We start from the raw sequence: 96,310 nt of genomic DNA, 5'->3' as shown, positions 1-96,310 counted from the left end.
GCCCGCACAACCGCTCCCCGGTTGCACGGGACCCCAACGTCAGGGGTCCGCCTCGGCCGCGTTTCCGCGGCCTTCACGCTGGTCCCGGCGGCGGCACGGGTCGCGCGTCTCAGGCGGGCGGCAGCGCGCAGCTCAGGCGGGCAGCAGCCAGGAGCGCTCGGGCACCAGGTCCATCCGCACCCGGCTGCCCTCCGGGATGATCTCCGCTTCAGCCGGGTCCATCACCGTGGCCATCAGCCGCTGCTCGCCCCTGCTGAGCTCATACTCCACCCGGTCACCCATGAACACCGCGGCGCTGACCACTGCGGCGGCAGGCCCTTCAGCGGCTGCATCCGGGACCAGGCGCAGGGACTCGGGCCGCACCAGCAGCACCACCTCCCGGGCCTCCCGGGTCCGCGAATGGGCCGGCACACGGTAGCTGGCGCCCCACAGCTGAATCTCGGCACTGGATTCATCCACCTGCTGACGCTGCACCTCAAAGAAGTTCGCCCGACCCACGAACCCGGCCACAAAGCGGGAGGCGGGCCTGCGGTAGATCTCAGTGGGGGGACCCGCCTGCTCGATCCGGCCGGAGTTCATCACCACCACCCGGTCGCTCATCGCCATCGCCTCGGCCTGGTCATGGGTCACATACAGTGCAGTGGTGCCCAGCTGACGCTGCAGCCGCCGGATCTCCAGGCGCATCTGCTCACGCAGCGCGGCGTCCAGATTGGACAGCGGCTCGTCGAAGAGCATCACCTGGGGCCGGGTGACCATTGCCCGGGCAAGGGCCACCCGCTGCTGCTGGCCCCCGGAGAGCTGAGCCGGGGCACGATCGGCGTAGGGGGTAAGGTTCATAGTGGCCAGCGCCTGGTCCACCCGCTCTGTGAGCTCGCGGCTCTTGACCCCGGCTGCCTTGAGCCCATAGCCGACATTCTCCCGCACCGTCATATGCGGGAAGAGCGCATAGGACTGGAAGACCATTGAGACTGGGCGGCGGCTGGGGGCCAGCCGCAGCAGATTTTTCCCGTCCAGGGTCAGGCTGCCCGAGGTGGGCGTCTCGAAACCGGCCACAGTGCGCAGAACAGTGGTCTTTCCGCAGCCGGAGGGTCCCAGCAGGGTCACGAACTCCCCGGCTGCGATGCGCAGGCTGAGACCGTCCACGGCGCGCAGTTCGCTGGCCGGGTCATAGATCTTGACCAGCTGGCTCAGTTCGAGCTCTCCTGCGTTCTGCTCTGTCACTGGTGGACACTCCTCATCTTTTTGGTCAGCAGGTGGATGAGCAGCATGGCCAGCAGCACGATCACCATCAGCACCACGCAGTAGGCGAAGGCATTGCCGAACTGCCCACGCTCCACCATGTTCTGGATCTGCTGGGTCAGTAGTCTGGCTCTGGGGGTGGTCAGGAAGATCACCGCCGAGATCGAAGTCATCGCCGAGGCGAAGGCATACATCAGCGCGGCCATGAATGCCGGTCTGATCAGCGGCAGGGTGATCCGCCGGAACGTCCCGGCGGTGGAGACCCCCAGGGACTGGCTGGCCTCCTCAAGGCTGGGGTCGATCTGCTTCAGCGCCGCAATCCCCACCCGCTGCCCCGACGGAGTGGAGCTGGAGCAGAAGGCCATCACAATGGCCACCGCCCCACCGAATGCTGTGGAGCCGCCCACCAGGGCAGGCAGCACCGGCACCCCGAAGATCGTGGTGGGCGTGGAGTAGCTGAGCAGATAGCCGATGCCGATCACCGTGCCGGGGATCGCGATGCCCAGCATGCCCAAGAAGTCCAGCAGTCCCGCGCTGCGGCGCAGCTTGGTCACCACCAGCCAGGCGATGAGCATGCCCAGCAGCCCGGCCACAGGGGTGGCCACCAGCGCCATTCGGATAGTGTGCACCATCGCCTCGCTGCCGATGTTCCCGGTGAGCACGTACCGGAAGTTATCCAGGGTGAAGCTGTTGTTCACACCCAGAATCCGCACGAACGCCCCGAATACGATAGTCCCGTAGAGCAGCACCACAGTACTGGCGAACAGGTACACCCCGGCCAGCACCGGGACGACGACGCCGGGGGCCGTGGTCACCGGAGCACGGCCTGAGGGTTTGCCGGTCACCGAGATATGCGAGCCCCGCTGGGCCCAGTAGCGCTGAATGATGAACACCGAGACTGCCGGGATCATCAGCACCAGGGCGTAGGCCGCCCCGCCGGGCAGGTTGTACTGCCCGATGATGGCGTTATAGGCGCTGGAGGCCAGCACCGAGTAGTCTCCGCCGAGCACCAAGGGGTTGGAGAGGTCGCTGATCGCCTCCACGAACAGCAGCAGGAAGGCGCCACCGAACCCGGGCACCAGCATCGGCAGGGTCACAGTGCGGAAGACCCGCCACCGGGAGGCCCCCAGGGAGGCGGCCGCCTCCTCATGGGCCGGGTCCAGGGCCCGGATCATTCCCAGCAGGTTCAGATATGCCAGCGGCATATAGCTCAGCGCCAGCACAAAGGTCAGCCCGGTCAGCCCGTAGATGAAGTCAGAGCGGATCCCGAAGATGCCCTCGGTGATCATCCCGGAGCGGCCGAAGAGCGTGATGGTGGAGGCCGCCACCGCGAAGGGCGGGGAGATGATCGGCACCAGGGTCAGCAGATGCACGATCCGCTGCCCCGGGAACCGCATCCTGGCCTGGGCGTAGGCCATCATAAAGGCCACTGCAGTGCCGATCACTCCGGTGGTCAGTCCCAGCAGCACCGTATTGATGAACATTCCCCGCTGCACCCGGGAGGTGAAGAACCGCTCGAGTACAGCCATGCCGTCCTCGGAGAAGGCCTCACTGAGTACATTGAACACCGGCAGGCCGATGAGTAGGGTCAGCGCCGCCAGCACCAGCAGCAGCATGGCCAGGGTGACCCCGTCCATACGGGCCCCTGCCCTGCCCCGGCGCCGCCGCCCCCGGTGGGCGGGCGGCAGCGTCTGCGTGGGGTCTGACTCAGGTGCCGCCGGCCCCGCCGGGGCCACAGCGGTGACAGAGCCGAGGCTCATCGGCGGATCTACTCCGCGTCTTCGGCAGGCTCTTCGGCGATCTCGTCGTCGAACCGTTGGGTCAGCTCGATTCGGCTCTCACCGGCCCGCTCGAAGTCGTAGTCGACCAGGTTGATGTCATCCAGGTTCACCATCCGGTCATCGGAGATGGACTCCGGGTGGGTCAGGGACTGGAAGTTCCCCTCCTCCGGTCCGATGTCCTGGGCGGCCGGGCTCAGCGCCCAGTCGATGTAGGCCTGGGCGTTCTCCTCATTCTGGGTGCCCTCGATCATCGCCACCGCCCCGATCTCATAACCGGTCTCCTCCGGGAAGGAGATAGTGAGGTTGTCGAAGCCCTCCTCGATCTGGGACTGGCAGCCGTGGGCGAACATCAGAGCACTGGTGACCTCACCGCGCCCGGCCATCTGAGCCGGTGCGGAGCCGGAGCGAGTGTACTGCAGCACGTTCTGGTCCAGCTCACGCATATAGTCGATGGCGGCATCCTCGCCGCCCAGCCGCTCCACCTGGGTCCACAGCAGGGTATAGGAGGTGCCGGAGGTCGCGGGGTGCGCCATGGAGAGCTCACCGGCGAAGGCCGGATCCAGCAGGTCGTCCCAGGACTCGGGAGCGTCCACGCCGAGCTCGTCCAGGCGGTCCTGGTTGGAGCAGAATGCGATTGCGCCCAAGTAGATTCCGGTCCAGTAGCCCTCGGCGTCCTTGAGCTCATCGTCGATCTCCTCAGCCACCGGTGACTGATAGGGAGCCAGCAGGCCTTCTTCGATGGCGGCGATGAAGGTATCGGCCGGACCGCCGTGCCATACATCAAACTCCGGGACCTCCCCGCCGGCCTGCAGGCGGGCCAGCGCTTCGCCTGCGGAGAGCCGTACAAAGCTGGTCTGCACTCCGGTCTCAGCCTCAAAGGCATCGGCCCAGGCTGCGCAGAGCTCCTCATTGGGGGAGCAGACGAAAGTCAGCTCACCCTCCAGATCATCAGGCAGGTCAGCCTCGGCGGATCCGCCGTTGTCGCCGCAGGCGGCCAGGAAGAGAGCCGCCAGGGCGGCGGGGGCCAGAGACAGGTTGCGTGTGCGCACTTCAGATTTCCCCTCAGTCAGTGAATGGCTTACCCCGAAACGCTATGGAGCCCTAGGAAACCTGCTGCGGCGCAGTGGTGAATGACTGGTGAACGCCGGCTAAAGATCGACTGCCGGCGCACAGTGATGCTCATCGCAGAATGCCGGTGAGCCGAATCTCCTCGGCGAAGTGGCAGGCGGCCTGGCGGCCCTCAGCGGTCTGACGCAGCCGGGGCGTTTCGGTGGCGCAGATCTCCTGGGCGAACCGGCAGCGGCTGCGGAACGGACAGCCCGAGGGCTTCTGCGTGGGGTCCGGCAGCTCCCCGGAGATCTCGATGCGCGCCCGGGCGCGCTGCCGCACCGGGTCAGCGATCGGGACCGCAGAGAGCAGCGTCTCGGTATAGGGATGCATAGGCCGGGTGAACAGCTCAGCGGTGGGCGCAGTCTCAACCAGCCTGCCCAGGTACATCACCGCCACCCGGTCACTGAGATGCTCCACAGTGGACATGTCATGGGAGATGAACAGGTAGCTCAGTCCCCGCTCGGCCTGCAGCTGGGACATCAGGTCCAAGACCTGTGCGCGCACTGAGACGTCCAGGGCTGAGACCGCCTCATCAGCCACCAGCACCTGGGGGTCGGTGGCAATGGCCCGGGCGATGCCGATCCGCTGCCGCTGCCCTCCGGAGAAGGCATGCGGATAGCGCTCAAGGTGTTCGGCCTCCAGGCCCACCAGGTCCAGCAGCTCCACCAGCCACTCATCCGCGACCGGCCCGTCGCCGCGCACCGGCTCCAGCAGGATGTCCCGCACGGTCATCCGCGGGTTCAGCGAGGCGAAGGGGTCCTGGAAGACCATGCGCATCTGCTGGCGGTATTCGCCCAGGTGACGCTCCGGCACTGCGGCCACATCCCCGGTGGGGGCTTTGGTCAGCCGCTGGATGATGCTCCCGCCGGTGGGCTTCTCCACCCGCAGCAGGCATTTGGCCAGGGTGGACTTCCCGCAGCCGGATTCACCCACCAAGCCCAGGGTCTCTCCGGCGTAGATGTCCAGGTCCACCCCGTCCACCGCGTGCAGCTGACTGCGGCGCAGCCCCAGCGCCCCGCTCTTCAGCGTGAAGGAGCGGGTCAGGTCGCGTACCTCCACCAGCGGTTGCTCAGCCTGTGGCCCGGTGGGCGCAGCGGCGGTGACCAGCCCAGGGTCTGCGGGCTGGTCCTCGGTCTGTGAGCTCCTGCCTACCCGCAGTTTGGGGGTGGCTTCGAGCAGCATCTTGGTATAGGGATGCTGCGGTGCGGCGAAGAGGTCATGGACCGGCTTGCGCTCCACGATCTCGCCGCGGCGCATCACCGAGACCTCATCAGCCATCTCAGCGACCACGCCCAGATCATGGGTGATGAACAGGATCGCCATATCGCGTTCAGCCTGGATCTCACGCAGCAGATCCAGGATCTGAGCCTGGGTGGTGACGTCCAGGGCGGTGGTGGGCTCATCGGCGATCAGCAGCCGTGGCTGACCAGCCAGCGCGATAGCGATCATCGCCCTTTGCCGCATCCCCCCGGAGAGCTCAAACGGATAGGACTTGGCGCGCAGCTCAGCACGCGGGATGCGTACCGCCCGCAGGGCCTCCACTGCGGCATCCCAGGACTCCTGCTTATTCAGGCCCCGGTGCAGGCGCATGGCCTCAGCGATCTGGAACCCCACGGTGTGCATGGGCGAGAGGCTGCGAGCCGGCTCCTGGAAGATCATGCCGATCTCCCCGCCGCGGATATGCCGCATGCGCTTGCCCCGGGGCTTCAGTCCGGCCAGGTCCAGCACCTGTCCGTCGGACTGGTGGAAGAGCATCTGCCCGCCCGCCACTCGCCCCGGCGGGTCCAGCAGGGCCAGGGCTGCCCGGGCGGTCTGGGACTTCCCGGAGCCGGACTCACCCACCAGGCAGTGCACCTGATTCTCGAGGATGGTCAGATCAGCTCCAGCCACAGCGGTGACCAGCCGCTCCTCGGTCGGGAACTGCACTGTCAGGTTCTGAATCTGCAGCAGGGGAGTGGGGGCAGCTACCCCGTGCTGCGGCGTCGTCGTCATCAGTGCTGGTCCCTCCGGCGGGGATATCCCGCTCGCTCCCTGACCTGGCCCACCCGAATGCTCTGCATTCGAGCGGGACCCTGAGGTCAGGGGTCCGCCCCGGCCGGCTGCAGTGGCACCGACCTTCACACCTAAAGAGTCATTCATTTCACGGCACCTCCGTAGGGGTCGGCGGCATCGCGCAGCCCATCGCCGAGGAAGTTCAGCGCCAGGGTGGCGATCACCACCGCGGCTGAGGGTACGATCAGCAGCCAGGGCGCGGTGAGCACACTGCGGATGTTCTGCGCCTCCTGCAGCAGCACACCCCAGGAAACGATCGGCGGCTGCAGCCCCAGGCCCAGGAAGCTCAGGGAGGTCTCAGCCAGGATCATCGCCGGCACCGCCAGTGTGACCGAGGCGATGATATGGCTGGTCAGACTGGGCAGGATATGCCGGCGGATCACCCGGTACCGGCTGGCTCCGTCCAGCCTGGCGGCCACCACATAGTCCTCGCTGCGCAGCGTGAGCACCCTGCCGCGGACCTCCCTGGCCAAAGAGGTCCAGCCGATCAGCGAGAGCAGCACGGTGATCGCAAAGTAGATGGTCAGCGGGCCCCATTCCCGTGGGATCGCTGCGGCCAGGGCCATCCACAGCGGGATGGAGGGCAGCGACATGAACAACTCGGTGATCCGCTGGATGAAGGCGTCCACGGGACCGCGGAAGAACCCGGCCGCGGCACCCAGGGTGATGCCGATGACCAGACTCAGCACCACTCCGATCAGCCCGATGGACATTGATATCTGAGTGCCGTAGATGACCCGGGAGAAGATATCGCGCCCATTGGCGTCGGCACCCATCAGAAAGAACGGGGCGTCGGCATCCTCGGGGGCGAAGAGCTTGCGGTCAGTCTCAAACAGGCCCAGGAACCTGTAGTCGTGGCCGGATTCCACAAAGAAGCCGAGCTTGTGCAGCTCATCAGGGTCTTCGGTGTAGTACCGGTTCCAGGAGACCGGATCCAGCTCCTGGGTGTAGCCGTGCACATAGAGGCCCAACCCGCGGCCGTCCCCGGGGTCGGTCAGAGTAATCGACTGCGGCGGAACATAGGGATAATCCGGGTTGTAGTCCCCGGCAGGCCGTGGGGCGATGACATCGGCGAAGATCGCGATGAGATACACCCCGATCACGATCCACAGCGAGACCACCGCCAGCTTGTGCCGCTTGAACCGGCGCCAGATCAGGGAGCCGGAGGAGCGGGTGCCGGCGTCCTTCTTGGTGTTCTTCGACGACGACGCCGCCTGCTCACCCTGGCTGCCCTGGGGGCCGGGAGTCCCCCGGCCGGCGGGCTCCTCCGGGATGGGGCCTTCGAGCGTGGTCATGGGCGACTCCTCACTGTGCGGCTCCTGAGTGCTGACGGCGGACACGGGGATCAGCCCAGGCGAGCACCAAGTCCGAGATGACGGTGCCGACCACGGTCAGCACCCCCAGAATCAGCAGGAAGCTGCCGGCTAAGTACATATCCTGGTTGCGCAGGGCCCCCAGCAGCACTGGTCCAGTGGTGGGCAGGGAGAGCACCGAGGAGACGATGACCTCTCCGGAGATCACCGAAGGAATCGCGTAGCCGATGGTGGAGATGAAGGGGTTCATCGCCGCCCGGACCGGATAACGCATCAGCAGCACGTTCTCCTTCTGCCCACGGGCCCGGGCGGCCACCACATAGGGCTGGGTGAGCTCATCGGAGAGATTGGCCCGGGTGATTCTGATCAGTCCCGCAGTGCCGGCGGTGGCGATGATCAGGGCGGGGATGGCAAGGTTCTGCAGCAGGTCCAGCGCCCGCGCCACTGACCAGTCCGCCTCCACGTACTCGGGAGAGAATAGTCCGCCCACACTCATATCGAAATAGCGGAAAGCCACGTACATGAAGACCAGGGCCAGCACAAAGTTCGGCACTGATAGCCCGATGAACCCCACAAAGGTCCAGAAGTAGTCGCCGATGGAGTAGCGCTTCACCGCGGTGTAGATGCCGATGGCGAAAGCGATGATCCAGGTCAGGAACATGGCGCCGCCGGCCAGCAGCAGAGTGAAGGGCAGGTGCTCCATGATGACGTCCACCGCGGGCCGGTTCCAGCGGAAGGAGTAGCCGAAGTCCCCCTGGGTGATGATCCCGCTGATCCAGGCCCAGTACTGGGAGTACCAGGGCTGGTCCAGGTTGTAGCGCTCGCGGAGGACCTCGACCTGCTGGGCAGTCAGTCGGCGCCCGTCGGCCTCAGCATTGGCCATCAGCACCGAGACGAAGTCCCCGGGCGGGGCCTGGATGATGAAGAAGCAGACCAGGGAGATCAGCCAGATGGTCAGCAGTGACCAGCCGACCCGGCGGATCATGAACTGCAGCATGCCTCTCCTCTCTTCATCATCCAGGCCTCCTTGAGGTGTTCTTCAGGTGACTATTCGTCGCCCGGGAGTTCCTCACCCTCGTACTCGTCTACGTAGTCCTGGGCGGCGTCCTCATCATCGGCCACGGCGTCCTCAGGGTTCTCCCACCACCACACGGCCGGGTAGGAGGGGCCCGGGTTCTGGTGGGCGGAGGCTTCGTAGATCTCATGCGGGGCGTTGCGCAGGTCGTTGTGCACCACTCCGGCGCGGTTGGGGCTGGTGGAGAGACCGATAGTCCAGAAGGCCTCAGCGGAGACGTCCAGCAGCTCCTCCATCAGGCGAGCCTGCTCATCGGGATCTGCGGTGACCAGGATCTCGTCGTAGATCTCCCACTGGCGCCAGGCCGGGGAGTCCTCCGGGGGTGCTTCACCGGCGTCCTCGCCGTCCAGGTAGTAGGAGCCCCAGGACCACGCGTAGGCCCCTGAGTCGCCGAAGGGCATGTACCAGTGGGGGCGCAGAATGGCGTCCTGCAGGCCTGCGGAGCCGTCACGGACGTAGACGTCGAACTCTCCGGCGTCGCGGCGCTCATTGCGCAGGTCACGGTCCATGGCCTGGATGTCCATGGTGATGCCCACCTCGGCCCAGTGCGCCTGGACCAGCTCCAGCACCCGGGCATGCTCCACCGAGCGGTCGGTGGCCACATCAACAGTGAAGGTGAACGGATTCCCGTCAGGCCCCAGCCGGTTGCCGTCCTGATCCTTCTCCGGCAGCACCTGGTTGAGGTACTCATTGGCGGTGTCCAGATCGAACTCGAGGTACTGAGTGGCCAACTCCTCGTGGTAGTACGGGGACCCTTCACGCGGGGCTGCCTGGGAGGGTTCGCCCTGGCCGAAGTAGACCAGCTCGATGATCTCCTCACGGTTCATGGCATGGCTGAGCCCCGCCTTGAAGTTGAGATCGGTGAAGACCTCCCGCAGCTCCTCATCGGGGTGGATGTGGTTGAAGTTGAACAGCAGGGTGTTCATATCGGTGGAGGTCACATCGATCAGGGAGAAGTTGTACTCCTCCATGGACTCAGCCAGCAGCGGCCGGAAGTCGTGGTCGAAGTGCCGGTCCTGGTAGGAGATATTGCCGGCGGCGGCGCGGAAGGCGATCACCTCAGCGGAGTCGAAGACGTCAAAGACCAGACGGTCGATATAGGGCAGCTGATTGCCCTCCTCATCCACCTTCCAGTAGTAGGGGTTGCGCACCGCGGTGACGCGGGTGCCCTCATCGGCGGCGAGCTGCACGGCATCCTCGTTGTAGTCGATGTGGAACTGCTCCAGGTAGTGCCGCGGGAACCGGTGGAACTTTCCGTCCTCCTCGGCCCGGGCCAGCTGGTAGAGGAAGAGACCGTGCGGGACCTCGAACTGCAGGGTGACGGTGTAGTCGCCATCGGTGGTGATTTCCGGCCAATTGCCCTCAGGGTCCATGAGGTACTCAGTGGGGCCGGGGGTCAGCTCCTCGTTCATCAGCACGTCCTCGTAGCCGAAGACGATGTCATCGGCGGTGAAGGGCTCCCCGTCCGACCACCGGATGCCCTCCTCCAGGTGGAAGGTGTAGGCCGTGGCGTCCTCAGAGACCTCCCATTCGCGGGCCACTCCGGGGGTCAGCTCGGAGGACCAGTCGCCGTCCCAGCGGACCATCGGTTCGTAGGCGGCATAGCGGCGGATCAGAGAGTCGTCGTCATTGCCGTTCATGGCCATCTGCAGCTCGCCGCCGTACTGGCCCACCCCGTCCTTGCCGATGATGGTCACGGCCTCTTCAGGGACCCGCTCCGCCACGGGCGGAAGTTCCCCTGCCTCCACCAGCTCAGCCAGGTCTGGGGCCTCGCCGGAAGGGGCAGTGCGGGCTTCGCTGAGCGCCGGTGCCCCGGTGGCCATTCCGGTGTCCACCGAGCCGGCTGCTGCTGCCGCAGCACCGCCGCCGGTGTCTGTGCTCTCAGGGACGCTGTCGTCAGGATCGCCGCCTCCGCAGGCGGTCAGGACCAGGGCCGCGAGGGCGATCCCGGTGGTGGTTCGTGCCGCGTATCGCATGGCTGTGCCTCTCCAAGATGTCTGGGATGAACGGGCGCGGTGCCAGAGTCACGGATCTGGACCGTTCCATGCGACGACGCTAAGAACACCGGGTGACCTGCTGGTGAACCCTGAGGTGACATCGAGGGAAATCCTCGACTGAAAATACTGGATCGTTCCAGTACTGGTCCGGCGGGCGATGCCACCCCGGGGCAGCCCCTGCTGGCGCCTCGGCGCGTCTGCTGACTCGCGCGACTGAACGTGCAGAAGGGCCGTACGGGAAAGCCCCGGTGCCGGCCCTTCTGCTGATCAGATGCAGTTATCAGGGGGTTTCCGGATCATCGGCAGCTCATAGAGTGCCGACAATCCGACAGGTGCCTGATTTTCACCAGGGGACAGGCTCAGTCCTCGAGGCCCTCGGAGAGATTATCGAGCTGAGCGTCCAGCACCGCGTAGAAGTCATCCTCAGTGAGGGTGCCGCTGAAGTCACCGCCCTGAGTGGTGGTCATCATCACGGTGACGATGTTATTGCCGTGATCCATAGTGGCGAACCAGTAGTCGCTGCTGGCTTGGTCCTGGCAGCCCAGGCCGGTCTCGAACTCCAGATCCGCGCAGATCATATCCAGCTCGCGGCGCATCTGCGCCTCCAGCTCCGGGCGGATCTGCTGGTACTCGGCGCGGGCCTGCTGGTACTCCTGCAGCCACTGCTGGTACTCAGCCTGAGCCTGCGGATCGTCCACCGGCAGCTCCTCAGGAAGGTTCTCCGGCAGGGAGTCGGGCAGCGAGATCTCGTTGAGGTTGAACTCCAGCGCGTGGGTCTGGCGGAAACCGGTGAAGCCCTGGTAGTCCACGGCGGCAATCTCCTGGCTGACCCCGAATCCGTCCTGCACATAACGGATCTCATCGCCGGCGCATCCGTCCAGCAGGGTCTCCAGATGACGCTCCACCTGCTGGCCCTCCTCATAGCTGAGGATGCTCACCACCACACCTTCGGCTTCGAACTCATCGCCGGCAACCAGTACCGCGCCGGAGTATGGCTCCTGGGCGGCGTCGTCGTAGATATCGCTGTTAGTGGCCAGTTGGTCGATGGCGTCGAAGCAGGCCTCGTTGTAGTCGATCTCGAACTCGTCCAGGGTCTGGCGCACCTCGGCGGAGGTGGACTCCCACTCCTGCATGAAAGTGTCCAGGTCGTCGTCGATCTCTGACCAGGCCTGATCCCACTCGCCACCGATATCGGTACGGTCGAAGGACTCGCTCTCCACCAGTAGGAAGCTAAGTCCGATCCCGGAGAGGTCCTCGGAGGAGAGCAGCAGATGATTGGTCTGCTCGGCCTCCAGGGTCTCCTGGGTCTCGTCATCGCCGAGCAGGAACCACAGCAGCGCGGCCACACCGCCGCCGATCACCAGCACGGCCAGCACACCGATCACCCAGGGCAGTGCTGATTTCTTCTTCCCTCCGCCCTGGGGGTTCTGCTCCGGATAGTAGGGGGGCTGCTGCGGCGGGTAGCCTCCGGGCGGCTGGCCCCCGCCTGCTCCGGGATAACCCTGCTGCGGCGGCTGCTGGGAGTATTGCCCACCCTGCGGAGCCTGCTGCCATCCCGGCTGCTGCGGGTACTGCGGACCCTGCGCCTGGCCCTGCTGGGGATACTGACCCTGGGGCTGGCCCCCGTACGGCGGCTGAGCGGGATGCGGGCCAGGCTGCTGAGCGTAGCCAGGCTGCTGGGGATGCTGGCCGGGCTGCTGGTGCTGCGCCGGGTACGCTCCGGGGTGCTGGGGCGGCTGGCCCTCCGGCGGCCCTCCCTGTGGCTGGCCGGGGTCCTGCGGGGGCTGAGACATGTTCCGTTCCTCGTTTCACTGAAGTAAACACGCAGTCGTTCACCTGCGTCGGGCTCCATTATGCCGAAGGGAGCGGTTCAACCGGCCGCGGCCTGCGGAACCGCCACGCCCGCTCGCCCAACAGCTGCAGCGCAGCAGGCACCATCACACCGCGCACCACAAAGGCCTCCAGCGCCACCCCCACCGCAAAGGCGAAGCTCATCTGCCGCACGGGAGAAAGTTCAGCGGGGACGAATCCCACGAACACGGCGACCATGATCACCCCGCAGGCCAGCACCACCGGCCGGGAACGGCGCAGCCCCTCGTTGACCACCGCCCAGGCGGGGATCCCTTCACGGCGAGCATCCTGCATCCCGGAGGTGATGAAGAGCTGATAGTCAATGGCCAGGCCGAACAGCAGCCCGGAGAGCAGCACCGGCAGGAACGCCACCGTCACCCCCGGTTCGGCAATCCCCAGCACTGAGGCGCCATGGCCCCATTGCACCACTACGACGACGACGCCCACAGTGGCTGCCAGACTGAGCAGGTACCCAGCCACCGTGAGCAGCGGGATCCATAGGGAGCGGAAGATGGCGGTGACCACTACCAGACACACCAGGACTACTGCCCCCAAGTAGAGCGGCAGCACCCGCAGCAGCTGATCAGAGAGCTCTACATCGGCGATGACCCGCCCGGTGTAGCCCAGTGAGGCCAGTCCCCGGTCCGCAATAAGCTCATCCCGCTGGGCCATCAGATCCTCAGCAAGTTCGGCGGCCTCAGGCTCCTCCGGGCCTATCGAGGGCACCAGATGAATCAGCCGCCACCTGCCGTCCTCACTCTCACCCAGCGGCATCGCATGGGAGATCCGCCGGTCCTGGGCGTAGACCCGGGCCATGTCCATCACCTCAATGAATTGCTGGTTCTCATTGAGCTGCTCGTCCAGCTCCACCAGTGCCACGATCCGGCCGTTCTCCCCGGGGCCGAAATGCTCGCGCACCCCGTCGAAGTGCTGGTAGGCGGTGGAGTCGGTGGCCTCCTCCGCGCCGGTGGGCAGGGTCAGCCGCAGTCCCACAGCAGGCAGCGCAATGATCACCAGCAGCACAGTGGTGGCCACCAGGCACACCACCGGGTGGCGCACCACAAAGCTGATCCGCGGCGTCGCCTGCTGCACGTCAGCGGCCGGGCCGGCCGCCGGTGGGGGAACCGGGCGGGCAATCCTTCCGCCCAGCAGTCCCACCGCGGCAGGGGTGACAGTCAGCACCGCCAGGATCAGAGTGCCGATGGTCAGTGCGCTCACTGCGCCCATCGTGGCCATGAACGGCAGTCCGGTCAGCCCTAGGGCCAGCAGCGCCACCACATTGGTCAGTGCGGCGAAGAACACTGTGCGCCCGGCTGTGGCGGAGGTGGCGGCTACCGCCTGGGGGAGGCTCAGCCCGCCCTCGCGGCGCAGCCCCCGATACCGGTAGAGCCAGAGCAGCATATAGTCCACGCCCATGGCTAGGCCCAGCATCAGCGCAAGCATCAGATCGGTGGAGGTCATACTCAGCACCCGGGTCAGCCCGTAGGCCAGGGTCACCCCGACTCCCACCCCCAGTCCGGCCACTACCAGCGGCAGCCCTGCGGCGAGCACCGAGCGCAGCATCAGGGCCAGCACCAGGGCGGCGAAGAGCAGGCCGAGGACCTCGGTGAGACCCAGCAACGAGGTGAAGTCCTGCACCAGCTCCAAGCCGAACTCCGCGCTCACCCCCTCTGGGAGGTGCTCCTCCACGGTGCGGATGATCTCTGTGCGATCACCGGCTGAGAGATTCAGCGCCTGATCGGTCAGCTGCAGGCTGAGCATCCCTGCAGAACCGTCTGCGGTGACCGTATCGGCCTCCTGAAGCATCCGCACCAGGCGCTCACCCATCCGCAGGGTCTCCAGGGCCTCCACCGCGTCACGGACATCAGTGGTGGTGACCTGCTCGCCTTCGGTGTGCTCACCCAGGGTCCCGGACTGCACTGCCCGCAGCAGCTCTTCGCGGCTGAGCCCAGTCTGCCGCTGATAGTCGTTGAGCTGAGCCTCCACCTCCTGCCAGCCCTCGTTGAGGGTCCGGTAGCCGGTCACGATCTGCTGGCCCATGGCAAAGGGGTCAGCCGCAGTGCTGACCTGGTCCAATTCGGCGAGCCGGTCGCTGAGCTCCTCCAGGGCGGTGCGCTGGGTCTCGGAGAATGCGGAGCCGTCATCGGTGCTCAGCAGCACCCGGGAGTTCCCACCCCCAAGCTCGGGGATCTGCTCCTCCACCGCCTCGCCCACGGTCTGGAACTGAGCGCCAGGGGCGCTGTAGGAGCCGGAGGGTCCACGTCCCAGCAGCAGGGCGCCGCCGAGCGCCAGCACCGCGATGATCAGCCAACCGGCAAGTACCCGCCAGGGCCGCTGCGCGCACCAGCTCCCGGTCCCTTCAAGAATCCGTTCCACTATCGCAATGCTAGCCCCGGCGGTGTGCAGGTGTGTTGGACCTGGGGTGAAGCGATTTCCGGTACGTTTGTGGTGATGGACACCACTAGGGCGCGGGCGGCGGCTGTGCTCAGCGTGCTCGGCCTGTTCCTGTTGGTGATCGCCGCGGCTGTGCCGATTCCGCGCCACATCGGCCCGCTTCCGTTTTGGGACCCCAATGGGGATGAACCCCCGGAACAGCCCACGGTGCCGCCCTGCCCGGCGGATGCGGAGCAGGCCGAGGAGCTTCCCGCATGGTGTGAGCTGGAGCAGGAGCCCGGAGATGACCTTCTCGACCTCGAGGAGCAGCTGGGCGAGGGCGCCTCCTGGGACCTCAGCTGGTTGGAGCAGGTTTTCGCCGTCATCGCCCTACTGAGCATGCTGGTGCTGCTGGTCTTCGGCACCTACACGCTGGTCAAGTGGATCCGGGAACGCGGCAGTCGCAGCGCCGAGCCGGTCGAGATCCTGGAGGATCTCCAGCATGCGGCCGAGGCCACTGGACAGGCCAGGGAGCGGGCGCTGGCCGAGGGCTCCCCCCGAAACGCCGTGGTGGCCTGCTGGGTGGCGTTGGAGGACGCCGCCGAAGGAGCCGGCCTGCATCGCAGTGCGGCGGAGACATCTCAGGAGTTCACCCAGCGGGTGCTTGCCCACTGGGAGGTCGACGCCGCGACCATCACGGAGCTTGCCGAGCTCTACCGCACGGCCCGCTTCTCCCACCAGGAGCTCTCTGAGGACCACCGCCGGCGGGCGGCCGCCTGCCTGGCGCGGGTACATTCAGCCATCCAAGTCCGCCGCAGCCTGCAGCAGGAGGTGCCGTGAAGCGTGTGCTGAGCCTGGGGGCAGGTGCTCTGCTCTGCGGCGTCGTCCTCTTCTTCGCTCTCTGGTCTGCGGACCAGCTGCCCCACCCCTGGCAGTTGGGGCTTACCGTCTGCATCCTGCTGGTGCTGACCGGCTTCGCGGTGATCGGCACAGTGCTGAACTACGATGAGCTCACCTCGCAGGTGCAGTGGTTCAGCCCTGACCCCGTGGAGCCGGAGCCGGTGTTCGGGGCCACCGACCCCAGGCTGCGCCGGATCCGCAGAGTGCTGCAGGGCGCCGGTCAGGACGATTTCTACTCCCGCTCCGAGCTGCACCAGCTGCTCGGCAGGCTCGCGGCGGAGCGGGTAGCCGCCCGGGGGGTGGACCGGGAGGACCCCGAGGCCGTGCGCGAAGCCCTGGGGCCGGAGCTCTTCCACTACCTGGCAGCCGAGCCGCCCCGCCGCGCCTCTGCCCGAACCCTTGCTGATCTCATCACACGAATTGAGGAACTGTGACTGACACACCAGACCCGTTGACTGCCGGCCCCCGAGAGTCAGGGACGGTGCCTGCCGGTGGGATCAGCGCCGTGCATGAGCAGGCCCGCGCTGTGCTGGACCGGGTGGGATCTGCAGTGGTGGGCCATCGTGAGCCGTTGACGTTGACCCTGGCTGCGATCCTGGCCGGAGGGCACGTGCTGTTGGAGGATCTGCCGGGGCTGGGCAAGACCCTGGCAGCAAGGTCCTTTGCCCAAGCCTTGGGTCTGGACTTCGCCCGGGCGCAGTTCACCCCTGACCTGTTACCGGCCGATCTCACCGGTGCCTATGTCTATGACCAGTCCGCCGGGGTGTTTCAGTTCCGCAAGGGTCCTTTGTTCACAGGGCTGATGCTGGCCGATGAGATCAACCGCACCCCGCCCAAGACCCAGTCGGCCCTGCTGGAGGCCATGGCGGAGAAGCAGGTCACCGTTGAAGGGCAGACCTTCACCCTGGACCGGCCTTTCCATGTGTTGGCCACCTCCAACCCCGTGGAGTACGAGGGCACCTACCCGCTGCCGGAGGCTCAACTGGACCGGTTCCTGATCCGGCTCTCCTTCGGCTATCCGCAGACCGGCCAGGAGCAGGAGATCCTGCGCCGCCGCCTTGAGCGCCAGGCTGAGGAGCAGAGACTCGATGCGGTCACAGATGCCCACGGGCTGCTGAGAATGCAGCAGGCGGTGGAGACGGTGGAGGTGGCTGAGGAGATCACTGCCTACTGTGTGCGGCTGGCTGCTGCCACCCGGGCGGCCTCCGGGGTGCAGGTGGGCGCCCTCCCCAGGGGGTCTTTGGCTCTGGTGCTGATGGCTAGGGCCTATGCGGTGATCAACGGACGCGACTTCATCACGCCCGAGGACGTCAAAGCCGTGGCCCATCCGGTGCTGGATCACCGTATCGTGCTCAAACCCGAACTCTGGATGTCCGAGACCAGCCCAGCACGGATCATCGAACAGGTCCTCAACGAAGTGCCTGTCCCGGCTGCACGCGCCATTGCCGATCCAGCCTCCGGAGACACCTCAGAATGAGCCCGGCGGCCGAGTCCAGCACCTACGCCGGGGGACGGTGGCTGCTCACCCACGCCCACCTGCGGGCCGTGCTCATCGCAGCTCTGGGGATCCTGGTTGCGCTGGTGTTCTCCCGGCCCGATGTGCTCATCCTGGTGGCTCCTCTGGCGCTGGCAGCGGTCTGGTCCGCTGTTGCCAGACCTGCCGGGAGCCCCCGAGCGGTGAGCCGGCTGGCTCGGGACCGTGCCACCGAAGGTGAGCACAACGGCATCATTGTGCAGGCTCAGGGTCTGCAGGGCGCCGACTTCGCCGCGGCGAGCCAGGCCGCGGCCGCCTGGGTCCAGCGCCGCCCCCATCACGGCTCCCAGGTGCACTATGTCACCGAGGGCAGCCTCCGCTTTACTTTGGGGGTGGATCCGCTGCGCTGGGGCAACCGCAGCTACGGCACCACCCTGGTCGGCGCAGTCGGCCCCTGGGGCGCATACTCCTGGGGACCAGTGCCGCTGCCCGGCAGACAGCGGAAGGTGGCACCCACCGCCGAACACTTCGACACCCGCGCCCCTGCCCCGCATCCGCGTGGACTGGTGGGTCACCACCGCTCAGCCCGGCCCGGTCAGGGCAGCGAGTTCAGCGCCATCCGGCATTTTCAGTGGGGAGACAAGCTGAAGAACATCCACTGGCCGCGCTCCCTGCGCACCGGGGAACTGCACGTGACCTCTTCCTATGCCGACCAGGACACCCATGTGGCACTGATCCTGGATGCCCAGAATGATCTGGGCATATCCGAGGGACTGGGTGGGGCATCATCCACGCTGGACCGCTCGGTCCGGGCCGCCGCCGCCATCGCCGAACACTTCGCCCATCAGGGCGACCGGGTCAGCCTGCAGGTCATCTCCGGGGCAGTGCCGAAGCGGCTGAACCCCGGCACCGGATCCAGGCACTACCGCCGGCTGCTTCAGATGCTGGCTGATGCCGTGCCCGCCCCGGAGCGGGAGATCAGCCCGGAGAAGATCCGGTTGGGCCTGCGCGCCGGCACCCTGGTGGTGATCGTCTCGGCCCTGGTCTCCGAGGCGATGCTCAGCCGCGCTGCGGCCCTGGCGCGCAGCGGACTGACAGTGGTGGCCGTGGATGTGCTCAGCGGGGCTGAGCCGCAGCTGCAGCAGGCGGATGCCTATGAGCGGCTGGCGTGGCGGCTGCGGATGATCGAGCGCGAACATGAGATCCGCAGGGTAGGCCAGGCCGGAGTGGCCGTGGTGCCCTGGCGCGATCCCGGCACGCTGGACACTGTGCTGCGAATGCTCACCCGGCGCGGCGGGGCGGGGGTGCGCTGATGCGCGAGCTGATCCGCCACGGCTCTGCCGCACAGCTGCTGCTGCGCGCGGTGATCGCACTGGCCGGACTGGGCTTCACAGCACTGCTGACCGTGATCTCCGAGCGCGGTGTGGCTGACTTCTGGACGGCACTGGCCCCAGCAGCTCTGAGCCTCGCCGCCGCGCTCTGGCCGCAGAACCTGGCCCCGCTTGGGATGCTCGCCTATTCAGTGGTGGCTTGGGTGGCAGTCAACGACGACGTCCGCACCGCCTGGACACTGCCCGCGGCAGCACTGCTGCTGATACTGCACACCGGCGCCGCTGCGGCAGCCGTGCTGCCGGTGGCCGCCTCGGTGCCGGCTCAGCTGTGGATCCGCTGGACCGGCCGGGCGGCCGCAGTCATGGTGGTCACCATCCTGGCCTGGATGCTGATGCGGGCCGTGAGCGGCCTGCTCATCCCGGGTGCGGCGCTCATTCTGCTGGCCGCCACACTGCTGGCCGGGGCCGCTGCCCTGGCCCACGATCGCTGGGCCCGCGCCCAGGCGGGTTAGGAGGAAGGTGCTGTGCGGCGCGCCACTGGGCTGAATCGGGCGCCGTCCTTGCAATTTCCTGCTACTGTGTACGGCATCACCCCAGTCTGGGGCTCTGTCGCTGTGCACTTGCGCGCGCCCGGATTCTCTGTGTATCCTAAAACTTCGCGTTTCCCCTCTTTTCTTCGTGCCTTCATATAGCGGTGGCGCACGTATGTGACGTGGAAGCGATCCGGTACGCATTACGAATACAGGTCTGTGGAAGGATCCCTCTTGGTCGCCTCGAGCACCTCACCAAATACCGCTGCATCGGCCCGCACCCCCGAATACGCCGGCCGCCTCTCATTCGCAAAAATCCACGAACCCCTCGATGTCCCGGAGCTGCTGGCTCTGCAGATTGAGTCATTTGACCGTCTGGTGGGCAATGAGGCCTGGGCCGCCCGTGTGGCCGAGGCCAAGGAGAAGGGCATCAAGGGCGTCTCCGACACCTCTGGGCTGGCTGACATCTTCGAGGAGATGTCCCCCATCGAGGACTTCCAGGAGACCATGAGCCTGAGCTTCTCCGACCCGGAGTTCGCGGATCCCAAGTACACCGTGGATGAGTGCAAAGACCACGACATCACCTACTCGGCCCCGCTGTACGTCAAGGCCGAGTTCATGAACCACAACACCGGTGAGATCAAGCAGCAGACCGTCTTCATGGGTGACTTCCCCCTGATGACCTCCCGCGGCACCTTCATCATCAACGGCACCGAGCGTGTGGTGGTCTCCCAGCTGGTCCGCTCCCCGGGCGCCTACTTCGAGTCCTCCCAGGACAAGACCACTGACAAAGAGATCTTCACCGCCAAGGTGATCCCCTCCCGCGGTGCCTGGTTTGAGCTGGAGATCGATAAGCGCGATCAGGTCGGCGTGCGTCTGGACCGTAAGCGCAAGCAGCCGGTCACCGCTCTGCTGAAGGCTATCGGCTGGTCCGAGTCCCGCATCCTGGAGGAGTTCGGCGGCTACGACTCCATCCGCGCCACCATCGAGAAGGACACCTTCGAGACTCAGGAAGAGGCGCTGCTGGACATCTACCGCAAGCTGCGCCCGGGCGAGCCGCCCACAGTGGAGGCCGGCCGCTCCCTGCTGGACTCCCTGTACTTCAGCTCCAAGCGCTACGACCTCGCCAAGGTGGGCCGGTACAAGCTCAACCGCAAGTTGGGCGTGGACAAGGAGTACACCGATTCGGTGCTCACCGAAGAGGACATCACCGCGATGATCCACTACCTGTGCTCCCTGCACGCCGGGCAGAAGACCATCAAGGGCTTCCGCGACGGCAAAGAGGTGGAGCTGCCGGTCACAGTGGACGATATCGACCACTTCGGCAACCGCCGCATCCGTGCGGTGGGCGAGCTCATCGAGAACCAGGTGCGCACCGGGCTGTCCCGCATGGAGCGCGTGGTCCGCGAGCGGATGACCACTCAGGACGTGGAGGCCATCACCCCACAGACCCTGATCAACATCCGGCCCGTGGTGGCCAGCATCAAGGAGTTCTTCGGAACCTCCCAGCTGTCCCAGTTCATGGACCAGAACAACCCGCTGGCCGGACTGACCCATAAGCGGCGCCTCTCCGCGCTGGGCCCGGGTGGGCTCTCCCGCGACCGTGCCGGCATGGAAGTCCGTGACGTGCACCCCTCGCACTACGGCCGCATGTGCCCCATCGAGACCCCGGAAGGCCCCAACATCGGGCTGATCGGCTCCTTGGCCACCTACGGGCGGATCAACAACTTCGGCTTCATCGAGACCCCCTACCGCAAGGTGGTGGACGGCAAGGTCACCGAGCAGATCGAGTACCTCACCGCCGATGACGAGCTGGTGGCCAATATTGCTCAGGCCAACGCACCGCTGAACGCGGACGGCACCTTCACTGAGGACGTGGTGCTCTGCCGCGGCGACGCCTCCTCCGGCGAGCAGGGCGAGCCTGTGCTGGTGGCCCCGGAGAACATTCACTACATGGATGTCTCCCCGCGCCAGATGGTCTCAGTGGCCACCGCCCTGATCCCGTTCCTGGAGCATGACGACGCCAACCGTGCACTGATGGGCGCCAACATGCAGCGCCAGGCTGTGCCGCTGCTGGAGTCCGAGTCCCCGCTGGTGGGCACCGGCATGGAGAAGTACGCCGCGATTGACGCTGGCGACTCCGTGGTGGCCACCAAGGCCGGTGTGGTCACCAAGGTGGCCGCGGACCTGGTCATCGTCCAAAACGACGACGGCTCCTACACCAACTACCCGATTATGAAGTTCCAGCGCTCCAACCAGGGCAACGCCTACAACCAGGTGGTCCGGGTCAGCGAGGGAGACCGGGTGGAGCGCCAGTCCATCATCGCCGACGGCCCCTCCACCGAGCTCGGTGAGCTGGCCCTGGGCAAGAACCTGCTGGTGGCATTCATGTCCTGGGAGGGTCACAACTTCGAGGACGCCATCATCCTGTCCCAGCGCCTGGTGCAGGACGATGTGCTCACCTCCATCCACATCGAGGAGCACGAGGTCGACGCCCGTGACACCAAGCTCGGTGCCGAGGAGATCACCCGGGACATCCCGAACGTCTCCGAGGAGATGCTCGCCCAGCTCGACGAGCGCGGCATCATCCACGTTGGTGCTGAGGTTGACGCAGGAGACATCCTGGTCGGCCGCGTGACCCCTAAGGGTGAGACCGAGCTGACCCCGGAGGAGCGCCTGCTGCGGGCCATCTTCGGTGAGAAGTCCCGCGAGGTCCGCGACACCTCCCTGAAGGTGCCGCACGGAGAGTCCGGCACCGTCATCGGTGTGCGCATCCTCGACGCCGAGGACGATGACCACGAGCTGCCCCCGGGTGTGAACCAGGTGGTCCGGGTCTACGTGGCCCAGAAGCGCAAGATCACCGACGGTGACAAGCTCGCCGGGCGCCACGGCAACAAGGGCGTCATCTCCCGGATCCTGCCGGTGGAGGACATGCCCTTCCTGCCCGACGGCACCCCCGTCGACGTGGTGCTCAACCCCATGGGTGTGCCCGGCCGTATGAACATCGGCCAGGTCATGGAGCTGCACCTGGGCTGGGCCGCCGCCAACGGTTGGAAGATCGAGGGCGACCCCGAATGGCTCAAGGCTCTGCCGAACCTGCCCAAGGAGACCGGCCCCACCAAGGTGGCCACACCGGTGTTCGACGGCGCCGAGCCGGAGGAGCTCACCGGCATCCTGGAGGCCACCAACCCCTCCCGCGACGGTGAGCAGCTGGTGGGCCCTGACGGAAAGGCCCAGCTGTTCGACGGCCGCTCCGGTGAGCCGTTCCCGGACTCGGTCTCTGTGGGCTACATGTACATTCTGAAGCTGCACCACCTGGTGGATGACAAGATCCACGCTCGTTCCACCGGACCCTACTCCATGATCACCCAGCAGCCGCTGGGTGGTAAGGCGCAGTTCGGTGGCCAGCGCTTCGGTGAGATGGAGGTCTGGGCCCTGGAGGCCTATGGCTCCGCCTACACCCTGCAGGAGCTGCTGACCATCAAGTCTGATGACATCCACGGCCGCGTGAAGGTCTACGAGGCCATCGTCAAGGGCGAGGACATCCCGGAGCCCGGCGTTCCGGAGTCCTTCAAGGTGCTCATCAAGGAGATGCAGTCGCTGTGCCTGAACGTCGAGGTGCTCAACGAGCACGGCGACGCCTTCCAGATGCGCGACGCCGATTCCGAGGACTCCGGCTTCAGCGCCGCTGAGGAGCTCGGCATCGATCTCTCCCGGGCTGAGCCCAGCTCGGTCGAAGAAGTCTGAGACCCAGACTTCTTCCGACTCACATACGCTTGACGAATTTTTAGAGAAGAAAAGAGAGATACCGGACTATGTCCACTGAATCCTCATTCGACACCATGCGCATCGGGCTGGCCACCACTGACGACATCCTGGCCTGGTCCAAGGGCGAGGTGAAGAAGCCCGAGACCATCAACTACCGGACCCTGAAGCCGGAGAAGGACGGCCTGTTCTGCGAGAAGATCTTCGGACCTTCCCGGGACTGGGAGTGCTACTGCGGCAAGTACAAGCGCGTGCGCTTCAAGGGCATCACCTGTGAACGCTGCGGCGTGGAGGTCACCCGCTCCAAGGTCCGCCGCGAGCGGATGGGCCACATCGAGCTGGCTGCCCCGGTCACCCACATCTGGTACTTCAAGGGCGTGCCCTCCCGCCTGGGCTACCTGCTGGACCTGGCGCCGAAGGACCTGGAGAAGGTCATCTACTTCGCCGCCTACATGATCACCTCAGTAGACGCCGACCGCCGCCACGAGGACCTGCCCAACCTGCAGGCTGAGGTGGACCAGGAGATCAGCCACCTGACCTCCCAGCGCGATGCCGATATTGCCGCCATCGCCAAGGAGCTCGAGGACGGCTTGGCTGAGCTGGAGTCCGAGGGTGCCAAGGCTGCGGAGAAGAAGAAGTTCCGCGAGACCAAGGAAAAGCAGATGGGCCAGGTGCGCAAGCGCGCCGACGCCGAGATCGAGCAGATCCAGAACGTCTGGGACCGGTTCAAGAACATCACTGTGGGCCACCTGGAAGGCGATGAGACGCTCTTCCGGGAGATGCGCGCCAAGTACGGCCAGTACTTCGAAGGCTTCATGGGTGCCGAGGCCATCCAGAAGCGTCTGCAGAGCTTCGACATGGCCGCTGAGGCTGAGAAGCTGCGCGAGACTATCGCCACCGGAAAGGGCCAGCGCAAGACCCGCGCCCTGAAGCGGCTCAAGGTGCTCAACGCCTTCCTGGTCAACGGCAACTCGCCCACCGGTATGGTGCTGGAGGCTGTCCCGGTGATTCCGCCGGAGATCCGCCCCATGGTCCAGCTGGACGGCGGCCGCTTCGCGACCTCCGACCTCAACGACCTCTACCGCCGGGTGATCAACCGCAACAACCGTCTGAAGCGGCTGCTGGACCTCGGTGCCCCTGAGATCATCATCAACAACGAGAAGCGCATGCTGCAGGAGTCCGTGGACTCCCTGTTCGACAACGGCCGCCGTGGCCGCCCGGTCACCGGACCCGGCAACCGCCCGCTGAAGTCGCTCTCCGACATGCTCAAGGGCAAGCAGGGCCGGTTCCGCCAGAACCTGCTCGGCAAGCGTGTGGACTACTCCGGCCGTTCGGTCATTGTGGTGGGTCCGCAGCTGAAGCTGCACGAGTGCGGTCTGCCTAAGCAGATGGCCCTGGAGCTGTTCAAGCCTTTCGTGATGAAGCGGCTGGTGGACCTCAACCACGCTCAGAACATCAAGTCCGCCAAGCGGATGGTGGAGCGCCAGCGCTCCGCAGTGTGGGATGTGCTCGAGGAGGTCATCACCGAGCACCCGGTGCTGCTCAACCGTGCACCCACCCTGCACCGTCTGGGCATCCAGGCCTTCGAGCCGCAGCTGGTGGAGGGCAAGGCCCTGCAGCTGCACCCGCTGGTCTGTGCCGCCTTCAACGCCGACTTCGACGGTGACCAGATGGCTGTGCACCTGCCGCTGGGCCCAGAGGCTCAGGCGGAGGCGCGCATCCTGATGCTCTCCTCCAACAACATCCTTAAGCCCTCCGACGGCCGCCCGGTGGCCCTGCCCGCACAGGACATGATCATCGGTCTGCACCACCTGACCACCGTGCGTGAGGATGAGACCGGCGCCGGCCGCATCTTCTCCTCCGTCGGCGAGGCCCAGATGGCCTTCGACCTGAAGGAGCTGCACCTCAACGCCCCGGTGAAGATCCAGGTGGAGGGCTTCATCCCCTCCAAGGAGGTCCCCGCTCCTGAGGGTTGGGAGGAAGGTCAGCCTGCGCTGATCGAGACCACCCTGGGCAAGGTGCTGTTCAACGAGCTGCTGCCTGAGGGTTACCCCTGGCAGGACCGTGTCGCGGATAAGAAGGCCCTGGGCTCGCTGATCAACGACATCTCCGAGCGGTACTCCACCGTGCAGGTTGCCCAGACTCTGGACAACCTCAAGGATGCCGGCTTCTACTGGTCCACCCGTTCCGGGGTGACCGTGGCGATCTCTGATATCACCTCCAACTTCGACAAAGCCGCCATCATGGAGAAGTACGAGGCTCAGGTCGCCAAGGTGGAGGAGGAGTACAGCCTCGGCTTCATCGGCAAGGAGAACCGCACCCAGGAGCTGCAGGAGATCTGGGGCAAGGCCACCTCTGAGATCGAGAAGGCCATGATGGAGGGAATGGACTCCCTCAACAACATCAACCGGACCGTGACCTCAGGGGCACGCGGCAACTGGAACCAGATCCGTCAGATTGCCGGTATCCGTGGTTTGGTGACCAACCCCAAGGGTGACATCATCCCGCGGCCCATCAAGTCCTCCTACCGCGAGGGCCTGACTGTGCTGGAGTACTTCATCGCCACTCACGGCGCCCGTAAGGGTCTGGCCGACACCGCGTTGAAGACCGCCAACTCCGGATACCTCACCCGCCGTCTGGTGGATGTCTCCCAGGACGTGATCGTCCGCGATGAGGACTGCGGCACCACCCGTGGCCTCACCGTGCCGATCGCGCAGCCCAAGTACTACGCCCACGATGATGATCTGCGCCCTGACGGAGTGCTGATCAAGTCCGGCCGCAAGTACGTCTCCGACGAGCTGGAGGGTGTGGAGGTGGAGCTGCACAAGATGGTGGAGTCCTCCGCCTACTCCCGCACCCTTGCTGAGCCTGTTGCCGACGCCAACGGTGAGGTGCTGGCCGAGGCCGGCACCGAGGTGGGCGATGTGATCATCGACAAGCTCTTCGAGGCCGGGGTGACCACCATCAAGGTCCGCTCCGTGCTGACCTGTGAGTCTCCAGTGGGCACCTGTGCCGCCTGCTACGGGCGCTCCATGGCAGCCGGCCACCGGGTCGATGTCGGTGAGGCTGTGGGCATCATCGCCGCCCAGTCCATCGGTGAGCCCGGTACTCAGCTGACCATGCGTACCTTCCACTCCGGCGGTGTGGCCTCAGCTGATGACATCACCCAGGGTCTGCCGCGTATCCAGGAGCTCTTCGAGGCCCGTACACCTAAGGGTGTGGCCCCCATCGCCGAGTCCACCGGACGGGTCCGCTACGAGGAGGATGACAAGCAGGCACGCCTGGTGCTGGTCCCGGACGACGGCTCCGAGGAGCAGGTCTACCCGATCCTGCGCCGCGCCCGTCTACTGATCGACCTCGGCGAGGACAACTCCGGCACCGCCCACGTGGAGGTCGGCACTCAGCTGGTCCGCGGTCACGTGAACCCCAAGGACGTGCTGCGCGTGCTCGGTCCCCGGGCCGCTCAGAAGTTCCTGGTGGCTGAGGTGCAGGAGGTGTACCAGTCCCAGGGCGTGGGCATCCACGATAAGCACGTGGAGGTCATCGTCCGGCAGATGCTGCGCCGGATCACCGTCATCGAATCCGGCGAAACTGACCTGCTGCCCGGTGAGTTGGCAGACCGGTTCCGGTTCCAGCAGGCCAATAAGAAGGCCTTCGAGGAATCCAAGCGCCCGGCTTCCGGACGTGATGAGCTGATGGGCATCACCAAGGCCTCGCTGGCCACCGACTCCTGGCTCTCCGCAGCCTCCTTCCAGGAGACCACCCGGGTGCTCACCCAGGCGGCTATGGAAGGCAAGTCGGATCCGCTACTGGGTCTGAAGGAGAACGTGATCATCGGTAAGCTCATCCCGGCCGGCACCGGCCTGGACCGCTACACCCAGACTGTGGTGGAGCCTACTGAGGACGCCAAGGCCAACCTGTTCACCGGACCGAGCCTCTACGGCTCCAGCTTCGACTACGCCGGAGCTGACGGGGACAGCGAGTTCCACGCGATCCCGCTGGAGGACTACAACACCGACGTCGACTTCCGCTGAGCTGGTCTCGGACGGAAGAACGGCGCAGTCACTAGATAACGACGCCGCCGGGTTGGCTTGCCGGCCCCCAACACCGCTGAAGGCCTGGTTCCCCACCGTGGGAGCCGGGCCTTCCGCGTCGCTGGCTGACCTGGGATGGCCGGGCACCGGTGAAGCATCACAGTGCGATTACGATCCGTTGGCGCACTTGCCAGAGCAGAATTTGCAATCGTAAACTTCAGGGCATGGAACGGGTACTGAGAACCTTCGCAGCTGTGATCATGGCGCTCTTTGTGCTGACCGCTTGCGGTTCCGCACCTGACTCCGACGGAGAGGCAGCCGTCGACTATGACATGGAGATGGCCGAGGGCCCGGCAGATGAGGCTGGCCAGCCCCAGGCCCAGGATGAGAGCGGCAGCGATCTTGAGGGCGGGCCGGGAGCCGCCGAACGCCAGGTCATCACCACTGCTTCAGCCGTGGTGGAAGTAGATGACACCCGTGAAGCGGTGCGTCGGGTGGTTGGGCAGGCCGCCGGCTACGGCGGGTATGTGGAAGCTCGTGAGGAGTCCACCGACGAGGACGGCACGCCCACCTATGCCAGTGTGACTCTGCGCCTGCCCCAGGAGAACCTGGACGAGCTCCTGGAGCAGCTGGAGGACTACGGCGACGTCACGGACCTCACCGAGTCCGCTCAGGATGTCACCGGGACCTACCGCGACCTCAATGCCCGGATCGAGGCGCTGGAGACCTCGGTGGACCGGCTGATCGAGATCATGTCCGAGGCCGACTCCGCCGAGGAGCTGCTGCAGATCGAAACCACGCTCAGCGAGCGGCAGGCCTCCCTGGAGTCCCTGCAGGCAGACCTCAATGCGCTCGAAGACCAAGTCTCACTCTCCACACTGCATATCCAGTTCAGCACCGAGCCGATCACGGAGGTGGACCGCGAGGGATTCATAGGTGGGCTGCAGTCCGGCTGGAACGGGCTGGTGACCTTCATCAATGGATTCCTGGTGGGGGCAGGCGTACTGGTGCCCTGGTTGGCGGTACTGGCAGTCCCCGTCGTCGTCATCCTCCTGCTGCTGCGCCGGTACCGGCGCAAACGCGCAGCACGGCGCCCTGCGCCTGCACCGCAGCCCGAGCATTCCGAAAACCCTCACCAGCAGGAGACTGCTGAACCCGCCGCCGAGCCGCACCCGGATCCGGACCAGGGTGCGGAGCGGGGTCCGGAGCGGGGCCGCGCCTAGGACTGCGTTCGCGTCAATCCGCGTCAGCTGGTATTGTTGCCTTGATTGTTTCTGTGTGGCAGTAGGACTCGGTCCGGGTTGCGGGGAAGGTGCGCAACAAATGCCACATATTTTCATGCTTAGAGGCAGTTGCGCCAGCCGCAGCCTCCGAACCTGAAACTGTGGCGGAACTTCCCCAGCGCAGAGACGTGCCCGGCCGGAGACGGCCACAAGACCTGACAACAATGGAGATTGCATAGTGCCTACCATTCAGCAGCTGGTGCGCAAGGGGCGCAGCCCCAAGGCCGCCAAGAACGCCACTCCTGCCCTGCAGGGGTCACCCATGCGCCGTGGCGTGTGCACCCGCGTGTACACCACCACGCCCAAGAAGCCGAACTCCGCACTCCGCAAGGTGGCCCGTGTCCGCCTGGGCGGCGGCGTGGAGGTCACCGCATACATTCCCGGTGAGGGCCACAACCTGCAGGAGCACTCGATCGTGCTCGTACGCGGTGGTCGAGTCAAGGACCTCCCCGGTGTCCGCTACAAGATCGTTCGCGGCGCCCTCGACACCCAGGGTGTCAAGGGTCGCGGCCAGGCCCGCAGCCGCTACGGCGCCAAGAAGGAGAAGAAGTAATGCCACGTAAGGGACCCGCTCCTAAGCGCCCACTCGTCCAGGACCCTGTCCACGGCTCCCCGCTGGTCACCCAGCTGATCAACAAGGTGCTGCAGGACGGCAAGAAGTCCACCGCTGAGCGCATCGTCTACGGCGCCCTGGAGGGTGTCGCCAAGAAGAACGGCGAGAACGCCGTCGAGACGCTGAAGACTGCGATGGACAACATCCGCCCCGCCCTGGAGGTCCGCTCCCGCCGCGTCGGCGGTGCCACCTACCAGGTGCCCGTGGAGGTCAAGCCCGGCCGCGCCACCGCCCTGGCCCTGCGCTGGCTGGTCGGCTACGCCAAGGACCGCCGCGAGAAGACCATGACCGACCGCCTGATGAACGAGATCCTCGACGCCTCCAACGGCCTGGGTGCTGCAGTCAAGCGCCGCGAGGACACCCACAAGATGGCCGAAGCCAACAAGGCCTTCGCCCACTACCGCTGGTAATAAGGAATAGGGGATAAATACCGTGGCACAACAAGAGGTGCTCACTGACCTCAAGAAGGTCCGCAACATCGGCATCATGGCTCACATCGATGCCGGCAAGACCACCACCACCGAACGTGTCCTGTTCTACACAGGGATGAACCACAAGATCGGTGAGACCCACGACGGTGCGTCGACTACGGACTGGATGGAGCAGGAGAAGGAGCGCGGCATCACCATCACCTCCGCCGCGGTGACCTGCTTCTGGGAGAACAACCAGATCAACATCATCGACACCCCCGGCCACGTGGACTTCACCGTTGAGGTGGAGCGCTCCCTGCGCGTGCTCGACGGCGCTGTGGCAGTCTTCGACGGCAAGGAGGGTGTGGAGCCCCAGTCCGAGACTGTGTGGCGCCAGGCTGATAAGTACAACGTCCCGCGCATCTGCTTCGTCAACAAGATGGACAAGCTTGGTGCCGACTTCTACTTCACCGTGGACACCATCAAGTCCCGCCTGGGTGCCAAGCCGCTGGTGATGCAGCTGCCCATCGGTGCCGAGAACGACTTCATCGGCGTGGTGGACCTGCTCTACATGCGTGCACTGGTCTGGCCCGGGGATGCCAAGGGCGATGTGACCATGGGCGCTGAGTACGAGGTCCAGGAGATCCCCGAGGACCTCAAGGAGAGTGCCGAGGAGTACCGCAATGAGCTCATCGAGGCCGTGGCTGAGGCCGATGAGGAGCTCATGGAGAAGTACCTCGAGGGCGAGGAGCTCACTCCTGAGGAGCTCAAGGTCGGCATTCGCAAGCTGACCGTCGACGGCGAGGCCTACCCGGTCTTCTGCGGCTCCGCATTCAAGAACCGCGGGGTTCAGCCCATGCTCGACGCTGTGGTGGACTACCTGCCCTCCCCGGCAGACGTGGAGTCCATGGAGGGTCACAAGCCCGGTGATGAGGAGGAGATCCTCACACGCAAGCCCTCCAAGGACGAGCCCTTCTCCGCACTGGCCTTCAAGATCGCCTCCCACCCGTTTTTCGGCACGCTGACCTTCATCCGCGTGTACTCGGGCAAGCTGGCCTCCGGCGCACAGATCCTCAACTCCACTAAGGGGAAGAAGGAGCGCATTGGAAAGCTCTTCCAGATGCACGCCAATAAGGAGAACCCGGTCGAGGAGATCCAGGCAGGTCACATCTACGCGGTGATCGGCCTGAAGGACACCACCACCGGTGACACCCTGTGCAACCCGGACCACCCGATCGTCCTGGAATCCATGAGCTTCCCGGAGCCGGTGATCAACGTGGCGATCGAGCCGAAGTCCAAGGGTGACCAGGAGAAGCTCTCCACTGCCATCCAGAAGCTGGTGGCTGAGGACCCGACCTTCACGGTCTCCCTGGACGAGGAGACCGGCCAGACCGTCATCGGCGGTATGGGTGAGCTCCACCTCGACGTCTTCGTGGACCGCATGAAGCGCGAGTTCAAGGTGGAGGCCAATGTTGGCAAGCCGCAGGTGGCTTACCGCGAGACCATCAAGAAGAAGGTCGAGAAGGTCGAGTACACCCACAAGAAGCAGACTGGCGGTTCAGGCCAGTTCGCCAAGGTGATCGTGGACTTCGAGCCCCTGGAGACCGACGGCGAGGAGCTCTACGAGTTCGAGAACGCTGTCACCGGTGGCCGCATCCCCCGCGAGTACATTCCCTCGGTGGATGCCGGTATCCAGGACGCCATGCAGCTCGGCGTGCTCGCCGGCTACCCCATGGTTGGGGTCAAGGCGATCCTGCGGGATGGCGCCTACCACGATGTCGACTCCTCTGAGATGGCCTTCAAGCTGGCCGGGTCCCAGGTCTTCAAGGAAGGCATCAAGCGTGCCAACCCGGTGATCCTGGAGCCCATGATGGCTGTGGAGGTCCGCACTCCAGAGGAGTACATGGGCGATGTGATCGGCGACCTGAACTCCCGCCGCGGTCAGATCCAGTCCATGGAGGATGCCTCCGGCGTCAAAGTGGTCAAGGCTGCTGTGCCGCTGAGCGAAATGTTCGGCTACATCGGCGAGCTGCGTTCCCGCACCCAGGGCCGCGCAGTCTTCACCATGTCCTTCGACTCCTACGCAGAGGTGCCGAAGGCTGTGTCCGACGAGATCATCGAGAAGGCTCGCGGCGAGTAGCCGTTGGTCCCTCAACCAACTGAATTTCCCCAAAACCCCCGTAATTAGTAGACTTGCGAGAGTTTCAGCCTGGGACACCCCTGTGCCTGAAGTAAGTCTTACTCACAACCACGTTCTATAGGAGGAACCTGTGGCCAAGGCAAAGTTCGAGCGGACTAAGCCGCACCTCAACATCGGCACCATCGGTCACGTCGACCACGGCAAGACCACGTTGACTGCCGCGATCTCCAAGGTGCTGGCTGATAAGTACCCTGACCTCAACGAGGCCAAGGACTTCGCCAACATCGATAACGCTCCTGAGGAGCGCGAGCGCGGCATCACCATCAACGTCTCCCATGTTGAGTACCAGACCGAGAAGCGTCACTACGCACACGTTGACGCCCCCGGTCACGCTGACTATGTGAAGAACATGATCACCGGTGCTGCACAGATGGACGGCGCGATCCTGGTGGTTGCTGCAACCGACGGTCCGATGGCTCAGACCCGCGAGCACGTGCTGTTGGCCCGCCAGGTCGGCGTGCCGAAGCTGCTGGTGGCGCTGAACAAGTCCGATATGGTCGATGACGAGGAGCTCCTCGACCTCGTCGAGATGGAAGTTCGCGAGTTGCTCTCCGACCAGGAGTTCGACGGCGATGACGCACCCGTGATCCGCACCTCCGGCCTGAAGGCCCTCGAGGGCGATCCTGAGTGGGTCAAGACCGTTGAGGACCTCATGGAGGCCGTTGACGAGTTCATCCCCGAGCCCGAGCGTGACAAGGACAAGCCGTTCCTGATGCCCATCGAGGACGTCTTCACCATCACCGGCCGCGGCACCGTGGTGACCGGCCGTGCAGAGCGCGGCACCCTGGCCATCAACTCCGAGGTCGAGATCCTGGGCATCCGGGACAAGCAGAAGACCACCGTGACTGGTATCGAGATGTTCCACAAGCAGCTCGACGAGGCATGGGCCGGCGAGAACTGTGGCCTGCTGCTGCGCGGCCTGAAGCGTGACGACGTGGAGCGCGGACAGGTTGTGGCAGCCCCCGGCTCCATCACCCCGCACACCAAGTTCGAGGCCAACGTCTACATCCTGTCCAAGGATGAGGGCGGGCGCCACAACCCCTTCTACACCAACTACCGTCCGCAGTTCTACTTCCGGACCACTGACGTGACCGGTGTGATCGAGCTGCCCGAGGGCACTGAGATGGTGATGCCCGGTGACAACACCGAGATGACTGTCGAGCTCATCCAGCCGATCGCTATGGAGGAGGGCCTCGGCTTCGCCATCCGTGAGGGTGGCCGCACCGTGGGCTCCGGCAAGGTCACCAAGATCCTCGCCTGATCCTCATCAGCTGAACGAAAGCCCCCAGCACCTAAGGGTGTTGGGGGCTTTCGCGTTGCCGCCCCGGCGTACTGACCCCACAGGGGACACCGATGTTCGATTTGCACAAACCAGACAGGCATGACAGGATAGACAAGTTGCTCAGGGTGCATTGCGCCCATTGAGCGAAAATCCCATGAACTACCCCGGATCACCGCGGGTGTTGCTGTGCGCAGAGCATTGAAGCGACACGCCCGACCGCGTGGACCGGACGCCAGCAGCGCGAACACCCCGGTAAGCCCGGGCTCACGCTGTTCGGTCAGGCCATAACTGCAGAAGGTGTTTGACAACTCTTTCTGAGGACCCCTGCGTCCTGACAGGACAGGCCTGACTGAGACCAGGACGTATTGGAAGCCAAGTCAGAAAGAGGCTCAACGCCATGGCGGGACAGAAAATCCGCATCCGGCTGAAGTCGTATGACCACGAGGTCATCGATACTTCCGCACGGAAGATTGTCGACACGGTCACCCGTGCAGGCGCCACAGTGGTAGGCCCCGTGCCGCTGCCCACTGAGAAGAACGTCTACACCGTGATTCGGTCGCCGCATAAGTACAAGGACTCTCGCGAGCACTTCGAGATGCGCACCCACAAGCGCCTGATCGACATCGTGGACCCCACGCCCAAGGCTGTGGACTCCCTGATGCGTCTCGACCTGCCTGCAGACGTCAACATCGAGATCAAGCTCTAGAAGGGGGTGCTGAGAGAACTATGACCAACATTTCCCGCACAGACTCCAACGTCAAGGGACTGCTGGGCACGAAGCTCGGCATGACCCAGGTCTGGGATGAGAACAACAACCTCATCCCCGTGACCGTCATCCAGGCTGACTCCAACGTAGTCACCCAGATCCGCACCGAAGAGACTGACGGCTACAACGCCGTGCAGATCGGCTTCGGCGCCATCGACCCGCGCAAGGTCACCAAGCCGCTGGCCGGCCACTTCGAGAAGGCCGGGGTCACTCCCCGCCGCCACGTGGTAGAGATCCGCACCGCAGACTCCGGCGAGTACGAACTGGGCCAGGACCTCTCGGTGGAGACCTTCGAGGTCGGCCAGAAGGTTGACGTCGTGGGCAAGACCAAGGGCAAGGGCTTCGCCGGTGTGATGAAGCGTCACGGATTCGCCGGCGTGGGCGCCTCCCACGGTCAGCACAAGAACCACCGCAAGCCCGGCTCGATCGGTGGCGCAGCCACCCCGGGCCGCGTGTTCAAGGGACTGCGGATGGCCGGCCGGATGGGCAACGTCCGCCGCACCACCCACAACCTGACTCTCCACGCCGTGGATGCCGAGAAGAACCTGCTGCTCGTCAAGGGCGCTGTTCCCGGCCCCAAGGGTGGAGTCATCCTCGTCCGCACCGCTGTGAAGGGAGCATGATCTTCATGAGCTCCAAGGTATCTGTGGATCTCCCCGCCGAGATCTTCGACGCAGAGACGAACAACGCCCTGATCCACCAGGTAGTGGTGGCTCAGCAGGCCGCCGCCCGTCAGGGCACCCACAAGACCAAGACCCGCGCTGAGCGTTCCGGCACCACTGCCAAGCCGTTCCGGCAGAAGGGCACCGGCCGCGCCCGCCAGGGCTCCATGATCGCCCCGCATATGATCGGCGGCGGCGTGGTGCACGGCCCGCAGCCGCGCAGCTACGCCCAGCGGACCCCCAAGAAGATGAAGGCCGCCGCCCTGCGCGGTGCCCTCTCCGACCGGGCCCGCAACGGCCGGATCCACGTGGTCGACTCCCTGGTCACCGGGGAGACCCCTTCGACCAAGGCAGCCAAGGAGGCCCTGGCCTCCATCGGCGGTGTGGACCGGAACTGGCTGGTAGTGCTGGACCGGGCCGAGGACACCGCAGCCCTGTCGGTGCGCAACCTGCCCGCAGTGCACGCGCTCTACGCCGACCAGCTGAACACCTACGATGTGCTCGTCTCCGACGACATCGTGTTCACCCAGGCCGGCTACGAGGCTTTCCTGGCCCACGCCGCAGGCAACCAGGCTGAGAAGGAGGAGGCCAAGTGAGCGTCCTGACCGAGAAGAACCCGCGCGACATCATCCTCGCACCGGTGATCTCTGAGAAGTCCTACAACAACATCGACGAGGGCAAGTACACGTTCCTCGTCGCCACCGGTGCCACCAAGCCCGAGATCAAAAACGCTGTGGAGCAGATCTTCAGCGTCAAGGTCGACCGGGTCAACACCGCCAACCGCGAGGGCAAGCGCCGCCGCACCCGCTTCGGCTGGGGCAAGCGCAATGACACCAAGCGGGCCATCGTGACCCTCAAAGAGGGCTACGCAATCGACATCTTCGGAGGATCCGCTGCCTGAGGCAGCCGGAACCACTTGATCGAGGAAGAGTAAAAGAATGGCTATTCGCAATCTCAAGCCGACCACCCCGGGCCAGCGCGGCTCCTCGGTGGCCGACTTCGCAGAGATCACCCGGGACACCCCGGAGAAGTCCTTGCTGCGCCCGCTGACCAAGACCGGCGGACGCAACAGCTCGGGCAAGATCACCACCCGTCACAAGGGCGGCGGCCATAAGCGCCAGTACCGTGTGATCGACTTCCGCCGTGCTGATAAGGACGGTGTGCCGGCCAAGGTCGCTCATATTGAGTACGACCCCAACCGCACCGCCCGGATCGCCCTGCTGCACTACGCAGACGGCACTAAGCGCTACATCCTGGCACCGGCCAAGCTGGTCCAGGGTGCTGCGGTGGAGTCCGGCCCCAATGCCGATATCAAGCCCGGCAACAACCTGCCGCTGCGCAATATCCCGCTGGGTACTGTGATCCACGCCGTGGAGCTGCGCCCCGGCGGCGGCGCCAAGCTGGGCCGCTCCGCAGGAGCCTCCATCCAGCTGGTGGCCCGCGAGGGCAAGTACGCCCAGCTGCGCCTGCCCTCCGGGGAGGTCCGCAACGTGGACGTGCGCTGCCGCGCCACTGTGGGACAGGTCGGCAACGCCGAGCAGTCCAACCTCAACTGGGGCAAGGCAGGCCGGATGCGCTGGAAGGGCGTGCGCCCAACCGTTCGCGGTGTGGTCATGAACCCTGTGGACCACCCGCACGGCGGTGGTGAGGGCAAGACCTCCGGCGGTCGTCACCCGGTGAACCCCAACGGCAAGCCTGAGGGCCGCACCCGGCGTCCCAATAAGGAATCAGACAAGCTCATCGTGCGGCGTCGTCGTACCAAGAACAAGCGATAGGAGCCTGGAAACATGCCACGCAGCCTGAAGAAGGGCCCCTTCGTTGATCAGCACCTGTACCTGAAGGTCGCCGCTGAGAACGAAAAGGGCACCAAGAACGTCATCAAGACCTGGTCCCGGCGTTCAATGATCATCCCGGACATGCTCGGCCACACTATCGCCGTGCATGACGGGCGTAAGCACATCCCCGTGTTCATCACCGAGTCGATGGTCGGGCACAAGCTCGGCGAGTTCGCACAGACCCGGACCTTCCGCGGACACGTGAAAGACGACAAGAAGGGCAAGCGCCGCTGACCCGGTCAGTGAACGTTTGAACCTCTAGACAAGACGAGAGAAGGAAAGCAATGGAAGCCAAGGCAATTGCGCGCTATGTGCGTGTGACGCCTATGAAGGCCCGGCGCGTCGTCGACCTTGTCCGCGGCAAGCAGGCCAATGAGGCACTGGCCATCCTGCAGTTCGCCCCCCAGGGCGCCTCGGAGCCGGTGTACAAGGTGGTCGCATCCGCTATGGCCAATGCTCGCCAGCACGCCGACAAGGCCGGCGTCGCCTTCAATGAGGACGACTACGTCATCACTGAGGCGCGCGTCGATGAAGGCCCCACCATGAAGCGGTTCCGCCCCCGGGCACAGGGGCGCGCATTCCGCATCAACAAGCGCACCAGCCACGTGACCATCGTGGTCGGCACAGAAGAGAAAGGTGGAGATCAGTAGTGGGACAGAAGATCAACCCCAATGGTTTCCGTCTGGGCATCACCACTGACCACATTTCCCACTGGTACGCCGACTCCAGCAAGCCTGGTCAGCGGTACAAGGACTTCGTCAAGGAAGATGTTCAGATCCGCGAGCTGCTGGAGAAGAGCGTTGAGCGCGCCGGCATCTCCAAGGTCGAGATCGAGCGGACCCGGGACCGGGTGCGGGTGGATATCCACACCGCCCGTCCGGGCATCGTGATCGGCCGCCGCGGTGCTGAGGCAGACCGCATCCGCAGCGAGCTGGAGAAGCTCACCGGTAAGCAGATTCAGCTGAACATACTCGAGGTCAAGAACCCCGAGATCGATGCCCAGCTGGTTGCCCAGGGTGTAGCCGAGCAGCTCGCCGCCCGCGTGGCCTTCCGCCGCGCCATGAAGAAGGCCATCTCCTCTGCTATGCGAGCAGGCGCCAAGGGTATCCGTATCCAGTGCGCCGGCCGTCTGGGCGGCGCTGAGATGTCCCGCTCCGAGTTCTACCGCGAAGGCCGTGTGCCGCTGCACACCCTGCGCGCAAACATCGACTTCGGCAAGCACGAGGCCAAGACCACCTTCGGCCGCATCGGCGTGAAGGTCTGGGTCTACAAGGGTGACCTGACTGCCAAGGAACTGGCAGCACAGCAGGCCTCCCAGCCTTCCGGCCGCGGCCGCGGAGGCGACCGTGGCGGTCGCGCCGGCGGCGAGCGTCGTCGTCGTGGTGCAGGCCGGGGACGCGAAGAGGCTGCTGCCGCAGCACCTGCCGCTGAAGGAGGGCAGAACTGATGCTGATGCCTAAGCGGGTGAAATTCCGCAAGCCCCACAAGCCCAAGCGCGGCGGTATGGCCAAGGGCGGCACTGAGCTGGCCTTCGGCGAGTACGGCATCCAGGCGCTGGGCCCGGCCTACGTGACCAACCGGCAGATCGAGTCGGCACGTATCGCCATGACCCGTCACATCAAGCGTGGTGGAAAGGTGTGGATCAACATCTACCCCGACCACCCGCTGACCAAGAAGCCTGCCGAGGTCCGCATGGGCTCCGGTAAGGGCTCGCCCGAGTGGTGGGTCGCCAACGTCAAGCCCGGACGCGTGATGTTCGAGCTGTCCGGTGTCAGCGAAGAGGTCGCCAAGGAGGCCCTGCGTCTGGCAATCCACAAGCTGCCTGTCAAGGCACGCGTGATCAGCCGAGAGAGTGGTGAATGATCATGGCAGTCGGATCCAAGGACCTGACCGTTGAGAAGCTGGCTGAGTTCAACGACGCCGAGCTGGGCAGCAAGCTCCGCGAGGCCAAGGAAGAGCTGTTCAACCTTCGCTTCCAGTCCGCCACCGGCCAGCTGGAGAACTCCGCTCGCCTGAAGGCCGTCAAGCGCGATATCGCCCGGATCTACACCGTGCTGCGCGAGCGTGAGCTCGGCATCCGGGAGTCGGTGGGCGCGGCTGCTGAGGCCGAAGAGAACGAGGAGGAGTCCGCATGAGCGAGAACACCGAAGCCGTCCAGCGGAACAAGGACCACACCTCCGCTGAGCGCAACTACCGTAAGAACCTGCGCGGCGTCGTCGTCTCCGACAAAATGGAGAAGACCATCGTGGTGGAGGTTGAGGACCGCAAGAAGCACTCCCTGTACGGGAAAGTGATGAAGCGGCACTCCAAGTTCAAGGCGCATGACGAGAACGGCGAGGCCGGCATCGGAGACACCGTGCTGATCTCCGAGACCCGCCCGCTCTCCGCCACCAAGCGGTGGCGCCTGGTGCGCATCATCGAAAAGGCCAAGTGATATATCACTAGGTTGCGGCAGGAGCCCGGATTTCCAACGCTGAGTTGGATTTCCGGGCTTTTGTCATGTAAGCTTTTGTAGCTGTGCGCCCGTGTGCGTTGGTTTCTGGACCGCCGCGGACAGCGCACATCCTCCAAGGCCGCCTCGGCCACCCATCAAGTAGGTTGCTCAGCTGAGCCGTGGTGTGTGGGTAAGCGGCGGGGGAGTCATTCACATTTGGTAGTTCCACCAGGCTCGGCCTACTCGGCTGAGAACCAGTCGGACGAATAGGAGAAACACGTGATTCAGCAGGAATCGCGGCTGAAGATCGCCGATAACACCGGTGCCAAGGAGATCCTTGTCATCCGGGTGCTCGGTGGATCCGGACGCCGCTACGCAGGTATCGGCGACACCTTCGTCGCCACTGTCAAGGACGCCATCCCCGGCGGCAATGTGAAGAAGGGCGAAGTGGTCAAGGCCGTTGTCGTCCGGACGCGCAAGAAGTCCCGCCGCAACGACGGCTCCTACATCAGCTTCGACGAGAACGCTGCGGTCATCCTCAAGGGTGACACTCCCGAGCCGCGCGGCACCCGTATCTTCGGGCCCGTGGGCCGTGAGCTGCGCGATAAGCGGTTCATGAAGATCGTCTCGCTCGCACCGGAGGTGCTGTAACCATGGCCAAGATCAAGAAGGACGACCTCGTCCAGGTGCTCACCGGCAAGGACAAGGGCAAACAGGGCAAGGTCCTGGAAGTCATCACCAAGAAGGACCGCGTGGTGGTCGAAGGCGTCAACCGCGTCAAGCGCCACCTGCGTGCCGGCCAATTCGGTCAGACCGAGGGCGGCATCGTGGAGTCCGAGGCCCCCATCCACATCTCCAACGTGGCCGTTGTCGACCCCGAGACCGAGAAGCCGACCCGTGTGGGCTACCGCTTCGAAGAGGTTGACGGTGAGACCAAGAAGGTCCGTTACGCCAAGGCCTCCGGGAAGGAGCTGTCATGACCGAGACCGTGACTGAGAACATCACCCCCCGCCTGAAGACCAAGTACCGCGAAGAGATCCGCGAGGCGCTGCAGAACGAGTTCGGCTACGCCAACGTGATGCAGGTTCCCGGACTGGTCAAAGTCGTGGTGAACATGGGTGTGGGCGAGGCAGCCCGCGACTCCAAGCTCATCCAGGGCGCAGTCGAGGACCTCACCAACATCACCGGCCAGAAGCCCAAGGTGACCCACGCCAAGAAGTCCATCGCGCAGTTCAAGCTGCGTGAAGGCCAGGCCATCGGCACCCATGCCACCCTGCGCGGTGACCGGATGTGGGAGTTCCTGGACCGCCTGGTCACCTTCGCACTGCCCCGCATCCGCGACTTCCGCGGCCTGAGCGACCGGCAGTTCGACGGCAACGGAAACTACACCTTCGGGCTGACCGAGCAGTCGGTATTCCACGAGATCGATCAGGACAAGATCGACCGTCCGCGCGGTATGGACATCACCGTGGTGACCACTGCAACCACTGACGACGAAGGCCGGGCGCTGCTGCGCGCACTGGGCTTCCCGTTCAAGACCAACAACCAGTAAGCACTACGTGAAAGGTCCGCGCACCTCCAGCTGAAGCTGCGGAGCACGGAAACCGGCACGAGGAAGGGCACACGCCCCTATGACAATGACTGACCCAGTCGCAGACATGCTGACCCGTCTGCGCAACGCCAATTCGGCATTCCATGACCAGGTCACCATGCCCAGCTCCAAGCTGAAGGTCCGGATCGCTGACATCCTGAAGGCAGAGGGCTACATCACCGACTGGCGCGAGGAAGAGGCCGAGGTCGGCAAGACCCTGGTCATCGACCTGAAGTTCGGCCCGAACCGTGAGCGATCCATCGCCGGCCTGAAGCGCATCTCCAAGCCCGGTCTCCGGGTCTACGCAAAGTCCAACAACCTCCCACATGTGCTGGGTGGCCTGGGCATTGCGATCCTGTCCACATCCTCCGGTCTGCTCACTGACCGGCAGGCTGGCAAGAAGGGTGTAGGCGGAGAAGTCCTCGCCTACGTCTGGTAACCCGGAAGGAGTCTGAGCACTATGTCACGCATCGGTCGTCTTCCGATCACTGTCCCCTCCGGCGTCGACGTCACCGTTGACGGCCGCGATATCACCGTCAAGGGCGCCAAGGGCGAACTGAGCCGCACCCTGGCCGAGGGCATCACCGTCCAGATTGAGGACGGGACCCTCACGGTCCTGCGCCCCAATGACGAACGTGAGTCCCGCTCACTGCACGGCCTGACCCGCAGCCTGATCAACAACATGATCATCGGCGTCACCGAGGGCTTCACCAAGAAGCTCGAGATCGTCGGCACCGGCTACCGCGTCCAGGCCAAAGGCAAGGACCTCGAGTTCGCCCTGGGCTACTCCCACCCGGTTCCGGTGCAGGCCCCTGAGGGCATCACCTTCGCCGTTGAGGGTGCCAATAAGGTGGCCGTCTCCGGCATCGACAAGCAGCAGGTCGGCGAGGTCGCTGCAAATATCCGCAAGCTGCGCAAGCCTGACCCGTACAAGGGCAAAGGCGTGCGCTACGAAGGCGAGCAGATTCGCCGCAAGGCCGGAAAGGCAGGTAAGTAATCCATGGCTATCGGTATCAAGGGCAAGTCAAAGTCCGCTGCCCGCGGCCGGCGCCACCTGCGCCTGCGCAAGAAGGTCAACGGCACCGCTGAGCGTCCGCGCCTGGTGGTCAACCGCTCCTCCCGTCATATGGTCGCCCAGGTCGTCAATGACCTCGAGGGCACGACCGTGGTCTCCGCCACCACCATGGAGGCTGACCTGCGCAGCTTCGACGGTGACAAGACTGCCAAGGCCAAGAAGGTCGGCGAGCTGATCGCCGAGCGCGCCAAGGCAGCCGGCATTGAGGCTGTGGTCTTCGACCGCGGCGGAAATAAGTACCACGGCCGCGTGGCCGCCGTCGCCGACGGCGCCCGGGAAGGTGGTCTGAAGCTGTGAGTGAGAACGCAACCAATGAGAAGGACCTCTCTGTGACTGAGTCCAACCAGAACACCGCTGAGTCTGCCGAGCAGAGCCCGGCCTCCGGTGAGCAGAACACCGACTCCCGCCGCGGTGAGCGCGGTGGTCGCGGCGACTCCGGCCGTGGCCGCGGCCGAGGCCGCGGTGAGGGCCGTGGGCGCGGTGGCCGCGACGAGGATAAGGACAAGTTCCTTGAGCGCGTAGTGACCATCAACCGCGTCTCCAAGGTCGTCAAGGGTGGCCGCCGCTTCAGCTTCACCGCACTGGTGGTCGTCGGCGACGGCGACGGCACCGTGGGCGTGGGCTACGGCAAGGCCAAAGAGGTCCCGGCAGCTATCCAGAAGGGCGTGGAGGAAGCCAAGAAGAACTTCTTCCGCGTGCCCCGCGTCGGATCCACCATCCCGCACCTGGTCAAGGGTGAGGATGCAGCAGGCGTTGTGCTGCTGCGCCCCGCCTCTCCGGGTACCGGTGTGATCGCCGGCGGTCCGGTCCGCGCCGTCCTGGAGTGCGCAGGCATCCATGACGTGCTGACCAAGTCCATGGGCTCGGTGAACGCCATCAACATCGTTCACGGCACCATCGACGCCCTCAAGCAGCTTGAGGAGCCGGAGTCCGTGGCAGCACGCCGCGGAAAGAGCCTCGACGAGGTGGCCCCGGCTCCGATGCTGAAAACTCTGGCAGCTGATAAAGAGGCCAGGAAGAACGCAGCAAAGGCAGGTGCATGATGGCGCAGACCGTCCAGTACAGCACTGCAAAGAACTTCCAGGTGGGTGACACCAAACTGGAGATCACGCAGATCAAATCCACCATCGGCGCCAAGCCCAACCACCGGGAGACTGTCCGGTCGCTGGGCCTGAAGCGGATCGGCCACACTGTGGTCCGTGAGGCTGACGCCGCCACCGTGGGGATGCTCAACACCGTGAAGCATCTCGTGAACGTAGAGGAGGCCAAGTGATGGCACAGAACACTGACGCCGAATCTTCGGTCCTGAAGCTGCATGACCTCAAGCCGGCACCGGGCTCCAAGAAGCAGCGGACCCGCGTGGGCCGTGGTGAGGGTTCCAAGGGCAAGACTGCCGGCCGCGGCACCAAGGGCACCAAGGCCCGTTACCAGGTGCGCCCAGGCTTCGAGGGCGGGCAGCTTCCGCTGCATATGCGCCTTCCGAAGCTGCGCGGATTCAAGAGCCCCTTCCGTGTGGAGTACTCCCCGGTCAACCTGACCAAGCTGGGGGAGGTCTTCCCGGAGGGCGGCGATGTCACCGCTGCCGACCTGATCGCCAAAGGCGTGGCCCGCAAGGGCAAGCCGGTCAAGGTCCTCGGCTCCGGAGAGATCTCGGTGGCAGTCAATGTGAAGGCCCACGCCTTCAGCGCATCTGCCGAAGAGAAGATCAAAGCAGTAGGCGGCTCCGTGGAGAAGCTGCCCCTGAAGCCCGCTCCCGCCGCGGAGTGAGCTCCAGCCCCAGATAACAGCTCAGCCCTCGCTTGTCCAAGGCGGGGGCTGAGCTGTTACCGTCTCAATTCTTCCCCCACACCTTAAGCGGGTTAGGATGACTGATTGTGTGGTCGGCACAGTAGACACGCCGCGCCCAAAGAGGAGGACGCTTGTTCAGCGCAATAGCCAGGGTGTTCGCATCACCTGATCTGCGCGCGAAGATCCTGTTCACACTAGGGATCATCACGATCTACCGGATCGGCGCATTCATCCCTGCACCGGGGGTGGACTATAACGGTGTGCAGCGCTGCCTGGAACTGGGCAACACGGAGGGCGGGCTCTACGCCTTCGTGAACATGTTCTCCGGCGGAGCGATGCTGCAGGTATCAGTCTTTGCCCTGGGCATCATGCCCTACATCACCGCAGCCATTATCGTGCAGCTGCTGCGCGTAGTCATTCCGCGCTTCGAGGCTCTCCAGCGCGAGGGCGCACAGGGCCAGGCCAAGCTCACTCAGTACACCCGCTACCTCACCCTGGCCCTGGCCACGCTGAACGCCACGGTACTGGTCACCATGGCCCGCTCCGGCGCGCTGCTGGGCTGTGAGGCAGGAGAGATCATCCCTGATGACTCCCTGGCCGTGATTCTGCTGATGATCCTGGTGATGGTCACCGGCGTGGCCATGATCATGTGGCTGGGCGAGCAGATCACCGAGCGCGGCGTCGGCAACGGCATGTCCATCCTGATCTTCGTGGCCATCGCCGCCGGCTTCCCCGGCTCCATGCGCCAGATCTGGGTGGAGCAGGACTGGCGGGTCTTCGCAGCCGTCTGCGCGATCGGACTGTGCCTGGTGGCTGCGATCGTGTTCGTGGAGCAGTCCCAGCGCCGCGTTCCGGTCCAGTACGCCAAGAAGCAGATCGGCCGCCGTACTGTCGGCGGAACCAGCACCTACATCCCGATCAAGGTCAACATGGCCGGTGTGATCCCGGTGATCTTCTCCTCCTCGGTGCTGATGCTGCCCTCAGTGGCCATGCAGTTCAACCAGCCGGCCCCGGGCCAGGAGCCCTCCGGCATCTTCGTCTTCCTCAACCAGTACTTCGACGGCGCCCACCCGGTCTACATGGCCACCTTCTTCCTGATGACCGTCGGGTTCACCTATTTCTACGTCTCGATCACCTTCAACCCCAATGAAGTCGCCGAGAACATGCGCAAATACGGTGGGTTTATCCCGGGTATCCGCGCCGGTAGGCCCACTGAGAGCTACCTGGCCTATGTGATCAGCCGAATCACCTTCCCTGGTGCCATCTATCTGGGCTTCGTAGCCATGATCCCGCTGATCGCCTTTGTGCTCATCGGGGCGGACCAGAACTTCCCGTTCGGCGGAACCTCGATCCTCATTATGGTCGGCGTTGGTCTCACCACGGTGAAGCAGATCAGCGCACAGATGGAACAACACAACTACGAAGGGCTGCTGCGATGACGCGTATGCTGATCGTCGGACCGCAAGGCTCCGGCAAGGGAACCCAGGCCAAGATGATCTCCGAGAACCTCGGCATCACCGCGATCGCCACCGGCGATATCTTCCGGGCCAACATCAAAGGCGAGACCGAACTGGGCAAAGAAGCCAAGAAGTACGTGGACGCCGGAGACCTGGTCCCTGATTCGCTGACCAACCGCCTGGTGGAGGACCGGCTCAGCTGGGACGACGCCGCTGACGGCTTCCTGCTCGACGGCTACCCCCGCAACCGCACCCAGGCTGCCACCCTGGATGAGATGCTCTCCCGGCTCGGTGTGGACCTGGACCTGGTCCTGGAACTGACCGCGGATACTGAGGAGCTGACTCAGCGGCTGAAGAAGCGCGCTGAGATCGAAGGCCGGGAAGACGACGCCGACGAGAACGTCATCCGCCGCCGCCTCGAGCTCTTCGAGTCAGAGACCCGTCCCATGATCGATGAGTACAAGACTCGTGGCCTGGTCAAGCAGGTGGATGGTCTGGGCTCCGTGGAGGAAGTCAACGCCCGCATCATGAGCGCCATCCAGGCCTGAACCAGTGCTTTCCAGAGGGCGCATCGAACTGAAGTCAGATGACCAGCTGAGGTCCATGGACACCGCTGGGAGCATCTTGTCCGGTGCACTGGACGCCGCGGTGGACGCTGCAGCCCCCGGAGTCACCACCGGGGAGCTGAACGAGGTCTTCGCTGAGTACATCACCGCCCGTGGCGCCAAGCCCAACTTCCTGAACTACCACGGCTTCCCCGGGTACATCTGCGCCTCGGTCAATGAGGAAGTGGTGCACGGGATCCCCGGCGAGCGGGTCCTTCAGCAGGGTGATGTGCTGAAGATCGACGGCGGCTGCATCATAGACGGCTGGCACTCCGACTCGGCACGCACCGTTATCCTCGGCAGCAGCGAGCAGGGCACCGCTGATCCGGAGGACGAACGGCTCTCAGTGATCACCCGGGCAGCCCTCTGGCGGGGGATCGCCGCATTTGCCACCGCCAAGCACGTCGGCGAGATCGGTGAGGCGGTGGAGGACTATGTGAAGTCCCAGCCCGGTGCCCCGCTGGGGATCCTGGAGGAGTACGTGGGCCACGGCATCGGCTCAGCCATGCATATGGCCCCGGACGTCTTCAACTACAGCACCGGAATGAAGGGTGCCAAGATCAAGCCCGGAATGGCCCTGGCCATCGAGCCTATGCTGGTCCGGGGCAGCATCGAGACCGACCTGCTGGAGGATGAGTGGACGGTGGTCACCACCGACGGCGCCCGCTCCAGTCAATGGGAACACAGCGTCTGCCGGCACCGTGACGGCATCTGGGTGCTCACTGCTCCAGATGGCGGAGCGGCCGATCTCGAACCCCTCGGTATAGAACCTGTCCCGATTCCCTAGCCCTTATGCGTGCGTGCAGCAGGGAGGATGGATAAGGTAGAGGCATGATTCTGAAGATCTCGTTCGGCGCCATCACACTTCTGGCGGCTGTGGCCGGCATCATCGCGCTGACCGGCGACCCCGTAGTCTCCTCTGCATTCGCCTTCGGCGGCGCGGTGCTCTCCGGGATCAGCCTCGCCTATCTGCTGGGCCGCGACGGCAAAAAAGCAGTGTAGCTGCTCACACCTCGGACTTCTTGCCGTAGGAGCTCCTGACCTTGCGCATGCCGGCCTTGGCTCCGCGCTGGGAGAGCACCTGAACAGCTGCGCTCACCGCAGCTGAGGTGATTCCGAACACCAAGGCGCGTTTGATGTCCACGGCGTCCACCTCGTCGTTCTTGGGCGGCTCCTCACCGGTGATCTGCTCCCAGGTGAAGTCAAAGACCTTAGAGGCTACAAAACCGGCCCCCAGAGAGATCGCTACGGTCATTCCCTTTTCGATCAGCTTGTCCACAGGGCAACTCCTTCATAATCGACGCGTGCTGTCCTCAGACTATCCGAGAGTGCCGGAAGCCACCTAGAGTTGGATTATGCGTATCGCTGCCGCTCAGATTGTCACGGGGGAGGATCCCCAGCAGAACCTCAGCCTGGTGCGGGAATGGACTGCCCAGGCGGCACAGGCCGGGGCTGACCTTGTGGTCTTCCCGGAGGCGACCCAGCGGGCCTTCGGCTACCCGCTGGGGCCGGTGGCAGAAACCGCCTGGGAATGGGCCGAAGAGGTACATCTGATCGCCCAGCGGCACGGCATTGTGGTGGTGCTCGGAATGTTCACGCCGGGGGAGCCCGCCGAGCCGGGTGGCCGGCCAAGGGTGCGCAATACCCTGCTTGCCACAGGTCCCTCGGTGTATGTCAGCTACGACAAGCTCCACCTCTATGACGCCTTCGGCTTCCAGGAGTCGCGGACGGTGGAGCCGGGGGAGCGTAGGGTGAGCTTCGATACCCGGGGCGTGCGGATCGGTCTGGCCACCTGTTATGACATCAGGTTCCCGCAGCTCTTCCAGGCATATGCCAACGACGGCGCGCACCTGAGCCTGGTGCCGGCGTCCTGGCAGACCGGACCCCGGAAGGTGGAGCAGTGGCGGACCCTGGCGACGGCCCGGGCCTTGGACTCCACCCAGTACGTGGTGGCCTGCGGGCAGGGACTGCCGGAGGCCGCAGGTGTGCAGGCACCGGAAAAAGCCCCCACAGGCGTGGGCCATTCGCTCATCGTCTCCCCAACTGGGGAGATCTTGGCCGAAGCTGGAGAGGCCCCGGAACTGCTTATCGCAGATATTGATATGGCGACGGTGGACCAGGCACGCCAGGCTCTCCCGGTCCTCGCCAACGCCCGGACTGATCTCGGGCTCTGAGGCGGTGGGGCGGAACCTCAGCTCTGCCAGACAAGGTTCCAGGTGCCGGCGGCAAGGGCTGCAGCAGTTGCCGTGGCCGCGATGAGGAACCCGGCTAAGGCTACGAGCCAGTCAGCGCGAGTGAAGCTGGCACGCCTGGCCCAGGTGCGCGGCCCGGCACCGAAGCCCCGGGACTCCATGGTGACCGCCAGCCGGGTGGCCATCCGGATGGCCTGGACCAGCAGTCCGAAGGCCTGGGAGAGGAACCGGCTGCCCAGCCCGCGGGCCCGCCGGGCATGGCCCAAGGTGGTCCAGTGCTCGGCCATCAGCCCCAGCAGGCGCATCGCGGCCAGCGCACCGAGCACGAACCGAGCCGGCAGCTTCACCTGCTGAGCCAAGGAATCGGCCAGATCCGTGGGGTCGGTGGTGGAGAAGATCAGCACACTGGGCAGTACGATCGCGAAGGCGCGGGCACCCAGAGACAGGCCCAGCTCCAGGGATCCGGTGGAGATGGTGGTCACGCCTAGGTCCAGCAGCACCCGTCCGGACTCTTCGGCAGCGATCGCAGCGCCCCAGACGGCCATCAGAGCGGCTGCCGCGAATATCCAGATCCGTCTCAGGAACGTCACCAACCGGATGTTCGCCACTGGCAGCAGGGCGAAGCAGGCCACGGCCACCACAGCTGCTGAGACCGGATCGATGGTGGCGATCAGTGCGAAGGTGATGAACAGCAGGGCCAGCAGTTTGGCCAGCGGACCTCGCCGGCCCAGCCAGGAGGTGTCCCGCACCGCCGAGAGCAGCGGAGTGCTGGTGGGGTGCTTCTGCTCTGGCTGCTGGGTGCCGGGCGGGGCGGAGGTCTCAGCTGAGAGGTCATAGCGCTCGGCACCCAGTGCTTCCAGGAAGTCTGCATCATGGGTGACAGCCAGAACTGTTCCCCCGGAATCCAGATGCTCACGCAGCAGGCTGATCAGCTCGCTGAAGGTGTGTGCGTCCTGGCCGAAGGTCGGCTCATCGAGCATGAGCACCTCAGGGCCGGCGGCCAGGGCTGTGCCCACGGAGAGGCGGCGCTTCTCACCTCCGGAGAGGGTGAACGGATTGGCCTGAGCCAGATGGGTCAGCCGCAGCCGCTCCAGCAGCTTGGCCACCCGCTGCGCCACCTCCTGCTCGGAGAACAGCGGCTGCCGGGTGCCGGGCACCCGGGCCTGTTCAGCGGAGAGCCGCAGCTCATCGGCCACGGTGTTCCGCACGAACTGGTGCTCCGGCTCCTGAAATACGGTGCCGATCCGAGAGGTCAGATCTGCTGAGCGCCATTCGAAGGGAGAATCCGGCAGCTCGGCCCCATGCTCACCTTTGAGCCCGCGCCCGGCGGTCAGCGTTCCACCATGCGGAGCCAGCAGGCCGGCCAGAGTCAGCATCAGCGTGGACTTCCCGGCACCGTTGCGCCCGGTGATGCCCAGAGCGCTGCCCGGGGAGAGGCTGATATTCACCCCGGAAAGTGTCGGTTGGGCAGGCTCGCCGCTGCGCCAGGATCTCCGCGGCGGCTTCCGGTGCACTGCCAGGCCGCTGCCGGTCAGCAGAGCGGCCGAAGACTGGCCCCCTGAGCGCGTCGCAGTGAGGCTCACCGATGTTGAGTGGTCAATCTTCCCCGCCTGAGAGGTGCGTCCAGGTGCCGATAGCGGGGGGAATTGACCACTCGATGATCCAGGCGGGCGTTGGCGGGGCACCCACAGCCCGGCCTCAACAAGTTCCTGGCGGAGGGCGGCGTCGTCATTGACAGCCCAGGCCGGAACCCGATGCCGGAGACCACCGCCGGGCTCCAGCACCAGTAGGGTGTCCATATGCTCCACCCAGGTCTCCAGCCGGTGTTCGACCACCACCAGGGTGGCTCCGGTCTCCGCTGCGGCGGCGACCACCGCATCGCGGACCTGCAGGGTGCCCTCCGGGTCCAGATTGGCCGTGGGCTCATCGAGCAGCAGCAGACCCGGCCGCATCGCAAGGATCCCGGCCAGGGCCAGCCGCTGCTTCTGACCGCCGGAGAGCTGGGAGCTGGGATGATCCAGCGGCAGATGATCCAGCCCCACGGCTGTCAGGGCGGCCTTCACCCGCTGCGGGATCTCCTCGGCGGGTACGGCGAGGTTTTCGCACGAGAAGGCCACATCATCGCCGATCCGGGCCAGCACAACCTGGGACTCTGGGTCCTGCTGCATCAGCCCGGCCCGGCCCCGGGCCTCGGCAGGGTGGCGGCCGTCCAGCAGCAGGCTGCCGCTTGAGGCGGCGTCATCGTGGTGCAGCACCCCGGCCAGGGCGTGCAGCAGTGTGGACTTCCCCGCCCCTGAGGCGCCGGCCAGCAGCACCTTCTCGCCGGGGGCCAGCTCCAGGTCCAGTCCAGCCAGGGCCGGGCGCTCGCGGTCAGCGTGCTGGTAGCTGAAGCACTGGGCGCGGACCCGGACTCCGGCCGTGGCCGCGCCGGCAGTCCCACCGGCGGTGGGGGCAGAGAGCTCTGGGGGCGTCGTCGTTCTCTTCATCCGGGGTGGAATCAGGCGGGGCTGGTGCCGCGGACCCGGCCGCCCAGGGCAGACTCCTGATGCGCCCGGCGTGACTTCAGCGGCCCCAGCACCCCGGTGGCGGCCAGCCCCCGGGCGGCAAGCCAGGGCAGCAGCCCGGCGATGATCGCACCGGAGACGGCGAAGCCGCCGATATGCACTGCAGTGCCCACAGCGCTGTACTGGTAGTAGGCGGCGATGAAGTTCTCGTTGATGCCGCCCATCAGCCCGGCGGAAGCTCCGGCGAGGATCGCCACATCCACGGTGAAGCGCCGGTAGAGGAATGCCAGGATGATCAGCTCTGCGCCCAGGCCCTGCACAAAGCCGGAGAGCAGCACGCCCAGGCCCCACTGGGAGCCCAGCAGGGCGGAGACCGCGGCAGCGACCATCTCGCAGTAGATCGCGGCACCAGGTTTGCGGATGATCACCGCACCCAGCACCGCTGGGAACAGCCACATGCCGGCCACCAGCGAGGCAGCCGGAGGATAGGCGGTGAACAGCGTGCTCACCGCGTGATAGCTGAGGTTCCAGCCCCAGAAGATCACCCCGGAGGCCACGGCGAGGGTGGAGGCGACCACAATATCGCTGACCGTCCAGCGCTGGCGGAAGGCGGAGGTGGCAGGGCCGGATGCAGAAGTATTCATAGCGACTTCCTTCGCAGGTTCTAACCTGAGCAGGTTCTAGGGTCTGGGCCGTCAGCCCACTCTCAGCGCCTGGAGCCGGTACGGCTCAATGCGGGCGCTCCCCTGTCGGAAAAATCCATATTCAGTTAAGTGCGCAACAACTGTAACAGGATTCAGCCCTCCTGGCTGAGGAACTCCAGCAGCTTGTGGGTGATCTCCGGATCGGTGGTGAACTCAAGCTCATCCACCTGGGCGATCGGCGAGACCAGCTTCACCGAGCCGGTCAGCCAGAGGAACTGTGCCTGCTTCAGCTCCGCCACGGTGACCGGCCCAGCTGAGGTGGTCCATCCCGCGGCCTCAGCCGCCCGGTAGATAGTTGCCTGAGTGGTGCCCGGCAGAATCCCGACCTCGGGGCTGGGGGTGTGCAGGTGCACCTGACCGTTGCCGTCCCGGCTGCCGAGCAGCACAGTGGAGATGGGGCCCTCCAGAACTTGGCCGTCTGAGGAGGTGAAGATGACGTCGTCGTGCCCGTGCTCCTTAGCCCAGCGCAGGGCAGCCATATTCACCGCGTAGCTGAGCGTCTTGGCACCCAGCAGCAGCCAGGGGGCACGTTCGGCCGCCGCGGCGTCGTACCCGCGGTCCAGCAGGGTCACGCTGATCGCCGCGCCGCGGGAGGCCTGCACCGACTCCGGCACCGGGGTGAGCAGCACCCAGTAGGTCCCGGCAAAGCTGCTGTCCTCACTGGCAGGCTCACCGTCCACTCCGCGCGAGGCGGTCAGCCGGATCGAAAGTTCCTCAGGCAGTCCACTGCGGGTGCGGAACTCATCGAGCCCGCGAGCCACTGCGGCCTGCCAGGACTCCGCCGGGGGAATGCCGATCCCGGTGATCTTGGCCGAGCGCTGCAGCCGCTCCAGATGGGCCGGGAACTTCCGCACATGACCGTCCTTGACCAGCATGGTCTCAAAGATCCCGTCCCCGCGCACCGCCGCGAGGTCGGTGACCCGCAGCTGCGGCTGATGGGGGTCAAAGATGATTCCCTCCGGATGTTCGGCATCTATCCGTACGCCGACTGCCCGCAAACTGTCTTCATCAAAGCGTTCCGCCATGAGGCAAGCCTATACCCGGCATAGGATGGGACGGATGAGGACGAACACAGGGATGACATGCTTTGGCCGCTGAGCGGGCTCGGCATCGAAGCCCTGCCGTTCTGGATTGTGGTCATCGTGGTGGCCTTCGAGGTCGGCATCCGGTTGGCCGTGATCGGAATCATCCCCGGCAACCGGCGGCCCAATACCGCCATGGCCTGGCTGCTGGCCATCTTCTTCATGCCGCTGGTGGCACTGCCGCTGTTCCTGCTGATCGGCAGCAATAAGCTCTCTGCGCGCAGGCAGGAGCGGCAGCGGCGGATCAATGAGGCGCTGCTGGAGGCCACGAGTCACATGGACCTCTCCGACCAGCTGCGCGGCGATGACGAGCAGCTTGGCGCCACCGCTGCGCTGAACCGGAATCTGGGGGCCTTCCCCCTCCAGGAGGGCAACCATGTCACCCTGATCCCGGGGTATAAGGACTACTTCACCCGGGTGGCCGCAGAGATCGACGCCGCCGAAGAGTACGTGCACGTGGTCTTCTACATTGTGGGGGAGGACCCGGAGTACGTAGGCCCGGTGCTGGACGCCCTGGAGCGTGCCGCCGCCCGTGGGGTCACCGTACGCTTCCTCTACGACCATCTGGGCACTATGCGGGTGCGCGGCTACCGCAGGCTCAAGCGCCGGCTGACTGCGGCCAGCCAGCAGTGGCCGCATTTCCAGTGGTACCGGGTGCTGCCCATCCAGCCGCTCCGGCGCCGGTTCTCCCGGTTGGATCTGCGCAACCACCGCAAGATTGTGGTGGTGGACTCCCGGGTGGCGTTCACCGGTTCCGCCAACCTGATCGAACCGCACTACCAGCGCCGTTCGGCGGTGAGGATGAACCGGAGGTGGGTGGAGCTCAACGCCAAGCTCACCGGCCCGGTGGTGACCGGCCTGGACATCGTCTTCGCCTCGGACTGGTATGCCGAGACCGGGGAGAACCTCGGCACCGAGCTGCTGGTGGACCTGGAGGAGGATGAGTCCGCCCGGGGCGGCTCTCTGGCCCAGGTGGTCCCCTCAGGCCCGGGCTTCCCCGATGAGAACAACCTGCGCCTGTTCAACGACCTCATCTACCAGGCGGTGGACCGACTGGTGATCGTCACCCCGTACCTGGTCCCGGACGACTCCCTGCTCTACGCGGTGACCAATGCCGCCCACCGGGAGGTGGAGGTCACTCTGTTAGTGACCAAGAAGGCGGACCAGTTCACCGTCCAGCACGCCCAGCAGTCCTACTACCAGGCGCTGTTGGAGGCGGGGGTCCGGATCTTCCGCTATCCCGAACCAGATGTGCTGCATGCCAAGTTCATGATTGTGGACCACGATGTGGCGGTGCTGGGCTCCTCCAATATGGATATGCGGTCATTCTCGCTGAACCTGGAGGTCACCCTGATGGTGGTCGATGACGCAAAGGTGGCCGAGCTGCATGGGATTTTCCTGGACTACCTGAGCATCTCCGAGGAGCTGAATCAGGAGCAGTGGGCCCGGCGGCCACTGGGCACCAAGTACCTGGACAATGTGTTCCGGCTGACTTCTGCGCTGCAGTAAGTCGCCTCTAGCTCCCAGTTATTGCGATTTTGAACTACTCTGGCCTACGTGCCTGAAAGCACCCTACCTGGGTCGCGGACCCTGACCACCCCCCGAGCCACGGCTGCACTGTGCGCCGCGGCGGGTCTGAGCCTGCTCATTTCCTGCGGGGACATCGGGCAGGATGACCAGGCGCAGCAGGCCCCGGAAACAGCAGTCTCGGCAGAGGGCACGGACCGGGCGGTGCCCACTGAGCCCGCAGCCGAGGGCACTGAACAGGCCCATGAGGCCGCCACAGCAGAGTCAGCCGGCCCAGAGGCCCCGGAGGCCTTGGACGAGGACCAGAAGCTGGAAGTGCTGCTCAGCGCCGGGGATCTCCCTGACTCCCCGGAGAGCCACTCCACCCATACCGGCATCTCCTACTTCCTGGATTACATCGCGGTGGAGTACACCCAGTACCAGGAGACTTTCGGCGAAACCCCCTGTGCAGCGATTATGGACCGGATCAATGTGGACCTGGTGGGTGAGGAACCACTCGGCGGCCTGGTCCACTCCTACCGGATGCCTGAGGACCAGGAGGAGCACTCGCCGCAGGTCTACGCCTGGATCCTCAGCTTCGATGAGCAGGTGGACACCGCCAGGATCTGGGACCGGGTGCTGGAAGAGTGCGGCGGCACCCAGCTGGAGGCCGGCGATGAGTCAGTGGAGATCAGTCGGCTTGAGCTGGCCGAGGACTTCGGCCTAGATGTGGACGGGATCAGGATGGTGGTGCACAGCCAGGATGAGCCGCTCAGCGCCGGCTCTGCGGTGCGGCACTCGATGACCGTGGACTTCGGCCAGAACCTGGTGATGGTAGCGGCCGTGGGGCTGGACGAGGAGGAGTTCAGCACTGTGGCCGAGGCTCAGCTCAGCAGGCTCGCCGAGCACTGGGACTCAGCAAAGCACGACGACGCCTGAGCCGCCTCAGACACCGAGGGCCGGGTCAGATTCCGGCACCCTCATGAGCCTTGGCGGCCTTCCGCTCGAGCTTGGCGCCCTCGACGTCCACATCGGGCAGGATCCTGTCCAGCCACTTGGGCAGCCACCATGCGGCAGGCCCGCACAGGTGCAGGACCGCAGGCACCAGAACCAGGCGCACCACGAAGGCATCCAGCAGGATGCCCACTGCCAGGCCCAGGCCGATCGAGGCGATCATCGGATCCGGGGTGAAGATGAACCCGGCGAAGACGCTGGCCATGATCAGCGCCGCCGCGGTGACCACAGCACGTCCGGCGTGCAGCCCCTTGCGGACCGCCAGCCGCGGCGGGGAACCGTGCACCAGGGCTTCGCGCATCCCCGAACAGGTGAAGAGCACATAGTCGATGGCCAGGCCGAAGAGGATGCCTACCAGCAGAATCGGTAGGAAGGTCATGATCGGGCCGGGCCTACTGACCCCGAAGATCTCTCCGAGCCAGCCCCATTGGAAGACGGCGACGACGATGCCCAAAGATGCGGTCAGTGCCCCGGCGAAGCCCAGGGTCGCCACCACCGGCAGCAGGATAGAGCGGAAGACCATGATCATCACGATCAGAGAGAGTCCGACTACCAGACTCAGGTAGAGCGGCATGGCCTCGGCGATCACCCCGGAGATGTCAATTTCTGCGGCGGTCATCCCGGCCACCGAGAGTTCGACCTCAGCTGTCTCAGTGCCGGCCAGCGGGTTGCCGTCACGGAACTGATGAACCAGCTCTCCGGTGGACTCCGCGGCGGGGCCTTCAACGGGGATCACCTGGTAGGCGGCCATGGTGTGGTCCTCCGCCAGCGCGATCGGCAGCACCGTGTCGATATGCTCATGGGCGATGAGCGCTTCAGCGATGTCGAGCTGATAATCGGTGGCGGCCTCCTCGGTCTCGAGTGGGGCGGGGAAGTCAGCCAGCACCAGCAGCGGGCCGTTCATACCCTGCCCGAAGGACTCCTCGATCTCCGCATAGGCTTGGTAGGCCATGGAGTCCTGGGCCTCGGAGCTGGCATCGGGAAGTCCTAAGCGCAGGTCGAGTGCAGGGATGGAGAGCACTGCCAGTCCTGCCAGCGAGAGCACAGTGAGGCTCAGTGCCTTGAGGTTGCCCATCGGTTGGGTAATCTCGCGGGGCTTGGCCTCCTCGAAGCCGATGTAGCGGCGCTCCCTGCGGCGCAGGATCCGCCAGCCCACCAGCTTCAGCAGGGCAGGGGTCATCGTCACTGCTATGAGCACCGCAATGATCACGCAGGCGGCGGCCACTGTGCCCATCAGAGCAAGGAAGGGCAGTCCGGAGACATTCAGGGCCAGCAGCGCAATCACCACGGTCACCCCGGCGAAGATCACTGCGTTGCCTGCGGTGCCGTTGGCCAGGGCAATGGACTCCCGCAGCGGAATGCCGTCCTTGAGCTGACGGCGATGGCGGTTGATGATGAACAGCGAGTAGTCGATGCCCACGGCCAGGCCGAGCATCAGCCCCAGGATGGGGGTCATGCTCATCATCTCTACTGTTCCGGAGAGTGCCATGGCACCAGCCACACCGATGCCTACCCCGACCAGAGCGTTCAGCAGCGGCAGCCCTGCTCCGATGAAGGTGCCCAGCATCACCAGCAGCACCACGGCGGCAACAATGAGGCCGATCACCTCAGCGATCGAGAACAGGTGGGGCAGTTCAAAGCTGATGTCGCGGCTGGGCAGCACCTCCACACCGTCGATATCCGCTTCCACTAAGTCTGCGGAGACGGCGGCCAGCGCATCCATGTCCACCTGCTCCAGCGGGTCGTGGAAGGCGATCATCATGATCGCCACATCGCCGTCCTCGCTGACCATGCCCGCATCCTCAGTGAGTTCGAGCATGCGCTCGCCGCGCTCGATCATCGCAAAGGGGTCCTCATCGCCATTGAGGGCCTCCTCCATCTGAGCCAGGCCCTCCTCGGCCTCGGTCAGCTCGGCCTCAGCCGCCTCCAGCTCGGCCACACCCTCTGCGTACTGCTCTTCACCGGACTCCAGCTCGGCCACACCCTCCTCGGCCTGCTCGATCCCGGCCAGGGCCCCCTGCAGCTGCTGGCGCTGAGCGACCACGTCAGCGCGGGCGGCATTGAGCTCGGCCTCCACGCTGGGCCAGTAGCCTCCGGCCAGGGCCTGGTCCACCTGAGCGTCGATCTCCGCATCTGCGGCATCCAGGGCGGCCAGGCCCTCCTCGATCTCTGCACGGGCGGAGTCGAGTTCATCCACACTCATGCCCTGGGCCTCAAGGCCGGCCTCCAACTCAGCCCAGCCGGCGTCGAGCTGGCCCCGGACCGCCTCCAGCTCTGCCTGCCCCTCCTCAATCTGTTCGCGGCCCTCGGCCAGCTCGGCCCGGGCGGCCTCCGGATCGAAGTCATCGGGAAGCTCATCCAGCTGAGCACGCGCATCGGCGAGCTCCTGCTGAGCCTCGGCCATCTCAGCCTCGGCCTCGAAGGGATTGGTGACCTCATCGACCACCTCATGGGCCTCAATGTCATCGATGAGATCGGCCAGCTGTGCCTGCTGCTCATCGGTGAAGGGCTCGCCGCTCTCGGTGCGCAGCACCGCACTGCCACTGCCGCCGCCGGCATCGGGCAGCTCCTCGGTGAGCCGGTCGGCCACCGCAGTGGTCTCCAGGTTCGGCACCGTGATCTGGTCGGTCAGTTGTCCGCTGAATCCGGCGAAGGCAGCTGCTGCAACCAGCAGCATGGCGAACCAGCCGGCGATCACAGTTTTTGCGCGGCGAGCGGCGAACATGCCGAGCCGATAGAGCAGAGTGGCCATGGGGAGGCAGTCCTCAGAAGTCCGTAGGGCGGGGGTCTCCTGACATCATATATGGAACGCCACGTCTCGGAATTAGCTCACTGAGGTTTGAGAGCAACGTCACATCAGCGGGGCAGAGCGCCGTGGAGCACAATATCGACCTGCGCCTCCATCCACTCCCGGCTGGGGTGACCGGCAGTGAGCAGCTGAATGATGAAGGGATCCATAATGGCGGAGGCCACCGCAGTAGGGTCAGTGTCTGGATGCAGCCCGCCTGCCTCCGCCTCAGCGCGGATACGCTGGGTCAGCTCCATGTCATCCCACACCGAGCGCCCGGCGAACAGACTCCGGGTCTCCTCCCCGCTGGTGACCAGCGCGCCCATCAGGCTGCGGGCCATCACCAGGGTGTCGTTCATATTCGCCTGCTCCAGCTCGCAGTCCAACCAGGTCATCAGATCCGCACGCAGATCTCCGGTATTGGGCACCGGCTCCGAGGTCAGTTTCAGCCGACCCGTCAGCAGCGCCTCCAGCACCACGGCGGCCTTGTTCCTCCACCAGCGGTAGATGGTCTGCTTGCCCACCCCGGCCTCGGCGGCGATCCGTTCCACGGTGAGCTCCTCATAGGTGTGCCCTCGCTGGTCCAAGAGTGTGGCCACCGCATCCAGCACGGCTTGGTGGGCCTCTTCACTGCGCGGGCGCCCCCGGTGCCTCTCATCATCCCTATGCCCTGCCATGGTCTCCATCGTAGACCGGTGCCGAACCATAGGATGGTGCCCATGCCTGCCGCTGCCCGCGCCACTCTGCCCTTCTCGGCAGCCGAGGATGCGGCCGCTGAGCTCTTCGGCAGCCTGAGGCAGCAGCTGGGACAGGTGCCTATGGCGTTCCTGGACAGCAGTGACCATGCCCGCTCCCCGGCACCGCACCGGAGCCGCTACAGCATTCTGGCCTTCTCCCTGGGCCGCTATGCCCACACCGCAGATCTGGCTCAGGACGCCTTCGGCTGGCTCGCCGAAAACTGGAAGTACGACGCCGCAGCGCCGCCCCAGGTGCCCCCGGGAACCGAGCAGAGCCAGCCGGCCTTCCAGCTGGGCTGGGTGGGCTGGATCGGCTACGAGGAACAGGCCCGGCTCTTCCGCGCCACCCACGCCGTGGTGATCGACCATCACTCCCACACAGCAGATGTCCAATGGCTGGCCGGGGATCCGCAGGCGGAGGGGCTGGATTGGGTGGAGCGGGTGCGTGCCGCCGTCGAGGCGCTGCGCCCTGCCCCGGCGCTCGTCTCCGATGCGCCCGGCAGGCCGGTCCCGCGCCTGGAGCAGTTCAGCCTCCGCGATGCCCGCGGCGCCTATCTGTCCAAGGTTCGGCAGGCCCAGCGGCAGATCTATGAGGGGAACTCCTATGAGGTCTGCCTCACGACCGCAGTCAGTGGCCGGCTCCGCGGGTGCCCCTGGGAGGTCTACCTGCGGCTGAGGCAGCATAACCGCGCGCCCTTCACCCAGTTCATCGAGTTCCCTCCGCGTCCGGCTTCGCCTGCAGAGGCCATCCTCTCCACCTCCCCGGAGCGGTTCGCCTCGATCAGCGCAGCCGGCACCATCCGCTCCGAACCGATCAAGGGCACCAGGCCCCGGGGCAGCACGCCCGAGACCGACGCCGCCCAGCTGGCTGATCTGTACCGCCACCCCAAGGACCGGGCGGAGAATGTGATGATCGCTGATCTGGTGCGCAATGACCTCTCCATCCATGCAGTGCCCGGCAGCCTGCGGACTGAGCGGCTCTGCGCAGTGGAGAGCTACCCCACAGTGCACCAGCTCGTCTCCACGATCAGTGCCCAGCTTCCGCCCCGGGTCTCGCGGGCCCGGGCGCTCGCTGACGCCTTCCCGCCGGGCTCCATGACCGGGGCACCGAAGATCTCCACGATGGAGATCCTGCGCCGCCTTGAGACAGGGCCCCGCGGCGCCTACTCAGGAGCGGCCGGCTGGTTCTCCAGCACCGGCGCCTGTGATCTGGCGGTGCTGATCCGCACCGCTGTGCTGACTGAGGTTCCCTCGCCGGGCGCACCCGTCCCAGCCGCACTCCCGGCGTCATCCGCCCCGCCTGCACTCCCAGGGCTTGTTGCAGAATCGGCCGAAGATCGGCCTCAGACGCAACATTCGCTGGGTATGACGGAGGGGAAGAGGTTTGGCGGAGAAGCTCCGGCCTGGGACTTTCATCTGGGGCTCGGCGGAGCGATCACCGCAGACTCGGACCCGGAGGCGGAATGGCAGGAGATTGTCACCAAATCCCGCGGTGTGCTGGGCGCCCTCAAGGCGGTGTTTCCCCACCAGGACTGACGTGGCCTTCCTGCTCAGAGATTTACCGGGGTGAGCTCTGCCCGTTAGGCTGAGAGCGAGAGGATTGCAGATTGTTGACAATACGGAGGGCTGTCCAGCGTGACCACTACCGCCGAGCTGCACCACGCCGCTGAGGGTACCGCTGACATCGCCGCTGCGCTGCGCCGGGCCGGAGTCTCCGGAGTGGACGACTCCGCCCTGGCCCGAGGCATCTACTCCGCAGATGCCAGTCTCTACCGGGTGGTGCCGCAAGTGGTCGCCAGGCCGGCACTTACTGAGGAGCTGCTCGCCGCCCACCAGACATCCCGGGAACTGGGGGTGCCGCTGACCATCCGCGGGGCCGGGACCTCCATCGCCGGCAACGCCGTGGGCGAGGGCATCGTGGTGGATACCCGCGACCTCAGACAGATCATCGAAATTGACCCCGAGGCGCGCACCGCTACGGTCCAGCCCGGAGTCATCCACGCTGACCTGCAGCGTGCCGCAGCCCCGTACGGACTGCGCTTTGGCCCCGACCCCTCCACCCACTCCCGGTGCACCATCGGGGGAATGATCGGCAACAACGCCTGCGGTTCCCGAGCCCTGGGCTACGGCCGCACCTCGGACAATATCGAGGCGGCCACCGTGCTGTTCGGCAACGGGGAGACCGGCCGATTCGACGCCCGCGCCGGAGCCGCCTCCGGGGAGACTGCTAGGCAGCTGCTGGAGCTGGCCGCACAGAACCTGGCGCATATCCGCACCAGCTTCGGCCAGTTCGGCCGGCAGATCTCCGGCTACAGCCTCGAACATCTGCTCCCGGAGAACCGCGGGCGCATCGAAAAGTTCATCGCCGGCACCGAGGGCACTCTGGGGACAGTGCTGCAGGCTACGGTCAACCTGGTTCAGGACGAGCCCGGCCGCCGGCTCATGGTGCTGGGCTTTCCCAATGTGGCCGAGGCCGCCGACGCTGTCCCGCATATCCTCAGGGCCGGTGCCGGCCGGCTGATCGCCTGCGAGGGCATGGACTCCCGGCTGGTGGCCCTGGTCCGCGGGGCCGGTAAGCGGGTTCCCGTGCTCCCCAAGGGGGAGTCCTGGCTGTTCGTGGAGACTGCTGGTGAGGCCGCCCTTGACACCCTGGCAGCGGTCAAAGCCGCCTCTGAAGCGGTGGGCGAGCGGATGATCGAGGACCCCGCAGAGGCTGCAGCACTGTGGAAGATCCGCGAGGACGGGGCGGGCCTGGCTGGGATCAGCCTCCCCACCCCCGCACACTCGGGATGGGAGGATGCCGCCGTGCCCCCGGAGCACCTGGGCGCCTGGATGCGCGAATTCGAGTCCCTGATGAAGGACTACGGCCTGCAGGGCTACCCCTATGGGCACTTCGGAGACGGCTGCATCCACTGCCGCATCGACTTTCCCTTCCAGCACGGGGATTCCGCCAGCACCGGTGTCTTCCGCGAGTTCATGGCCGCCTGCGCGGCAGGGCTGGCACGCTACGGCGGCTCGCTCTCCGGTGAGCACGGCGACGGCCGGGTGCGCTCTGAGCTGCTGCCCACCATGTACAGCGAAACCTCACTGGCGCTGTTCGCCCAGGCCAAGGCCATCTGTGACCCGGAGAACCTTCTCAACCCGGGCATCATCACCGCACCCGACGGCTCCGGTCCAGTGCCGCACACCGAGAACATCAAACCCACCCAGCCCAAGCAGGACCTTCCCTGGCCGGGCATGCTGCTGCCGCATGACGCAGGCGACTTCGGCGCCGCAGTCCACCGCTGCTCCGGAGTCGGCCGCTGCGTGGCGCCCAAGACCAACGGGGTGATGTGCCCCAGCTATTTGGCCACCATGCAGGAGAAGGACTCTACCCGAGGCCGCGGCAGGATCCTCCAGGAGGCTATGGACGGCACGCTGGTCAAAGGGCTCGCTGACCCTGCCGTCCACGAGGCCCTCGACCTCTGCCTGGCCTGCAAGGGCTGCGCCTCCGACTGCCCGGCCGGAGTGGATATGGCCACCTATAAGGCCGAGGCCCTGCACCAGACCTATGACCGAGATGCACAGGGTAAGCCCAAGAAGAAGCTGCGCCCGCGCAGCCACTACATCCTGGGCCGGCTGCCCTTCTGGGCCAAACTGGCCTCACCGGTGGCTCCGCTGGCCAATCTCAGCATGAAGCTCGCGCCACTGGCGGTTGTGGCCAAATGGTCAGCAGGGATCGACCAGCGCCGCAGCGTGCCGAGGTTTGCGGCCAAGACCCTGCGCAGGGCAGCCAAGAACCTCCTGGGCAGTCAAGCAGCCGGGGCGGCGTCGTCGTCTCAGCCCGATGTCTGGGTCTGGGCTGACTCCTTCACCAACCACTTCTTCCCCCAGTCGGGCCTGGCCGCCATCGAGTTCCTGCGCAATCAGGGCTTGGAGGCGCGGATCATCCAGAAGCAGGGCTGCTGCGGGCTGCCCTGGATCACCACCGGCCAGCTGGATGCGGCCAAGGCGCGGATCGATCAGGCCATCACAGTGCTGGAGCCGGTGGTGGCCTCCGGAGTGCCGGTGATCGGCCTGGAGCCCAGCTGCCTGGCCACCCTGCGTTCCGATGCCGTGGAGCTCTCCGCCAGAGAGGAAGCCAAGACCGTGGCCGATGGTGTGCTGAGCTTCGCCGAACTGGTCAACCGGCTGGTGGATGAGGGCCGGATCCAGCTGCCGGACCTCACCGGCACCGACGTAGTGGCCCAGCCGCACTGCCACCAGGCCTCGATCATCGGCTGGGAGGTGGACCAGGCCCTGTTGGAGATGGCCGGGGCCACCGTCACCAAGGTCGCCGGCTGCTGCGGGCTGGCCGGGAACTTCGGTGTGGAGAAGGGGCACTACGAGGTCTCCGTGGCGGTGGCCGAAACCTATCTGCTGCCGGCAGTGCGTGCCCAGAGTGAGCGTGGACGCACCGACGCCGCAAGGCGGGTGGTGCTGGCCGATGGCATGAGCTGCAAGGTCCAGCTCGACGACCTCGCCGGGGTCGAAGCCCTCCACCTAGCCGAATTGCTGGCGCAGGCCCGCCCTGGCTCAATCGCCGCGGAGGACCCTGCGTAACCGCAGGCCTTCATTCGGCTCAGTCGCTCGCGGCCTCGTTGTCGAAGTCCTCGACCAACTCATAGACCCCGTCGATGATCTGATTGGGGCGGAAGGGGTACTGAGCGATGCTGGACTGCGAGGAGACCCCGGACATCACCAGGATGGTGTGCATACCGGCCTCCATGCCGGCCACAATGTCAGTGTCCATCCGGTCACCGATCATGGCGGTCTGCATCGAATGTGCGCCCAGATGGTTCAGGGCGGAGCGGAACATCATCGGGTTCGGCTTACCCACCACATAGGGGTCTGAGCCGGTGGCCTTGGAGATCAGCGCGGCGATTGCCCCGGTGGCCGGCAGCATGCCCTCGGGGCTGGGCCCGGTGGCATCCGGATTGGTCACAATGAACCGCGCGCCGTTGCTGATCAGCCTGACCGCCTTGGTGATTGCCTCGAAGCTGTAGTTGCGGGTCTCGCCCACCACCACGTAGTCAGGATCGGTCTCGGTCATGATGAACCCGGCCTCATGCAGGGCGGTGGTCAGGCCGGCTTCGCCCACCACATAGGCGCTGCCGCTGCCGTGCGCAGTGTCCACCTGCTGGGCCAGGAAAGTGGCAGTGGCCAGGGCCGAGGTCCAGATCCGGTCCTCCGGGACCACCAGCCCGGAATGGCGCAGCCGGGCAGAGAGATCACGGGCCGTGAAAATGGAGTTATTGGTGAGCACCAGATAGGGCAAGTCCCTGCGCCGCCACTGTTCCAGCAGCTCTGCCGCGCCGGGGAGCGCCTCATGCTCGCGCACCAGCACCCCGTCCATATCGGTCAGCCAGCACTCAATGTTCGCCTCACCGCTCATGGGCACCATCCTAAGCGGAACCTCTCCGGGGCCCTATCAGCGGTAGCGGTCCAGGGCGGTCTCCGGCTTCATCAGAGCCGGGCGCACCAGGCCCAGCTCCACAGCACGGACCAGCAGCTGGACTCGATCGCGGGCGCCGAGCTTATCGCAGGCCTTGCCCATATGCAGCTTGACCGAGCCTTCAGAGAGAAATAGCTCCTGGGCGATCTCCCGGTTGCTCAGCCCGCCGGCCAGCAGGTCGAGCACCTGCTGCTCGCGCTCGGTCAGCTGAGGCGCCTCCTCCTCGCTGGTGCGCACCGCCCGGTCCGGCATCTCCAGAACCTGCTTGCTCAGCAGAGAGACCACAGAAGGGGAGAGGACCATAGTGTCCTCCATAACCTGCTGGACCGCCTGGAGAATCATGTCCGGGGCCGAGTCCTTGACCAAGTACCCCGACGCCCCAGCCCGCAACGCCGCCAGCACCCAGTCCATGGAGGAGAAGGTGGTCAGCGCCATAGTCCTGATATCCGTGGCCGCGGTCAGTGCAGCAATGGCGTCCACCCCGGACATCACCGGCATATCCAGGTCCATCAGCACAAGATCAGCCTGCGCACTCTGCGCCAGTTGGACGGCCTCCTGGCCATTGGCCGCCTCGCCCACCAGCTCCAGGGTCGGTTCATCCTGCACCAGGTCGGCGATCGCCCGGCGCATCAGCGGCTGATCATCAGCAACCACAATCCGGACGCGGTGATCGGCGCTGGAGGCATGGGGCAGTTCTGAACTCATGCGTCTCATCGTAGACACTCCACACAGCAGCCGACCAGAGACTTTTGGCTAGACGAAAGTCCAGATCAGGAATGGACCTTGGTCCGTTGAGGACAGTGGCGGGCCATCGGAAGACTGAAGATGTTCGCAGAAGCGTTCAGCAGAACATCAGACAAGTGTCAAACACTCTAAGGAGATCATGATGAAGAAGATCCAGCGTTTGGTAGTAAGCACCGCGGCCGCGGTGGTCCTGGCCGCCGGCATCTCCGGTCCGGCAATGGCTCAGTCCGCTGCCGACACACAGCAGCGCGTACATTCCGTTGACTCGACAGTGCAGCCGCAGCTGGTCCAGGACTCCTTCTGCTATGTCTTCGACCGGTTCTTCAGAAACTGCTGACCTTCAGGCACTGCTGAATCCAGGTGACTTCGGCGGCGACCGCCCTCTGCTCCGCCGCTCTGAGCCTGTACATAAGCTGGGCATATTGAGTACACACTTTCATCCCAAGAAGGAGCCGGTATAAAGTCACGGTTGTGACTGGCCCCGCTGAGACCGCAGAAACCGGTGCCGGTTCGGCCGCGACTGCTCCCAGGTCCCTGGCATCCGCTATGTGGGCGAACAGGGCCCCGCTCCCCGTTATTTTCTACGTGGTCTCCGGATGCGTGGCGGCATTCTTTGTCATTGACTATGTGCTAAACAACCCACCGGGCTCCGGGCAGGACCTCCTTGAGCTGCTGGCATTCGCCGGTGCCAGCGCGAGTCTGCCGGTGGCCTGCCGATATCCTGTCACCGCGGCAGCGATCTTTATGGTCTTCGCGGGTGCTTTCGCGCTCTGGGACGACCAAATAGGGTTTATCACTTTAGTCGCCTTCATTCTCACCGCGGTGATCGGCGCGGTCTCGCGCATCCCGGTCACCGGCTACATTGTGATTGCCCTGCTGCTCTGGTCAGCTGTGATCTCCCTGGCCCAGCACGGCGACCTGTTCTACCTGGCCACGTTTGCGCTGTTCTGCCTGCCGGCCGCTTTTGTCGGAGTGGCCTTCGGAGGGCTGCGCAGGCGTATAGTGCACACCGAGCAGGCCAACCGAGAGCTTGCCGAGAACAGTGAACGGGTCCGGGTCCGCGAACGGGAGTCCCTAGCTCGCGATCTGCACGATATTGTGGCCCATCAGCTCACCATCATCTCGTTGGTCAGTGGCAGCAAGCGGCGCAGCACAGATGTGGAGAAGCTGCGCGAAAGCACCGCAGAAGTTCATGATCTCAGCAATGAGGCCCTGCGTGACCTCCGCAAACTGGTCAGTATTCTCAGAGAACCGGGGACCGACACCGCAGTGCAGGGTGTTCCTGAGCGCAGCCTGCTCGATATGGAACTCTATGACGGCCTGGAGTACCTCAAGGGACGTTTCAGCGCGCTGGGCTTCGGCGTCGAGAGCCTCATCGACCTCGACCCCGATGTGCGGCTGAGCCGAGCCACTGTCTCCTCCGCCCTGCGCATCCTCCAGGAGTGCTGCACCAATGTGGCCAAATACGCAGTACCAGGCTCTGAGGTCACCATAGAGCTCTCCTCCACGCAGGAATGGCTGACCTTCACCGTGGACTCCACCATGAAGGAGCAGCCCCGAGGCGCTCGCCGGACCAGCCCGCTCTCCTCGGGTCAGGGCGTGCTCGGAATTGTGGAGCGCGCAAGTCTGCTCCGCGGCTACGCGGCTGCCGAGCCTGTCGGTGGCAGATGGTCTGTCTGGGTCATGCTTCCAGTGGGCTGACACTCACTCACGCGCACCCCACACTACGACCGCTAGCCATTTGGCCAGGCCCCATGACCGGCCCACCCCACCTGATGGCTACCCAAACAGAGTAGCTTCATGGGTATAACCCAAGGCCCGCTCCGTGGACTGAACTAGGTATCAAGCCGGAAGCGAACAGCTTCCTCCCTCCAGCAGTGGAACGGAGTACTTGATGCTTAGTACAAAGACCCAAGAGGCCACCCAGAACCGGATACTGCCGCCGGGCGAGGTGGCGAAGACCCTGAAGCCGATGGGCCGGCTGGCCTCCCCCTACGGGTTGGTCTCCAAGGTCAGCCAGCTGCCGATTACCGAAGGGGAGCCCCGCTTCCCCATCTACTCGGCGTCCCTGGGCAACCCCGGTGAAGCACTGGATGTGCAGGCTGGCTGGGACCACGATGCGATGTCCGGCAATTTCGACGGCGCCGGCGGCGCCCTGGACCGCGCCACCGCAGCCCATATCAGTGTGGCAGAGTCCCTGGAGCGCTACTCCTCCACATCCTGGGACCCCCAGGAGCTCGTCTGGGCCACCGCGGAGGAAATGGGCGATGACGGGATCCCGCCCGCTGCCTGGCCCACCTGCTCCGCACAGGAACTGGCCCATCCGCGCTGCGGGCTGATTCCCAGTGACCCCAGGATCCCCCTGCGTTGGGTCAAAGGGTGGTCTCTGACCGAAAGCCGCCCGAAATACGTTCCCGCAGTCTCCACCTACCTGCGCTTCCCGCCCGAATCCAGCTCAGAGCGCTACACCCATCCTGTCTCCACCGGATGTGCAGCCCACCTCGATCCGGTGGCCGCAGTGGAGAACGGGCTGCTGGAAGTCGTGGAGCGGGACTCCATCGCTCTGACCTGGCTGCAGAAGATGCGGCTGCCGGAGCTCGAGGTAAGTGCTGCGGATATCTCCCCCGAGTACCAAGAATTTTGGGAGCGGGGTCAGTCTTCCACCGTGCGGACCAGGTTCTTCGACGCCACCACAGATCTGGGTATTCCGGTGATCTACGGGGTCCAACTCGCCGACGACGACGCAGTCCTCTCCCAGGTGGTCGCCGCCACCTGCGACCCTGACCCCCATAAAGCCGTGGCCAAACTGCTCCGAGAGGCAGCCTCGCTGCGGATCGCGCTGCGTTCCCTCTCAGCCCCTGGGCGGCGCTCGGACGAGGACCCCGAGGACACGCTCAGCGTGATCGGCGGCGCACTGCTGGCCGGACCGCCGGAGAAGCGCCCCCTCTTCGACTTTCTCCTCGAGGGCGAGCGCCCCCGGCGAAGCCTCAACGAGCTCCCCCGGTTCACACAGAAGGGTCCTGCCTTGCCGCATCTGGTGGAGAAGTTCAAAGCTAAGGGATTCGACGTCGTCGTAGTGGATATGACCACCGATGAGGCCCGGGAGGTGGGCGCCTGCGTAGTGCGAGTCCTGGTGCCGCAGCTGATGCCGCTCTCCTTCGCCCACCGGGCACGCTACCTCGGGCACCCACGTCTCTACGAGGCACCGCAAGCCATGGGACTGCAGGTGCACAGCGAACCGGAGATCAACCCGCACCCCCAGCCCTTCGCCTGATCCACCAGCCACCCGTTGAACCAAGGAGCCGTCTATGTATCAGACACCAGCACCCACAGATCGCCAGCCCCCGGAAACCCTCTACCTGGCTGCCGGCTGCTTTGGCCACGCCGTGGCCCAACGGCTGCAGGCACACCACCGGGGGAGGATCCACGACGTCGCCCCAGGCACCCATCCCAGCATGTGGCCCTATGCCGAGACTCTGGTCCTCGCCACCGGCGCTGAGCGGCCCCGCATCGCCGATGCAGTGGACCACACCTGCTTCCTCCGGGGCATCCCATGGATCCATGTCGTGGCCCGATCCGCTGAGATTCAAGTGGGCCCGGTAGTCATCCCCGGCCGCACCGCCTGCTACCGCTGCAGTGAGCGGCGCCGCCGTCAGCACCGCCTGGCCCTGCCCAGCAGCCACCCGGACAGGGACTCCGCTGAGAACCCCAGTGAGTTCGCGGTGCTCAAGCACCACATATCCCTGGCGGCCGCGCTGACCCGCCAGGCCTTCAGCGAGATTGCCGAAGCAGCATCTGGCGGGCCCGCAGAAGGCACGGTGCGGTCAGTCAATCTGGTCAGCGGAACAGTGACTGCCGCGCCCACTGTGGGCACTGACAACTGCGCCCGGTGTCGAGGCCGATTCGGACCGAAGCACGAGGCCCGCCAGGCGCTGTGGGGCGAGTTGGAATCCGCAATCGGAGGCCAGCAGCAGCATACCCAGACTCCAGAACTTCAGGAGGCAGCCCGATGAGCGGCGCATTGACAGCAGAAAGCATCGGTGCCGCAGCGCGCCAGGATCCCCAACTGAAGGTGCCGGTATATCCCCGGATGCGCCGCGGAGTTCAGGTGAAAACCGCCGAGGGCAAAGTCACCGTGGTCGGGCTGCCCTCCCGGCAAGTCTTCAAAGGCAAAACGGCCGCCACCCTGTTGCCGAGGCTGCTGCCCCTGCTCGAGGGCAGCCAGGACCACCGGCAACTGGCTGAGAGCTGTGCGGTCACCGAGGAGGTGATCTTCCGGGTGGTCTCACTGCTCTGGACCAGCGGGATCGTTGAGGAAGGCCCGCCGGAGGAGGGAGCCTGCGGGATCGCCGATGAAGTAGCAGACTATCTCTCCCGGCTGGGGGACTCCACAGGAGCGAACACCACCTGGGAGGAAGCCGCCAACCGTTGGCTGAACGCTACGATCGGGATCGCCGGCGAGCCGGCGCTGGCTGAGCAGTTCCGCGATGAGTTTGAGATCCCGGATCCCCTGCAGCTGATCACCAGCAGCACAGTGAGCCCGGATGCTGATCTGATCATCCTGCTGGAAGAGCCGGAGGCAGACTCCTCCGAGACCCAGGCCCGTCTGGAGACCATTGTTCGGAATGCCTGGTCCCAGGGAACACCGCTCATCCGGTTCCGCCTGGACAGTGGTGTAGCCCGGATCGGCCCCTATGCCAACCCTCGGTTCACCCCATGCTTGGATTGTCTGACCGACCAGGAGCCGGAACCTGCGGGACTACCGGGAACAGCAGATCGAGACCTGGGACTGAGCCTTTTGGCCAGAGAGGTCTTCGCCGTGGTCACCCGGGCGGTGCAGTCCCATATCCCCGGCCGGACCCGCTTGCTCGATCTGACCACCTGGACCAGCACCGAACACACCGGTGCCACCAGACCTGGTTGCCAGGTGTGTTCCGAATCCACTGGTTCTGCGCCCTCAGCCGCACCGATGAGTGTGCGCTACGAGGCCTCGGTGGCCATGCCGCCCAAAGAGTTTGCAGACAACAAAGCACACCAGAAGCACTACCAGCCGTCGAACACCGCCCTGCAGCATCGCTTCAGGACCTGGCCCTCAGCCTCACGGGTCCAGCTCCCCGACCCAGAACTGGAGAGTCTGGCACACCCACGCAACCTGCCCACTGCTGAGGTCAGTGCTGCAGATCTGTCCGTGATGCTCACTGTGGCAGATGGCATTCAAGCCGCCGCAGAGCAACGGGTGCTGCGCTGGACAGCCTGCGGAGGAAATATCGGCTCCGTACTGCCCTATGTAGTGATCAGGCAGGGCAGCACAGAGCTGCCAGCAGGGATCTATGCCTGGCTGCCGCAGGAGACCAGTCTTGCTCGGATCAGTACCAATCCAGATCTGATTCCCGGCAAGGCCCCGGTCTCAGTGGTGATGGCCGGCGACTACCTGAAGGTGGCCCAGAAATACGGAGCATTCGCCTTACGGATCGTCCTGCTGGACAGCGGCTGCGCCCAGATGGCCCTGCAGAAAGTCGCCGAACATCTCGGCATCCCCGTCAGCCGGCGGCAACGCTGGCAGGACAAGGCGATCAGCCGAGGACTTGGTTCAGATCCCGAGAGCGAACCCATCACAGCCGTGATCGACCTAGGAGGAGACCTCTGATGAGCAGCTCAGTCCACCTCGCGCAGGACCTCATTCGGACCTGGCAGACCTCAGCATCCCCCGGCCTCACTGACCAGCCGCCTCCAGCGAGGGCCCTGCCCACCGAACAGGTGGTCTCCCTGGCCGGGCCGGGCCGCCCGCCGGCCCAGCTCAATCTGGAGCAGACCCTGCGCAGAAGGCGCTCCCTGAGGTTCTTCGCCCAGAGCCCACTGCCCGCAGCACACGTGGGGGAGGTGATCACGGCGGGTCTAGCAGAGGAGAAGCAGGGCCGGGACCAGCAGGAGGCTGAGCTGCCCGAGCTGGAGATCACCATCGCAGCGCTGCGTGTGGAGGGCCTGGACCGAGGCTTTCACCAGATCACCCCCAGTACACAGACAGCTGCCAAGATCGCGGTGGACTTCGACCCCAGCGCCCTGGAGTCCCTGACCTTGCAGGCGGAGTTCGCCGATGCCGCGGTGATCATCAGCCTCGGGGCGGATCTGGCAGCAGCTGAAGCGCGCGCCGGCACTCATGGCTACCGGCTCCTGATGGGACGAGTCTCAGCAGCTGCCTACGCCATGTGGCTTCAAGGCGTCTCCCGCGGATGGGTGGGCAGCGTCTTTGCCGGTCTGCTGCCTGCGGCCCTGCGCCAGCCGGTGGCAAGCGACGGCACAAGCCGGCACCAACTCTTTGCATTGGCCCTGGGTCCCCCGCCGAAGGTACCCGCCAATGCAGCACCAGACCCCTCGGAGTCATAAGCAGGCGACGGGGCGACCAGGAAAGCACATCGGAAAAAAGTAAGGAGGGAAACATGGACCAGATTGATCTCTACGCATCGCATGAGGCGGAGCTGGAGCTGGAGGAGCTTGCCGAGGGCAACGCGCTCTCCTCAGCCTCCACCGGATCGTCAGTGGGCTCGGCATCCTGCCCGGCCACATCGGCCTCAAGCTTCACAAGCTTCTCATGCATGTCCGGCTGACAGAACAACCACACATCTGAGCAAAGGAAAGCAATGAACGACTACGACAGCACTGATCTGGAGCAGATCGCGGAGGACCTGGAGGCTGAGGCGCTGCCTGAAAGCACTGCGCTGAGCACCTACTCCACAACCTCTACCGCAGGAACTGCCAGCTGCCCCACCAGCAGCGCAGGAAGCGTCATGACGGCAATGACCGTCTCCTAATAATCACCACCACAGAAAGGAAGAACACCATGTCCGAAGACATCGACCTCTACGCAACCGACGAGCTGGCCATTGAGGATCTCCCTGAGGCAGACGCCCTGAGCTCCTTCTCCTCAGCCACTTCGGCCGGATCGGCATCCTGCCCGGCCTCCTCCGCCTCCTCATTCACCACTGCCTCCACCGCAAGCTGAACCCGAAAACCCCAAGAAAGGAACCATCATGCAGAACGAAGAGATCGAGCTCTACGCCATTGACGAAATCTCCGTGGAGGAGATGCCGGAGGACAGCGCCCTGGGCAGCTGGTTCTCCGCCGCCAGCGCTTCCACCGCATCCTGCCCCGGCAGCTCCGCGGCCAGCGTCGGTAGCGCCTCTACCTTCAGCTGATCCTGCCGGGTCCTTTGGCTGTCGCTGCGGCAGAGTGCCGCAGCGACAGCCAAAGCCCCGCCTCTACTGTCCAGCCCGACTCACCAAGACAGGGAACTGATGATGACCGTCACCCCAGCACCTCGGCTCCGGGAGGAGCTTGAACTTATCACCGGTATGGATGATCTGCCGCTGATCTATGATCCCGCTACCGGCGTCTACCACCGAGTCAGCCGCAGCGGCCAAGCTATTCTGCAGAAGCTCGACGGTCAGCACACCCCTGAGGACCTCGTCGAGTTGGTTCGTGCCAAAGATCCCGCCCAGCGGGAAGCGTTCCGTCACCAACTGGACCGTTTTTTGGAGCATCTCACCAGCTCCGGCCTGATTGAAGGCTCCGAACTCCCCAAGGCCGGAGAACGTCAAGGACGGTTCCGGACCTCACGCCTGATGCCCAGAGTTGTGGTCTCCCGCAGCCTGCCGAAGATTCTGGAACCGGTGGCCCGGCTGCTGCGTGCAGCTCCGATAGGACTGCTCGGCTGCCTGGTGGCACTGATCTCGGTTAGCGGATTCCTCACCGGCGGCTGGGCACTGTTCACCCAAGGCGGTACCTGGGTAACGCTTGAGCTCGGCCCGGTGTTCACCGCCACAGCCCTGCAGCTGCTGATCATCCTCTTTCATGAAACCGCACACGCCCTGGTGGCCCAAATCCTGCGGGTGCCAGTACGAGGCCTCGGATTCGCCATGCTCTTCTGGTTCATGCCGGTGGCGTATGTGGACCGCACGGATGCCTATCGGCTGCGGGACCGGAAGCCAAGAGTTGCCATCGCCATGGCCGGCATCACCTCAGATGGCGTGTTCTGCGGCCTGGTGGGTCTCGCCGCCTTCTACACTTCTGGATTCTGGCAGGACACATTGCTGCTGCTGCTGACCTTCCAACTCATCGGCCTGCTGATCAACCTCAATCCGCTGCTGCCCAGCGACGGGTACAGCGCATTGGAGGCAGCAACCGGCGCTGTGGACTTCCGGGGACGCTCCTTCGCCTACCTGAAGTCAGTCTTCGGCAAGAAACCTGTCCCGGGACATCTGGAGCGCCTCACCTGGCAGAAGAGAAGTGCCTATATCCTCTACGCCGCAGTCTCCACGGCCTATGTGGTGCTCATCGCGGCACTGCTCACCCAGGGCGTCAACACAGCCGTACAAGACATCATCGCAAGGACCAGCTGATATGACTGCCATCCCACAACTTACCCACGAACCCCTGACCACTGCGCAGCAGAGCACCTGTCCCCGTTATGCCTTCCCCGTCATCGGCCGGGTAGCTGGACTGCCGGCCCAGGACTTGGACCTGGCCACCGATGCACTGCGCGAAACCCTCCGGAACATCTACTACTACGAGGATCTCCTGCCGGGTGCAGCCGACCGAGTCAGCGAAATCTGCTACCAACTGGTTCCCATGATGGAGGATCCCGCGCGGCGGCGCAGAGTGCTAGCCGGTAAGCGGGCAGCGCACCGTCAGGCCCCGCTGCCCTGGAACGCAGAAGAGAGCCTAGCGATCACAGCGGATCTGGACGAGCCCGCACGCAGAGCCGTAGAGCACTACCTGCAACTGCACAACAACCTGCAGAGGCTGAAGGACCGGCTCGAGGGCCAGGTGGTGACAGAGCGTGAACACGCCATCGAGGTTCTGCATACCGCGGTGCGCCGGCCAGGTCTGGCTGAATCCCTGGTACTGGCCGCTCCGGACTGGATCCGATACAAACGCCCCCAGCAGAACCGTCTGACCACTCAGAAAGAGCTGAAGACGCTGGTCTCCTACGTCTCACGAACTGCAGCCAAGACCAGCCCGTTCTCCGGCCTGACCACAGTAGGGCGGGCCGGGGAGCGCGGCAAGGGCCGGGCGTTGAGCCGCACCAGCGTCGAGATGGGTTACCGGGCTCTGCAGATCCTGGCCCGTGACCCACGTACCGCTGGACTCTTCACCTACCGCCCCTCACCGCAGGTGCTGGTTGAGGATGGCCTCGGCGGAACCAAGGGGCTGATGCTGGCCTCCGAACTGACCGCGGCCGGGGGTGCCGTATGGCGTGAGGACCGGGTGATTGAAATGGACCCGAGAAACTCCTGGCACGGACTCTTCGGCGAAGACCAAGGCCAAGGGTTCCACTTCACGGAAGTCCTGGACACGATCGGCGGTGACGATCCTCTCGGCAGATTCGTCCGGCTCTTTGATCAGGGTCTGATCTACGTGGACACCCCATGGCAGCGCCACGAGGACCCGCTGATGGTGCTGACCCGGGTGCTTGAGGACCACCAGGTCACAGACGCCCCGATTCCGGTCTCAGAAATGCGCCTGCTGGCCGAGGGGGGGCAGCGTGCCGCCGGCGCGGACGCCCACCAACGGCTGCAGGACTCCGTTCAGATGGCCGAGTCCGTCAGCGGGCTCTTCGACGAGATGGATGCCGCCAAGCGGCATAGCGGGTTCGTCTATGAGGACCGGGAGACCGACCTTCAGGTTGATGACCCCACGGCTGCTTCTGAGACCTCTGCCGCTCTGGAGAGGCTCGGCCGGAGAATCCGTCCCCACATCTTCAGAACCCACGTCTACGACCTCATGATCGACCAGTTCACTAAGCAGTTCGGTGAAGGCGGTTCCACTTCCAACACCTTGGCCTTCCTGATGAGTCTCGGCATGGAACGCGATCAGAACCCACAGCTGCAGTCAGCCCAGGCCGCTGATATGCGCTCACGCCAGGACCCGGGGAGCCGGGCATGGCAACCCGTCGGCCCGACCAGCGCACCACCCCATGTAGGTGTGATGTACCAGATGGCAGAGCGCAGTCCGGACCAGAATCCCCTGCTGGTGGTCAACAATCTGGGCACCGGCACAGGCTCCCTGTACGCGCGGTTTGCCCAGCTGATGGGTGAAGCCTTCACCCATCAGCTGCGGGCCGGAGTGCGCCAGCTATGGGGCAGCACTCCCGTTCACGAGCTGACCGTATGGAACGACTCCAATACTGCCCAAGCCCAATGCGCTGGGGTCCTACCCCCACTGCGGCTGCCCAAGGAGCCATCGGCGCACGGCGGACTGGGGATTGAAGACACTGTGCTGGTCCATGACCCTGTGACCGAGACCCTGAACCTCACTGACCGGACCGGCCAACCCATCGGACTGGCCTATCTGGGTCTGACTCCTAAACACGCCCTGCACGGCTACCAACGGTTCCTCGGAGTCCTGGCTGACCCATGGATCAATGCCTCGAATGACTGCGACTACACCGGGACCAAGATTCAGGACCTGATGCCGCTCTGCGGTGAGGACATCGTGCACCTGCCACGGATTCAGGACGGCAATCTGGTGATCCGCCGCAATTCCTGGATTGTGCCTAAGCGGCTGCTTCCGGGTGTGGAGTCCGGCGGCTCTGAGGCCGAACTGCTGCGCAGCGCCCACCGGTTCCGCACCGAGCATGGCATCAGCGAGGAGATCTTCGTGCACCAGCTCGCGGGCCTCCGACCCAAAATGGGCACTCAGCATAAACCGCTCTGGGTCTCGTTGGCCTCCGCCATATCGGTTCGGGTCATGCACCAGGTGCTGGAAGCCGATACCCAGCATGTGCGCATCGTGGAAGCCCTCCCGGAGCGGGATCAGCATCTCCAGCGGGACGATCTGGGGCGCCGGACCGCCACCGAACACGTCACCCTCATGCATTGGTCCAAACCAGGAAAGGAGCGTTCATCATGACAGTGGCAGCCCTGACCCCGACAACTGATCAGACCTTGAAAGCGCACAGAGGGCAGCGGCCCTCAGAGGATTGGTGGTTTGTGCGAGCCTATCCAGGATCCTCCAAATCCATGGACCGGGCCGTACAGGCAGTGGTCCCCTGGGTCCGGGCACGGGCTGAAGAGATGGCCGCCAAGCGGTGGTTCTTCATGCGGTACTTGGATACCAATGGGCACCATGTCCGGCTGCGCATCCAGTCAGATCCGGACTCCCTGGACGCCGTGCACACCCGCCTGCCTGAACTGAACCGACTTATCCACCAGCTTTCGGCCCCAGGCGAAGAACCACGCCTCATCTCAGGGGCCGACCTGGGAGAACTGTCCGGGGGCAGAGGAATCCGTGCCGCGCCCTATTCCCCCGAGCTTGAGAAGTACGGCGGTGCCAAAGGGTTTGAGGCTGCCCTGGACCTCTTCTACTACGCCTCCCGCTGGAGCGCGGAGCATGAGGTCGCCAGCCTTCACCAACCCACCCAGCGGGCCGCCCTGGCCTTCCACTACCAGCAGCGTTTAGTGCAAACAGCATTGCCCTCAGCTGAGCAGCAGTCCGCGTTCTGGTCTGCCCACCGCAAACAATGGGGGCCCCAGCTACGCATCCTGCTGCCCAGGCGCGAGGACTTCAGCGCGCATGTGACCACGCTGAGGAGGTCGATCAGCAAAGCTGAGCTGAGTCAGCGGCAGATAGAAGGGATCGGTGATCTTGTCTCCGTGATGACACAGGCCTTTCAGCACGCCACGGCTGCCGCCCCCTTCATCGCCCCGCACCGGTTCCTGCTGGAGCTCATGCACATGGATATGAACCGGTGGGGACTGATGCCTGCCGAGGAATGCCTGATCGGATTCCTCGCCGCCCAGGACCATAAACCGAAGGAGCAGTGATGACTGACCAACCAATCCTCGGGCTGGAGGAAGTTTCCAAGCAGTACCCAGACCGGAACGCGCCTGCAGTTGATGGTGTCAGCCTGGAGATTTCCCGTGGTGAGATCATCAGCCTCCTGGGCCCCAACGGTGCCGGCAAGACCACCACCCTGGAGATGATTGTGGGACTCCGCCGCCCCACCTCCGGGACAGTCAGCACATTGGGGCTCAACCCCTTCTCTGAGCGCGATGAGATCCGACGCCGGGTGGCTGTGCAGCCGCAGCATGCCACAGTCTTCGACCGGCAGACAGTCCGCGAGCTGCTGCGTTGTTGGGCCTCCTTCTACCCCGATGCCCATACCGAGGACCACGTCATCGGGCAGTTGGGGCTGCAGGACTCCGCGGAGGTGAAGATTGCCAAACTCTCCGGCGGGCAGCGCCAGCGAGTCCTCGTGGGGCTGGCTCTGGTCTCCAAACCGGAGCTGCTGGTACTGGACGAGCCCACCACCGGGTTGGACCCCAATGCCCGCCAGGACCTTTGGGGCACCATCCAGCAGTACCGCGCCGAAGGTGGCACGGTGCTGCTCTCCACACACCTGATGGAGGAGGCTGAGGAGCTCAGCGACCGAGTGGCGATAATGCACCAGGGCAAACTGGAGGCCTTCGACACCACGGAGTACCTGATCACTGAGTTTGCCCCCGCGGTGGAAATCTCGGCCACGGTGCCGGCGGAGGCGGAACACGCCGAGGTCACCCGGCTTGCAACGGATCTGGTCACAGAACCACATGGCTCCGGGGGAAACCGAATCTCCTTCCGCACCCAATCCTCCGATGCTGCGCTGCGGGCCCTCACTGACATCCGGGCCCGCCAGATCCACATTCGGGAGGCTGGTCTGGCTGGAGTATTCCGTACCCTCACCGGCCGGGATATGGCCCCGCAGGAGAACCCGGCCGCGGCAGTCGCCCCTGATAAAGACTCAAACGACCGAGAAAGATTGGAGCACTGTAATGTCGGCCATGACCAAAGAGCTCACCCAACTGCATGCCCGGGAGCTGGTCCGTGATGCCAGGTACTTCTGGTTTGCGCTGTTCTTCCCCTTCTTCATGCTGGGCACCTTCCTGGGAGTGGGGGCCCTGATGCCCGATGAGCCGGGCACCCCGGATTTCACCGAGACGGTGATACCGCTGGCGATCTTCCTGGCCGTGACCTCCACCGCTCTCACGGTCACCGCTGGGCCGCTTGCCGGAATGCGATCCTCAGGGCTGCTGCGCCTGTTGAGCACCACGCCCGTGGGCCGCAGGCAACTGGTGCTGACCCATCTGACGACTCGAGTGGTGATGGTAGTGGTCCAGTTGGCGCTGCTGATGGTGATCGCCGTGGCTATCGGCAGTGTTGAGTTGAGCAGCCTGCCACTACTTTTCGGCATCACGCTGCTGGGTATGGCGATGTTCTTAGGCATCGGTTACATCCTGGGCGGACTCCTCAGCTCCCCGGATATGGCCACCCATATCGGCACCTTTATCCAGCTGGGCACCCTCTTCCTCAGCGGCTTGGCAATCCCGCTGTGGCTGCTGCCAGAGGGCCTGGCCAATGTGCTGGAGCTGCTGCCGACAACATTCTTCGCGGACCTGCTGGCCACGCAGGTGACCGGCGCGGAGCCCATTCACCCGGCATGGCTCTCTGCAGTGGTGGTCGCCGCCAGTGCCGTAGTGGCGATCGCCGTAGCAATGGTCTCCTTCCGCTGGGATCAAGGCGGGGAATCCGCGTAATCTTGAACGAAAAGAAAAGAATTAGTGAAAGGATAAGAAAATGGATACGAAAGTTGCACCCCAGTCAAACAGTACGCAGAGGGGCCTGAGGTTCCTGCCAATTATCGGCCCCATCCTGGGCCTGTTGACCACTGCCTTTCTTGTGGCTGTTGCCATGGGACTGGGTTCCGATGCCCCTGGGCAGGAATTCATTCTGACCATCCTGCCGGCATATGCCCCTGCCCTGGTGCTGGCGATTCTGATCGGGAATCCGGGCCGCGAACATCCGCGGAGACAGGCACTTATGGCTATGGCGCCTGTGGCATTCGGGCTTGTAGCGATTACGGTGCTGATGCGTTTTCCGTTCCCTGAGGCTACGGGGCTGATGATTGCCGGCGCTGTGCTCAGTGCAGTGCCCTTCTTTGCGGCGGGAGTGCTGGCGAACCGTCGGAGGTGACTGATCACCTCTCAAGTATCTAAATCGAAAGAGCTGCCCGGGCCGTTGTATCGGCCCGGGCAGCTCGCTTGTCTGCAGAGTCTTTGGGTGGGGAGTTGACGGCGCCGTCGTTCTATGGTTCATTAGTAGAGTAATGAACCACTGAGGTAGTGGAGTTGGCAAGCTGAGATGATGGCCGGAGCTGAAGAAGGAGGTGAGCTTGTGGACGAGGGTCGACCACTGTTCGTGCAGATCGCCGAGGAGATCGAGGCATCTGTGCTGGACGGTTCGCTCCCGGAGGGCGAACGTGCCCCCTCCACCAATGAGCTCGCCGCCTTCCATCGGATCAATCCGGCCACCGCGGCCAAGGGGATAAACCTCTTGGTTGACCGCGAGATCCTCATCAAACGGCGCGGGCTGGGCATGTTTGTGGCTGCCGGCGCTGCTGAGCGGCTGCGCGCCGAGCGCCGCCGAGCATTCGCCGGTGACTACCTCGCACCAATGCTTGCCGAGGCCCAGAACATAGGGCTCTCGGTGGAGAACGTCATAGAGATGCTGCGCGAGCAGGCGTAAGCAGAACGCAGACCCAACGTGAGAGGAATCCCGTGAGCAACGTCATCGAGACGCGGGGCTTGACCCGGCGATACGGCAGCACCGTGGCGCTTCACCCCACAGACCTGACTCTTGAGAAGGATATGATCCATGGGCTGCTGGGCCGTAATGGCGCCGGCAAGACCACACTGATGTCCATCATCACCGCCCAAGAATGGCCCTCGGGGGGCGAGGTGAGAGTCTTCGGCCAGCATCCTCATGAGAATGAGCAGGTGCTGCCCAAGATCTGCTTTGTGCGGGAGGACCAGAAATACCCCGACGATGCCAAGGCCCACCACGCCTTCAACGCAGCCTCCCAGGCATTTCCCAACTGGGACTGGGAGCTGTGCCACCGGCTCTGCGAGGACTTCGCGGTGCCCAAGAAGACCAGGGTGAAGAAGATGTCGCGCGGTCAGCGCTCGGCAGTTGCGGTGATCATAGGGATCGCCAGCCGCGCTGAGGTCACGTTCTTCGACGAGCCCTATATGGGCCTGGACGCCGTGGCCCGCAAAGTCTTCTATGACCGGCTGCTGGAGGACTATGCGCAGCATCCGCGGACCATCGTGCTCTCCAGCCACCTGATCGATGAGATTGCCCATCTGATCGAGAACGTGGTGCTCATCGATAGGGGCCGGATTGTGCTTGATGAGCCCGCAGAGTCGCTGCGCGATCGCGCGGTGACCCTGATGGGCCGGGCTGAGGCGGTCAATGAGATCACGGCCGGCCGTGAAGTTCTGGCCCACGAGGCGCTGGGCCGGATGGTGCGCACCACGGTAATGGGTGCATTGACCGATGAAGAGCGCCAACGGGTGCGGGAGCTGGACCTGGACATGGTGCCGGTCTCGCTCCAGGAGCTGGTGGTCCATCTGACTACCTCTGGGACACACACTGCTGCACAGACTACTGCCGAGGAGGCTGACCGATGAGCACCACCGCCACACGTACCGCGACCAGGAGCACCGCTGAGACCGCTACTGTTCCGAAGTCCAACAGCTTCGCCAGGGTCCCGGCCTCGTTCCGGCTGCAGTTCGCCGTTCCTACCATGCTGATCGGTGTGCCGATCATGGTCCTATTCGTCGCCTGGGCCGTGGTGGTGGCCATCGGGGCCTCGGTGACGCTCATGGCAGATGGGGCACTTGAGGATCCGATCTACACCGGGGCCGGGCAGGCAGCCCTGTGGTGCCTGGCATTTATGGCGGCTTATGCCGCCTCGCACACCTTCCCGTTCTCCCTGGCGCTGAGCTTCAGCCGCCGGACCTTCGTTATTGGGGCGATTCTCGCTTTCATGGTGGTCTCGCTGGCTTTCGGGGTGGCGGCCGCACTTGTGGCCTGGCTGGAGCGGGTCACCGGTGGCCTCGGTGTCAACGCCTATATGTTCGATCTGCCCTTCCTCACCCAGGGTGAAGGCAACAGTATCCCGCTCATGGGCGTCATGGCTGCCCTGCTGTGTCTGGTGGTTATGCTCTTCGGCTTCGGATGTGTGCTTCTGTACCTGCGGCTGGGTTTGCTCCGGCTGTGGGCGCTGATCCTTGCAGTGATCGTGCTTGTTGCGGCGGCGGCGATACTGATCACCTTCACGGAGAACTGGATGAATGTCTGGCAGTGGATGGTCCAGCAGAATACGCTGAGCATCTCCGGATGGCTGCTGCTGTTGGCAGCGGTGCTGTCGGTGGGCACCTATCTGGTGATCCGCAAGGCCACCCCTCGCTGATGCCCGCCCGCGGGACAGACCCCGGGGCAGACCGCGGGACCAACACAGAGAAGACCCCCGGGTTGGCTGCGTGAGGGGGACGCTTAGAATGCCAACCCGGGGGTCTGAATCACTCGCACCTTGATGAGGTACTTACTAATGTAGGGGCCCACCTTGACGGAACACCCCAAAGTCGCTGGAAGTTTCCTGTGAGTTTTTCGCGAGTCCTCCGCAGGACTATCGCTGTGCCTCAGGATGCGGTGTCCCGGGGTGCAGAACCAGGTCTCCATTCTCTACGGTGACCAGGTGAGTCTTGACCGGCACCATCGCCGGCGGGGTCTCTGGGACACCGGTGCGCAGGCAGAAAGCGGAGGCGTGCATTGGGCACTCCAGGGTCTCCTCCTCCACGTAGCCATCGGAGAGTGAGACGGATTCGTGTGAGCACTCATCGTCCAGGGCGAAGAACCCGCCGTCCTCGGCATGGACCACAGCGATATCGCCGCTGTGCCCCGACTGCTCGGAGGTCACCTGCATGACCTCGCCCTCCGGAAGCTGGTCCGCCGGTCCAAGATTCACTGTATGAGCCATGCTCCCTAGGGTACCCGCGCCCGGGCACGGCCCCGGCGCCAGATGACCGGCTGCGGCGAGGCCCCTTGAGGAACCTAGCGACTGAGCTCTAGCCGCGGGATGCCCGGGGTCTCGAAGCCGAAAATCTGCCCGTAGAAACTCAGTGCGGCCTCATTGGATGCAATGATGTTCTCCGCCTTCCGGAACCCGTGCTGCTCACCCTCGAACAGCAGGTAGGCGTGCGGGATGCCTTTGGCGGCCAATGCATCACGGAACATCTCAGCCTGATTGGGCGGAACGATCGGGTCTTCATCGCCCTGTAGCAGCAGCACTGGGCAGCTCAGGGAGGCCACGTGATTCAACGGGGCACGCTCACGGTAGATGTGCTCATCCTCGGGGTACCGGCCGATCAGCTGGTCCAGATACCTGGATTCGAAATCGTGGGTGTCCTGCGCCAGTGCCACCGCATCGGCCACTCCGAAGCTGGAGACTCCGGCGCTGAACGTATCAGTGCGGGTCAGGCAGGCCAGGGTAGTCCAACCGCCGGCCGAGCCGCCTTCGATGCCGAGCCGGCCGCCATCTGCGATACCGGCCTCCACCAGGTGCTCCATGACGGTTACGGCGTCCTGTACATCCACTACTCCCCAGGCTCCCTTGAGCCGGTCCCGGTAGGCGCGGCCAAACCCGGTGGACCCGCCGTAGTTGATGTCCACCACCCCGATCCCGCGGCTGGTGTAGTAGGCGGTAGCCAGGGCCAGGCCCACAGGCGCCTTGGCGGTGGGCCCGCCGTGGACCTGGGCGATGAATGGGGGCAGCTCGCCGGCCGGCCCGGCATAGCCCGCTTGCTGCGGCCGGTAGAGCACTGCGTGAACCTCTTCTCCGGAGGCATCAGTCACCGTGATCGGCTCTGGAGTGGGCAGCAGCCCCGGGTCCGGGGCATCCTGCCGGGAGGAGCGGATCGTGCGCAGCGGCCCCAACGAACTCTCCCGCAGCGGAGCCACGGAGATGGCGGCGAACTCGTCGGCGCGCCCTCCGTAGACGGCAAGCAGCCCGGTGGCACTGACCGTGACTGAGGCGATAGCGGTATGCGGCAGGTCCAGCTCCCTCAGCTCTGCAGAATCCGGCTCCAGCACACCCAGTTTGTCAGTGGCGCGCCCGTGAATCGTCAGGGCCCGGCCATCCTCCAACAGCTCGAGCCAGCTGGAGCCCAGCTGCCAGTACGGCCCGCCGTACTCCTGCTCATCGCTGAGCACCTGCTCCGGCGCAGCCCCGATCCGCAGCCGCCAGGGATTCCACCATCCGGAGGCATCAGAGACGTAGAGCAGCTCGGTGGCAGAGCGCCACCGCGGGTTCAGCACCGAGATCTCCGTGTTCCCGTCCACCACTGTCTCATCCATTACGACGCCGCCAGCCCCGGTATCAGCCAGCTCGCCGATATGCAGTTCAGTACCGTCCCAGGGCATCTGGGGATGCTCCCAGCTGATCCAGGCCAGGTGCCTGCCATCGGGGGAGACCTGGGGATCGGCCACGAAACGCGAAGAGGGGGTGATGCGCCGAACTGCACCGATGTCCTCGGCGGCACTGCCGTCCAGCGGCACTGAGGCGATGTAGCGCTCAATACGAGGGACCCCGGCACTGTCCTTCTCATCGAGATGGTGCTCGCAGACCCACCAGATCTCCAGGGACCCACCGGGCAGTGAAACCGGGGTGGGCTGGGCCCAGCGCAGTGAGGGGCCGCCGGCAGCGGACACCTCAGGCCCCACCGGGCTGATCGGCACCGGATCCTCACCTTCGCGGAAACGGTAGATGCGCTGGTCGGCGAAGTTCACAAACACGATCAGCGGCAGGCCGGTGCCATCATCTTCCACCGCGGTCCAAGATGCCCCGCCGTACTCATGAACCCGGGACCGGGCGTTGAACGGGGCCGGAAGCACAGTGATGGTCTCGGGACGTTCAGTGCTCTGTGTGACAGCCGCGGCGGTGCGCACAATGCTCTGGCGCCCGCCCTCCGCGGCGACGGCCTCGGTCCACCACAGCTCATCGCCTACCCACTGGGGGCCTCCGAGCCGGTTGCCGCCGACTGCCAGCTGCTCGGCGCTGATCGAAGAGGGCCATGATCCATAAGGCAGGGTGGTCACCATGGATCTACCCTAATGCCCCCGGCCCGGCCAAAGAGCAGCTGGGCCGGGAGGGATCAGTGCTCCTTGGTGTAGCCGCGCAGCAGCTCCAGCTGGCGGCGCTCACGCTTGGTGGGCCGGCCGGTGCCGCGCTCGCGGATGGGCAGGCCGACCTCCCGGGGTTTGAGCTGTTCGGGGGAGTGGTCCTTATATGCCGTGCGGGCCACCGGCGCTCCGACCCGTTTGGCGTGAGTATGCACCACCTCAAGGATCACCACATAGCCCGGGCGTGAGATATGCACCCGGGTGCCGGGCGCGATCTTGGTGGCAGGCTTCACCGGGTCGCCCTCGATCTTGATCTTCCCCGCCCGGCAGGCTTCCGTGGCCGCTGACCGGGTCTTGAACATCCGCACAGCCCACAGCCAGGCATCCACCCGCACCGGCTTCATCAGGGCATCACTCATACCGCCCCAGTGTAGGGGTGCCGCCGGATTGGCGCGGGAGCCCGGGAGCGGGTAAAGTAGTCCGTTGGTTGTCTCTGCGGTTCTGCTGTGCCCAGAGAAAGGTGCCCGCCGCGGCGTCGTTCTCACTATGGTACGCAGCCCCAGGGGCTCTGAAGCAACAAACCCAGATCCTCTGCCCCATTGTCCTCTGCGCAGCACGCTGTGCGTGCAGGAGTAGGGAGCGGCGGATCGCGATCGCTGTGTGGAGAGTATGGGGAAAAAAGAAGGCGTCATCGAGGTTGAGGGTTCAGTAGTCGAATCCCTGCCGAATGCAATGTTCCGGGTCAAGCTGGAGAACGACCATGTTGTCCTGGCCACCATCTCGGGCAAGATGCGTCAGCACTACATCCGCATCCTTCCTGAGGACAGGGTGGTAGTGGAGATGAGTCCCTATGACCTCAACCGCGGTCGCATCGTCTACCGCTACAAGTAAGCAAGAGTAGGAGAACCGCCATGAAGGTTCAGCCGAGTGTCAAGCCGATCTGCTCGGACTGCAAGACCATCCGCCGCGGTGGTGTTGTCCGAGTGATCTGCAAGAACCCGCGCCACAAACAGCGCCAGGGATAACCACGACGCCGCCCCCGGCGGTGAGTGCCCCAGGCCACGGCAAACACAGCTCAATACAGATGGCAGTGCAGCTCGCATGAGCTGGCGAGCACACCTCCGGTTCCCGAAGGCCGGAGACCCGATGAGGGCGTCACCTCCGACGTCAAGGGAACGCACTGCTGAAGACCTTCGGAAGAACACAAGGAGGACTGCCGTATGGCACGTCTGGCTGGTGTCGATATCCCCGACGCGAAGCGCGCGGAGATCGCACTCACCTACATCTACGGAGTGGGCCGCACCCGCTCCCAGCAGGCACTGTCTGCTACGGGGATTGACCCCAACACCCGCGTGAAGGACCTGACTGACGAACAGCTGGTTGCCCTGCGCGACTACATCGAGGCCCACTTCACCGTGGAGGGCGACCTCCGCCGCGAGGTCTCCTCCGATATCCGCCGCAAGGTTGAGATCGGCTCCTACAAGGGCCTGCGCCACCGCCGCGGCCTGCCCGTCCGCGGTCAGCGCACCAAGACCAATGCGCGCACCCGCAAGGGCCCCAAGAAGACCGTCGCAGGCAAGAAGAAGTAGTCAGGAGTTTCCATGCCCCCCAAGACTCGAGCCGCGGCCCGCAAGCCACGCCGCCGCGCATCAAAGAACATCACCCAGGGTCAGGCGCACATCAAGTCGACCTTCAACAACACCATCGTTTCCATCACCGACACCACCGGTGCGGTCATCTCTTGGGCCTCCTCCGGCGAGGTCGGCTTCAAGGGCTCCCGCAAGTCCACCCCCTTCGCTGCGCAGATGGCCGCTGAGCAGGCCGCCAAGAAGGCACAGGACCACGGGATGAAGAAGGTCGATGTGTTCGTCAAGGGCCCCGGCTCCGGCCGCGAGACCGCCATCCGTTCGCTGCAGGCCGCAGGCCTGGAGGTCGGCTCCATCTCCGACGTCACCCCCAGCGCCCACAACGGCTGCCGCCCGCCCAAGCGCCGTCGCGTCTGACGCGGCTTCTTTCTCCAAGCCCTTCCAGGTGCCGGTGCGCACCCTCCCGCCGACTCAGGCGGGGCGTCGTCGTACCCGGTGCCGCCACTGACAAAAGAATGCGTCAAATAGCGGATGCACTCTGAAAGGAATCACCAGTGCTCATTGCACAGCGCCCCACGCTGACTGAAGAAGTCGTCTCTGACAACCGTTCCCGCTTCACCATCGAGCCGCTCGAGCCGGGCTTCGGCTACACCCTGGGCAACTCGCTGCGCCGCACCCTGCTCTCCTCGATCCCCGGTGCGGCTGTGACCAGCATCCGGATCGACGGCGTGCTCCACGAGTTCAGCACCATCACCGGTGCCAAGGAGGACGTCACCGAGCTGGTGCTCAACATCAAGAAGCTCTCCGTGTCTTCCGAGCACGATGAGCCCGTGGTCGCCTACCTCCGCAAGGAGGGCCCCGGTCCGGTCACCGCTGCCGACATCACCTCGCCGGCCGGTGTCGAGTTCCACAACCCCGAGCTGCAGCTGCTGACCCTCAACGAGGACGGCAAGCTGGACCTGGAGCTGACCATCGAGCGTGGCCGCGGCTACGTCTCGGCAGCCCTGAACAAGTTGGAGGACTCCGAGATCGGCCGGATCCCGGTGGACTCCATCTACTCCCCGGTGGCCAAGGTCAGCTACAAGGTCGAGGCTACCCGTGTGGAACAGCGCACCGACTTCGACAAGCTCACCATCGATGTCGAGGCGAAGCCTTCGATGTCCCCGCGTGATGCCCTGGCCTCGGCCGGCTCCACTCTGGTGGAGCTGTTCGGCCTGGCCAAGGAGCTGAACATCTCCGCTGAGGGCATCGAGATCGGGCCTTCCCCCACCGACGCCGCGCTGGCCGCCGATATGGCTCTGCCGATCGAGGACCTGGAGCTGACTGTGCGCTCCTACAATTGCCTCAAGCGCGAGGGCATCCACACCGTCGGCGAGCTGACCGCACGCTCTGAGGCTGATCTGATGGACATCCGGAACTTCGGTGCCAAGTCCATCGACGAGGTCAAGGAGAAGCTGGCCGAAATGAGCCTTCAGCTGAAGGACTCCCCGGAGGGCTTCGACCCGACGGCTGCCCGGTTCGCCGCTGAGGACGACGAGTACGAAGACGAGGCCGACGCCCAGTTCTCCAACTGAGCCCAGCTATAAGACATTTGGTGCTCGCTGACCCGGTGAGCGCGACCCACAAGGAGTAAGAGACCATGCCAACCCCCACTAAGGGACCGCGTCTGGGCGGCAGCCCGGCGCACGAGAAGCAGATGCTGGCGAACCTGTCCGCCAGCCTGTTCGAGCACCGCTCGATCACCACTACCGTCACCAAGGCCAAGCGGCTCCGGCCCTACGCCGAGCGGCTGATCACCCTGGCCAAGAAGGGTGACCTGGCGGCCCGCCGTCAGGTGGTGGCCAAGATCAGCGCCAACAACGCCACCAACCAGACGATTGTGCACGAGCTGTTCACCGTGATCGCTCCGGCCATGGCCGAGCGTGAGGGCGGCTATACCCGCATCACCAAGATCGGCAACCGCAAGGGCGACAACGCCCCGATGGCTGTCATCGAGCTGGTCATGGAGCCGGTTTCCCCGAAGCAGAAGGTTGTTCGCGACGCCGAGGCCGCCACCGCTGCTGCAGCGCCGGCCGAGGAGCCCGCTGAGGCTGAGGTCGAGGAGACCGAGGCAGTTGAGGCTGAGGAGACCGCGGAGGTCTCCGACGAGGCCGCCGCTGAGGCCCCCGCCGACACCGAGACTGACGAGGTGGCAGCTGAGGCCGCCGCCGAGGAGTCCGAGGACAAGTAGTCCGCAGCTTTCCTGTGAAGTGCCCCTGGTCATTTTTGGCCGGGGGCACTTTTCGCATCCGGTCCTCCAGAGGTGCAGACTGGGCTCCTCTCTGGTCTGCCATGAGCAGAACGTTACGACACTTGCACTGTATGACCGCGTCGTCGTACCCAACTGCCCATAGTTGGCTGATCTGGGGTCTGTTTTGGGCAACTGCAGACGATGCCCGGGCGATTGTGCAGTTCTGTCGTCACGTTCTGCCCAGTAGGGACAGGAGTGTGGTGCCCAGGGACCGGGGAGGCTCCGGCTAGAGTTGATCTATGCCCCGTATCCGCCTCGACCTGGCCTATGACGGCCATGCCTATAAGGGCTGGGCGCACCAGCCCGGGCTGCGCACCGTAGAGGGCGTGCTGCGTGAGGCACTGGCCACCATCATCCGCCGCGAGGTTGCTGTAGTGGTGGCCGGCCGCACTGATGCCGGGGTGCACGCCCGCGGCCAGGTGGTCCACCTGGACCTCACCGCAGAGGAGTGGGAGGCCCTGGCTCGCGGCCGGGAAGGGCTCAGCCCGCAAGCTGCTATGCTCCGCCGGCTCAACGGGGTGTTGGGGCGGCAGGAGGGCGCTGTGGTGGTGCACGGTGCCCAGGAAGTGCCCGAGAGTTTCGATGCCCGGTTCTCAGCGCTGACCCGCACCTATACCTATCGGATCGCTGACCGGCTGGCCCTGCAGGATCCGCTGCGCCGCCACGACACTGCCTGGTTGAGCCCCTCGCGCAAACACAGCGGTGCCGAGCAGCTCGATGAGCGGCTGATGGACGCTGAGGCCACCAGCGTGCTGGGCCTGCACGACTTCGGAAGCTACTGCCGGCCCCGCGAACATGCCACCACGGTCCGGGAGCTCACGGAGTTCAGAATCACCCGCGGAGAAGACGGCGTGATCACGGCCAGAATCACAGCTGATGCCTTCTGCCACCATATGGTCCGTGCCCTGATCGGGGCCTGCATCGATGTGGGGGAGGCACGACGCCGCCCCGGTTGGCTCCTCCAGCGCCTCCAGGACCCGGTGTGGGACGAGCGGGTCCGGCTGGCTCCGCCGCAGGGCTTGGTGCTGGAAGCTGTGAGCTACCCTGCTCAGGATCAGTTGGCCGCACGCGCCGAACAGACCCGCGCCCTGCGTACAGCTGGTCCCGGCGGCGGGCACGGGTCCCGCTCGCCTCTCGGCGGACTCCCGTCCGCCTTCACATCCTGAAGTCGTGGAGCGCAAGCACTCCACTCACCCATCGATGACGGCGGTCAGCTCGTCCAGGAAACCGGTGAAGTCAGTGCCCCGGCGCAGCAGGCGCTGGACTGAGTCGCGTTCGTTGAAGACCTCCACCAGCTGCTCGAAGATGGTCTGGAAAGCTTCTCGGTCCTCCTCGCTGAAAGCCACCAGCACCACGAACTGCACCCGCGACTCGCCCCAACGCAGCGAGCCATCAGCCACCCCCACGGACAACGCAGTGCGCCCGGCCGTCATCTTCAGTGCATGCGGAACAGCCAGCGCATCGGTGAACGCCGTGGAGGACAGCTGCTCCCGGGCCACTGCTCGTTCGATGTAGTCCTGGTCAATCACCCCCAGGTTCACCAGCGGCGTACCCAGCAGGCCGATCGCCTCCTCCTCGCTGCCGGCGGAAAGCGGCCGGATGAAGGCATCCGGGTGGAAGTAGTGTTCAAGCTCAGCACGCAGCCGGGCCAGCCGCAGGGAGCGGCGCCGCCGGGCGGCTGCGGCAGCGATCCGCTCAGTATCAGCATCGGTGAGGAACGGGGGCAGCAGGACCGTGCGCTCATCCGGTACCGGCGGTTCGATGGTGGTCAGCACCAGATCGGTGGTGATCGCTGACCAGTCCGGGGCCATCTCAGTCTCCACCGCCGTGACCTCCACTGACGCTCCCAGTGAGCGATCGATCCGGGAACGCAGCAGCTCATGCAGCTCGTAGTATCCGGGACAGACGATAGTGGCGCTCAGCACTGTGTCACTGCGCCTGGATCGCTCCAAGCGCCCGCCGACATGCATGGCGATATAGGCGATCTCCTCATCGCCGATGCTCAGCCCCAGCTGATCACCCACTTCGCTGGCAATCGAAACCGCCACCTGGAACACCATGGGATAGGCCGATTTCAACGAGCGCGTCAGCGGGTTCCGGGACCAGGCCTGCTCCTTGGCGCGGTGCACCAGATTCTGCACATGCAAGCTCAGCCTGCGCAGGAAGTCGGCATGGACAATGTCCACCAGGTACTCATGGGCGGCATGCTGCACCGCTCGGCTGACCACGGCTTCGATCTGCGGGTCCAGCGGAACCTCTGCGGCCCCGCCCTTCGGAGCTACAGCACGGGTGAGCACCAGGGAGGCCAGATGATGCAGGTCACCAGCACCCATTCGGGTGCCGAAGTGCCGGCGGGTGAGCTGGTCCAATAGCTGAGCAACCTGCTCCTGCTGGGGTGAGGGGTCCACATGCGTACCGGTCAGCGGGCGGCTGTGGGCGACCCGGTCCGCGGCGATCGCCACATGCAGGATCACATCGGAGACCGCCAGTTCGTTGACGTAGAAGCCCTGTTCCCCCAGCTGGGCGGCCAGCTCCTGCTTGAACGGGGCGAAGGCGGCAGGACTGATGGACTCCAACCCGGCAGTCTGGCGCAGAGCAGCCAGGTCAGAGAACCCGTTCTCCATCTCCTCATGCGCCAGTCTGGAAACCAGGCGGCGCTGGGAGAGCTCATCACCCACCAGCAGCACCCGGGGTCCGGAGCGCTGGAGCTTCAGCCCGTTGCCACTGATCAGGTCCCGCACCCGAACCAGATCAGCCTCCACTGTGGCTGCTGAGACATGCAGTCTGTCAGCGGTGCGGTGGATGTCGATCCCGGCGGGTGCCTCCAGAAGCTCCCGGACCAGTGAGTGTAAGCGGTCCTGCGGGGTGGCGCTCTCAGCCTCTCGGCGCAGTCCGGCCAGCACGCTCCGGTCTGCCCGGTAGCCGGAGGGGCCGGACTCCACAGCAGTGGCCGGGGCGCTGCGGGCATTCAGCGCTGCAATATAGGACCGCACGCTGCGTGGGGTCACCCCCAGCGCATCGGCCAGGGCGGCGGCAGGAGTCCACCCCTCGGCGCGCAGCAGAAGGCTGGCCAGCTGCTCCGGACGCCTGCGCATGTCACTCACCCTATGGCACCGCGCCACTTTTTCCGCGGGGGCGGAAACAACTCTGGTCCTGAGGAGGTATCTATGTGGGCCGGGTCACGGGACAATCGAGTAAACATATCTGTCAACTGGAAGGCAATACCATGTCAGCTACCCGCACTGTGACCGTCGCCTCCTCGCAGGGTCTGCATGCCCGGCCCGCCAAGCTCTTCGTCGAGGCAGCCCAGGGCACCGGCGCCCAGGTGAGCATCGCCAAGGGGGATAAGTCCGTCAACGCCGCCTCAATCCTCGGTGTGATGTCCCTGGGTGTGGAGAAGGGCGATGAAGTCCTGCTCAGCGCTGAGGGGGATGGCGTCGAGGCCGCCCTGGACACTCTCGAAGAGTTCCTCAAGACCGATCACGACGAAGCCTGAGCCCGCCATGTCATATGACGCCCAGTCCGCGATGAAGGGGACCGGGATCGGACAGGGGATCGCGCTGGGCCCGGTGGCCCGGATGTCCCCGCCGCCCGCGGCACCCAAGGACGAATCCAGCACGCTGAGCCGGGAGCAGGAGGCCGCCCGGGTCGAAGCGGCAATACAGGCCGTGGCAGCCGACCTCACCGCCCGTGGGCAGAGCGCCGGCGGCCAGGCCCAGGAGGTGCTGGAGGCACAGGCCATGATGGCCCAGGACCCCTCCGTGACTGAGGCCGTGGATGCCGAGCTCGCCGCCGGCAAGACTGCCGAGTACGCCGTGCACACTGCCTTCGCAGAGGTTGCCGAGCAGCTTGCCGCCCTCGGCGGCTACCTCGGTGAGCGGGCGGCTGACCTGCATGATGTCTCCGCCCGGGTGGTTGCGGCACTGCGCGGCGAACCCGCCCCCGGAGTGCCTGACCCCGGGCACCCCTTTGTGCTGGTGGCCCAGGACCTGGCCCCAGCCGATACTGCCCTGCTTGACCTCAACCATGTGCTGGCCCTGGTCACCATCGAAGGCGGACCCACCAGCCACACCGCGATCCTTGCCCGGAGCAAAGGCATCACCGCCGTGGTCGGGGTCGAGGCCGCAGCCGGACTTGCCGACGGTGATGAGGTGATCGTCGACGCCGCCCACTCCACAGTTCTTCTCGCCCCCTCCCAGCAGCAGAAGGACGAGGCCGCCGCACGCGTCGAAGCCCGAAAGGCCGCCCAGGCTGCTCCCATCACTGAGGGTGCACTGGCCGATGGCACTCCGGTGCCGCTGCTGGCCAATCTGGGTAGCCCGGACAACGCCGCCGAGGCGGTGCAGCTGGGTGCCGAGGGGGTGGGCCTGTTCCGCACCGAGTTCCTGTTCCTCTCCTCAGAGACTGCGCCCAGTGTCGCGGAGCAGCGTGAGTCTTACACCACTCTGCTGCAGGCCTTCCCCGGCAAGAAAGTCGTTGTGCGCGCCCTGGACGCCGGAGCCGATAAGCCGCTGCCTTTCCTCAATGACGCCGAGGAGGAGAACCCGGCCCTGGGCCTGCGCGGGCTGCGCGCCCTGCTGGCCAACGAGGAGATCCTGCGGGATCAGCTCAGCGCCCTCGCCGAGGCTCAGGAGGCCACTGAGGCGGACCTGTGGGTGATGGCTCCGATGGTCTCCACTGTGGAGGAGGCTGAGATCTTCTCCCGGTTCGCACGCCAGCACGGGCTGAAGACTGCCGGGGTCATGGTGGAGGTGCCCTCCTCCGCACTGTTGGCTGAGCAGATCCTGCAGATCAGCGACTTCGCCTCCATCGGCACCAACGACCTCACCCAGTACACGATGGCCGCCGACCGTCTGCTTGGCTCGGTGTCCGGCCTGCAGGACCCCTGGCACCCCGCCGTATTGAGGCTGGTCCGCGAGGTCGGTGCTGCTGGTGCTGCCACCGGCAAGCCGGTGGGCGTCTGCGGCGAGGCCGCCGCCGACCCCCTTCTTGCGGTGGTCCTGGTCGGCCTGGGAGTCAGCACACTCTCCATGGCTCCGGCCGCTCTGGCTGACGTCCGTGCCGAGCTGCTGCGCCACACCAAGGAGCAGGCCGAGGCGATCGCCGCGGCTGCGCTCACTGCCCCAGACGCCGCCGGGGCACGCGAGGCCGCCCGCACCGCGGCCGCATCCCACTCCCCTGAATGAGAAAGAGCAGCACTATGACAACGACGACGACGTCACCCCAGTCAGCCCCCGCGGCTGAGAAACAGCCCGGAAGCCTCCGGGTGGGGGTCCAGAAGTTCGGATCCTTCCTCTCCGGGATGGTCATGCCGGTCATCCCGGCCCTGATCGCCTGGGGCATCATCACCGCCGTGGTGGTCAACATCCAGGAGTTCTACGGTGATTGGACTCCGGCTGACGCCCTGGGCGAGACCATCGGCCCGATGATCCACTACCTGCTTCCGGTGCTGATCTCCGTGCAGGGCGGCATGATGGTCTACCAGATGCGCGGGGCTGTGGTCGGCGCTGTGGCCACATTCGGCACTATTGCGGGCTCGGACTATCTGCTCGGTGATGCGGGTATCCACATGTTCATCGGCGCGATGATCATGGGCCCGCTCTCCGCCTGGGTGATGAAGAAGCTCGACGCTCTCTGGGAGGGCAAGATCAAGGCCGGCTTCGAGATGCTGGTCAACATGTTCTCCGCCGGAATCCTGGCGTTCAGCATGGCTGTGGTTGGCTTCTTTGCGCTGGCCCCGCCCATCAACTGGCTGATGGAGGTCCTCGGCAACGCCGTGCGCTTCCTGGTGGACTCCGGGCTGCTGCCGCTGACCTCGCTGCTGATCGAACCGGCTAAGGTCTTCTTCCTCAACAACGCCATCAACCATGGCGTGCTGACCCCGCTGGGCACCAACGAGGCCGCAGGCGAGGCCGGCAAGTCCATCCTCTTCCTCCTCGAGGCCAACCCCGGCCCGGGTCTGGGTGTGCTGCTGGCCTTCACCATCTTCGGCGTAGGAGCAGCCAGGGCCACCGCCCCCGGGGCCGCGCTGATCCACTTCGTCGGCGGCATCCATGAGGTCTACTTCCCCTATGTCCTGATGAAGCCGGCCCTGTTGCTGGCGGTGATCGGCGGCGGCACCACCGGTGTGACCACCAACATGATCTTCGAGGCCGGGCTGCGCGCACCCGCTGCACCCGGTTCGATCATCGCCATCGCCATCCAGACCGCCTCCGACAGCTACCTCGGGGTCATCCTCTCTGTGGTGTTCTCCGCGGCAGTCTCCTTCGCCATCGCCGCAGTGATCCTGCTTGCCTCCCGCCGGCGGGACATGGAGGCCGATGACCAGTTCTCCGCGGCCATCGCCAAGACCGAGGCTGCCAAGGGCAAGAAGTCCGCCCACCTTTCCAGCCTGGCAGCCGGGGCCGCCAACCTCCCGGCCGCCGCGGCCGGGAGGATCTCCACTATCTATTTCGCCTGCGACGCCGGTATGGGCTCCTCCGCGATGGGTGCCTCAGTGCTGCGCAAGAAACTGGCTGCGGCAGGCATCGAGGATGTCCACGTCACCAATAAGTCCATTGCGGCACTGCCCGGGGATGCCGACCTGGTCATCACCCAGCAGACTCTCACAGACCGGGCCCGGCCCAAGGAGCCGGAGGCCATCCATGTCTCGGTGGACAACTTCATGAACGCCCCGGAGTATGACGAGGTCGTAGAGCTGGTGAAGACCAGCGGCCAGAACAACGACGACGCAGCGACGCTGACCTCTGCCCCCGCCGGCGGGGGGACCGCCACCGCCACTGCCGCGAAGACCGCGGTGCTGACCCAGGACCGGATCCGCATCCACTCCGGAGCCGCCTCCCAGGACCAGGCGCTGGCTGAGGCCAACGAGATCCTGGTCTCCGCCGGTGCGGTGACCGAGGACTACCTGCAGGCCATGCGGGACCGCGAGGCCACCGTCTCCACGTTCATGGGCAACGAGCTGGCCATCCCGCACGGCACCAACGAGGCCAAGGGATCCATCCGGGCCAGTGCGCTCTCGGTGGTCCGTTATGACGGCGGGGTGGACTGGTCCGGGGACCAGGTGAGCTTTGTGATCGGCATCGCCGGAGTGGGGGATGAGCATCTGCAGATCCTCGCCAGAATTGCCGAGCTCTTCGCCGACGAGGCCAAGGTGGCGGAGCTGAAGGCCGCCTCCAGTGAGCAGGAGCTGTTCGACAGACTCAACGCGGTGAACGGCTGATCAAAAATCCCGTAGCGAAACTGTGGGAATGACCCCGGAAACCGGGGGAGTTCCCACAGTTTCGCTACAGAATCCTCAAAAAGAGAGGCTCCTATGAAGGCTGTCCACTTCGGCGCCGGGAACATCGGCCGCGGATTCGTCGGCGTGCTGCTGCATGCCGGCGGCTATGAGCTGGTGTTCTCCGACGTCGCCGCCCCGCTGGTCGAGGCGATCAACGCCGCAGACTCCTACATCGTCCACGAGGCCGGCGCCGGCGGCCAGGACCGTGAGGTCACCGGCTTTCGGGCGGTCAACTCGGCCACAAACCCCGACGGCGTGGCCGCCGAGGTCGCCTCAGCCGAGGTGGTCACCACTGCGGTGGGCCCCACCATTCTGAAGTTCATCGCCCCCCATGTGCTGGCCGGGCTGCACCAGCGTCCCGCTGAGGCGCAGCCGCTGCAGGTGATGGCCTGCGAGAACGCGGTGGGGGCCACGGACACCCTGAAGGCTGAGATCCAGGGCCTGGCCGGCCCGGACTGGGACCAGCTGCAGCACCGGGCGGTCTTCGCCAATACGGCCGTGGACCGGATCGTCCCGGGCCAGGCTACCTCGATCGGCATCGATGTCACCGTGGAACCCTTCTACGAGTGGGCCATCGAATCCGGGCCCTTCGGAGATGAGCTGCCGCATATCCCCGGGGCCCACTTCGTGGAGGATCTCGGCCCCTATATCGAGCGCAAGCTGTTCACCGTCAACACGGGGCATGCCACCGCCGCTTACCTGGGCCATGCCGCCGGACTGGACACCATCGCCGCAGCCCTGGCCGATCCCTCCGTGCATGCCGGGGTGCAGGCTGCCCTTGAGGAGACCTCCGCCCTGCTGGTGGCCAAGCACGGCTTCAGCAACCAGGAGATGACTGACTACCGGCGGACCATCCTAGAGCGGTTCCGCAACCCCTCGCTGCCGGACACTACGGCCAGGGTGGGCCGCCAACCGCTGCGCAAGCTCTCCGCAGCAGAGCGGTTCATCAGCCCGGCCGCCCAGGCCGCCGAGCGGGGCCTGCCGGTAACCGGGCTGCTCAGAGCCATCGGAGCTGCACTGCAGTTCGACCTCCCCGAGGACGACCAGTCGGTGCAGCTGCAGCAGAAGCTGACCCAGATCCGCAGTGGCGAACTCACCGCAGCAGAGTTCACCGCAGCGGTGACCGGACTGACCCAGGAGCACCCGCTGTTCGCCCAGGTGGTCCGGGTGGTGGCCCGGCAGACCAACTGAGCCTGCCCTGCGGAGCCAGGATTGGCGGCGTCGTACTCCACCGGGTATAGTTGGCTGCTGTTGTGCGTGTCCAGCCCTGCCTGGATTCGTGTCGAGGCGGTCCAGTTGCATGGCCACGAAGCCTCCACGGACCTCGCGGGAGACAACGGGCCCCGAATCATCCCGGCCCTCACCCGGGAATCGGGCAGCGTGCTAGCAAGTAAGACAGTGCATCACGCGCGTCACGGCAGTGCATCTCACACTCTGCCGCCGATGCTGTGTGAACCGTAGAACATCGACCGTAAGGCATACCAACCGTGCGTACGTACACCCCTAAAGAAGGCGACGCCGACCCGCAGTGGCACATCATTGACGCCACTGATGTGGTGCTCGGCCGTCTGGCCACCCACGCAGCCCAGCTGCTGCGCGGCAAGCACAAGCCGACTTTCGCCCCCCACCAGGACATGGGCGACTTCGTCATCATCATCAATGCGGAGAAGGTCGCCGTCACCGGCGATAAGGCCGCCAAGAAGACCTACTACCGCCACTCCGGGTTCCCGGGCGGCATCAAGTCCATCACGTTCCAGCAGATGGTGGAGCGCTACCCCACCCGAGCAGTGGAGCAGGCCGTCAAGGGCATGCTTCCGCACAATAAGCTCGGCGCCGCACAGCTGAAGAAGCTGCGCGTCTATGCAGGCAGCGAGCACCCGCACGCCGCCCAGCAGCCCAAGCCGTTCGAGATCGCCCAGGTTGCCCAGTAACTCGGGCTGCGACACTCTAGAAGACTTTTAGGAGAACCGTGGCTCAGAACACTGAAGAGCTTACAACTGAAGACACTGCCACCGAGGAGCTGACCAGCTACACCTCGGAGTCCACCCCGGAGACTGAGGACGCCGCAACTGCGGACCGTGCCCCGCTCACCGTGCCTGGTGCCGCCATCGGCCGCCGCAAGCGCGCCCGCGCCCGGGTCCGGATTGTTCCCGGCACCGGCAAGTGGACCATCAATGGCCGCAGCCTGGAGGACTACTTCCCCAATAAGCTGCACCAGCAGGAGGTCAACGATCCCTTCACGCTGCTGGGCCTCTCCGGCAGCTATGACGTGGTTGCCCGGATCGACGGCGGTGGCCCCTCCGGCCAGGCCGGAGCCCTGCGCCTGGGCATCTCCCGGGCACTGAACGGCATCGACCGCGACCACAACCGCCCGGCGCTGAAGAAGGCAGGCTTCCTGACCCGCGACGCCCGTGCAGTGGAGCGTAAGAAGGCCGGCCTGAAGAAGGCCCGCAAGGCTCCGCAGTACTCCAAGCGGTGATTTTCCGCGCCCCTACGCGGCTGCGCCGCACAGGGCCCTAAGCGCGGAAAATCCAAGTTCCACCTGCGGTGGGCACGGCATCCGCTTCGCGGATCACTCCCGCGCCC

The 96,310-nt window shown here is 65.1% G+C and carries 94 protein-coding genes and 1 riboswitch; of the genes, 73 read left to right on the top strand and 21 right to left on the bottom strand.

All coding sequences use genetic code 11. The annotated features are described in order from the left end of the window. Positions 1–132: 132 nt before the first annotated feature. From GNZ21_RS09510 to GNZ21_RS09470, 9 genes are all read right to left on the bottom strand, one after another. Positions 133–1,221, bottom strand: coding sequence for an ABC transporter ATP-binding protein (locus GNZ21_RS09510; RefSeq protein WP_188503413.1), 1,089 nt, complete (start codon positions 1,219–1,221; stop codon positions 133–135). Then, positions 1,218–2,999, bottom strand: a complete 1,782-nt coding sequence (locus GNZ21_RS09505; RefSeq protein WP_157323627.1) for an ABC transporter permease — start codon at positions 2,997–2,999, stop codon at positions 1,218–1,220. The genes GNZ21_RS09510 and GNZ21_RS09505 overlap by 4 nt, the downstream gene beginning before the upstream one ends. Positions 3,000–3,007: 8 nt before the next feature. Further along, positions 3,008–4,069: an ABC transporter substrate-binding protein gene (locus GNZ21_RS09500; RefSeq protein WP_188503414.1), complete on the bottom strand. Its 1,062-nt coding sequence runs from the start codon at positions 4,067–4,069 to the stop codon at positions 3,008–3,010. A gap of 130 nt (positions 4,070–4,199) precedes the next feature. Next, entirely contained in the window at positions 4,200–6,122 is a 1,923-nt protein-coding gene (locus tag GNZ21_RS09495) for a dipeptide ABC transporter ATP-binding protein (RefSeq protein ID WP_157323625.1), read from the bottom strand. Between the two features lie 143 nt (positions 6,123–6,265). Further along, complete coding sequence (locus tag GNZ21_RS09490) at positions 6,266–7,477, bottom strand: ABC transporter permease (RefSeq protein ID WP_157323623.1); 1,212 nt, start codon at positions 7,475–7,477, stop codon at positions 6,266–6,268. A 10-nt stretch (positions 7,478–7,487) separates the two neighbouring features. Continuing rightward, positions 7,488–8,492, bottom strand: coding sequence for an ABC transporter permease (locus GNZ21_RS09485; protein WP_157323621.1), 1,005 nt, complete (start codon positions 8,490–8,492; stop codon positions 7,488–7,490). Between the two features lie 50 nt (positions 8,493–8,542). Next, positions 8,543–10,546: an ABC transporter substrate-binding protein gene (locus tag GNZ21_RS09480; protein WP_157323619.1), complete on the bottom strand. Its 2,004-nt coding sequence runs from the start codon at positions 10,544–10,546 to the stop codon at positions 8,543–8,545. Positions 10,547–10,926: 380 nt separating this feature from the next. After that, complete coding sequence (locus tag GNZ21_RS09475; RefSeq protein WP_157323617.1) at positions 10,927–12,360, bottom strand: flagellar basal body-associated FliL family protein; 1,434 nt, start codon at positions 12,358–12,360, stop codon at positions 10,927–10,929. A 58-nt stretch (positions 12,361–12,418) separates the two neighbouring features. Next, positions 12,419–14,794 (bottom strand): MMPL family transporter, encoded by a 2,376-nt coding sequence (locus tag GNZ21_RS09470; RefSeq protein WP_157323615.1) that lies wholly within the window; start codon positions 14,792–14,794, stop codon positions 12,419–12,421. Between the two features lie 75 nt (positions 14,795–14,869). Between GNZ21_RS09470 and GNZ21_RS09465 the strand changes: the two genes are divergently transcribed. The 36 genes from GNZ21_RS09465 to GNZ21_RS09290 all read left to right on the top strand — a co-directional run bounded on the left by GNZ21_RS09465 (position 14,870) and on the right by GNZ21_RS09290 (position 45,828). After that, complete coding sequence (locus GNZ21_RS09465; RefSeq protein ID WP_157323613.1) at positions 14,870–15,631, top strand: DUF4129 domain-containing protein; 762 nt, start codon at positions 14,870–14,872, stop codon at positions 15,629–15,631. Next, on the top strand, positions 15,628–16,125 hold the full coding sequence (locus GNZ21_RS09460) for a hypothetical protein (RefSeq protein ID WP_157323611.1): 498 nt from the start codon (positions 15,628–15,630) through the stop codon (positions 16,123–16,125). Before GNZ21_RS09465 ends, GNZ21_RS09460 begins: the two co-directional genes overlap by 4 nt. Positions 16,126–16,172: 47 nt before the next feature. Beyond that, positions 16,173–17,168, top strand: a complete 996-nt coding sequence (locus GNZ21_RS09455) for an AAA family ATPase (protein ID WP_188503436.1) — start codon at positions 16,173–16,175, stop codon at positions 17,166–17,168. After that, entirely contained in the window at positions 17,165–18,478 is a 1,314-nt protein-coding gene (locus GNZ21_RS09450; protein WP_157323609.1) for a DUF58 domain-containing protein, read from the top strand. The genes GNZ21_RS09455 and GNZ21_RS09450 overlap by 4 nt, the downstream gene beginning before the upstream one ends. Next, positions 18,478–19,008 (top strand): hypothetical protein, encoded by a 531-nt coding sequence (locus GNZ21_RS09445; RefSeq protein WP_157323607.1) that lies wholly within the window; start codon positions 18,478–18,480, stop codon positions 19,006–19,008. Before GNZ21_RS09450 ends, GNZ21_RS09445 begins: the two co-directional genes overlap by 1 nt. 252 nt (positions 19,009–19,260) lie before the next feature. Then, positions 19,261–22,773: a DNA-directed RNA polymerase subunit beta gene (rpoB, locus tag GNZ21_RS09440; RefSeq protein ID WP_157323604.1), complete on the top strand. Its 3,513-nt coding sequence runs from the start codon at positions 19,261–19,263 to the stop codon at positions 22,771–22,773. Positions 22,774–22,841: 68 nt separating this feature from the next. After that, positions 22,842–26,825, top strand: a complete 3,984-nt coding sequence (gene rpoC / locus GNZ21_RS09435) for a DNA-directed RNA polymerase subunit beta' (RefSeq protein WP_157323602.1) — start codon at positions 22,842–22,844, stop codon at positions 26,823–26,825. A gap of 224 nt (positions 26,826–27,049) precedes the next feature. Continuing rightward, positions 27,050–28,048 carry a DUF4349 domain-containing protein gene (locus GNZ21_RS09430; RefSeq protein ID WP_157323600.1) on the top strand — a complete coding sequence of 333 codons (999 nt, stop codon included), beginning with the start codon at positions 27,050–27,052 and terminating at the stop codon, positions 28,046–28,048. Between the two features lie 238 nt (positions 28,049–28,286). Continuing rightward, positions 28,287–28,661: a 30S ribosomal protein S12 gene (gene rpsL, locus GNZ21_RS09425; RefSeq protein ID WP_120004297.1), complete on the top strand. Its 375-nt coding sequence runs from the start codon at positions 28,287–28,289 to the stop codon at positions 28,659–28,661. After that, positions 28,661–29,131, top strand: coding sequence for a 30S ribosomal protein S7 (gene rpsG / locus GNZ21_RS09420; protein ID WP_157323598.1), 471 nt, complete (start codon positions 28,661–28,663; stop codon positions 29,129–29,131). Before rpsL ends, rpsG begins: the two co-directional genes overlap by 1 nt. Positions 29,132–29,153: 22 nt before the next feature. Next, positions 29,154–31,271: an elongation factor G gene (gene fusA / locus GNZ21_RS09415; RefSeq protein WP_276529589.1), complete on the top strand. Its 2,118-nt coding sequence runs from the start codon at positions 29,154–29,156 to the stop codon at positions 31,269–31,271. A gap of 130 nt (positions 31,272–31,401) precedes the next feature. After that, the gene (tuf, locus tag GNZ21_RS09410; RefSeq protein WP_188503415.1) at positions 31,402–32,592 is read left to right on the top strand and encodes an elongation factor Tu; all 1,191 of its coding nucleotides are present in this window, start codon (positions 31,402–31,404) and stop codon (positions 32,590–32,592) included. Positions 32,593–33,010: 418 nt separating this feature from the next. After that, positions 33,011–33,319 carry a 30S ribosomal protein S10 gene (gene rpsJ, locus GNZ21_RS09405; RefSeq protein ID WP_119902480.1) on the top strand — a complete coding sequence of 103 codons (309 nt, stop codon included), beginning with the start codon at positions 33,011–33,013 and terminating at the stop codon, positions 33,317–33,319. Between the two features lie 20 nt (positions 33,320–33,339). Further along, the gene (rplC, locus tag GNZ21_RS09400) at positions 33,340–34,002 is read left to right on the top strand and encodes a 50S ribosomal protein L3 (RefSeq protein WP_157323596.1); all 663 of its coding nucleotides are present in this window, start codon (positions 33,340–33,342) and stop codon (positions 34,000–34,002) included. A 5-nt stretch (positions 34,003–34,007) separates the two neighbouring features. Then, entirely contained in the window at positions 34,008–34,637 is a 630-nt protein-coding gene (gene rplD / locus GNZ21_RS09395; RefSeq protein WP_157323594.1) for a 50S ribosomal protein L4, read from the top strand. Beyond that, positions 34,634–34,942, top strand: a complete 309-nt coding sequence (gene rplW / locus GNZ21_RS09390) for a 50S ribosomal protein L23 (protein ID WP_188503416.1) — start codon at positions 34,634–34,636, stop codon at positions 34,940–34,942. The genes rplD and rplW overlap by 4 nt, the downstream gene beginning before the upstream one ends. Positions 34,943–34,979: 37 nt before the next feature. Beyond that, entirely contained in the window at positions 34,980–35,816 is an 837-nt protein-coding gene (gene rplB, locus GNZ21_RS09385) for a 50S ribosomal protein L2 (RefSeq protein ID WP_157323592.1), read from the top strand. 12 nt (positions 35,817–35,828) lie between these two features. Then, on the top strand, positions 35,829–36,110 hold the full coding sequence (rpsS, locus tag GNZ21_RS09380; protein WP_157323590.1) for a 30S ribosomal protein S19: 282 nt from the start codon (positions 35,829–35,831) through the stop codon (positions 36,108–36,110). Between the two features lie 50 nt (positions 36,111–36,160). Then, entirely contained in the window at positions 36,161–36,526 is a 366-nt protein-coding gene (gene rplV / locus GNZ21_RS09375) for a 50S ribosomal protein L22 (protein WP_150461733.1), read from the top strand. Then, positions 36,526–37,323: a 30S ribosomal protein S3 gene (gene rpsC / locus GNZ21_RS09370; RefSeq protein WP_188503417.1), complete on the top strand. Its 798-nt coding sequence runs from the start codon at positions 36,526–36,528 to the stop codon at positions 37,321–37,323. Before rplV ends, rpsC begins: the two co-directional genes overlap by 1 nt. Beyond that, entirely contained in the window at positions 37,323–37,739 is a 417-nt protein-coding gene (rplP, locus tag GNZ21_RS09365) for a 50S ribosomal protein L16 (RefSeq protein WP_157323588.1), read from the top strand. The genes rpsC and rplP overlap by 1 nt, the downstream gene beginning before the upstream one ends. Positions 37,740–37,741: 2 nt before the next feature. Beyond that, on the top strand, positions 37,742–38,011 hold the full coding sequence (gene rpmC / locus GNZ21_RS09360; protein WP_157323586.1) for a 50S ribosomal protein L29: 270 nt from the start codon (positions 37,742–37,744) through the stop codon (positions 38,009–38,011). Beyond that, positions 38,008–38,310 (top strand): 30S ribosomal protein S17, encoded by a 303-nt coding sequence (rpsQ, locus tag GNZ21_RS09355; protein ID WP_157323584.1) that lies wholly within the window; start codon positions 38,008–38,010, stop codon positions 38,308–38,310. Before rpmC ends, rpsQ begins: the two co-directional genes overlap by 4 nt. A gap of 279 nt (positions 38,311–38,589) precedes the next feature. Beyond that, positions 38,590–38,961 carry a 50S ribosomal protein L14 gene (rplN, locus tag GNZ21_RS09350; RefSeq protein ID WP_188503418.1) on the top strand — a complete coding sequence of 124 codons (372 nt, stop codon included), beginning with the start codon at positions 38,590–38,592 and terminating at the stop codon, positions 38,959–38,961. Between the two features lie 2 nt (positions 38,962–38,963). Next, positions 38,964–39,290 (top strand): 50S ribosomal protein L24, encoded by a 327-nt coding sequence (rplX, locus tag GNZ21_RS09345; protein WP_157323582.1) that lies wholly within the window; start codon positions 38,964–38,966, stop codon positions 39,288–39,290. Beyond that, positions 39,287–39,862, top strand: coding sequence for a 50S ribosomal protein L5 (rplE, locus tag GNZ21_RS09340; protein ID WP_157323580.1), 576 nt, complete (start codon positions 39,287–39,289; stop codon positions 39,860–39,862). Before rplX ends, rplE begins: the two co-directional genes overlap by 4 nt. Before the next feature lie 79 nt (positions 39,863–39,941). Further along, the gene (rpsH, locus tag GNZ21_RS09335; RefSeq protein WP_157323578.1) at positions 39,942–40,340 is read left to right on the top strand and encodes a 30S ribosomal protein S8; all 399 of its coding nucleotides are present in this window, start codon (positions 39,942–39,944) and stop codon (positions 40,338–40,340) included. A gap of 21 nt (positions 40,341–40,361) precedes the next feature. Then, positions 40,362–40,898: a 50S ribosomal protein L6 gene (gene rplF / locus GNZ21_RS09330; protein WP_157323575.1), complete on the top strand. Its 537-nt coding sequence runs from the start codon at positions 40,362–40,364 to the stop codon at positions 40,896–40,898. 3 nt (positions 40,899–40,901) lie between these two features. Next, a complete protein-coding gene (gene rplR / locus GNZ21_RS09325) occupies positions 40,902–41,273 on the top strand; it encodes a 50S ribosomal protein L18 (RefSeq protein WP_157323573.1) in 372 nt (123 codons plus the stop codon). After that, entirely contained in the window at positions 41,270–42,019 is a 750-nt protein-coding gene (gene rpsE, locus GNZ21_RS09320; RefSeq protein ID WP_188503419.1) for a 30S ribosomal protein S5, read from the top strand. The genes rplR and rpsE overlap by 4 nt, the downstream gene beginning before the upstream one ends. Beyond that, positions 42,019–42,249 (top strand): 50S ribosomal protein L30, encoded by a 231-nt coding sequence (rpmD, locus tag GNZ21_RS09315; RefSeq protein ID WP_157323645.1) that lies wholly within the window; start codon positions 42,019–42,021, stop codon positions 42,247–42,249. The genes rpsE and rpmD overlap by 1 nt, the downstream gene beginning before the upstream one ends. Continuing rightward, positions 42,249–42,743, top strand: coding sequence for a 50S ribosomal protein L15 (gene rplO, locus GNZ21_RS09310; protein ID WP_157323571.1), 495 nt, complete (start codon positions 42,249–42,251; stop codon positions 42,741–42,743). The genes rpmD and rplO overlap by 1 nt, the downstream gene beginning before the upstream one ends. Positions 42,744–42,895: 152 nt before the next feature. Continuing rightward, positions 42,896–44,203, top strand: coding sequence for a preprotein translocase subunit SecY (gene secY, locus GNZ21_RS09305; protein WP_157323569.1), 1,308 nt, complete (start codon positions 42,896–42,898; stop codon positions 44,201–44,203). Next, positions 44,200–44,769, top strand: coding sequence for an adenylate kinase (locus tag GNZ21_RS09300; protein WP_157323567.1), 570 nt, complete (start codon positions 44,200–44,202; stop codon positions 44,767–44,769). Before secY ends, GNZ21_RS09300 begins: the two co-directional genes overlap by 4 nt. A 4-nt stretch (positions 44,770–44,773) precedes the next feature. Then, on the top strand, positions 44,774–45,613 hold the full coding sequence (gene map / locus GNZ21_RS09295) for a type I methionyl aminopeptidase (RefSeq protein WP_188503420.1): 840 nt from the start codon (positions 44,774–44,776) through the stop codon (positions 45,611–45,613). 44 nt (positions 45,614–45,657) lie between these two features. After that, positions 45,658–45,828, top strand: a complete 171-nt coding sequence (locus GNZ21_RS09290) for a hypothetical protein (RefSeq protein ID WP_157323563.1) — start codon at positions 45,658–45,660, stop codon at positions 45,826–45,828. Between the two features lie 4 nt (positions 45,829–45,832). Here the strand turns inward: GNZ21_RS09290 and GNZ21_RS09285 are convergent, their stop codons facing one another. After that, positions 45,833–46,105: a DUF4235 domain-containing protein gene (locus tag GNZ21_RS09285; protein ID WP_157323561.1), complete on the bottom strand. Its 273-nt coding sequence runs from the start codon at positions 46,103–46,105 to the stop codon at positions 45,833–45,835. A 76-nt stretch (positions 46,106–46,181) separates the two neighbouring features. Here GNZ21_RS09285 and GNZ21_RS09280 point away from each other — a divergent pair, with 76 nt between their 5' ends. Further along, positions 46,182–47,000 carry a carbon-nitrogen hydrolase family protein gene (locus GNZ21_RS09280; protein ID WP_157323559.1) on the top strand — a complete coding sequence of 273 codons (819 nt, stop codon included), beginning with the start codon at positions 46,182–46,184 and terminating at the stop codon, positions 46,998–47,000. 17 nt (positions 47,001–47,017) lie between these two features. On the opposite strand, the gene GNZ21_RS16195 is transcribed toward GNZ21_RS09280, so the two are convergent. The 3 genes from GNZ21_RS16195 to GNZ21_RS09265 form a co-directional block, all read right to left on the bottom strand. Further along, a complete protein-coding gene (locus GNZ21_RS16195; protein ID WP_157323556.1) occupies positions 47,018–49,504 on the bottom strand; it encodes an ATP-binding cassette domain-containing protein in 2,487 nt (828 codons plus the stop codon). 11 nt (positions 49,505–49,515) lie between these two features. Next, entirely contained in the window at positions 49,516–50,166 is a 651-nt protein-coding gene (locus tag GNZ21_RS09270; RefSeq protein ID WP_157323554.1) for an ECF transporter S component, read from the bottom strand. Beyond that, a riboswitch (TPP riboswitch) is annotated at positions 50,156–50,280 on the bottom strand. (Overlaps the previous gene by 11 nt.) Before the next feature lie 38 nt (positions 50,281–50,318). Then, positions 50,319–51,251 (bottom strand): aminodeoxychorismate lyase, encoded by a 933-nt coding sequence (locus GNZ21_RS09265; protein ID WP_157323552.1) that lies wholly within the window; start codon positions 51,249–51,251, stop codon positions 50,319–50,321. 57 nt (positions 51,252–51,308) lie between these two features. Between GNZ21_RS09265 and cls the strand changes: the two genes are divergently transcribed. Together cls and GNZ21_RS09255 are read left to right on the top strand one after the other, a co-directional pair. After that, on the top strand, positions 51,309–52,817 hold the full coding sequence (cls, locus tag GNZ21_RS09260; RefSeq protein ID WP_157323551.1) for a cardiolipin synthase: 1,509 nt from the start codon (positions 51,309–51,311) through the stop codon (positions 52,815–52,817). 48 nt (positions 52,818–52,865) lie between these two features. After that, the gene (locus GNZ21_RS09255) at positions 52,866–53,753 is read left to right on the top strand and encodes a hypothetical protein (RefSeq protein WP_157323548.1); all 888 of its coding nucleotides are present in this window, start codon (positions 52,866–52,868) and stop codon (positions 53,751–53,753) included. A 25-nt stretch (positions 53,754–53,778) separates the two neighbouring features. On the opposite strand, the gene GNZ21_RS09250 is transcribed toward GNZ21_RS09255, so the two are convergent. Both GNZ21_RS09250 and GNZ21_RS15705 read right to left on the bottom strand, forming a co-directional pair. Continuing rightward, a complete protein-coding gene (locus GNZ21_RS09250) occupies positions 53,779–56,580 on the bottom strand; it encodes an MMPL family transporter (RefSeq protein ID WP_157323546.1) in 2,802 nt (933 codons plus the stop codon). A 104-nt stretch (positions 56,581–56,684) separates the two neighbouring features. Continuing rightward, the gene (locus tag GNZ21_RS15705; protein ID WP_188503421.1) at positions 56,685–57,293 is read right to left on the bottom strand and encodes a TetR/AcrR family transcriptional regulator; all 609 of its coding nucleotides are present in this window, start codon (positions 57,291–57,293) and stop codon (positions 56,685–56,687) included. Between the two features lie 42 nt (positions 57,294–57,335). On the opposite strand from GNZ21_RS15705, the gene GNZ21_RS09240 reads away from it, so the two are divergent. Together GNZ21_RS09240 and GNZ21_RS09235 are read left to right on the top strand one after the other, a co-directional pair. After that, positions 57,336–58,889, top strand: coding sequence for an anthranilate synthase component I family protein (locus tag GNZ21_RS09240; protein WP_188503422.1), 1,554 nt, complete (start codon positions 57,336–57,338; stop codon positions 58,887–58,889). A gap of 99 nt (positions 58,890–58,988) precedes the next feature. After that, a complete protein-coding gene (locus GNZ21_RS09235) occupies positions 58,989–61,934 on the top strand; it encodes an FAD-binding and (Fe-S)-binding domain-containing protein (RefSeq protein WP_229659345.1) in 2,946 nt (981 codons plus the stop codon). A 19-nt stretch (positions 61,935–61,953) separates the two neighbouring features. On the opposite strand, the gene GNZ21_RS09230 is transcribed toward GNZ21_RS09235, so the two are convergent. Together GNZ21_RS09230 and GNZ21_RS09225 are read right to left on the bottom strand one after the other, a co-directional pair. Beyond that, the gene (locus GNZ21_RS09230) at positions 61,954–62,766 is read right to left on the bottom strand and encodes an HAD-IIA family hydrolase (protein WP_157323540.1); all 813 of its coding nucleotides are present in this window, start codon (positions 62,764–62,766) and stop codon (positions 61,954–61,956) included. A 36-nt stretch (positions 62,767–62,802) separates the two neighbouring features. Continuing rightward, positions 62,803–63,531, bottom strand: a complete 729-nt coding sequence (locus GNZ21_RS09225; RefSeq protein ID WP_157323538.1) for a response regulator — start codon at positions 63,529–63,531, stop codon at positions 62,803–62,805. Positions 63,532–63,709: 178 nt separating this feature from the next. Between GNZ21_RS09225 and GNZ21_RS09220 the strand changes: the two genes are divergently transcribed. The 19 genes from GNZ21_RS09220 (at position 63,710) to GNZ21_RS09130 (ending at position 79,858) form a co-directional block, all read left to right on the top strand. After that, positions 63,710–63,907: a hypothetical protein gene (locus GNZ21_RS09220; protein WP_157323536.1), complete on the top strand. Its 198-nt coding sequence runs from the start codon at positions 63,710–63,712 to the stop codon at positions 63,905–63,907. A gap of 134 nt (positions 63,908–64,041) precedes the next feature. Then, on the top strand, positions 64,042–65,271 hold the full coding sequence (locus tag GNZ21_RS09215; RefSeq protein ID WP_157323534.1) for a sensor histidine kinase: 1,230 nt from the start codon (positions 64,042–64,044) through the stop codon (positions 65,269–65,271). A 193-nt stretch (positions 65,272–65,464) separates the two neighbouring features. Then, the gene (locus GNZ21_RS09210) at positions 65,465–66,844 is read left to right on the top strand and encodes a YcaO-like family protein (protein WP_188503423.1); all 1,380 of its coding nucleotides are present in this window, start codon (positions 65,465–65,467) and stop codon (positions 66,842–66,844) included. 34 nt (positions 66,845–66,878) lie between these two features. After that, positions 66,879–67,583, top strand: coding sequence for a TOMM precursor leader peptide-binding protein (locus tag GNZ21_RS09205; RefSeq protein WP_157323532.1), 705 nt, complete (start codon positions 66,879–66,881; stop codon positions 67,581–67,583). Beyond that, positions 67,580–69,217 (top strand): hypothetical protein, encoded by a 1,638-nt coding sequence (locus GNZ21_RS09200; protein ID WP_157323530.1) that lies wholly within the window; start codon positions 67,580–67,582, stop codon positions 69,215–69,217. The genes GNZ21_RS09205 and GNZ21_RS09200 overlap by 4 nt, the downstream gene beginning before the upstream one ends. After that, entirely contained in the window at positions 69,217–69,954 is a 738-nt protein-coding gene (locus GNZ21_RS09195) for a nitroreductase family protein (protein WP_157323528.1), read from the top strand. Before GNZ21_RS09200 ends, GNZ21_RS09195 begins: the two co-directional genes overlap by 1 nt. A 53-nt stretch (positions 69,955–70,007) precedes the next feature. Further along, positions 70,008–70,175, top strand: a complete 168-nt coding sequence (locus GNZ21_RS09190; RefSeq protein WP_157323526.1) for a thiocillin family RiPP — start codon at positions 70,008–70,010, stop codon at positions 70,173–70,175. 33 nt (positions 70,176–70,208) lie between these two features. Next, the gene (locus GNZ21_RS09185; RefSeq protein WP_157323523.1) at positions 70,209–70,379 is read left to right on the top strand and encodes a thiocillin family RiPP; all 171 of its coding nucleotides are present in this window, start codon (positions 70,209–70,211) and stop codon (positions 70,377–70,379) included. Positions 70,380–70,408: 29 nt separating this feature from the next. After that, on the top strand, positions 70,409–70,570 hold the full coding sequence (locus GNZ21_RS09180) for a thiocillin family RiPP (RefSeq protein WP_157323521.1): 162 nt from the start codon (positions 70,409–70,411) through the stop codon (positions 70,568–70,570). A gap of 28 nt (positions 70,571–70,598) precedes the next feature. Next, positions 70,599–70,763 (top strand): thiocillin family RiPP, encoded by a 165-nt coding sequence (locus GNZ21_RS09175; RefSeq protein WP_157323519.1) that lies wholly within the window; start codon positions 70,599–70,601, stop codon positions 70,761–70,763. Between the two features lie 102 nt (positions 70,764–70,865). Continuing rightward, complete coding sequence (locus GNZ21_RS09170) at positions 70,866–71,966, top strand: PqqD family peptide modification chaperone (RefSeq protein WP_157323517.1); 1,101 nt, start codon at positions 70,866–70,868, stop codon at positions 71,964–71,966. A 1-nt stretch (position 71,967) separates the two neighbouring features. Then, on the top strand, positions 71,968–74,478 hold the full coding sequence (locus GNZ21_RS09165) for a hypothetical protein (RefSeq protein ID WP_157323516.1): 2,511 nt from the start codon (positions 71,968–71,970) through the stop codon (positions 74,476–74,478). After that, entirely contained in the window at positions 74,475–75,392 is a 918-nt protein-coding gene (locus GNZ21_RS09160) for a thiopeptide-type bacteriocin biosynthesis protein (protein WP_157323514.1), read from the top strand. Before GNZ21_RS09165 ends, GNZ21_RS09160 begins: the two co-directional genes overlap by 4 nt. Then, the gene (locus GNZ21_RS09155) at positions 75,392–76,435 is read left to right on the top strand and encodes an ABC transporter ATP-binding protein (protein WP_157323512.1); all 1,044 of its coding nucleotides are present in this window, start codon (positions 75,392–75,394) and stop codon (positions 76,433–76,435) included. Before GNZ21_RS09160 ends, GNZ21_RS09155 begins: the two co-directional genes overlap by 1 nt. Continuing rightward, the gene (locus GNZ21_RS09150) at positions 76,389–77,141 is read left to right on the top strand and encodes an ABC transporter permease (protein ID WP_198346002.1); all 753 of its coding nucleotides are present in this window, start codon (positions 76,389–76,391) and stop codon (positions 77,139–77,141) included. Before GNZ21_RS09155 ends, GNZ21_RS09150 begins: the two co-directional genes overlap by 47 nt. 40 nt (positions 77,142–77,181) lie before the next feature. Next, on the top strand, positions 77,182–77,577 hold the full coding sequence (locus GNZ21_RS09145) for a hypothetical protein (RefSeq protein WP_157323510.1): 396 nt from the start codon (positions 77,182–77,184) through the stop codon (positions 77,575–77,577). Between the two features lie 171 nt (positions 77,578–77,748). Continuing rightward, the gene (locus GNZ21_RS09140) at positions 77,749–78,129 is read left to right on the top strand and encodes a GntR family transcriptional regulator (RefSeq protein ID WP_157323509.1); all 381 of its coding nucleotides are present in this window, start codon (positions 77,749–77,751) and stop codon (positions 78,127–78,129) included. Positions 78,130–78,161: 32 nt separating this feature from the next. Next, complete coding sequence (locus tag GNZ21_RS09135; protein WP_188503424.1) at positions 78,162–79,073, top strand: ATP-binding cassette domain-containing protein; 912 nt, start codon at positions 78,162–78,164, stop codon at positions 79,071–79,073. Next, the gene (locus GNZ21_RS09130; protein WP_157323508.1) at positions 79,070–79,858 is read left to right on the top strand and encodes a hypothetical protein; all 789 of its coding nucleotides are present in this window, start codon (positions 79,070–79,072) and stop codon (positions 79,856–79,858) included. Before GNZ21_RS09135 ends, GNZ21_RS09130 begins: the two co-directional genes overlap by 4 nt. A 216-nt stretch (positions 79,859–80,074) precedes the next feature. On the opposite strand, the gene GNZ21_RS09125 is transcribed toward GNZ21_RS09130, so the two are convergent. The 3 genes from GNZ21_RS09125 to GNZ21_RS09115 form a co-directional block, all read right to left on the bottom strand. Then, positions 80,075–80,425, bottom strand: coding sequence for a Rieske 2Fe-2S domain-containing protein (locus GNZ21_RS09125; protein ID WP_157323507.1), 351 nt, complete (start codon positions 80,423–80,425; stop codon positions 80,075–80,077). 74 nt (positions 80,426–80,499) lie between these two features. Then, a complete protein-coding gene (locus tag GNZ21_RS09120) occupies positions 80,500–82,545 on the bottom strand; it encodes a prolyl oligopeptidase family serine peptidase (RefSeq protein WP_157323506.1) in 2,046 nt (681 codons plus the stop codon). A 53-nt stretch (positions 82,546–82,598) separates the two neighbouring features. Then, on the bottom strand, positions 82,599–82,985 hold the full coding sequence (locus GNZ21_RS09115; protein WP_229659347.1) for an RNA-binding S4 domain-containing protein: 387 nt from the start codon (positions 82,983–82,985) through the stop codon (positions 82,599–82,601). Positions 82,986–83,235: 250 nt separating this feature from the next. Here GNZ21_RS09115 and infA point away from each other — a divergent pair, with 250 nt between their 5' ends. The 7 genes from infA to truA all read left to right on the top strand — a co-directional run bounded on the left by infA (position 83,236) and on the right by truA (position 87,608). Next, the gene (gene infA, locus GNZ21_RS09110; protein WP_157323505.1) at positions 83,236–83,457 is read left to right on the top strand and encodes a translation initiation factor IF-1; all 222 of its coding nucleotides are present in this window, start codon (positions 83,236–83,238) and stop codon (positions 83,455–83,457) included. 20 nt (positions 83,458–83,477) lie between these two features. Next, positions 83,478–83,591 (top strand): 50S ribosomal protein L36, encoded by a 114-nt coding sequence (gene rpmJ, locus GNZ21_RS09105; protein WP_044493916.1) that lies wholly within the window; start codon positions 83,478–83,480, stop codon positions 83,589–83,591. Between the two features lie 195 nt (positions 83,592–83,786). Beyond that, positions 83,787–84,155, top strand: a complete 369-nt coding sequence (gene rpsM, locus GNZ21_RS09100; protein WP_157323503.1) for a 30S ribosomal protein S13 — start codon at positions 83,787–83,789, stop codon at positions 84,153–84,155. Between the two features lie 12 nt (positions 84,156–84,167). Next, on the top strand, positions 84,168–84,569 hold the full coding sequence (gene rpsK / locus GNZ21_RS09095; protein ID WP_150460956.1) for a 30S ribosomal protein S11: 402 nt from the start codon (positions 84,168–84,170) through the stop codon (positions 84,567–84,569). Positions 84,570–84,706: 137 nt separating this feature from the next. Further along, positions 84,707–85,726: a DNA-directed RNA polymerase subunit alpha gene (locus GNZ21_RS09090; RefSeq protein ID WP_188503425.1), complete on the top strand. Its 1,020-nt coding sequence runs from the start codon at positions 84,707–84,709 to the stop codon at positions 85,724–85,726. Between the two features lie 65 nt (positions 85,727–85,791). Next, a complete protein-coding gene (gene rplQ, locus GNZ21_RS09085) occupies positions 85,792–86,382 on the top strand; it encodes a 50S ribosomal protein L17 (protein ID WP_157323501.1) in 591 nt (196 codons plus the stop codon). Between the two features lie 299 nt (positions 86,383–86,681). Then, positions 86,682–87,608 (top strand): tRNA pseudouridine(38-40) synthase TruA, encoded by a 927-nt coding sequence (truA, locus tag GNZ21_RS09080; protein ID WP_157323499.1) that lies wholly within the window; start codon positions 86,682–86,684, stop codon positions 87,606–87,608. A gap of 24 nt (positions 87,609–87,632) precedes the next feature. Here the strand turns inward: truA and GNZ21_RS09075 are convergent, their stop codons facing one another. After that, positions 87,633–89,537, bottom strand: a complete 1,905-nt coding sequence (locus GNZ21_RS09075; protein WP_157323496.1) for a BglG family transcription antiterminator — start codon at positions 89,535–89,537, stop codon at positions 87,633–87,635. 131 nt (positions 89,538–89,668) lie between these two features. Between GNZ21_RS09075 and GNZ21_RS09070 the strand changes: the two genes are divergently transcribed. The 6 genes from GNZ21_RS09070 to rpsI all read left to right on the top strand — a co-directional run bounded on the left by GNZ21_RS09070 (position 89,669) and on the right by rpsI (position 96,203). Then, entirely contained in the window at positions 89,669–89,938 is a 270-nt protein-coding gene (locus GNZ21_RS09070; RefSeq protein ID WP_157323494.1) for an HPr family phosphocarrier protein, read from the top strand. A 7-nt stretch (positions 89,939–89,945) separates the two neighbouring features. Next, entirely contained in the window at positions 89,946–91,628 is a 1,683-nt protein-coding gene (gene ptsP, locus GNZ21_RS09065) for a phosphoenolpyruvate--protein phosphotransferase (protein WP_157323492.1), read from the top strand. Positions 91,629–91,642: 14 nt separating this feature from the next. Beyond that, entirely contained in the window at positions 91,643–93,664 is a 2,022-nt protein-coding gene (locus GNZ21_RS09060) for a PTS mannitol transporter subunit IICBA (RefSeq protein WP_157323632.1), read from the top strand. A 93-nt stretch (positions 93,665–93,757) separates the two neighbouring features. Beyond that, entirely contained in the window at positions 93,758–94,915 is a 1,158-nt protein-coding gene (locus GNZ21_RS09055; RefSeq protein ID WP_157323490.1) for a mannitol-1-phosphate 5-dehydrogenase, read from the top strand. Between the two features lie 296 nt (positions 94,916–95,211). Further along, positions 95,212–95,655 carry a 50S ribosomal protein L13 gene (gene rplM, locus GNZ21_RS09050; protein ID WP_188503426.1) on the top strand — a complete coding sequence of 148 codons (444 nt, stop codon included), beginning with the start codon at positions 95,212–95,214 and terminating at the stop codon, positions 95,653–95,655. 38 nt (positions 95,656–95,693) lie between these two features. After that, on the top strand, positions 95,694–96,203 hold the full coding sequence (gene rpsI, locus GNZ21_RS09045) for a 30S ribosomal protein S9 (RefSeq protein ID WP_188503427.1): 510 nt from the start codon (positions 95,694–95,696) through the stop codon (positions 96,201–96,203). The last annotated feature ends 107 nt before the right edge of the window (positions 96,204–96,310 follow it).

Origin of the sequence: Nesterenkonia alkaliphila (assembly GCF_009758175.1) — a bacterium.
Lineage (GTDB): Bacteria > Actinomycetota > Actinomycetes > Actinomycetales > Micrococcaceae > Nesterenkonia > Nesterenkonia alkaliphila.
Note: the sequence above shows the minus strand (reverse complement) of the source record. Positions and strands in the feature narration are given on the sequence as shown.

Bases quoted from the DNA above. Each gene is read 5' to 3' on its own strand.
- GNZ21_RS09505 (WP_157323627.1), bottom strand. From the start codon at position 2,999: ATGAGCCTCGGCTCTGTCACCGCTGTGGCCCCGGCGGGGCCGGCGGCA.
- GNZ21_RS09495 (WP_157323625.1), bottom strand. From the start codon at position 6,122: ATGACGACGACGCCGCAGCACGGGGTAGCTGCCCCCACTCCCCTGCTG.
- GNZ21_RS09490 (WP_157323623.1), bottom strand. From the start codon at position 7,477: ATGACCACGCTCGAAGGCCCCATCCCGGAGGAGCCCGCCGGCCGGGGG.
- GNZ21_RS09485 (WP_157323621.1), bottom strand. From the start codon at position 8,492: ATGCTGCAGTTCATGATCCGCCGGGTCGGCTGGTCACTGCTGACCATC.
- GNZ21_RS09480 (WP_157323619.1), bottom strand. From the start codon at position 10,546: ATGCGATACGCGGCACGAACCACCACCGGGATCGCCCTCGCGGCCCTG.
- GNZ21_RS09475 (WP_157323617.1), bottom strand. From the start codon at position 12,360: ATGTCTCAGCCCCCGCAGGACCCCGGCCAGCCACAGGGAGGGCCGCCG.
- GNZ21_RS09465 (WP_157323613.1), top strand. From the start codon at position 14,870: ATGGACACCACTAGGGCGCGGGCGGCGGCTGTGCTCAGCGTGCTCGGC.
- GNZ21_RS09450 (WP_157323609.1), top strand. From the start codon at position 17,165: ATGAGCCCGGCGGCCGAGTCCAGCACCTACGCCGGGGGACGGTGGCTG.
- GNZ21_RS09445 (WP_157323607.1), top strand. From the start codon at position 18,478: ATGCGCGAGCTGATCCGCCACGGCTCTGCCGCACAGCTGCTGCTGCGC.
- rpoC (WP_157323602.1), top strand. From the start codon at position 22,842: ATGTCCACTGAATCCTCATTCGACACCATGCGCATCGGGCTGGCCACC.
- GNZ21_RS09430 (WP_157323600.1), top strand. From the start codon at position 27,050: ATGGAACGGGTACTGAGAACCTTCGCAGCTGTGATCATGGCGCTCTTT.
- rpsG (WP_157323598.1), top strand. From the start codon at position 28,661: ATGCCACGTAAGGGACCCGCTCCTAAGCGCCCACTCGTCCAGGACCCT.
- rpsJ (WP_119902480.1), top strand. From the start codon at position 33,011: ATGGCGGGACAGAAAATCCGCATCCGGCTGAAGTCGTATGACCACGAG.
- rplC (WP_157323596.1), top strand. From the start codon at position 33,340: ATGACCAACATTTCCCGCACAGACTCCAACGTCAAGGGACTGCTGGGC.
- rplD (WP_157323594.1), top strand. From the start codon at position 34,008: ATGAGCTCCAAGGTATCTGTGGATCTCCCCGCCGAGATCTTCGACGCA.
- rplB (WP_157323592.1), top strand. From the start codon at position 34,980: ATGGCTATTCGCAATCTCAAGCCGACCACCCCGGGCCAGCGCGGCTCC.
- rpsS (WP_157323590.1), top strand. From the start codon at position 35,829: ATGCCACGCAGCCTGAAGAAGGGCCCCTTCGTTGATCAGCACCTGTAC.
- rplV (WP_150461733.1), top strand. From the start codon at position 36,161: ATGGAAGCCAAGGCAATTGCGCGCTATGTGCGTGTGACGCCTATGAAG.
- rplP (WP_157323588.1), top strand. From the start codon at position 37,323: ATGCTGATGCCTAAGCGGGTGAAATTCCGCAAGCCCCACAAGCCCAAG.
- rpmC (WP_157323586.1), top strand. From the start codon at position 37,742: ATGGCAGTCGGATCCAAGGACCTGACCGTTGAGAAGCTGGCTGAGTTC.
- rpsQ (WP_157323584.1), top strand. From the start codon at position 38,008: ATGAGCGAGAACACCGAAGCCGTCCAGCGGAACAAGGACCACACCTCC.
- rplX (WP_157323582.1), top strand. From the start codon at position 38,964: ATGGCCAAGATCAAGAAGGACGACCTCGTCCAGGTGCTCACCGGCAAG.
- rplE (WP_157323580.1), top strand. From the start codon at position 39,287: ATGACCGAGACCGTGACTGAGAACATCACCCCCCGCCTGAAGACCAAG.
- rpsH (WP_157323578.1), top strand. From the start codon at position 39,942: ATGACAATGACTGACCCAGTCGCAGACATGCTGACCCGTCTGCGCAAC.
- rplF (WP_157323575.1), top strand. From the start codon at position 40,362: ATGTCACGCATCGGTCGTCTTCCGATCACTGTCCCCTCCGGCGTCGAC.
- rplR (WP_157323573.1), top strand. From the start codon at position 40,902: ATGGCTATCGGTATCAAGGGCAAGTCAAAGTCCGCTGCCCGCGGCCGG.
- rpmD (WP_157323645.1), top strand. From the start codon at position 42,019: ATGGCGCAGACCGTCCAGTACAGCACTGCAAAGAACTTCCAGGTGGGT.
- rplO (WP_157323571.1), top strand. From the start codon at position 42,249: ATGGCACAGAACACTGACGCCGAATCTTCGGTCCTGAAGCTGCATGAC.
- GNZ21_RS09300 (WP_157323567.1), top strand. From the start codon at position 44,200: ATGACGCGTATGCTGATCGTCGGACCGCAAGGCTCCGGCAAGGGAACC.
- GNZ21_RS09290 (WP_157323563.1), top strand. From the start codon at position 45,658: ATGATTCTGAAGATCTCGTTCGGCGCCATCACACTTCTGGCGGCTGTG.
- GNZ21_RS09280 (WP_157323559.1), top strand. From the start codon at position 46,182: ATGCGTATCGCTGCCGCTCAGATTGTCACGGGGGAGGATCCCCAGCAG.
- GNZ21_RS16195 (WP_157323556.1), bottom strand. From the start codon at position 49,504: ATGAAGAGAACGACGACGCCCCCAGAGCTCTCTGCCCCCACCGCCGGT.
- GNZ21_RS09270 (WP_157323554.1), bottom strand. From the start codon at position 50,166: ATGAATACTTCTGCATCCGGCCCTGCCACCTCCGCCTTCCGCCAGCGC.
- GNZ21_RS09265 (WP_157323552.1), bottom strand. From the start codon at position 51,251: ATGGCGGAACGCTTTGATGAAGACAGTTTGCGGGCAGTCGGCGTACGG.
- cls (WP_157323551.1), top strand. From the start codon at position 51,309: ATGCTTTGGCCGCTGAGCGGGCTCGGCATCGAAGCCCTGCCGTTCTGG.
- GNZ21_RS09250 (WP_157323546.1), bottom strand. From the start codon at position 56,580: ATGGCCACTCTGCTCTATCGGCTCGGCATGTTCGCCGCTCGCCGCGCA.
- GNZ21_RS15705 (WP_188503421.1), bottom strand. From the start codon at position 57,293: ATGGCAGGGCATAGGGATGATGAGAGGCACCGGGGGCGCCCGCGCAGT.
- GNZ21_RS09240 (WP_188503422.1), top strand. From the start codon at position 57,336: ATGCCTGCCGCTGCCCGCGCCACTCTGCCCTTCTCGGCAGCCGAGGAT.
- GNZ21_RS09230 (WP_157323540.1), bottom strand. From the start codon at position 62,766: ATGAGCGGTGAGGCGAACATTGAGTGCTGGCTGACCGATATGGACGGG.
- GNZ21_RS09225 (WP_157323538.1), bottom strand. From the start codon at position 63,531: ATGAGTTCAGAACTGCCCCATGCCTCCAGCGCCGATCACCGCGTCCGG.
- GNZ21_RS09220 (WP_157323536.1), top strand. From the start codon at position 63,710: ATGATGAAGAAGATCCAGCGTTTGGTAGTAAGCACCGCGGCCGCGGTG.
- GNZ21_RS09210 (WP_188503423.1), top strand. From the start codon at position 65,465: ATGCTTAGTACAAAGACCCAAGAGGCCACCCAGAACCGGATACTGCCG.
- GNZ21_RS09205 (WP_157323532.1), top strand. From the start codon at position 66,879: ATGTATCAGACACCAGCACCCACAGATCGCCAGCCCCCGGAAACCCTC.
- GNZ21_RS09200 (WP_157323530.1), top strand. From the start codon at position 67,580: ATGAGCGGCGCATTGACAGCAGAAAGCATCGGTGCCGCAGCGCGCCAG.
- GNZ21_RS09195 (WP_157323528.1), top strand. From the start codon at position 69,217: ATGAGCAGCTCAGTCCACCTCGCGCAGGACCTCATTCGGACCTGGCAG.
- GNZ21_RS09190 (WP_157323526.1), top strand. From the start codon at position 70,008: ATGGACCAGATTGATCTCTACGCATCGCATGAGGCGGAGCTGGAGCTG.
- GNZ21_RS09185 (WP_157323523.1), top strand. From the start codon at position 70,209: ATGAACGACTACGACAGCACTGATCTGGAGCAGATCGCGGAGGACCTG.
- GNZ21_RS09180 (WP_157323521.1), top strand. From the start codon at position 70,409: ATGTCCGAAGACATCGACCTCTACGCAACCGACGAGCTGGCCATTGAG.
- GNZ21_RS09175 (WP_157323519.1), top strand. From the start codon at position 70,599: ATGCAGAACGAAGAGATCGAGCTCTACGCCATTGACGAAATCTCCGTG.
- GNZ21_RS09170 (WP_157323517.1), top strand. From the start codon at position 70,866: ATGACCGTCACCCCAGCACCTCGGCTCCGGGAGGAGCTTGAACTTATC.
- GNZ21_RS09165 (WP_157323516.1), top strand. From the start codon at position 71,968: ATGACTGCCATCCCACAACTTACCCACGAACCCCTGACCACTGCGCAG.
- GNZ21_RS09160 (WP_157323514.1), top strand. From the start codon at position 74,475: ATGACAGTGGCAGCCCTGACCCCGACAACTGATCAGACCTTGAAAGCG.
- GNZ21_RS09155 (WP_157323512.1), top strand. From the start codon at position 75,392: ATGACTGACCAACCAATCCTCGGGCTGGAGGAAGTTTCCAAGCAGTAC.
- GNZ21_RS09150 (WP_198346002.1), top strand. From the start codon at position 76,389: ATGACCAAAGAGCTCACCCAACTGCATGCCCGGGAGCTGGTCCGTGAT.
- GNZ21_RS09145 (WP_157323510.1), top strand. From the start codon at position 77,182: ATGGATACGAAAGTTGCACCCCAGTCAAACAGTACGCAGAGGGGCCTG.
- GNZ21_RS09140 (WP_157323509.1), top strand. From the start codon at position 77,749: ATGGCCGGAGCTGAAGAAGGAGGTGAGCTTGTGGACGAGGGTCGACCA.
- GNZ21_RS09130 (WP_157323508.1), top strand. From the start codon at position 79,070: ATGAGCACCACCGCCACACGTACCGCGACCAGGAGCACCGCTGAGACC.
- GNZ21_RS09125 (WP_157323507.1), bottom strand. From the start codon at position 80,425: ATGGCTCATACAGTGAATCTTGGACCGGCGGACCAGCTTCCGGAGGGC.
- GNZ21_RS09120 (WP_157323506.1), bottom strand. From the start codon at position 82,545: ATGGTGACCACCCTGCCTTATGGATCATGGCCCTCTTCGATCAGCGCC.
- GNZ21_RS09115 (WP_229659347.1), bottom strand. From the start codon at position 82,985: ATGAGTGATGCCCTGATGAAGCCGGTGCGGGTGGATGCCTGGCTGTGG.
- infA (WP_157323505.1), top strand. From the start codon at position 83,236: ATGGGGAAAAAAGAAGGCGTCATCGAGGTTGAGGGTTCAGTAGTCGAA.
- rpmJ (WP_044493916.1), top strand. From the start codon at position 83,478: ATGAAGGTTCAGCCGAGTGTCAAGCCGATCTGCTCGGACTGCAAGACC.
- rpsM (WP_157323503.1), top strand. From the start codon at position 83,787: ATGGCACGTCTGGCTGGTGTCGATATCCCCGACGCGAAGCGCGCGGAG.
- rpsK (WP_150460956.1), top strand. From the start codon at position 84,168: ATGCCCCCCAAGACTCGAGCCGCGGCCCGCAAGCCACGCCGCCGCGCA.
- rplQ (WP_157323501.1), top strand. From the start codon at position 85,792: ATGCCAACCCCCACTAAGGGACCGCGTCTGGGCGGCAGCCCGGCGCAC.
- truA (WP_157323499.1), top strand. From the start codon at position 86,682: ATGCCCCGTATCCGCCTCGACCTGGCCTATGACGGCCATGCCTATAAG.
- GNZ21_RS09075 (WP_157323496.1), bottom strand. From the start codon at position 89,537: ATGCGCAGGCGTCCGGAGCAGCTGGCCAGCCTTCTGCTGCGCGCCGAG.
- GNZ21_RS09070 (WP_157323494.1), top strand. From the start codon at position 89,669: ATGTCAGCTACCCGCACTGTGACCGTCGCCTCCTCGCAGGGTCTGCAT.
- ptsP (WP_157323492.1), top strand. From the start codon at position 89,946: ATGTCATATGACGCCCAGTCCGCGATGAAGGGGACCGGGATCGGACAG.
- GNZ21_RS09060 (WP_157323632.1), top strand. From the start codon at position 91,643: ATGACAACGACGACGACGTCACCCCAGTCAGCCCCCGCGGCTGAGAAA.
- GNZ21_RS09055 (WP_157323490.1), top strand. From the start codon at position 93,758: ATGAAGGCTGTCCACTTCGGCGCCGGGAACATCGGCCGCGGATTCGTC.